At 55.7% G+C, this 115,343-nt stretch carries 102 protein-coding genes and 2 pseudogenes; 48 read left to right on the top strand and 56 right to left on the bottom strand.

Annotated elements, in window-relative coordinates; translation table 11 throughout:
- The first annotated feature begins 275 nt into the window (after positions 1 to 275).
- On the top strand, positions 276 to 2,318 hold the full coding sequence (gene prlC, locus QQZ17_RS12260) for an oligopeptidase A (protein WP_152400441.1): 2,043 nt from the start codon (positions 276 to 278) through the stop codon (positions 2,316 to 2,318).
- Positions 2,319 to 2,452: 134 nt separating this feature from the next.
- Positions 2,453 to 3,211, top strand: coding sequence for a 16S rRNA (guanine(1516)-N(2))-methyltransferase RsmJ (rsmJ, locus tag QQZ17_RS12255; RefSeq protein ID WP_152400439.1), 759 nt, complete (start codon positions 2,453 to 2,455; stop codon positions 3,209 to 3,211).
- Between the two features lie 113 nt (positions 3,212 to 3,324).
- Here the strand turns inward: rsmJ and QQZ17_RS12250 are convergent, their stop codons facing one another.
- Positions 3,325 to 4,527: an NAD(P)/FAD-dependent oxidoreductase gene (locus tag QQZ17_RS12250; RefSeq protein WP_152400437.1), complete on the bottom strand. Its 1,203-nt coding sequence runs from the start codon at positions 4,525 to 4,527 to the stop codon at positions 3,325 to 3,327.
- Between the two features lie 232 nt (positions 4,528 to 4,759).
- Here QQZ17_RS12250 and QQZ17_RS12245 point away from each other — a divergent pair, with 232 nt between their 5' ends.
- A complete protein-coding gene (locus QQZ17_RS12245; protein WP_061076005.1) occupies positions 4,760 to 5,263 on the top strand; it encodes an RrF2 family transcriptional regulator in 504 nt (167 codons plus the stop codon).
- An 88-nt stretch (positions 5,264 to 5,351) separates the two neighbouring features.
- Here QQZ17_RS12245 and dtpB read toward each other — a convergent pair whose 3' ends face one another.
- Positions 5,352 to 6,830, bottom strand: a complete 1,479-nt coding sequence (gene dtpB / locus QQZ17_RS12240) for a dipeptide/tripeptide permease DtpB (protein WP_152400436.1) — start codon at positions 6,828 to 6,830, stop codon at positions 5,352 to 5,354.
- A 264-nt stretch (positions 6,831 to 7,094) separates the two neighbouring features.
- Positions 7,095 to 7,529, bottom strand: coding sequence for a universal stress protein UspA (gene uspA, locus QQZ17_RS12235; RefSeq protein WP_000323571.1), 435 nt, complete (start codon positions 7,527 to 7,529; stop codon positions 7,095 to 7,097).
- Between the two features lie 398 nt (positions 7,530 to 7,927).
- On the opposite strand from uspA, the gene uspB reads away from it, so the two are divergent.
- A complete protein-coding gene (uspB, locus tag QQZ17_RS12230) occupies positions 7,928 to 8,263 on the top strand; it encodes a universal stress protein UspB (RefSeq protein ID WP_152400433.1) in 336 nt (111 codons plus the stop codon).
- Between the two features lie 62 nt (positions 8,264 to 8,325).
- Here the strand turns inward: uspB and pitA are convergent, their stop codons facing one another.
- Positions 8,326 to 9,825: an inorganic phosphate transporter PitA gene (pitA, locus tag QQZ17_RS12225; RefSeq protein WP_152400431.1), complete on the bottom strand. Its 1,500-nt coding sequence runs from the start codon at positions 9,823 to 9,825 to the stop codon at positions 8,326 to 8,328.
- A 230-nt stretch (positions 9,826 to 10,055) separates the two neighbouring features.
- On the opposite strand from pitA, the gene QQZ17_RS12220 reads away from it, so the two are divergent.
- The 4 genes from QQZ17_RS12220 (at position 10,056) to QQZ17_RS12205 (ending at position 16,497) form a co-directional block, all read left to right on the top strand.
- Entirely contained in the window at positions 10,056 to 11,249 is a 1,194-nt protein-coding gene (locus tag QQZ17_RS12220; RefSeq protein ID WP_152400429.1) for an NAD(P)/FAD-dependent oxidoreductase, read from the top strand.
- Between the two features lie 321 nt (positions 11,250 to 11,570).
- Positions 11,571 to 12,638, top strand: a complete 1,068-nt coding sequence (locus tag QQZ17_RS12215) for an HlyD family secretion protein (protein ID WP_152400427.1) — start codon at positions 11,571 to 11,573, stop codon at positions 12,636 to 12,638.
- Positions 12,635 to 15,373 (top strand): ribosome-associated ATPase/putative transporter RbbA, encoded by a 2,739-nt coding sequence (gene rbbA / locus QQZ17_RS12210; RefSeq protein ID WP_152400424.1) that lies wholly within the window; start codon positions 12,635 to 12,637, stop codon positions 15,371 to 15,373. Before QQZ17_RS12215 ends, rbbA begins: the two co-directional genes overlap by 4 nt.
- Positions 15,373 to 16,497 (top strand): ABC transporter permease, encoded by a 1,125-nt coding sequence (locus QQZ17_RS12205; protein WP_152400422.1) that lies wholly within the window; start codon positions 15,373 to 15,375, stop codon positions 16,495 to 16,497. The genes rbbA and QQZ17_RS12205 overlap by 1 nt, the downstream gene beginning before the upstream one ends.
- Before the next feature lie 214 nt (positions 16,498 to 16,711).
- Here QQZ17_RS12205 and nikR read toward each other — a convergent pair whose 3' ends face one another.
- From nikR to QQZ17_RS12075, 26 genes and pseudogenes are all read right to left on the bottom strand, one after another.
- The gene (nikR, locus tag QQZ17_RS12200; RefSeq protein WP_042323093.1) at positions 16,712 to 17,113 is read right to left on the bottom strand and encodes a nickel-responsive transcriptional regulator NikR; all 402 of its coding nucleotides are present in this window, start codon (positions 17,111 to 17,113) and stop codon (positions 16,712 to 16,714) included.
- Between the two features lie 12 nt (positions 17,114 to 17,125).
- Positions 17,126 to 17,926, bottom strand: a complete 801-nt coding sequence (gene nikE, locus QQZ17_RS12195) for a nickel import ATP-binding protein NikE (RefSeq protein ID WP_152400420.1) — start codon at positions 17,924 to 17,926, stop codon at positions 17,126 to 17,128.
- The gene (gene nikD / locus QQZ17_RS12190) at positions 17,923 to 18,687 is read right to left on the bottom strand and encodes a nickel import ATP-binding protein NikD (protein WP_152400418.1); all 765 of its coding nucleotides are present in this window, start codon (positions 18,685 to 18,687) and stop codon (positions 17,923 to 17,925) included. Before nikD ends, nikE begins: the two co-directional genes overlap by 4 nt.
- Positions 18,687 to 19,520 carry a nickel ABC transporter permease subunit NikC gene (nikC, locus tag QQZ17_RS12185; RefSeq protein WP_046491674.1) on the bottom strand — a complete coding sequence of 278 codons (834 nt, stop codon included), beginning with the start codon at positions 19,518 to 19,520 and terminating at the stop codon, positions 18,687 to 18,689. The genes nikD and nikC overlap by 1 nt, the downstream gene beginning before the upstream one ends.
- Complete coding sequence (gene nikB, locus QQZ17_RS12180; RefSeq protein ID WP_152400416.1) at positions 19,517 to 20,461, bottom strand: nickel ABC transporter permease subunit NikB; 945 nt, start codon at positions 20,459 to 20,461, stop codon at positions 19,517 to 19,519. Before nikB ends, nikC begins: the two co-directional genes overlap by 4 nt.
- Positions 20,461 to 22,035 carry a nickel ABC transporter substrate-binding protein gene (nikA, locus tag QQZ17_RS12175; RefSeq protein ID WP_152400414.1) on the bottom strand — a complete coding sequence of 525 codons (1,575 nt, stop codon included), beginning with the start codon at positions 22,033 to 22,035 and terminating at the stop codon, positions 20,461 to 20,463. Before nikA ends, nikB begins: the two co-directional genes overlap by 1 nt.
- 136 nt (positions 22,036 to 22,171) lie before the next feature.
- Positions 22,172 to 22,756, bottom strand: a complete 585-nt coding sequence (acpT, locus tag QQZ17_RS12170; protein WP_152400412.1) for a 4'-phosphopantetheinyl transferase AcpT — start codon at positions 22,754 to 22,756, stop codon at positions 22,172 to 22,174.
- A gap of 1 nt (position 22,757) precedes the next feature.
- Positions 22,758 to 23,986, bottom strand: a pseudogene (locus QQZ17_RS12165) (beta-ketoacyl-ACP synthase).
- Complete coding sequence (locus QQZ17_RS12160) at positions 23,983 to 24,714, bottom strand: 3-ketoacyl-ACP reductase FabG2 (protein ID WP_152400408.1); 732 nt, start codon at positions 24,712 to 24,714, stop codon at positions 23,983 to 23,985. The pseudogene QQZ17_RS12165 and the gene QQZ17_RS12160 overlap by 4 nt, the downstream one beginning before the upstream one ends.
- The gene (locus QQZ17_RS12155; RefSeq protein WP_152400406.1) at positions 24,711 to 25,187 is read right to left on the bottom strand and encodes an ApeP family dehydratase; all 477 of its coding nucleotides are present in this window, start codon (positions 25,185 to 25,187) and stop codon (positions 24,711 to 24,713) included. The genes QQZ17_RS12160 and QQZ17_RS12155 overlap by 4 nt, the downstream gene beginning before the upstream one ends.
- Positions 25,184 to 26,353 carry a beta-ketoacyl-[acyl-carrier-protein] synthase family protein gene (locus QQZ17_RS12150; RefSeq protein ID WP_152400404.1) on the bottom strand — a complete coding sequence of 390 codons (1,170 nt, stop codon included), beginning with the start codon at positions 26,351 to 26,353 and terminating at the stop codon, positions 25,184 to 25,186. The genes QQZ17_RS12155 and QQZ17_RS12150 overlap by 4 nt, the downstream gene beginning before the upstream one ends.
- 1 nt (position 26,354) lies before the next feature.
- Entirely contained in the window at positions 26,355 to 27,014 is a 660-nt protein-coding gene (locus QQZ17_RS12145; protein WP_235922445.1) for a DUF3261 domain-containing protein, read from the bottom strand.
- On the bottom strand, positions 27,011 to 29,329 hold the full coding sequence (locus QQZ17_RS12140) for an MMPL family transporter (protein WP_152400402.1): 2,319 nt from the start codon (positions 29,327 to 29,329) through the stop codon (positions 27,011 to 27,013). The genes QQZ17_RS12145 and QQZ17_RS12140 overlap by 4 nt, the downstream gene beginning before the upstream one ends.
- The gene (locus QQZ17_RS12135; protein ID WP_152400400.1) at positions 29,298 to 29,903 is read right to left on the bottom strand and encodes a LolA family protein; all 606 of its coding nucleotides are present in this window, start codon (positions 29,901 to 29,903) and stop codon (positions 29,298 to 29,300) included. The genes QQZ17_RS12140 and QQZ17_RS12135 overlap by 32 nt, the downstream gene beginning before the upstream one ends.
- A complete protein-coding gene (locus tag QQZ17_RS12130) occupies positions 29,900 to 30,322 on the bottom strand; it encodes an acyl-CoA thioesterase (RefSeq protein ID WP_152400398.1) in 423 nt (140 codons plus the stop codon). Before QQZ17_RS12130 ends, QQZ17_RS12135 begins: the two co-directional genes overlap by 4 nt.
- A gap of 3 nt (positions 30,323 to 30,325) precedes the next feature.
- Positions 30,326 to 32,017 (bottom strand): glycosyltransferase family 2 protein, encoded by a 1,692-nt coding sequence (locus QQZ17_RS12125; protein ID WP_152400396.1) that lies wholly within the window; start codon positions 32,015 to 32,017, stop codon positions 30,326 to 30,328.
- On the bottom strand, positions 32,008 to 32,361 hold the full coding sequence (locus QQZ17_RS12120; RefSeq protein ID WP_152400395.1) for an ApeI family dehydratase: 354 nt from the start codon (positions 32,359 to 32,361) through the stop codon (positions 32,008 to 32,010). Before QQZ17_RS12120 ends, QQZ17_RS12125 begins: the two co-directional genes overlap by 10 nt.
- Entirely contained in the window at positions 32,348 to 33,709 is a 1,362-nt protein-coding gene (locus tag QQZ17_RS12115; RefSeq protein WP_152400393.1) for an AMP-binding protein, read from the bottom strand. The genes QQZ17_RS12120 and QQZ17_RS12115 overlap by 14 nt, the downstream gene beginning before the upstream one ends.
- Positions 33,706 to 34,278, bottom strand: coding sequence for a COG4648 family protein (locus tag QQZ17_RS12110; protein ID WP_152400391.1), 573 nt, complete (start codon positions 34,276 to 34,278; stop codon positions 33,706 to 33,708). The genes QQZ17_RS12115 and QQZ17_RS12110 overlap by 4 nt, the downstream gene beginning before the upstream one ends.
- 6 nt (positions 34,279 to 34,284) lie before the next feature.
- Positions 34,285 to 34,536, bottom strand: a complete 252-nt coding sequence (locus QQZ17_RS12105) for an acyl carrier protein (protein ID WP_042323056.1) — start codon at positions 34,534 to 34,536, stop codon at positions 34,285 to 34,287.
- Between the two features lie 12 nt (positions 34,537 to 34,548).
- Complete coding sequence (locus QQZ17_RS12100; protein WP_042323054.1) at positions 34,549 to 34,806, bottom strand: phosphopantetheine-binding protein; 258 nt, start codon at positions 34,804 to 34,806, stop codon at positions 34,549 to 34,551.
- Entirely contained in the window at positions 34,787 to 35,620 is an 834-nt protein-coding gene (locus tag QQZ17_RS12095; RefSeq protein ID WP_371305785.1) for a lysophospholipid acyltransferase family protein, read from the bottom strand. Before QQZ17_RS12095 ends, QQZ17_RS12100 begins: the two co-directional genes overlap by 20 nt.
- A complete protein-coding gene (locus tag QQZ17_RS12090) occupies positions 35,599 to 36,321 on the bottom strand; it encodes a beta-ketoacyl synthase chain length factor (RefSeq protein ID WP_152400383.1) in 723 nt (240 codons plus the stop codon). The genes QQZ17_RS12095 and QQZ17_RS12090 overlap by 22 nt, the downstream gene beginning before the upstream one ends.
- 54 nt (positions 36,322 to 36,375) lie before the next feature.
- Entirely contained in the window at positions 36,376 to 37,437 is a 1,062-nt protein-coding gene (locus tag QQZ17_RS12085) for a methyltransferase (RefSeq protein WP_152400381.1), read from the bottom strand.
- Between the two features lie 68 nt (positions 37,438 to 37,505).
- The gene (locus QQZ17_RS12080) at positions 37,506 to 37,883 is read right to left on the bottom strand and encodes a hypothetical protein (protein WP_125369396.1); all 378 of its coding nucleotides are present in this window, start codon (positions 37,881 to 37,883) and stop codon (positions 37,506 to 37,508) included.
- A 387-nt stretch (positions 37,884 to 38,270) separates the two neighbouring features.
- The gene (locus tag QQZ17_RS12075; protein WP_152400379.1) at positions 38,271 to 39,320 is read right to left on the bottom strand and encodes an AI-2E family transporter; all 1,050 of its coding nucleotides are present in this window, start codon (positions 39,318 to 39,320) and stop codon (positions 38,271 to 38,273) included.
- A gap of 98 nt (positions 39,321 to 39,418) precedes the next feature.
- Between QQZ17_RS12075 and QQZ17_RS12070 the strand changes: the two genes are divergently transcribed.
- Positions 39,419 to 40,669 carry an MFS transporter gene (locus QQZ17_RS12070; protein ID WP_152406216.1) on the top strand — a complete coding sequence of 417 codons (1,251 nt, stop codon included), beginning with the start codon at positions 39,419 to 39,421 and terminating at the stop codon, positions 40,667 to 40,669.
- A 3-nt stretch (positions 40,670 to 40,672) separates the two neighbouring features.
- On the opposite strand, the gene QQZ17_RS12065 is transcribed toward QQZ17_RS12070, so the two are convergent.
- Together QQZ17_RS12065 and QQZ17_RS12060 are read right to left on the bottom strand one after the other, a co-directional pair.
- Positions 40,673 to 41,230, bottom strand: a complete 558-nt coding sequence (locus QQZ17_RS12065; protein ID WP_044327800.1) for a DcrB family lipoprotein — start codon at positions 41,228 to 41,230, stop codon at positions 40,673 to 40,675.
- Positions 41,231 to 41,307: 77 nt separating this feature from the next.
- Positions 41,308 to 41,973 (bottom strand): 7-cyano-7-deazaguanine/7-aminomethyl-7-deazaguanine transporter, encoded by a 666-nt coding sequence (locus tag QQZ17_RS12060; protein ID WP_152400376.1) that lies wholly within the window; start codon positions 41,971 to 41,973, stop codon positions 41,308 to 41,310.
- A 305-nt stretch (positions 41,974 to 42,278) separates the two neighbouring features.
- Here QQZ17_RS12060 and tusA point away from each other — a divergent pair, with 305 nt between their 5' ends.
- Positions 42,279 to 42,524 (top strand): sulfurtransferase TusA, encoded by a 246-nt coding sequence (gene tusA / locus QQZ17_RS12055; protein ID WP_152406215.1) that lies wholly within the window; start codon positions 42,279 to 42,281, stop codon positions 42,522 to 42,524.
- A 103-nt stretch (positions 42,525 to 42,627) separates the two neighbouring features.
- Here tusA and zntA read toward each other — a convergent pair whose 3' ends face one another.
- Together zntA and QQZ17_RS12045 are read right to left on the bottom strand one after the other, a co-directional pair.
- A complete protein-coding gene (zntA, locus tag QQZ17_RS12050) occupies positions 42,628 to 44,826 on the bottom strand; it encodes a Zn(II)/Cd(II)/Pb(II) translocating P-type ATPase ZntA (protein ID WP_152400374.1) in 2,199 nt (732 codons plus the stop codon).
- A gap of 76 nt (positions 44,827 to 44,902) precedes the next feature.
- Positions 44,903 to 45,529: a lysoplasmalogenase gene (locus tag QQZ17_RS12045; RefSeq protein WP_152400372.1), complete on the bottom strand. Its 627-nt coding sequence runs from the start codon at positions 45,527 to 45,529 to the stop codon at positions 44,903 to 44,905.
- A gap of 141 nt (positions 45,530 to 45,670) precedes the next feature.
- Between QQZ17_RS12045 and QQZ17_RS12040 the strand changes: the two genes are divergently transcribed.
- Entirely contained in the window at positions 45,671 to 46,030 is a 360-nt protein-coding gene (locus QQZ17_RS12040; protein ID WP_152400370.1) for a DUF2500 domain-containing protein, read from the top strand.
- A 2-nt stretch (positions 46,031 to 46,032) separates the two neighbouring features.
- Here QQZ17_RS12040 and QQZ17_RS12035 read toward each other — a convergent pair whose 3' ends face one another.
- Together QQZ17_RS12035 and rsmD are read right to left on the bottom strand one after the other, a co-directional pair.
- Positions 46,033 to 46,302: a DUF1145 family protein gene (locus tag QQZ17_RS12035; protein WP_042998484.1), complete on the bottom strand. Its 270-nt coding sequence runs from the start codon at positions 46,300 to 46,302 to the stop codon at positions 46,033 to 46,035.
- Entirely contained in the window at positions 46,292 to 46,888 is a 597-nt protein-coding gene (gene rsmD / locus QQZ17_RS12030; RefSeq protein ID WP_152400368.1) for a 16S rRNA (guanine(966)-N(2))-methyltransferase, read from the bottom strand. Before rsmD ends, QQZ17_RS12035 begins: the two co-directional genes overlap by 11 nt.
- Before the next feature lie 250 nt (positions 46,889 to 47,138).
- Between rsmD and ftsY the strand changes: the two genes are divergently transcribed.
- The 6 genes from ftsY (at position 47,139) to livJ (ending at position 54,152) form a co-directional block, all read left to right on the top strand.
- Positions 47,139 to 48,620 carry a signal recognition particle-docking protein FtsY gene (ftsY, locus tag QQZ17_RS12025; protein ID WP_152400366.1) on the top strand — a complete coding sequence of 494 codons (1,482 nt, stop codon included), beginning with the start codon at positions 47,139 to 47,141 and terminating at the stop codon, positions 48,618 to 48,620.
- A 2-nt stretch (positions 48,621 to 48,622) separates the two neighbouring features.
- Positions 48,623 to 49,291 (top strand): cell division ATP-binding protein FtsE, encoded by a 669-nt coding sequence (gene ftsE / locus QQZ17_RS12020; protein WP_042998481.1) that lies wholly within the window; start codon positions 48,623 to 48,625, stop codon positions 49,289 to 49,291.
- The gene (gene ftsX / locus QQZ17_RS12015; protein WP_042998480.1) at positions 49,284 to 50,342 is read left to right on the top strand and encodes a permease-like cell division protein FtsX; all 1,059 of its coding nucleotides are present in this window, start codon (positions 49,284 to 49,286) and stop codon (positions 50,340 to 50,342) included. The genes ftsE and ftsX overlap by 8 nt, the downstream gene beginning before the upstream one ends.
- Before the next feature lie 250 nt (positions 50,343 to 50,592).
- Positions 50,593 to 51,447: an RNA polymerase sigma factor RpoH gene (gene rpoH, locus QQZ17_RS12010; protein ID WP_042323016.1), complete on the top strand. Its 855-nt coding sequence runs from the start codon at positions 50,593 to 50,595 to the stop codon at positions 51,445 to 51,447.
- A gap of 130 nt (positions 51,448 to 51,577) precedes the next feature.
- The gene (locus tag QQZ17_RS12005; RefSeq protein ID WP_152400364.1) at positions 51,578 to 52,843 is read left to right on the top strand and encodes a 4-aminobutyrate--2-oxoglutarate transaminase; all 1,266 of its coding nucleotides are present in this window, start codon (positions 51,578 to 51,580) and stop codon (positions 52,841 to 52,843) included.
- A 208-nt stretch (positions 52,844 to 53,051) separates the two neighbouring features.
- A complete protein-coding gene (gene livJ / locus QQZ17_RS12000) occupies positions 53,052 to 54,152 on the top strand; it encodes a branched chain amino acid ABC transporter substrate-binding protein LivJ (protein ID WP_152400362.1) in 1,101 nt (366 codons plus the stop codon).
- A 98-nt stretch (positions 54,153 to 54,250) separates the two neighbouring features.
- On the opposite strand, the gene panM is transcribed toward livJ, so the two are convergent.
- A complete protein-coding gene (gene panM, locus QQZ17_RS11995; RefSeq protein WP_152406214.1) occupies positions 54,251 to 54,634 on the bottom strand; it encodes an aspartate 1-decarboxylase autocleavage activator PanM in 384 nt (127 codons plus the stop codon).
- A gap of 420 nt (positions 54,635 to 55,054) precedes the next feature.
- On the opposite strand from panM, the gene livK reads away from it, so the two are divergent.
- The 10 genes from livK (at position 55,055) to ugpQ (ending at position 65,290) form a co-directional block, all read left to right on the top strand.
- The gene (gene livK / locus QQZ17_RS11990; RefSeq protein WP_152400361.1) at positions 55,055 to 56,164 is read left to right on the top strand and encodes a high-affinity branched-chain amino acid ABC transporter substrate-binding protein LivK; all 1,110 of its coding nucleotides are present in this window, start codon (positions 55,055 to 55,057) and stop codon (positions 56,162 to 56,164) included.
- A 170-nt stretch (positions 56,165 to 56,334) separates the two neighbouring features.
- Positions 56,335 to 57,261 (top strand): high-affinity branched-chain amino acid ABC transporter permease LivH, encoded by a 927-nt coding sequence (gene livH, locus QQZ17_RS11985; protein ID WP_042323006.1) that lies wholly within the window; start codon positions 56,335 to 56,337, stop codon positions 57,259 to 57,261.
- The gene (gene livM / locus QQZ17_RS11980; protein ID WP_152400360.1) at positions 57,258 to 58,535 is read left to right on the top strand and encodes a branched chain amino acid ABC transporter permease LivM; all 1,278 of its coding nucleotides are present in this window, start codon (positions 57,258 to 57,260) and stop codon (positions 58,533 to 58,535) included. The genes livH and livM overlap by 4 nt, the downstream gene beginning before the upstream one ends.
- Positions 58,532 to 59,299: a high-affinity branched-chain amino acid ABC transporter ATP-binding protein LivG gene (gene livG / locus QQZ17_RS11975; RefSeq protein ID WP_042323002.1), complete on the top strand. Its 768-nt coding sequence runs from the start codon at positions 58,532 to 58,534 to the stop codon at positions 59,297 to 59,299. Before livM ends, livG begins: the two co-directional genes overlap by 4 nt.
- Before the next feature lies 1 nt (position 59,300).
- Positions 59,301 to 60,014, top strand: coding sequence for a high-affinity branched-chain amino acid ABC transporter ATP-binding protein LivF (gene livF, locus QQZ17_RS11970; RefSeq protein WP_046491597.1), 714 nt, complete (start codon positions 59,301 to 59,303; stop codon positions 60,012 to 60,014).
- Between the two features lie 302 nt (positions 60,015 to 60,316).
- Entirely contained in the window at positions 60,317 to 61,633 is a 1,317-nt protein-coding gene (gene ugpB, locus QQZ17_RS11965; RefSeq protein WP_152400359.1) for a sn-glycerol-3-phosphate ABC transporter substrate-binding protein UgpB, read from the top strand.
- Positions 61,634 to 61,737: 104 nt separating this feature from the next.
- Positions 61,738 to 62,625, top strand: coding sequence for a sn-glycerol-3-phosphate ABC transporter permease UgpA (gene ugpA, locus QQZ17_RS11960; RefSeq protein ID WP_152400358.1), 888 nt, complete (start codon positions 61,738 to 61,740; stop codon positions 62,623 to 62,625).
- Positions 62,622 to 63,467 carry a sn-glycerol-3-phosphate ABC transporter permease UgpE gene (gene ugpE, locus QQZ17_RS11955; RefSeq protein WP_152400357.1) on the top strand — a complete coding sequence of 282 codons (846 nt, stop codon included), beginning with the start codon at positions 62,622 to 62,624 and terminating at the stop codon, positions 63,465 to 63,467. Before ugpA ends, ugpE begins: the two co-directional genes overlap by 4 nt.
- A 9-nt stretch (positions 63,468 to 63,476) precedes the next feature.
- Positions 63,477 to 64,547, top strand: coding sequence for a sn-glycerol-3-phosphate import ATP-binding protein UgpC (locus QQZ17_RS11950; RefSeq protein WP_152400356.1), 1,071 nt, complete (start codon positions 63,477 to 63,479; stop codon positions 64,545 to 64,547).
- Positions 64,544 to 65,290 (top strand): glycerophosphodiester phosphodiesterase, encoded by a 747-nt coding sequence (gene ugpQ / locus QQZ17_RS11945; RefSeq protein ID WP_152400355.1) that lies wholly within the window; start codon positions 64,544 to 64,546, stop codon positions 65,288 to 65,290. The genes QQZ17_RS11950 and ugpQ overlap by 4 nt, the downstream gene beginning before the upstream one ends.
- On the opposite strand, the gene QQZ17_RS11940 is transcribed toward ugpQ, so the two are convergent.
- On the bottom strand, positions 65,274 to 65,651 hold the full coding sequence (locus QQZ17_RS11940; RefSeq protein WP_152406213.1) for a DUF2756 family protein: 378 nt from the start codon (positions 65,649 to 65,651) through the stop codon (positions 65,274 to 65,276). The two genes, ugpQ and QQZ17_RS11940, sit on opposite strands and share 17 nt — an antisense overlap.
- Positions 65,652 to 65,770: 119 nt before the next feature.
- Here QQZ17_RS11940 and ggt point away from each other — a divergent pair, with 119 nt between their 5' ends.
- Positions 65,771 to 67,516, top strand: a complete 1,746-nt coding sequence (gene ggt, locus QQZ17_RS11935) for a gamma-glutamyltransferase (RefSeq protein WP_152400354.1) — start codon at positions 65,771 to 65,773, stop codon at positions 67,514 to 67,516.
- An 87-nt stretch (positions 67,517 to 67,603) separates the two neighbouring features.
- Here ggt and yhhY read toward each other — a convergent pair.
- Positions 67,604 to 68,092: pseudogene (gene yhhY, locus QQZ17_RS11930) on the bottom strand (N-acetyltransferase).
- A 460-nt stretch (positions 68,093 to 68,552) separates the two neighbouring features.
- Here yhhY and QQZ17_RS11925 point away from each other — a divergent pair.
- From QQZ17_RS11925 to gntU, 5 genes are all read left to right on the top strand, one after another.
- Positions 68,553 to 69,590, top strand: coding sequence for an oxidoreductase (locus tag QQZ17_RS11925; protein ID WP_152400353.1), 1,038 nt, complete (start codon positions 68,553 to 68,555; stop codon positions 69,588 to 69,590).
- A gap of 123 nt (positions 69,591 to 69,713) precedes the next feature.
- Complete coding sequence (locus QQZ17_RS11920; RefSeq protein ID WP_044253806.1) at positions 69,714 to 70,409, top strand: pirin family protein; 696 nt, start codon at positions 69,714 to 69,716, stop codon at positions 70,407 to 70,409.
- A gap of 90 nt (positions 70,410 to 70,499) precedes the next feature.
- Positions 70,500 to 71,495, top strand: coding sequence for a gluconate operon transcriptional repressor GntR (gntR, locus tag QQZ17_RS11915; RefSeq protein WP_152400352.1), 996 nt, complete (start codon positions 70,500 to 70,502; stop codon positions 71,493 to 71,495).
- A 139-nt stretch (positions 71,496 to 71,634) separates the two neighbouring features.
- On the top strand, positions 71,635 to 72,162 hold the full coding sequence (gene gntK, locus QQZ17_RS11910) for a gluconokinase (protein ID WP_042322982.1): 528 nt from the start codon (positions 71,635 to 71,637) through the stop codon (positions 72,160 to 72,162).
- Between the two features lie 3 nt (positions 72,163 to 72,165).
- The gene (gene gntU / locus QQZ17_RS11905) at positions 72,166 to 73,506 is read left to right on the top strand and encodes a gluconate transporter (protein WP_152400351.1); all 1,341 of its coding nucleotides are present in this window, start codon (positions 72,166 to 72,168) and stop codon (positions 73,504 to 73,506) included.
- A gap of 93 nt (positions 73,507 to 73,599) precedes the next feature.
- Here gntU and yhgN read toward each other — a convergent pair whose 3' ends face one another.
- Positions 73,600 to 74,193: an NAAT family transporter YhgN gene (yhgN, locus tag QQZ17_RS11900; protein ID WP_042322978.1), complete on the bottom strand. Its 594-nt coding sequence runs from the start codon at positions 74,191 to 74,193 to the stop codon at positions 73,600 to 73,602.
- A gap of 191 nt (positions 74,194 to 74,384) precedes the next feature.
- On the opposite strand from yhgN, the gene asd reads away from it, so the two are divergent.
- The 7 genes from asd (at position 74,385) to QQZ17_RS11865 (ending at position 86,018) form a co-directional block, all read left to right on the top strand.
- Positions 74,385 to 75,491 (top strand): aspartate-semialdehyde dehydrogenase, encoded by a 1,107-nt coding sequence (gene asd / locus QQZ17_RS11895; RefSeq protein ID WP_152400350.1) that lies wholly within the window; start codon positions 74,385 to 74,387, stop codon positions 75,489 to 75,491.
- Positions 75,492 to 75,763: 272 nt separating this feature from the next.
- Positions 75,764 to 77,950 carry a 1,4-alpha-glucan branching enzyme gene (gene glgB / locus QQZ17_RS11890; RefSeq protein ID WP_152400348.1) on the top strand — a complete coding sequence of 729 codons (2,187 nt, stop codon included), beginning with the start codon at positions 75,764 to 75,766 and terminating at the stop codon, positions 77,948 to 77,950.
- Entirely contained in the window at positions 77,947 to 79,920 is a 1,974-nt protein-coding gene (gene glgX / locus QQZ17_RS11885) for a glycogen debranching protein GlgX (RefSeq protein ID WP_152400346.1), read from the top strand. The genes glgB and glgX overlap by 4 nt, the downstream gene beginning before the upstream one ends.
- A 17-nt stretch (positions 79,921 to 79,937) precedes the next feature.
- Positions 79,938 to 81,230 carry a glucose-1-phosphate adenylyltransferase gene (gene glgC / locus QQZ17_RS11880; RefSeq protein ID WP_152400344.1) on the top strand — a complete coding sequence of 431 codons (1,293 nt, stop codon included), beginning with the start codon at positions 79,938 to 79,940 and terminating at the stop codon, positions 81,228 to 81,230.
- 2 nt (positions 81,231 to 81,232) lie between these two features.
- Positions 81,233 to 82,666, top strand: coding sequence for a glycogen synthase GlgA (gene glgA / locus QQZ17_RS11875; RefSeq protein WP_152400342.1), 1,434 nt, complete (start codon positions 81,233 to 81,235; stop codon positions 82,664 to 82,666).
- Between the two features lie 19 nt (positions 82,667 to 82,685).
- Positions 82,686 to 85,133, top strand: coding sequence for a glycogen phosphorylase (gene glgP, locus QQZ17_RS11870; protein WP_152400339.1), 2,448 nt, complete (start codon positions 82,686 to 82,688; stop codon positions 85,131 to 85,133).
- A gap of 129 nt (positions 85,134 to 85,262) precedes the next feature.
- Positions 85,263 to 86,018: an IclR family transcriptional regulator gene (locus QQZ17_RS11865; RefSeq protein WP_152400337.1), complete on the top strand. Its 756-nt coding sequence runs from the start codon at positions 85,263 to 85,265 to the stop codon at positions 86,016 to 86,018.
- A gap of 54 nt (positions 86,019 to 86,072) precedes the next feature.
- Here QQZ17_RS11865 and QQZ17_RS11860 read toward each other — a convergent pair whose 3' ends face one another.
- The 3 genes from QQZ17_RS11860 to QQZ17_RS11850 are packed head-to-tail and all read right to left on the bottom strand — an operon-like array spanning position 86,073 to position 90,075.
- Positions 86,073 to 86,978 (bottom strand): dihydrodipicolinate synthase family protein, encoded by a 906-nt coding sequence (locus QQZ17_RS11860; protein ID WP_152406212.1) that lies wholly within the window; start codon positions 86,976 to 86,978, stop codon positions 86,073 to 86,075.
- Positions 86,979 to 87,031: 53 nt separating this feature from the next.
- Entirely contained in the window at positions 87,032 to 88,747 is a 1,716-nt protein-coding gene (gene ilvD / locus QQZ17_RS11855; protein ID WP_152400335.1) for a dihydroxy-acid dehydratase, read from the bottom strand.
- Positions 88,744 to 90,075, bottom strand: a complete 1,332-nt coding sequence (locus QQZ17_RS11850; RefSeq protein WP_152400333.1) for an MFS transporter — start codon at positions 90,073 to 90,075, stop codon at positions 88,744 to 88,746. The genes ilvD and QQZ17_RS11850 overlap by 4 nt, the downstream gene beginning before the upstream one ends.
- Before the next feature lie 336 nt (positions 90,076 to 90,411).
- Between QQZ17_RS11850 and QQZ17_RS11845 the strand changes: the two genes are divergently transcribed.
- Positions 90,412 to 91,521 carry a glycerol dehydrogenase gene (locus tag QQZ17_RS11845; RefSeq protein WP_152400331.1) on the top strand — a complete coding sequence of 370 codons (1,110 nt, stop codon included), beginning with the start codon at positions 90,412 to 90,414 and terminating at the stop codon, positions 91,519 to 91,521.
- 47 nt (positions 91,522 to 91,568) lie between these two features.
- Here QQZ17_RS11845 and glpD read toward each other — a convergent pair whose 3' ends face one another.
- Entirely contained in the window at positions 91,569 to 93,077 is a 1,509-nt protein-coding gene (gene glpD / locus QQZ17_RS11840; protein WP_152400329.1) for a glycerol-3-phosphate dehydrogenase, read from the bottom strand.
- Positions 93,078 to 93,274: 197 nt separating this feature from the next.
- Here glpD and glpE point away from each other — a divergent pair, with 197 nt between their 5' ends.
- From glpE to QQZ17_RS11825, 3 genes are read left to right on the top strand one after another with little or no spacing between them, the layout of a single operon-like run.
- Positions 93,275 to 93,601 carry a thiosulfate sulfurtransferase GlpE gene (gene glpE / locus QQZ17_RS11835; RefSeq protein WP_152400327.1) on the top strand — a complete coding sequence of 109 codons (327 nt, stop codon included), beginning with the start codon at positions 93,275 to 93,277 and terminating at the stop codon, positions 93,599 to 93,601.
- A 44-nt stretch (positions 93,602 to 93,645) separates the two neighbouring features.
- Positions 93,646 to 94,476: a rhomboid family intramembrane serine protease GlpG gene (gene glpG, locus QQZ17_RS11830; protein ID WP_152400325.1), complete on the top strand. Its 831-nt coding sequence runs from the start codon at positions 93,646 to 93,648 to the stop codon at positions 94,474 to 94,476.
- Positions 94,477 to 94,491: 15 nt separating this feature from the next.
- Positions 94,492 to 95,250, top strand: coding sequence for a DeoR/GlpR family transcriptional regulator (locus QQZ17_RS11825; protein ID WP_042322936.1), 759 nt, complete (start codon positions 94,492 to 94,494; stop codon positions 95,248 to 95,250).
- A 52-nt stretch (positions 95,251 to 95,302) separates the two neighbouring features.
- Here QQZ17_RS11825 and QQZ17_RS11820 read toward each other — a convergent pair whose 3' ends face one another.
- The 6 genes from QQZ17_RS11820 to QQZ17_RS11795 form a co-directional block, all read right to left on the bottom strand.
- Entirely contained in the window at positions 95,303 to 96,481 is a 1,179-nt protein-coding gene (locus QQZ17_RS11820; protein WP_152400322.1) for an acetyl-CoA C-acetyltransferase, read from the bottom strand.
- Positions 96,478 to 97,137, bottom strand: coding sequence for a 3-oxoacid CoA-transferase subunit B (locus tag QQZ17_RS11815; protein WP_152400320.1), 660 nt, complete (start codon positions 97,135 to 97,137; stop codon positions 96,478 to 96,480). The genes QQZ17_RS11820 and QQZ17_RS11815 overlap by 4 nt, the downstream gene beginning before the upstream one ends.
- Positions 97,137 to 97,793, bottom strand: a complete 657-nt coding sequence (gene atoD, locus QQZ17_RS11810) for an acetate CoA-transferase subunit alpha (protein ID WP_152400318.1) — start codon at positions 97,791 to 97,793, stop codon at positions 97,137 to 97,139. Before atoD ends, QQZ17_RS11815 begins: the two co-directional genes overlap by 1 nt.
- Before the next feature lie 88 nt (positions 97,794 to 97,881).
- Positions 97,882 to 98,181, bottom strand: coding sequence for an AtuA-related protein (locus QQZ17_RS11805; protein WP_046491532.1), 300 nt, complete (start codon positions 98,179 to 98,181; stop codon positions 97,882 to 97,884).
- The gene (locus QQZ17_RS11800; protein WP_152400316.1) at positions 98,181 to 99,521 is read right to left on the bottom strand and encodes an acyclic terpene utilization AtuA family protein; all 1,341 of its coding nucleotides are present in this window, start codon (positions 99,519 to 99,521) and stop codon (positions 98,181 to 98,183) included. Before QQZ17_RS11800 ends, QQZ17_RS11805 begins: the two co-directional genes overlap by 1 nt.
- Before the next feature lie 34 nt (positions 99,522 to 99,555).
- Positions 99,556 to 100,860, bottom strand: coding sequence for a CitMHS family transporter (locus QQZ17_RS11795; protein WP_152400314.1), 1,305 nt, complete (start codon positions 100,858 to 100,860; stop codon positions 99,556 to 99,558).
- Between the two features lie 417 nt (positions 100,861 to 101,277).
- On the opposite strand from QQZ17_RS11795, the gene QQZ17_RS11790 reads away from it, so the two are divergent.
- Positions 101,278 to 102,186: a LysR family transcriptional regulator gene (locus QQZ17_RS11790; RefSeq protein ID WP_152400312.1), complete on the top strand. Its 909-nt coding sequence runs from the start codon at positions 101,278 to 101,280 to the stop codon at positions 102,184 to 102,186.
- A gap of 28 nt (positions 102,187 to 102,214) precedes the next feature.
- Here QQZ17_RS11790 and malT read toward each other — a convergent pair whose 3' ends face one another.
- Complete coding sequence (malT, locus tag QQZ17_RS11785; protein WP_152400310.1) at positions 102,215 to 104,920, bottom strand: HTH-type transcriptional regulator MalT; 2,706 nt, start codon at positions 104,918 to 104,920, stop codon at positions 102,215 to 102,217.
- 597 nt (positions 104,921 to 105,517) lie between these two features.
- On the opposite strand from malT, the gene malP reads away from it, so the two are divergent.
- Positions 105,518 to 107,911 carry a maltodextrin phosphorylase gene (malP, locus tag QQZ17_RS11780; protein ID WP_152400308.1) on the top strand — a complete coding sequence of 798 codons (2,394 nt, stop codon included), beginning with the start codon at positions 105,518 to 105,520 and terminating at the stop codon, positions 107,909 to 107,911.
- 9 nt (positions 107,912 to 107,920) lie between these two features.
- Positions 107,921 to 110,005 (top strand): 4-alpha-glucanotransferase, encoded by a 2,085-nt coding sequence (gene malQ, locus QQZ17_RS11775; RefSeq protein WP_152400306.1) that lies wholly within the window; start codon positions 107,921 to 107,923, stop codon positions 110,003 to 110,005.
- 131 nt (positions 110,006 to 110,136) lie between these two features.
- Here malQ and gntT read toward each other — a convergent pair whose 3' ends face one another.
- The 3 genes from gntT to gntX all read right to left on the bottom strand — a co-directional run bounded on the left by gntT (position 110,137) and on the right by gntX (position 113,105).
- Positions 110,137 to 111,453, bottom strand: coding sequence for a gluconate transporter (gene gntT, locus QQZ17_RS11770; protein WP_152400304.1), 1,317 nt, complete (start codon positions 111,451 to 111,453; stop codon positions 110,137 to 110,139).
- Between the two features lie 334 nt (positions 111,454 to 111,787).
- A complete protein-coding gene (gene nfuA / locus QQZ17_RS11765) occupies positions 111,788 to 112,363 on the bottom strand; it encodes a Fe-S biogenesis protein NfuA (protein ID WP_042998432.1) in 576 nt (191 codons plus the stop codon).
- 58 nt (positions 112,364 to 112,421) lie between these two features.
- On the bottom strand, positions 112,422 to 113,105 hold the full coding sequence (gene gntX, locus QQZ17_RS11760) for a DNA utilization protein GntX (RefSeq protein ID WP_152400302.1): 684 nt from the start codon (positions 113,103 to 113,105) through the stop codon (positions 112,422 to 112,424).
- 37 nt (positions 113,106 to 113,142) lie between these two features.
- Between gntX and bioH the strand changes: the two genes are divergently transcribed.
- Positions 113,143 to 113,913 carry a pimeloyl-ACP methyl ester esterase BioH gene (bioH, locus tag QQZ17_RS11755; RefSeq protein ID WP_152400299.1) on the top strand — a complete coding sequence of 257 codons (771 nt, stop codon included), beginning with the start codon at positions 113,143 to 113,145 and terminating at the stop codon, positions 113,911 to 113,913.
- 46 nt (positions 113,914 to 113,959) lie between these two features.
- Here bioH and QQZ17_RS11750 read toward each other — a convergent pair whose 3' ends face one another.
- Together QQZ17_RS11750 and feoC are read right to left on the bottom strand one after the other, a co-directional pair.
- Positions 113,960 to 114,910 (bottom strand): Rpn family recombination-promoting nuclease/putative transposase, encoded by a 951-nt coding sequence (locus QQZ17_RS11750; protein ID WP_152400297.1) that lies wholly within the window; start codon positions 114,908 to 114,910, stop codon positions 113,960 to 113,962.
- Between the two features lie 188 nt (positions 114,911 to 115,098).
- Positions 115,099 to 115,335, bottom strand: coding sequence for a [Fe-S]-dependent transcriptional repressor FeoC (feoC, locus tag QQZ17_RS11745; RefSeq protein WP_152400295.1), 237 nt, complete (start codon positions 115,333 to 115,335; stop codon positions 115,099 to 115,101).
- Positions 115,336 to 115,343 lie beyond the last annotated feature (8 nt).

The raw sequence follows: 115,343 nt of genomic DNA, 5'->3' as shown, positions 1-115,343 counted from the left end.
AAACGTAGGCCCGAGCAGCGTCACGCTTTCGGGCGAAAAAAAGCATATCGCCACAGTATACAGAAAAGTCACCGCTGCCGCGAAAGCGCAACGCCTGGCATTGAAATTCACTACACTTAACCCCATGCTACATACATTACATGGCGGATGGCGACGCTAACGCATCTTATCCGACTTACGGGTCCCTGCCTTTGTAGGTCGGGTAAGGCGCAGCCGCCACCCGACAACAACGCGCATACGCGTTTGTTTCCCCCTTTTTAACCAGGACTGTGCATATGACGAATCCATTACTGACTCCCTTCGAACTGCCGCCGTTTTCCGCGATCAAGCCTGAGCATGTCGTTCCCGCCGTCACCAAAGCGCTGAACGACTGCCGTGAGAATGTGGAACGTGTGGTCGCGCAGGGCGCACCGTATTCCTGGGAAAACCTTTGCCAACCGCTTGCGGAAGTCGATGACGTCCTGGGGCGTATTTTTTCTCCGGTCAGCCATCTGAATTCAGTGAAAAACAGCCCGGAACTGCGCGAAGCCTATGAGCAAACCCTGCCGCTGTTGTCGGAATACAGCACCTGGGTTGGTCAGCATGAAGGTCTGTATAAGGCGTACCGCGACCTGCGTGATGGCGACCATTACGCCACACTCAATACCGCGCAGAAAAAAGCCGTTGATAATGCGCTGCGTGATTTTGAACTCTCCGGGATTGGCCTGCCGAAAGAAAAACAGCAGCGTTACGGAGAGATCGCCACCCGCCTGTCTGAGCTTGGCAACCTGTACAGCAACAACGTGCTCGACGCCACCATGGGCTGGACGAAGCTGATTACTGACGAAGCAGAGCTAGCCGGGATGCCGGAAAGCGCGCTGGCGGCGGCGAAAGCGCAGGCTGAAGCGAAAGAGCAGGAAGGGTATCTGCTGACGCTGGATATCCCGAGCTATCTGCCGGTGATGACCTACTGCGACAATCCGGCATTGCGTGAGGAGATGTACCGCGCCTATGTGACCCGCGCCTCCGATCAGGGGCCGAACGCCGGTAAATGGGATAACAGCCCGGTGATGGAAGAGATCCTCACCCTGCGTCATGAACTGGCGCAACTGCTGGGCTTTGAAAGCTACGCCTTTAAATCGCTCGCCACTAAAATGGCGGAAAACCCGCAGCAGGTGCTGGGGTTCTTAACCGATCTGGCAAAACGCGCGCGTCCGCAGGGCGAGAAAGAGCTGGCGCAACTGCGTGCTTTCGCAAAAGCAGAGTTTGGCGTTGATGAGCTGAACCCGTGGGATATCGCGTACTACAGCGAAAAACAGAAACAGCACCTTTACAGCATCAGCGACGAACAGTTGCGTCCGTACTTCCCGGAAAACAAAGCGGTGAACGGCCTGTTTGAAGTGGTGAAGCGCATATACGGCATCACCGCGAAAGAGCGTCACGATGTGGATGTCTGGCATCCGGACGTGCGGTTCTTCGAACTGTATGACGAAAACAACGAACTGCGCGGCAGTTTCTATCTTGACCTGTACGCCCGTGAAAACAAACGCGGCGGGGCGTGGATGGACGACTGCGTCGGTCAGATGCGCAAAGCGGACGGTTCTCTGCAAAAACCGGTCGCCTACCTGACCTGTAACTTTAACCGCCCGGTCAACGGCAAACCGGCGCTGTTTACCCATGACGAAGTGATCACCCTGTTCCACGAGTTTGGTCACGGCCTGCACCACATGTTGACCCGTATCGAAACCGCAGGGGTTTCCGGGATCAACGGCGTGCCGTGGGATGCGGTCGAACTGCCGAGCCAGTTTATGGAAAACTGGTGCTGGGAGCCGGACGCGCTGGCGTTTATCTCCGGTCATTACGAGACAGGCGAACCGCTGCCGAAAGAACTGCTGGATAAAATGCTGGCGGCGAAGAACTACCAGGCGGCGCTGTTCATCCTGCGTCAGCTGGAGTTCGGTCTGTTTGACTTCCGTCTGCATGCGGAATTTGACCCGCAGCAAGGGGCAAAAATCCTTGAAACGCTGGCGGAGATTAAAAAACAGGTCGCCGTGGTGCCGGGACCGTCATGGGGCCGCTTCCCGCATGCCTTCAGCCATATTTTCGCCGGCGGCTACGCGGCGGGATATTACAGCTATTTGTGGGCTGACGTGCTGGCTGCGGATGCCTTCTCCCGCTTCGAAGACGAGGGGATTTTCAACCGCGATACCGGTCAGTCGTTCCTCGACAATATCCTGACGCGCGGCGGCTCCGAAGAACCCATGGAGCTGTTCAAACGCTTCCGTGGCCGCGAACCGCAGCTCGACGCAATGCTTGAGCATTACGGAATCAAAGGTTAATTTACCCGTCATACTTCAAGCCGCCTCTTCGGCAACTGCACTCATTCACCCTGGTCGCGTACTGTTTGTACGCTCCCAGGGATTTATTCCCTTGTTGCCTCGATGCAACTCGAATTATTTAGGGTAAAGCGGAAGTGAAAATCTGCTTAATTGATGAAACGGGCGCCGGAGACGGCGCCTTATCTGTTCTGGCTGCCCGCTGGGGGCTGGAACACGATGAAGACAATCTGATGGCGCTAGTGCTGACTGCGGAACATCTGGAGTTGCGTAAACGTGATGAACCGAAGCTCGGCGGCATTTTCGTCGATTTTGTCGGCGGGGCGATGGCGCACCGGCGCAAATTTGGCGGCGGTCGCGGCGAGGCGGTCGCCAAAGCGGTCGGTATCAAAGGCGATTATTTGCCGGATGTGGTGGATGCCACGGCAGGGCTGGGACGTGATGCCTTTGTCCTTGCCTGCGTCGGTTGTCATGTGCGGATGCTGGAACGTAACCCGGTAGTGGCGGCGTTGCTCGACGACGGACTGGCGCGCGGCTATGCCGATGCGGAAATTGGCCCGTGGTTGCAGGCGCGTTTGCAGTTGATTCATGCTTCCAGCCTGACGGCGCTGACCGATATCACACCGCGTCCGCAGGTGGTTTATCTCGATCCGATGTTTCCCCATAAGCAGAAAAGCGCGCTGGTGAAGAAAGAGATGCGGGTATTTCAGTCGCTGGTGGGACCGGATCTGGACGCTGACGGCCTGCTCGAACCTGCGCGTCAACTCGCGACTAAACGCGTGGTGGTGAAACGTCCGGACTATGCGCCGCCGCTGGCGGATGTCGCCACGCCGAATGCGGTGGTGACCAAAGGGCACCGGTTTGATATTTATGCCGGCACGCCTTTGGCGGATTAACAGATTGCCTGATGGCGCTGCGCTTATCAGGCCTACGACTTAGCGTAGTTTGTCTTTTGTCTTTTGTCTTTTGTAGGCCGGATAAGGCGTGAGCCGCCATCCGGCAATACGGATTACACAAACGGTGCCAGAGGATCGGCAATCTCAAACGCGACGGCTTTATCGGCCTTCGGCGGGTAGATAAGCTCACGAGTAATCGACAGCTTCAGTTTCTTGGCCTCGGCACGCGTCAGTTTTACCTGCTGATCCCATCCTTCGGTATAGACCGCTCCCCAGGCCCCCAAATCCAGACAGGTGACGTAGTTTTCCTGACGATACGGCAGGGGGGCGACGTCCAGCAGGCTGGCTGCGGCATTGTTCCCGGCAAATTTACCCAACAGGATCGCATGCTGGCAGGTCATTAATGCGTGATTGCCCTTATCGTCAGTGGCGGCGTAAGCCACATCGCCGGTGGCATAAATATCGTCATAACCCACCACTTGCAGGTTAGCGTTGACGTGCAGACGACCCTGACGGTCGCGCGGGGCATCAATTTGTGTCGTCAGATCGTTAGCCTGGACACCCACGGTCCAGATGACGGTCTGTGAAGCGATAGTTCGTCCGTCCTTCAGCGTAACGCCAGAGGCATTCACGCTTTCCACGTCGGCGTTTACCTGCCATTCCACACCCAGTTCAGCCGAGGCTTCGACAATGACGTTACGCAATGCGTTGCTGTAGCGTGAACCTGGCTGGGGGCCGCGTTCTACTACGACTACTCTGGTCTTAGCTTCAGCACCAAAAATGTCGCGCAGACGGCCCGGCAGCTCCAGCGCCATTTCAATGCCGGTAAAACCGCCCCCGCAGACGACCACGGTATTACGCGCTTCACTCTCGGGTTGGCTTGCCAGACTCTGCAAATGCTTTTCAAGTACAGCGGCACTTTCCAGCTGATCCAAATCGAAGGCGTGGGCTTGCGCACCGGCCACCTGCGAGCGGTTTACGTGACTGCCACTGGCGAGGACTAAGCGGTCATAGCGCTGCAAACGCGTTTCACCGCTGGCATCCGTACAGCTCACTTCTTTTGATGCGGGAAGGATCTGGCTGACCGTCCCACGCAGAAAGTTAACGCCGGTGACATCGAACAGCGGCTGGAGCGGGGCAACGAGTGTTTCAACCGCATTTTCATAAAAACGCGGACGAACGCGCAGCTCGGGCTGCGGAGCAATGACGGTGATATCAATGTTTGGGTTGGCCTCTTTCTCAAGCAGCCGGGCCGCGCTAAGCGCTGCCCACATCCCTGAGAAACCTGCACCGACGATCAGAATCTGTTTACGCATGATGGTTTTATCCGGTAGTCATGATGGTTAATTTACTCGGATTTTATTTGTCGTAGTTAAAAGATGCAATGTGATTTCATTCTTCACGGGGAGGTAGTGGCGTAAAATGCATTTATCATATTGAAAATTAATGAATTAAATATTTTCTCTCAATGAGTTTCTTCTTCTCATCTGGAATGATGATGATGAAAAAGCTACAATAACTCAGAATTATTTTGGCTGAGATAAGAGCATGGCATTCTACAGTTCCGGGGTTGAGTACGGCATTCATAGCCTGATGTGTATGGTGGATAGCAAAGGGGACGCCCGCGATATGAGCGTGCGCGAAATTGCCGATCTGCAAAGCGTGCCCTACGACTATCTGGCCAAAATATTTACCCGTTTGTCGAAGGCGGGACTGGTGCGTAGCATCGAGGGTAAAGGCGGCGGTTTTCAGCTTGCCAGACCTGCCGAGCACATTACGGTGCTGGATGTGGTTAACGCTATCGACGGTGACAAGCGCATCTTTGAATGTCGGGAGATTCGCCAGCGACTCGCGGTCTTTGAGGAACAACCGCCCGCGTGGGCCTGTGAAGGGATCTGCGGCGTACGCTCGGTGATGGATATGGCGCAGCAGCGTATGGAAGAGGCATTAGGACAGCATACGATTCTGGACCTGGCGCGCAAAATGTATCGCAAAGCACCCGAGACCTTTGTGGTCGAAGTACAGGAATGGATCAACGTACGCAAAGGATGAACGAAATCAGGCCGGATAGGGCGTTTACGCTACCATCCGGCACCGGTTTGACTGCCCGATAGCGTAACGCCATCGGGCCTGCGAAGGGTTATGATGATTGATGGCTATCCGGCGTATTAATCATCCGGTTCAGCCACGGCACCATCAGCGCCATCACAACCGTGACCGCCAGCGTCACTAATCCGATTTTACTGAACACGCCGGTATAGACAGGCAGTGTCTGCAACGGGTCGGTGATGTTCTCCGGTACGGCGGTAAAGGTGGCGACATAGCCCCCCAGCAGAAACGCGGCGGCCTGCGTCAGGAACCACATCCCGAGGATAAAGCCCATCAGATGCTGCGGCACCAGCGCCGCCACCATTGCCAGTCCCAACGCGCTAATCAGCAGCTCGCCCAGACTCTGGAACAGATAGACCAGCACGATAAACCACGGCGACGTAAGCCCCTGCGCATCGGCAAACCACATCCCTGCGGCGGCGGCGGTCAGAAAGCCCAGCGAGCACAGGAACATCCCGAGGGTAAACTTCATCGGCATCGTCAGGTCTTTACCTTTGCTGCCCAGACGCGTGTAGATAGCCGCCAGCACCGGACTGGCAACCACCACCCAGAACGGGTTGAGCGCCTGGAAACTCACCGGGTTAAGGGTGAAACCGAGGATCTCATGGTGAACGTTGTTGATGGCAAAGAAGTTCAGCGAAGTGGGCATCTGCGCATACAGAATGTAAAACAGTACGGCTTCAAGCATCAGGATAAACGCCACAAACATCTTGTTGCGACCGGTTTTATCCAGTTTGAAGGCCTGGCGGAAGAAGATAATCGTCACCACAAGCGACAACACAATCAGCACCAGGTTGGCGATTTTCACGTTGTGCATCAGCCAGGCGCAGAGGAAGACCATCGCCACGGTGCCAATCAGGACGTACAACAGATTGCGGAAGCTCATCGGCAGATGGTCTGGCTCGGAACCGATATCTTTCACCATACCGCGGCAGGCGAAATAGACCAGCAGCGCGACAATCAGTCCCGCCCCGCACAGGTTGTAGGTGACGGCGTAGCCAAACTTATCCGCGATCACCGGCGCCAGCGACAGCGACAGCAGCGAACCGATGTTAATCGACATGTAGAACAGGGTGAAGGCGCCATCCAGACGCGGATCTTTTGGCGGATAGCATTTGGAGAGCAGGCTTGCCGGGTTCGCCTTAAACAGGCCGTTGCCGACGGCAATCGTCCCAAGAGCGATAAAAATGAGGTCCGGTTTGAGCAACGACATTCCCGTCATAAAGTAGCCGAGTGCCAGTACAACAGCGCCCAGCACCAGCGTCCGTTTGGTGCCGAGCAGGTGGTCGCCAACGTAACCCCCAATTGAGATCAGACCGTACACCAGTGCGGCAAAGGCGCCGAAGGTGATAAACGCCTGTTCCTGCGAGAATCCGAGTTGCTTAACAAAGAAAACCGCCAGGATACCCTGAACGCCGTAATAGCCAAATCGTTCCCATAACTCGACAAAAAAGATCATGAAGAACGGGCGGGGTTGCTGCAGCAAACCCGTAGGTGCAGATGTATTCATATTGCTTCGCCTTTCAATGCCATCCCGAAAAGTATGAACGCGTAATACAAAACGCGCCGAAAAAGTCTGACTCTGTTATAGACTGCGGCTATTAGCCGGTGGTGTAGAGTATTATACAGATTGATTTCGTTCTAATCAGTTGATCACACTAATTATGATTAATGAGGTGGAAGGTTGTACTGATCGTTTTCGGGAATGACAGAAACAAAAACGCCCGCAAAGGCGGGCGCTCTGACATGGCCGGGGAATCCGGCTGGACGTGTTTTACTCTTCTTCGTCGCGCAGTGGAACAATCAGCATGTCGACGTGAACGGTGTTGATCAACTGACGTGCGGAGGACATCAGTTTGCTCCAGAAGTCCTGGTGGTGACCACAAACAACCAGGTCCATGTCGTATTTCTTGATAGCGTCTACCAGCACCTGACCCAGATCGCCGCTGCCGCTCAGGGTTTCGGTGATCGGATAGCCTGCGTTAGTGGACAGTTCGGTCAGCGCGTGGTGGGTTTCTTCAGAAATGCGTTTTTGCATATCGCCCAGATTGACGTCAATCAGGCCGGTATAAAGGTCAGAGTAGTTTACATCAACGTGGATCAGGGAAACCTTTGCGTTGTACGGACGTGCCATAGAGACCGCTTTTTCGACCAGAACTTTGCTTTCCGGTGAAAGATCAACCGCGATGAGAATGTGTTTGTAAGCCATAGTATTACTCCTTCCATAAAGTTGTCGATGACCAGCCAGCTAGCGATTTTTCTACCTTTTCATCACTCGCGTCCTGCGAACTGTGCGGTATGTCTACGCGGGGCTAGCTCAGCCGCGATGGATTGTAGAGACTATCCTTACATTATAGCGACCTGGATAATCCGTCAATCCGCCTTGCTTACCAGATAGTTAAACAAAAAATTTAGATAATTGCATTGATAGTGATTAACCTTCTGGCAAAAAAATTAACTGATCTCCTACACTATTTAGAGAGCCGCTCAGATGATAAGCTCAAAATGAGCGGTTTTTAGTCGTACTTTTTCATTGACTGTCTGGCAGGTTTCGGGGAGCGGTAGTCCCGGAGCGGAGCTCCGTGGGCGGGTCGCCGGGGAGGTCGTATGATAAGCACCGTTGCATTATTCTGGGCGTTATGTGTTGTTTGCATTGTGAATATGGCGCGCTATTTCTCGTCTTTACGCGCGCTGCTCGTGGTACTTCGTGGTTGCGATCCTTTGCTCTATCAATATGTAGATGGGGGCGGCTTTTTCACCTCGCACGGCCAACCCAATAAGCAGGTACGCCTGGTGTGGTATATCTACGCCCAGCGCTACCGCGATCATCATGATGATGAATTCATCCGCCGTTGTGAGCGGGTACGTCGTCAGTTCATTTTGACCAGCGCGCTGTGCGGGCTCGTGGTGATCAGTCTTATTGCTTTGATGATTTGGCACTGAGCATAAAAAAGCGGGCCAGTTTCCTGACCCGCTTGCTTCGGTAACTTCTTTTCTCTTCTCGCTTAGATAAGCTTCAGCGAGATCCAGTACAGTGTACCGGACAGCAGGATCGCGGCGGGTAATGTGAACACCCACGCCATCAGAATGCTGGTCACCGTTTTACGTTGCAGACCCCCACCGTCGACAACCATCGTCCCCGCCACGGAGGAGGAGAGAACGTGGGTGGTGGATACCGGCATCCCGGTGTAGCTGGCGAGACCAATAGAGACGGCTGCTGTCATCTGTGCAGACATTCCCTGAGCATAGGTCATGCCTTTCTTACCAATCTTCTCACCGATGGTGGTTGCCACACGGCGCCAGCCGATCATGGTACCAATACCCAGCGCCAGCGCGACCGCCATAATTATCCAGATAGGCGCATACTCAATGGTGCTCAGCATATCGGTTTTCAGTTTCTTCAGCAGACGCTGGTCGTCAGCGCTCACGCCCGGCAGCTTCGTTACTTTATCGGTCGTATCGGAGATGCACAGCATGATGCGACGCAGTTGGCCGCGCTGCTCAACGCTCAGCTTGTCATAGCTTTCCACGTTGTTCGACAACATCGCCTTCGCGCGATCCAGCGCGTTAATGGTGTTTGCCGGATGGCAGTGGAATTCCGTCGGCTGCGTTGCGGCCGGTTCCGGAGACGGAATCAGCTGATCGACGCCCGTCACTTTCTTCAGCAGATCGGGATGCTGCTGGAAGTAGATTTCGACGTTATTGATGGCATCACGGGTACGGGTGATTTCGTAACCCGAAGCGTTCATGTTCACCACGAAGCCTGCCGGTGCCACACCAATCAGAACCAGCATAACCAGACCAATGCCTTTCTGACCGTCGTTCGCACCATGCGAGAAGGCGACGCCGATAGCCGAGAGAATCAGGGCAATACGGGTCCAGAACGGCGGCTTTTTCTTACCGTCTTTCTTTTCACGTTCAGCTGGGGTGAGGTGAATACGGGCGCGTTTTTTGGTTCCGCTCCAGTAGCGACGCAGAATGAAAATCAGGCCGCCTGCGACCACCAGACCAACGATGGGCGAGACGATCAGCGAGGCAAAAATGCCCATGACTTTCGGGATATTGAGTGCGTCCACCACTGAGGTGCCGGTCATCAGCGCATTGGTTAAACCGATGCCGATAATCGCGCCAATCAGCGTGTGAGAGCTGGATGCGGGTAAACCAAAGTACCAGGTACCCAGGTTCCAGATGATGGCGGCGAGCAGCATGGAGAACACCATCGCAAGTCCATGCGAAGATCCCATGTTGAGCAGGAGATCGGTCGGTAACATATGCACGATGGCATAGGCTACGCTGAGACCGCCCAGCAGCACACCAAAGAAGTTGAACACGGCAGCCATGACCACCGCAAGCTGCGAGCGCATCGCACGGGTGTAGATCACGGTTGCAACTGCGTTGGCTGTATCATGGAAGCCGTTAATTGCTTCGTAGAACAGCACAAAAGCCAGAGCAAGCAATAATAAAAGCCCGGTATGTAAATCCAGGCCAGCAAACAAATGTAGCATAGGACGTTACGCCATCTTGAGGACATGAACGCGGCGCATTATCAGTGACTTTAGCGGCGCGGGCAAAGTGAAATATAGACTTTTTTTGATTTAACGTCTGAATACAATAGTGCCTATAAAGAATTATCTTATATATTTCATGCAAATACTTCTTCCTGAGGATTTTCTCGCTGGTGCGACCACTGAGATAACTTTACAATTCACGCCCTGAATTCAGAGAGGAACGTAAAGTGGAAAGGTTTGATGCCATTATTATAGGCGCTGGCGCGGCAGGTATGTTCTGTGCAGCACAGGCAGGACAGGCTGGCAGTCGGGTGCTGCTCATTGATAATGGTAAGAAGCCTGGCCGTAAGATCCTCATGTCCGGTGGGGGTCGCTGCAACTTTACGAACCTTTATGTTGAGCCGGCGGCCTATTTGAGTCAGAACCCGCATTTTTGCAAGTCTGCGCTGGCGCGATATACCCAGTGGGATTTTATCGATCTCGTCGGTAAGCACGGTATCGCCTGGCATGAAAAAACGCTCGGGCAGCTTTTTTGCGATGATTCCGCCCAGCAAATCGTCGATATGCTGGTGGCGGAATGCGAAAAAGGCAATGTGACCCTGCGCTTACGTTGTGAAGTTCTGAGCGTTGCGCAGGATGATGACGGTTTTACGCTGGAGCTGAACGGGGCCACCGTCGGCGCGAAAAAGCTGGTGATTGCTTCCGGCGGGCTGTCGATGCCGGGTCTGGGCGCGACGCCGTTTGGCTATAAAATTGCCGAGCAGTTTGGCCTGAAGGTTCTGCCCACCCGCGCCGGGCTGGTGCCGTTTACCCTGCACAAGCCGCTGCTGGAGCAGCTTCAGGTGCTCTCTGGCGTTTCCGTCCCGTCGGTTATCACCGCGCAGGACGGCACCGTCTTTCGCGAAAATCTGCTGTTTACCCATCGTGGCCTTTCAGGCCCGGCGGTTTTACAGATTTCCAGCTTCTGGCAGCCTGGCGAATTTGTCAGCATCAATTTACTGCCGGATGTCAGCCTGAATGATGTTCTTGACGAACAGCGTAGCGCTCATCCGAATCAAAGCCTGAAGAACACGCTGGCGATGCTGCTGCCGAAGCGTCTGGTGGAGTGCCTGCAACAGCTCGGTCAGATCCCTGATGTCTCGCTTAAACAGCTCAACGTTCGTGACCAGCAGACGCTGATTGACACATTGACCGACTGGCGGGTACAGCCGAACGGCACCGAAGGGTATCGCACGGCGGAAGTGACGCTCGGTGGGGTAGACACCCACGAACTGTCGTCACGGACCATGGAAGCGCGCAAGGTACCGGGTCTCTACTTTATTGGCGAAGTGATGGACGTCACCGGCTGGCTGGGGGGGTACAACTTCCAGTGGGCGTGGTCCAGCGCCTGGGCATGTGCGCAGGATTTGGCTGGGGCGTGAATTATTCACCTCGTATATCATTACAAACCATAAGCGAATAGACATCATCCATAATGATGCTAGTATTTTATTGATACTAGCTATGAGTATGCGTGTTTCATTTACGGCCAGGAACGCTGATGATGACAACATTACTACCCGATTTTCGCACCTCTCTGTCATTCACTTTCCTTCACGGCGAGCGTCGTTATGACGCCTGTACGCCGCCTGGTCACCCTCACTTTTTCCTTCTTATCCCGGAGGGAAGATACCGCTGAACGCCCGTTCAGTGGGGTTTTGTGACACGCATTGTTTGATAACAGGGATTATGGCGGGTCGATTATGGACAACATTAAGCGTCATCTGACGTGGTGGGTTTTGGGCGTATTGGTGGTGGTTGCTGCCGGTGTGTGGTGGGTACTACGGCCCGCAGGCGTACCGGAAGGTTTTGCTGCCAGCAACGGTAGGATCGAGGCGACGGAAGTCGATATCGCGACCAAAATCGCCGGGCGTATTGATGCCATTCTGGTGAACGAAGGGCAGTTTGTTCGCCAGGGCGAGGTGTTGGCGAAGATGGATACCCGCGTGTTGCAGGAGCAACGGCTGGAAGCCATTGCGCAAATCAAAGAGGCCGAAAGCGCCGTGGCGGCTGCGCGGGCGCTGCTCGAACAGCGCCAGAGCGAAACCCGCGCCGCTCAGTCGGTGGTGAAACAGCGCGAAGCCGAACTGGATTCCGTCTCCAAACGTCACGTCCGTTCCCGCTCGCTCTCCCAGCGTGGCGCGGTATCGGCGCAACAACTGGATGACGATCGCGCCGCCGCCGAAAGCGCGCGCGCGGCACTGGAATCGGCAAAGGCGCAGGTCAGTGCGACGAAAGCGGCAATTGAAGCCGCGCGCACCAGCATTATTCAGGCACAAACCCGTGTCGACGCGGCACAGGCGACCGAACGACGAATTGTCGCGGACATCGAAGACAGCGAGCTTAAAGCTCCGCGTGATGGCCGGGTTCAGTACCGCGTGGCAGAACCCGGTGAAGTGCTGGCCGCGGGCGGTCGGGTGCTGAATATGGTCGATCTCAGCGATGTCTACATGACGTTCTTTCTGCCTACCGAACAGGCGGGTCTGCTGAAGATTGGCGGCGAAGCGCGTCTGGTGCTTGATGCCGCGCCGGATCTGCGCATTCCTGCCACCATCAGTTTCGTCGCCAGCGTCGCGCAGTTCACGCCGAAAACCGTCGAAACCAGCGATGAGCGTCTGAAGCTGATGTTTCGCGTCAAGGCGCGCATTCCTCCGGAATTACTCCAGCAGCATCTGGAATATGTCAAAACCGGATTGCCAGGTATGGCGTGGGTGCGGCTGAACGAACAGACTCCCTGGCCTGATTCGCTGGCGGTGAGGTTGCCGCAATGACCCCTCTGGCGCGGGTTCCCGTTCCTCCCGTGGTGCACCTTGACGGCGTGAGTCAGCATTACGGGACCACGGTGGCGCTGAATAACATCACGCTGGATATCCCCGCTCGCTGCATGGTGGGCTTGATCGGTCCCGACGGCGTGGGAAAATCAAGCCTGCTGTCGCTTATCTCCGGCGCAAGGGTGATTGAGCAAGGCAACGTCATGGTTCTGGGCGGCGATATGCGCGATCCGAAGCACCGCCGTGACGTCTGTCCGCGCATTGCCTGGATGCCGCAGGGGTTGGGGAAAAACCTTTACCACACGCTGTCGGTATACGAAAACGTCGATTTCTTCGCTCGCCTGTTTGGGCATGACAAAGCCGAGCGCGAAGCGCGGATTACGGAACTACTGAACAGCACGGGCCTGGCTCCGTTTCGCGATCGTCCGGCGGGGAAACTCTCGGGCGGTATGAAACAAAAGCTGGGGCTGTGCTGTGCGTTGATCCATGACCCGGAGTTATTGATTCTGGATGAACCGACCACCGGCGTCGATCCCCTGTCCCGTGCCCAGTTCTGGGATCTGATCGACAGCATCCGCCAGCGGCAAACCAACATGAGCGTGCTGGTGGCGACGGCGTATATGGAAGAGGCCGAGCGCTTCGACTGGCTGGTGGCGATGAACGCGGGTGAGGTACTGGCAACCGGCAGCGCGCAGGAACTCCGCGATAAAACCGCCAGTGAGACGCTGGAGCAGGCGTTTATCGGCCTGTTACCAGAGGCGCAGCGCCAGGCGTATCAGCCGGTGGTGATTCCGCCGTATCACGCGGAACAGGAAGCGATCGCCATTGAGGCGAAAGACCTGACCATGCGCTTCGGTAATTTCGTCGCTGTCGATCACGTCAACTTTCGCATACCGCGTGGGGAGATCTTTGGCTTCCTCGGTTCCAACGGCTGCGGTAAATCGACCACCATGAAGATGCTGACCGGACTGTTACCTGCCAGTGAAGGCGAGGCCTGGCTGTTTGGTCAACCGGTCGACCCGAAAGATATCGATACCCGTCGCCGGGTGGGCTACATGTCGCAGGCGTTTTCGCTGTACAGCGAACTGACGGTTCGACAGAACCTGGAACTCCACGCGCGACTGTTTCACATCCCGGAAGCGGAGATTCCTCAGCGCGTTCAGGAGATGAGCGAACGTTTTATGCTGGCGGAGGTTGAGGATACGTCACCCGAGTCGCTCCCGCTCGGTATTCGCCAGCGACTGTCGCTGGCGGTGGCGGTGATCCATCGCCCGGAAATGCTGATCCTCGACGAACCGACTTCCGGCGTCGACCCGGTGGCCAGGGATATGTTCTGGCAACTGATGGTCGATTTGTCGCGCCGGGACAAAGTCACCATTTTCATCTCCACCCACTTTATGAACGAAGCCGAGCGCTGCGACCGTATGTCGCTGATGCACGCCGGAAAAGTGCTTGCCAGCGGTACGCCGCAGGAACTGGTGGAACGGCGTGGGGCCGCCAACCTGGAAGCGGCGTTTATCTCCTGGTTACAGGAGGCGGCGGGTGCAGCGCCGGAAGCCCAGGTACCGGTGGAAACAAAACATAAAGAGGTCACGCCGCCGCGTCAGGGATTCAGCCTGCGGCGACTGTTCAGCTACAGCCGTCGCGAAGCGCTGGAACTGCGTCGTGACCCGGTGCGTTCAACGCTGGCACTGCTGGGAACGGTGATTCTGATGCTGATTATGGGCTACGGCATCAGCATGGACGTCGAAAATCTGCGCTTTGCCGTACTCGATCGCGATCAAACCGTCAGCAGCCAGGCATGGTCATTAAATCTGGCGGGCTCACGTTACTTCATTGAACAGCCGCCGCTAATCAGCTATGACGATCTTGACCGGCGGATGCGTTCCGGCGAGGTGGCGGTAGCCATCGAAATCCCGCCTAACTTTGGCCGCGATATTGCGCGCGGGACGCCGGTGGAGATTGGTGTCTGGGTGGATGGCGCCATGCCCAGCCGCGCTGAGACGGTGAAAGGCTACGTGCAGGCGATGCACCAGAGTTGGCTACAGGATGTGGCGAGCCGCCAGCCGACGCCGGTGGGGCAGAGCGGACTCATGACTATTGAAACCCGCTATCGCTATAACCCGGATGTGAAGAGCCTGCCGGCGATTGTTCCGGCGGTGATCCCGCTGCTGTTGATGATGATTCCGTCGATGCTGAGTGCGTTGAGCGTGGTACGGGAAAAAGAGCTGGGATCGATCATTAACCTGTACGTGACGCCTACCACCCGCAGCGAGTTCTTGCTCGGTAAACAGTTGCCGTATATCGCGCTGGGGATGCTCAATTTCCTGCTGCTCTGCGCCCTGTCGGTGTTTGTTTTTGGCGTGCCGCACAAAGGCAGTTTCCTCACGCTCAGTCTGGCGGCGCTGCTGTATGTCATCATCGCCACCGGGATAGGGCTGCTGATCTCCACGTTTATGAAGAGTCAGATTGCGGCGATTTTTGGCACCTCCATCATCACCCTGATTCCGGCGACGCAGTTCTCCGGGATGATCGATCCGGTGGCCTCGCTGGAAGGGCCGGGGCGGTGGATCGGCGAGATCTACCCCACCAGCCATTTCCTGACGATCGCCCGGGGGACTTTCTCGAAAGCATTGGATCTCACCGATCTCTGGCCGCTGTTTGTGCCGCTGCTGGTAGCCATTCCGGTGGTGATGGGGCTGAGCGTGCTGTTGCTGAAAAAACAGGAGGGGTGATGCGCCGATTACGCAATATTTATAATTTAGGCATCAAGGAGTTGCGTAGCCTGCTGGGCGATAAGGCGATGCTGACGCTGATCGTGTTTGCTTTTACCGTCTCAGTGTATTCCTCCGCTACCGTGCTGCCGGGGTCGCTGCATCTCGCGCCAATTGCCATTGCCGATATGGACCAGTCGCAGCTCTCGAATCGTATCGTCAACAGCTTCTACCGCCCGTGGTTTTTACCGCCGGAGATGATCACCGCTGACGAAATGGACGCCGGGCTGGATGCAGGCCGCTATACCTTTGCAGTCAACATTCCGCCCAACTTTCAGCGGGACGTGCTGGCCGGAAGGCAGCCGGATATTCAGGTGAACGTTGACGCCACGCGCATGAGTCAGGCGTTCACCGGCAACAGTTACATCCAGAATATCATCAACGGCGAAGTGAACAGTTTTGTCGCCCGCTATCGGGATAACAGCGAGCCGCTGGTTTCGCTGGAGACCCGAATGCGCTTTAACCCGAACCTCGATCCGGCATGGTTTGGCGGGGTGATGGCGATCATCAATAACATCACCATGCTGGCGATTGTGCTGACCGGATCGGCGCTGATCCGCGAGCGTGAGCACGGCACGGTGGAACACCTGCTGGTGATGCCGGTAACGCCGTTTGAGATCATGATGGCGAAGGTCTGGTCGATGGGGCTGGTGGTGCTGGTGGTCTCGGGGTTGTCGCTAATGCTGATGGTGAAAGGCGTGCTCGGCGTGCCGATTGAAGGGTCTATTCCGCTGTTCATGCTGGGTGTGGCACTGAGCCTGTTCGCCACCACCTCGATCGGCATTTTTATGGGTACGCTGGCGCGCTCTATGCCACAACTGGGGCTGCTGATGATTCTGGTGCTGCTGCCGCTGCAAATGCTTTCCGGCGGCTCCACGCCGCGCGAAAGCATGCCGCAGGCGGTGCAGGACATCATGCTGACCATGCCAACCACGCACTTTGTCAGTCTCGCCCAGGCGATACTCTATCGCGGTGCCGGGTTCAGCATCGTCTGGCCGCAGTTTCTGACGTTACTCGCCATCGGCAGCGCATTCTTCCTGATAGCGCTACTGCGTTTTCGAAAGACGATTGGCACGATGGCGTAATGTTGAGGCTCGCAGCGAACGGTAGGCCTGATAAGCGTAGCGCCATCAGGCATAGTTTGCCGGATGGCGGCGATGTCTTATTTAGTCTACGGGAGTGCAAATCCAGGCCGGGCAAGCGAAGCGCCCCCGGCAAGACGGCTGCGCCTTATCCGGCCTACGGGAGCACAAAATGCAGGCCGGGCAAGCGAAGCGCCCCCGGCAGCATCGTTGACGGTTACTCTTCCTTCGGCAGGCACTGCAAATGGCCGTGGCGCACGCCGCGCTGGGCAATGACATCATCGGCAAAATGCTGAACATCGCCCATATCGCCTTTCAGGACGGCAATCTCCAGACAGTCGTCATGATTGATATGGACATGCAGTGTGGCAACCGACAAATCATGGTGATGGTGCTGGGTCGACACAATGCGGCTGGCTAAGTCACGCTTCTCATGTTCATACACATAGGAGAGCACCGCAAAACCCTGGGTGCCGTGCTCCTGGGTGGTTTCCTGCGCCAGCGCGCCGCGCAGAATGTCACGAATTGCTTCGGAGCGGTTGTTGTAACCACGACGCTGGCTCAGGCTGTCCAGCGTTTCCAGTAAATCGTCATCAAGCGTGATGGTGACTCGTTGCATCAGATATCAACCTTACGAAATGGCGCGACGGCGCACGGGGAATGCGGGGAGTACCGCCTTTTGTAGCACACGACCGGCCTCGGAGGAAAAGGTTAATGCCTCTCCTACGGTCCTGGTTTCAACGATCTGCCCGTCCTCCATCACCATTACGCGATGACAAAAACGCTCCACCAGCCGCAGATCGTGGGTGATAAACAGACAGGCAGTGCCAAACTGCTGCTGCAGTTTCTTGAGCAGACGGATGACCCCCGCCTGCAATACCAGATCGAGATTCGATACCGCTTCATCGAGAATCAACAGTTTCGGCTCCACCACCAGCGCGCGAGCCAGACAGACGCGCTGGAGCTGACCGCCGCTGAGCTGTGGCGGACGTTTATCCAGCAGGTTTTCATCCAGATCCACCGCGTGGAGCATCTCACGAACCCGCGCCAACTGCCCGGCTTTGGACAGCGAGAGTAAATGACGCATCGGCTCACGCAGGATCTCGCAGACGGTTTTACGCGGATTCACCGCGCTGATGGAATCCTGAAAGACCATCTGGATATCGCGGCGAAATGCTTTTTGTCTGGACCGGTTCAGTTTTGCCAGCGGTTCACCGCGCCAGTTCACGCTCCCCTGGCTGGGCGATTCCAGCCCGACCAGCAGACGTGCCAGCGTACTTTTCCCGCAGCCGCTGCGCCCCAACAGGGCAACAGTTTCGCCGCTTTTCAGGTTCAGGGAGATCTCTTTGAGTACCTGCTGATGCTGATGTTTTCCCCCCAGGCTGGCGTGGGCGTAGTGATGAGAGAGGTCAGTGACGCTGAGTAAAGTCATGAGGCTAACTCCATACCGTACAGGGCGAGATGCGCCGACACCAGACCGCGGGTGATGGCGTGTTTGGGGGCCCTGAACAGGGCTTCCACCTCGCCCTGTTCGACGATGTTTCCGTTATCCATCACCGCCACGTCGTCGGCCAGTCGTGCGACCACGCCCATGTCATGAGTCACTAGCAGCATACCCGGTGCGCGGTTCTGCATAATGTTCTCCAGCAGATCGAGGATGCGCGCCTGCGCCACCACATCCAGATCGGTGGTTGGCTCATCGGCGACGATAAACGGCGCATCGGACAGGACCGCCATCGCGATCATCATGCGTTGTAACATGCCGCCGCTCATCTCGAACGGATAGAGCTTCAGTACGCGCTCGGCGTGCTCCAGACCAACGGCTTCCAGTGCGCGGATAAGCGTGGTGTCATCTGCCGGTTTACCCAACGCCTGGCAGGTTTCCCGCGCGTGGGTCGCCATCGTATGCAGCGGATTAAACGCGCTGCGCGGGTTTTGCATAATGGTGGCGATGGTGAACCCGCGCAGGGAGCAAGGGGGCACCGGCTTACCGTCAGCAAGAAGCGTTCCGCTTGTCTGGCGAACGCCCGCGGGTAAAATCCCGAGCGCCGCCGCGCAGGTCAGCGATTTTCCGCTACCGCTGCCACCCACCAGCGCCAGCACGCGTCCGCGTTTGAGCGATAACGACACGCCGTGCACCAGCGGGCGATCGGCCTGTAAGGCAATGTTTTGCAGTTCAATTTGCTGTGGCATCAGTGGGCGTGCTCCGTGACAAGGTGAGGATCCAGGTGATCGCGCAGGGCATCACCCACCATGTTGAAGGCCATCACGGTGATAAACAGCGCCAGCCCCGGCCAGAACATTTGCAGCGGCTGGGTCCAGATATACTGGCGGGCGTCGTTAATCATCACCCCCCATTCCGCCGTGGGCGCCGTCACGCCAAGACCGAGAAAAGACATCCCGGCAACGTGCAGCATCATGTGACCAATATCCAGCGTGGCCAGCACCAGCAGCGAGGGGATCACCGCCCCGGCCAGATGATCGATAAACACCCGGATATGACCCGCGCCGGAAAGTCGCGAGGCGAGAACAAACTCGCGCTGGCGCAGGGAGATGACCAGGCTGCGCACCATCCGCGCATACCACGCCCAGTGCGACAGAGCGATGGCGATAATCACGTTGGTGAGTCCCGTACCTAACACGCCGACCATAAAGAACGACAGGATGGAGGTCGGGAAGGTCATAAACATATCGGCGACGCGCATAGTGGCCTGATCGACGCGTCCGCCCAACAGTCCGGCGCTACCGCCAACGATAAGCCCCAGCGCCAGCACCAGCAGCAGACAGGCCATCACTGAACCCAGCGACACGCGGGTCGCGGCCAGCAGGCGAGAGAAAATATCGCGTCCCAGATGATCGGTTCCCAGCCAGTGCTGGCTGTCCGGTGCCAGCAGACGCGACGGTAAATCGATCGCCTGCGGATCATACGGCAGCCACCACTGGCTGGTTAGCGCAATCACCGCCAGCAGGGCGATGACGACCATGGCCAGACGAACCGACCAGCGTGAAGAGAAGAAAAAGTTCACGAGTGCGCTCCTTCATGACGACGAATACGCGGGTCCAGCGCGGCGTTTAGCAGATCAACAATCAGGTTACAGACCACGAAAACCACCACCATCATCAGTGTAAAGCACTGAATCACCGGGTAGTCGCGGTTAAATATGGCCGAGACGGCATAGCGACCGACGCCCGGCCAGGCAAAGATGTTCTCGATAATCATCGTCCCGCCAATCAGTTCGCCGATGTGCATCCCGACTGCGGTCACCACCGGCAGCGAGGCGTTACGCAGAATATGACGGCGTTCGGTTTGTTTATCGTTCAGCCCGCGCAGGCGCGCCCAGGTGACGTGGCGCTGCCCGGAGACTTCCAGCATGCTGGCGCGCAACAGTCGCGCGTTAATCGCCAGAGACATGAAGGCTATCGACACCGCCGGTAAAATGAGGTGCTGCCAGTCGCCGTAGCCCATCGCGGGCAGCCACTGCAGCCAGACCGAAAAGAACATCACCAGCAGGAAGGCGAGCCAGAAGTTAGGCATCGACACGCCGAGAAAGGCTATCAGTCGCACGACGAAATCCGGCAGACGGTCGCGGTGACGCGCCGCCCAGATGCCGAGCGGTACAGAGGTCAGCAGGATCAGCACCAGCGCCGCGCCGGCCAGTTCCAGCGTCGCGGGCAGGAAGTTCAGCATGTCATCCAGCACCGGGCGCTGGGTGGCGAACGAAATACCAAAGTCCAGATGCAGCGCTTTCCATAGCCAGGTGCCGTACTGCACGACCAGCGGCTGATCGAGCCCCAGCATCACACGGGTTGAGGCCACCATTTCCGGCGTGGGCGGCAGATTCGACAGGCGCAGATAGTCGAGCGCCGGGTCGCCGGTGCCCAGGCGTAACATCAGGAAGATGATCACCGAGGCGGCGAAAATCATCGGAATCAGCAGCAGGATGCGCCGCAGGACATAACGCAACATCAGGGTTTCACCGGTTTAATCTGTTCAAACGGAATTTCAGAGGCGATAGGTGCGTACGGAATCGCGCCCAGTTCAGGTCTGGCGACCACCATCATCGAGACATAGCTGATGGGCAGATAGACCGCGTCGTTGTGCAGGCGGGTCAGAATGTCTTTATACAGCGCCTGACGCTGCGTTTCGTCGGTCGTTTCCAGCACTTCGCTAATCTCTTTATCAATCAGCGGTTTGTCGGTTAAACCCTGCTGTGCCTGGTAATCCGCATGGGACGGCACGCGCATCGAACTCATAAAGGCGTGCGGGTCATACGGCGCGCCCCAGGTGCGATTGAAGATCATGCCGAAGCGACCGTCGCGCTGGCGGGCGTAAATGCTGCTCTCTTCTTCGCCGATAAGCGCGACATCGACGCCAACCTGACGCATATCGGCCTGGATAATTTCCGCCATCGACTTACTTAGCGCATCGGTACCAATAAATGACAGCTCAATGCGCAGCGGCTGGCCGTTTTTCTCACGAATCTCTTTGCCTGCGGGTAGCCGCCAGCCGGCTTTTTCCAGCCGATCTTTCGCCTGTTGCGGGTCGTACTGACGTGGTTTCAGGCCAACGTTGGCATAAGGGACCGTCGGGGCGAACAGCGTATCGGCGACCTGCTGCGTGCCGTACAGCGCGTTGTCGATCAACGATTTCTTGTTCACTGCATAGTTTAGCGCTTCGCGCACCGCCAGCTCATTGGTCGGCGCTTTGGCTGAGTTGAGCGCCAGCATCACCGTTTCAATCGGCTGAGAAAGCTGGGTGCGGTAGTTCGGGTTCTGACTAAAACGGGCGAAGGTATCGAGCGGCAACAGTCCTTCGTTGCCGTACAGCAGATCGATATCGCCAGTTTCAAACGCCACGGCGCGGGTGGTGGGGTCCGGGATCACTTTGACGGTAATCTTTTGAATCTGCGGCTTTTCACCCCAGTAGCGATCGTTGCGGACCAGCACATCGTACTGATTGAGCTTTGACTCTTGCAGTACCCACGGACCGGTGCCAATGGGGGCTTTAATGCCGCGCATCGTTTCGTTGTCTTTAAATTGTGACGGCGCAATAAAGCGGAAAGGACGCGGCAGCGCCAGTTCCTGCAAAAAGGGGTAATAGGCGCTTTTCAGGGTGATTTGTAGCTGGTTTTTGTCGAGCGCGCTGACGTCGACAATCTGATTAACCAGTTCCAGCCAGGCGTGGCGCTGACGGTTGTCGAGCACCACGCGAAAGTTTTCCGCCGCGGCATGCGCGTCGAACGCTTCGCCGTTCGAGAAAGTCACATCATCACGCAGGGTGAAAGTCCAGGTCTTGCCATCTGCTGAGTGGGTCCAGCTTTTCGCCAGCCACGGAATGACCGACCCGTCCGCCTGATACTTCACCAGTGGTTCATAGACCATGCTCTGGGCGAACATCTGGTTAGGGGTATACAGATGGGGGTTAAGCGGCCCAACGTTGACCGGCCAGGCGGTAGTGATTTCATCAGTGGCAGCGGCGTGCGTGAGGAATGACGCACAGGCCAGCAGCGCAAAAAGTGTGCGGCGTAGTCTGGACAAAATGGTGATCCCGAATGATGTAGAGGTACGACTTAATGAGTATGACGATTCTAAGGAATCATCATACTTTTGACGTGTTCTGGATCAAGAGAAGGGCGGTCAAACGCGTGAATTATACGAAAATCGTATGTTTGCGATGTCAGACCGTTTCCAGCCACTGCACCGCGTCTGCGGTCAACGTAAAGGGCGTGGGGGTGCAGACGGCGAGGCTCAGGTTGTCGAACTGGCAATGGCTCAGCGAAAGCCCGGAGTCGAAGGTGCTGTCGACGCTGACGATTTGCCACGCGCTGCCGCCGCGCTGTTTCACGATCGCCTCTTTTTGCGTCCAGATACGCCAGAACGCGGCGAGTTGCCGATCCGGATGTTCCGCTTCCACTTCGGCATGTTCCCTGAGGCTGAAGACCGCATTTGCCAGCGAGCGCCAGTTGGCGCGCGGGCGGATCACTTCGAGATCGCAACCCACTTCGCCCTCGTCGCTCAGCAGCAGGGCGATGTCATCACCGCTGTGGCTCAGATTGAACCATAGCGACGTCTCCGGTGAAAAAGCGGGTTTCCCCTGTTCGCCGTAAACAATCTCCGGCAGCGGCGAGAGGGCATGGGAAAGCAGAACGCGACCCGCCAGCCAGCGCGCGCGTCGAGGACCCTTCGGCGCCAGATTGGATAGCGCAGACGGTAAGGGGCCTGCGCTGAGTGTCGAGACTTTTCCCAGTACGATCCGATACATGTCAGGACCAACGTTTGATGATGATGGACGTATTGATGCCGCCAAACGCAAAATTGTTGCTCTGTAAGAATTCACAATCAATCTTACGGGCTTCACCCATAATGTAATCCAGCGCGCCGCAGTTGGCGTCGGGCTGTTTTAAGTTTAGCGTAGGCGCAAACCAGCCTTCACGCATCATTTGTAAGCTCATCCAGGCTTCCAGCGCGCCACAGGCACCAAGGGTATGCCCAAAATAACTTTTCAGCGAGGAGATTGGCACATTATCGCCATAAATTGCGGCGGTTGCCTGACTTTCCGCAATATCGCCACGATCGGTTGCCGTACCGTGCGCGGAAATATAACCCATATCCAGCGCGCTTAACCCCGCCATTTTCAGCGACTGCTCCATGCAAATCTGCATGGTTTCCCGCTGTGGCTGGGTGATATGCGCGGCGTCGCAGTTGGTGGCAAAGCCGATGATTTCGCCGTAAATCGTCGCGCCGCGCGCTTTGGCGTGCTCAAGTTCTTCAAGGATCAGCGTCCCGGCGCCTTCGCCAATCACTAGCCCATCGCGCTGTTCATCGAACGGCGACGGCGTAGTTTTGGGGTGTTCGTTACGCTGGCTGGTGGCGAACAGGGTATCAAAGACCGCGGCTTCTGACGGACACAGTTCTTCCGCGCCGCCTGCCACCATCACGGTTTGATAACCGTGGCGAATCGCTTCCCATGCATAGCCAATGGCCTGGCTGCCGGACGTACAGGCGCTGGACGTTGGGATCACGCGCCCGCGCAGGCCGAAAAACAGTCCGGTGTTGACGGCGGTGGTGTGCGCATCATCTGCACATAGGTGGTGCCGGTGATGTTATTGGTATGCTTTTCGGTCAGCATGGTGGCAAATTCGCTCACCGGACCGGTGCTGCCGGTGGATGAACCATACGCGATACCGGTCTCCCCGTTGGTGAGTACCTCATCGCCGAGCAGCCCTGCCTGTTCGAGCGCCAGTTCGGTGGCGCGGGTAGACATCAACGACACGCGACCCATCGCGCGAATACGCTTACGGGTGTAATGCTCCGGCAGCGTAAAGTCATCGATTGGCGCACCCAGCAGGGTATGCAGCCCGTCATAAACCTGCCATTCCGGCATTTTGCGCACGGCGTTTTCATAGGCCCGCAGTCTGGCGGAAACGTCCTGCCAGTTTTCCCCAAAGGCGGTGACGCCACCCATGCCCGTAATCACCACGCGACGCGTCATAACATCCCTCCATTGATGGAAATCACCTGACGGGTGACGTAGCCCGCCACGTCCGACATCAAATAGCTGGCAAGCCCGGCGACTTCGTCCGCCTGACCCATGCGTTTCATTGGGATCATCGCCATCGCTTCTTTCAGCGCAGCTTCTTCCATTTCGATCATGCCGGTGTCGATAAGCCCCGGCGCGATGCAGTTGACGGTAATTTTGCGTTTCGCGAGTTCCATCGCCAGCGCTTTAGTGGCACCGATAATCCCGGCTTTGGCGGCACTGTAGTTCACCTGCCCACGATTGCCCATCACGCCGGACACCGACGACAGGGTGATGACTCGACCGCCCTGACGCGCGCCGATCATCGGCATGATGCACGGCTGAATGACGTTATAAAAACTGTCGAGGTTGGTATGGATAACCGTGTCCCAGTCGCTGTCGCTCAGCGCCGGGAAGGCGGCATCGCGAGTCACGCCTGCATTGCTGACCACGCCGTACCACGCGCCATGTTCCTCGATATCCTGCTCCAGCACCTCGCGACACTGCTCGCGGTTCGCCACGTCAAAACTGAGCAGACGCCCTGCGCCACCGACGGCGAGAATGGCATCCAGCGTATCCTGCGCGCCCTGTACATCACGGTGATAGTGGACGCCGACCACAAAGCCGTCCGCAGCCAACTGGCGGGCGATAGCGCGACCGATCCCCTTGCTGGCGCCGGTAACCAAAACTGAACGACTCATGCGGACGCTCCTTGTTGAAATAGAGAGTGAAGTTCTTCTGCCGACGGCTGGAAGGTATTGACGCGGCCTGTCGCCAGCGTCTCCAGGTCGGCGGTAATTGCGCATTCAAAGCTGCCGAAACGTTCGTCCTGCATCAGCAACTTGACGGTAATCGTTAATGTTCGTCCTGCGGGCAGAACGCCTGCCGCGCAAATCAATTCGCGCGCGCCGAGCACCATCCCGAGCGAAATCGCCCCCTGACCCTGCTGGTGGCGGTGCCAGCCGGACCAGACGCCGACGGTCTGCGCCATCAGCTCCAGCGCGAACCAGCCGGGTAAATTCCCCTGCGGGTCAAGAAATGGTGCCAGAATACCGTCTCTCGTCACAGTGACGCGACAGACGGCGGTGTCTTCGCGCACGCTGACAACGTTGTCCAGCAGCAGCATGGGGGCGTCGTGCGGCAGGTATTCGCCGGGCGATAAATAGTGGCTCATGACATTCTCCCGAGCAGAATACTGGCGTTATTGCCGCCAAAGGCGAACGAATTTGACAAGATAAACGGGCGTTCAAGCGGTTGCGGTTGCTCGATGATGCCGCAGGGCGGCAGCGTCGGATCGCGCGGCGACAGGCTGAAATCCTGCGCTGGCAGCGGTAAATCACGCTGCAGAATCAACATGCTGAGCGCCGCTTCGGTGATCCCCGCCGCGCCCAGCGTGTGGCCGGTCAGGTGTTTGGTTGAGCTGCACGGGACACGCTCTCCAAACAGCGCGTTGACCACCTTTGATTCAATCTGGTCGTTAAGCGGCGTGGCGGTGCCATGCAGATTGATGTATCCCACCTGTTCAGGCGTGATACCCGCATCGTCCAGCGCCTGCTGGATGGCGCGAATGGCGCCTTCGCCTTCCGGATGCGGTGCAGAAATATGGTGCGCGTCGCTGGATTCTCCCATGCCGAGCAGCGCGATGGGCTGCGGCTCGCGGGTCAGCAGCATCAGCGCCGCGCCTTCGCCAATGGTAATACCGCTGCGGTCGCGACCAAATGGCAGACAGCGCGTGGGCGAGAGCGATTCCAGACTATGGAAGCCGTTGATCGGCATCCGACTCAGGGTATCTGCGCCGCCGACGATGGCGACGTCTGCCAGACCCGACTCAATCAAGCGGCGTCCGCTGATAATCGCGCGGGCGCTGGAGGAGCAGGCGGTGGAAAGGGTGAATGCCGGACCGTCCAGCCTTAGCCAGTGGCTGAGAAAGCGCGACGGGTCGCCCAGCTCCTGTTGCGGATACTGCCAGTGACGGCTCTCTTCACCGTTCAGCGTCAGATTAACGTGCCTGTCGCCTTCGTCCAGACCGGAAGTGCTGGTGCCGAGCACCACCGCAACGCGACTGTGACCATAGCGCGCAATGGCCTCATCAACCTGCGGTTGGATCTGCCCGAGCGAGGCCAGCAGCAGCTGATTGTTGCGCGAACGGTGGGCGCTAAAGTCGTCGGGAATGGCGGGCAGTTCGCCGTCCACGCCAGCGAGCACCGCGTGAGGATGCCCCTGTAACCAGCCGGCGCGCGGGCGCATACCGGGCGCCGCGCCGCGCGACAGGTTGGCGGCAATCTCATCGGTATCGTTGCCCAGCGCGTTAATCATGCCCACCGCAGAAATGTAAATCATATCAGTCACCCAGGTATTGAATGGTGATGTGGTATTTAAAGACATGCTGTTCGATGCTGATAGGCTCGCGTTTGCCTTTGCGGTTCAGGTAGGTGATTTCTGTCACCAGCTTGCCACGGGCATTGCGCAGTTCACGCGTGTCGCCGCTGTCCGTCAGCGTCCAGCCTTTCGGTAACTGCGGCTGCCAGGCGCTAATGGGCCAGTGGCTGAGCATGACGTCTGCCAGCACCTGACTGGCGGGCGGCAGTTGTGGAACCACAATGGACTGCTCGGTGTGCAGCCCTTTGTCGTCGTAGGTCACGAGGAACAGACGAATGCCGACCGACGACAGCCCCGCCAGCGCGATCTTTTTGTCATCAGCATTCAGCATCACCAGCAGCGACTGCGTTTTGCCGTTAAAGCTGCCGGTGAGCAATTGCTGAGCGTTCACTGCCGGAGAAATGCCCGGCGCAGGCAGCGTCACCCGCGTGCCCGGCTCCAGCCATGCCTGCGGTCGGCCTTCTTGCGCCTTCTGCGAATGGCTGCAGCCGGTGAGGATCAGCGCGAAGAGGCACAGTGCTAATTGCCCGATGGCGCAACGCTTATCGGGCCTACGCCAACGTGTTGACCAGGTAGGCCGGATAAGGCGCAGCCGCCATCCGGCAAAAATACGTTTCATCATTCTCGTTTTTTCTCTTTTTTCGTCGGCATCGCCAGAGGGGAAAGCAGGAACGCGGTGAAAATGCCGCTAACCAGCACAATGCCAAAACTGCTGATCGCCTGGGTGGCGCTAAAGACCAGCATGCCGAGCGTCAGCAGCGTGGTCATCATTGCCAGCGAGATGGCTAACAGGGAGGTCAACGGCGTTCCGCGCGGATTACTGAAAAACAGCGTGTAGTTAATACCGATTCCCAGCACCAGTACCAGCGCCAGCAGCGAGAACAGATTGACCGCATGACCGCTCAATGACAGTACCGCCAGGCCACAGCCCAAAGACAGTACCGACGGCACGAGGCTAACGACGCCGCTGCGCCAGCCCAACCGGGCGATCGCGCCGCAGGCAATCACCGCCAGCGCGACAAACAGCAGTCCGGTCAGCACGTTACGGTACAGCGCAAACAGTGCGTCAAAGGTACTTTTGCGATCCACCCATGCGACGCCGGGGTATTTCTCGCTGAGCGCGTTGAGCGCGGCGCTTTGTTTGACGCCGTCTACCGGCACCAGTACACCGCTTTCGCCGTCGGCCAGGCTCAGCCACAGCAGTCGCCAGCCTTCGCTGGCCGGGCTGGCAAGCCAGGCATCGACGGTGACGGGCATAGGGGTGAGATCGGGGTTGACCGTCGTCAGTCCGGCGTTGTTGAGGGCGTGAGTGACGGCGGGCGCGGCGTTTCTCAGCAAAATGAGATCCTGCTGCTGACGGGGCAGTGAATTCAGCGGGATCGTGCGATAGCCGCTGAGCAGCCCCTCTTTTTTCGCCTGTACCAGCGCCGGGACAAAGGCCTCCAGCCGTTCCAGCGTCTGCTGCGCGGAGTCGCCGTACACCACAAACCACTTCTGATCGACGCTCTGTCCGGTCAGCGCGGTAATGGTTTTTTCCTGTGCCAGAATGTGCTGCGGTAGCGCCTGCAACTGCGAGATATCGTCGTCCACACGCAGGGTCGCCAGCCCGGCCAGCGCGAAAAGCGCGAGTGCCACCGGCAGACCCACGGAGAGTTTTTTATTACGTCGCCAGGCGGCAAGCCAGCGCAGCATCAACACCATCGCCGGAACCGGGCGCACCGGTAGTCCACGGCACAGCCACGGGTGCCAGAAAATCACGGTCAGGCAGGAGGCGCTCAGCCCCACGGCCGCAAACACCGCCATCTGGCGAATGCCGGGGAAGGGGGCGAGCATCATAATCAGGTATGCCGCGACGGTGGTCAGCAGCGCCAGCAACAGCGCGTTACGCACTTTCGCCAGGCTTTCCCAGGGCGAGGTTTCAGCGCCGTGTACCATCCGTTCGGTCAGGTAGTACAGCGTGTAGTCGGCGGAGATGCCAATGATGCTCATGCTCATCACCAGCGTCATCAGATGCAGTTCACCGAAGGTAAGCAGCGTGACGACGGTTCCCGCCAGCGCGCCCACGGCAATCGACAGCAGACACAGCAGCAGCGGACGTAGCGAACGGAACACCGCGACAATCAGTAGCAGCACGCCCAGCACCGTCGCCACACCGAGCGTGGAAACATCCTGCTTTGCCTGCTGGCTGGCGTAATCGCTGTAGAATACCGTTCCACGCGACAGCAACTGCGCCTGCGGATAGCGCGCTTTCAGCTCCCCTTCAAGCGTGCCGAGCGTGGTCACCAGATGATGCGTCTGTTGCATATCGAACGATGAACCGGCCAGTTCGCCATGCAGCAGATACCAGTAGTTTCCCTGGCTGTCCTGCGCGACTAACCAGCCGTCCATCAGCCGCAGACGCTGACCGTTTTCGGCCATCGCCAGCTGTGAGCCGCGCATGAGCATCAGCGGGTCGTTTTGGAGTTCTTTACCGCTGACGCCGGAAAACGCGGAATAGAGCTGAGAAAGAATCCATTGCGCCTGCGCCTCGCCGCCGTTTTGCAAACGGGCACGGGTCTGCGGGTCGATCAGGCCGTTGCGATGCTGCCAGAAGAACGCGCCCCACGCCTGTTGGCTGTCGGCATCCATCGGGCCCTTCACCTCTGCCAATGCCTGTGACTGTTGCAGCATCGCCAGCCAGTCGCGGGCGATCGTCGGATCGGCCTTTTTGCCGGGACTGACCAGCCAGACCAGTTGACGGTCAAGACGCTGCATAAAGCCGTCATTCAGGCTCGGGGGAATCGCCCCCAGAGCCTGTTTTGGCAGCATCGCCAGTACGCTGCTATTGAGCCGCGCCTGAGGCAGCAACATCAGCAACACGCCCAGCATCATAATGCAGGCGATTCCCCATAACAGCGCGGGGCGTTTACTGTGCGGCAAAGCGTTGGCGTTCGTCATCGGTCAGTTGCGCAGGCGTCAGTTGGTGTTGAGAAAGTGCGATATCGGTGCGGTCGCCCTGTTTGTCGTTCAGCTCAATGCGTTCCAGATACGTTTTCCCTGCCAAATCGATAGTGGCGAAGATCTTATCCAGCGGCGTGGTGATCGGCGTCAGGCGCAGGGTCCAGCGGCCTTCTCCGCTATCAGCAAACTCCACGCGGAAGTTTTGCTCCAGCACTTTGCGGTCAGCCTGAAACAGCCCACGCAGCAGGTGGTTAAACTGAAACATCTGCGGGTTGTTGTCGGCGGTGATGGTTTGTGGCGGCTGACCGTTGATGGCCTGTACCATTCGCGTATCGTCCAGCAGTAGTTGCATCGGGAACGGCCGGGTTTGATCCCACAACAGTCCCTGGTCGCGGGCGATCAACATCGTTCCCGCGGATCGCAACGGCTGCGGCAGATCCTTAATCGTCCGGGTTTGATCGAAATGTGCGCGGATCACCGGCTGTTCGGTAAAGCGCTGTTGCAACTCGTCAAGCGTCAGGGCGTTGACGAACGGGCTAATGAGCAGCGCCAGCAGCGGCAGAAACCTCATGGCATCACCCCCATGCGTTCAAACAGTATGTCCGGGCAGACGAAGCACATCTCGCGGCTTTTCTCTTCCACTGCGACCTGAATGGTGTACCCCGTGGTCGCGCGTTTCCCGCTTTCGGCGTCGAAAATTTCATAGCCAATGCGCAGGCGGTTTTCGAACTCTTCCAGGCGCGCGCGTACGCGAATGCGCTGCTCAAAGGTCAACGGATTGCGGTATTTGACGCGGGTATCCACCACCGGCCACAGGTAGCCGGAGGCTTTCATCTGGCGATAGCCGTAGTCGAACTGGTTAAGCAGCGCTTCGCGGGCGATCTCGAAGTAACGGAAATAGTTGCCGTGCCACGCCACGCCCATCATATCGACGTCGTGAAACGGAATGGTTAGCTCGACTTCAGCCGTAAAGCGGGGATCGTTCAGCACCCTTTACTCCTTGTTTTTGGGTTCCGGCAACTGCCAGAAATCGAAAAAGTTAAACCAGTCGAGCGGCGACTGTAGCGCGTAGTGCTCAAGGCGTTCGGCATAGCGGTCGATGGTCTGCTGTAGCGCCTGTTGGCGGTCGGCGCGCGGCAATACCAGCGGGTCGGCGAATGGCTCGCAGTGAACGCACAGCTTCTCCTGCTGGCGTAGAGCAAAGAGGAGATCCACCGGGCAGCGCAAAATCGAGGCGAGGATAAACGGCCCCTGTGGGAACGGGGCGGCTTGCCCCATAAAACGGCTCCAGCAGACGCGCCATTCGCCGCCGCGCTGCGGATTCACCGCGATGCGGTCGCCGACGATGGCAATCCATTCTCCACGCTCCAGCTTCTCTTTGAGCGCAATGGCGGTGTCCGGGCCGATGTCGGTCACCGGCATCAGGTTGAGTCCGGCCTGCGGCGCCATCTCTTCCATAATCTGCTTAAAGCGCCGGGCGTTATCGCTGAATACCAGCGCGTTGATGGTTTTGCTGCCCTGCAACTGCGCCAGCGCGCGGCAGGCTTCAACATCGCCCAGGTGCGAGGCCAGCAGCAGTTTACCGCGGGGATCGCTGACGTTCAGCGCCTCTTCTGCCCCAGGCGCAAATACCACGTCGCGGCCAAAATGCAGCTCACCGCGCCAACTGGCGATTTTATCGAGCATCGCGTTGCCGAAGCGCAGGAAGTGTTGATAGCTGGAGAGGTTAGCCGGCACGGGTCTCTGGTGCGCGGTCAACTGCGCACGCACGCGGGCGATCCAGTTCTGTGACGCGCGGCGCGCGGGGGCTGCGGTCAGCCAGTACACGCCGACAACAGGCCAGAGCAGCAGCGTGAACGCCCTACGCCCCAGCAGACGCCATACCCACAGCATCAGGCGCATTCCCCATAGCCCTTTCACTTCCTGCTGCTGCGCCCAGTGCGGTGACGCTCGACGCAACAGCAGCGACGGGATGCGGGGCAACATGCCGAAGAACAGGCGCGTGTGCATCAGTGAAATACGACAGTTATCTTTGAAGGCATCGAAATGCGACAGCCCGTCCGGCGGATACGTCACGCGGGTCGGGACAAAATAGCTGGGGGTGCCCTGCCACCAGAGACGCACCATCACTTCGGTGTCGAAATCCATCCGCTTGCCGAGCGTGACCCGTTGCGCCAGTTGGCGCGTGGGGCTGACCGGGTAGACGCGAAAGCCGCACATGCTGTCTTTCAGTTGCAGCGAAAGGGTTTCAATCCACACCCAGACGTGGGTTATCCAGCGTCCGTACAGGCGCGAACGGGGGATGGAATCATCGTAAATCGGCTGTCCGGAGATCAGCGCGGCGGGGTGCGCCTGTGCCAGTTCCAGCAGCTTTGGAATGTCTTCAATCGCATGTTGACCGTCGGCGTCGACCTGGACGGCATGGGTAAATCCGGCCTCTGCGGCCGCCTCTAATCCGCGGATCACCGCCGCGCCCTTGCCGGCGTTTTCCGCCAGACGAATTAAGGTCAGGTTTGCGGTGCCTGCGGCGAGCCTGTCCAGTTCCTGCTGCGTAGCCGCGTCGCTGCCGTCGTCCACCACAATACACGGCAGATTAAATGGCTGCAGGCGTGCCAGCACGCGCGACATCATGGCGCCGTGGTTATAGCAGGGGATCAGCACGCAGGGGGACAAGGTCAACGACATAGCCGGATCTTCCCGCTGCTGGCGGTATGGCGCGCATCGCCATCGTGGCGTTGATAGCTAAACGTCAGGAGCTGACGTGCTTCCTGCCAGCTCAGGGTTAACGTGACGGTGTTTTCCGGCAGCAGCGGTGCCTGGAACTTCACGTTCTGAATGCTGTGAAAACGCCAGCCGGGGGCGAGCAGGGTGGTGGCATAGTGCATCACCCAGTCCATCTGCGCGACGCCCGGCAGCAGCGGCTGCACGGCAAAATGGCCGCTGAACCAGAAAAGGGAAGGATCAAGATGCAGGACGACCTCAATCTGTTGGGGCTGTGCCTGATGGCGCTCAATTTCATGGGGTATCATGAAACAACTCCTGTAATTGCGCATAGACACGCTTATTCATACTGTTGACCGGGATTTCGTCGATGACCCGCCAGTAACGCGGTACGGCGACCGGCTCCAGCCACGGCAGCAGCGCCCGTCGCCACGTCAGCTCCTGGGTTTTTCCGCCGCTGTTCTGCCAGCGCTGGCGCGCCTCGTCATTCAGGACCAGCAGTACGCCCACCCCCTGGCGACCGCCACGCGCAATCGGCAGGGCGGCGACGTCGCGGATGCCCTCCAGCTCCAGCAGGCGTTGCTCAACTTCGCTGAGCGAAATGCGTTTCTCTTCAATTTTGACCACTCGCCCACGGCGTCCCATCAGGCGGAACTGGCCGTTTGGCTCAAACTGCAGGATATCGTCAAGCAGCAGACCGTTAGCGTCGGCGATCAGCGGAGAGAAGACGCGAAATGCTTCATCTTCTGCGGTAAATGACACGCCGGGGAAGGGCAGCCAGGTGACATTCTCTTGTTGACGATAGCGCCAGGCCAGAATGCCGGTCTCGGTGCTGCCGTAGATCTCATCCGGCCAGACGTTCAGCCAGGCGGCGGTCTGCGTCACGTCCTGCCACGGCAACATGCCGCCTGCCGAGAGGATCATGTCCACCGACGGCGCAGGAAGCTGGTGGTCGAGGCGTTTTAAAAACGCCGGACTGCTGATAAACACATAGCGATGTTCGCGGCCCAGCGCGGCCAGTTGTTCCGCATAGTAAAGCATGGCCGCATGCAGCGGCAGGCCCAGCGCCATCGGCAGGAAAATGCGGAACGTCAGACCGTACAGATGCTGTGGTACAACCGAGGCCACTATCCGGCAGCCTGCCAGGCGGTCGGCAAAGCGCGCTGCCAACAGTTCGGCTTCATGGTCCAGACGGTCAACGGGTTTGACGATACGTTTCGGCTGCCCGGTCGAGCCCGAGGTAAACAGCTCGATAAACGCATCGTGGCGCAGGGGCGGGAAGATAAACGCCTCGTCGCTGAGCGTCATGGCTGAGCTGACAACCCACAGCGGTCCCTGCCAGCCGAGCGTTTTATCGCTCAGCACACCGTCAAACAACGCCCGCTGCTCGTCCAGCAAAGAGACGCGGTTATGCCCTGGAATCACAGGCGTTTTCCCCGCATGCAGGGCGGCCAGCAGCGCAACGATAAACAGATAGCTGTTTTCAAAACAGAGTGCCCAGCGACTGCCTTCCTGCTGTTGCAGGTGCGCCATCAACCGTGCGACATCGTGGCGCAAGTGACCGAGCGTCCAGTGACGTTCGTCCAGCCAGGCGATGGGCGTGTTCGCCGGACGAGGGGAGGTGAGCCATTCGGCAAGCGTCAGGGTCTGCTTCATTGCAAATCTCGATTAATCATCCGACGGCGTATCAGCCATTCGCTGCCCATGAGCAGGCCCATCAGCAGGTAGGCAATCATGCCATTCCACGCGGTCCACATCGCCATATCGCCATGGAGAGCGGTAAACAGCGCCACGCCGCCATTGAAGATAAAAAAGGCGCACCAGATCTGCGTCACCCGGCGGGTGTAACGCACCGCCGCATCCGGGAGTTGGGGATCGCGCAATCGTGCCAGTCGTTCCACTATGGGCATGGAAGACCAGAGCGAGCCGCCAAAAACGGCGAGCATGACGGCGTTCACCACAACCGGATAAAACAGCAGAAGCTGATGGGTTTTAAGCAGGTAACTGGCGATGCACAGCGTGATACCCACCGCCGCCACCACCTGGGTGACCACGCGCAACGGTCCCGCCTGTCGCCGGGTCTGGCGAAAGCGTAAGAACAGCAGCAGCGCCATCAGCGGCAGTAACCACTGCAGGCTATGATGCGCCAGACCAAACCAAATCAGGAAAGGCCAGGCGAGTAACAGCACGCCTGTCAGCACAGGCAATGTGCGAACGCCCGACACGGCGAATCAGGCTTCTTTAAGCAGGCGTTCTACCGCGTCAACGACATCCTGCACGGTGCGTACGGCTTTGAACTCTTCCGGTTTGATCTTCTTACCGGTCTTCTTTTGCAAATGGACGATCATGTCGACCGCATCGATGCTGTCCAGTTCCAGATCTTCGTACAGACGCGCCTCAGGTTTAATGTCCTGTGGATCTATCTCAAACAGCTTAACCAGCAGCGCAGAGACTTCGTCATAGATGGCGTGTTGATCGGTCATAGCGGACTCTCCTCAGGCACGTTGCGCATTAATGAACGATGCCAGCGTGGCGACGGAGAAGAAGTGCTGACGCATCTCTTCGCTTTCCGCAGAAAGCACCACGCCGTACTGATTTTTTACCGCCAGTCCCAGTTCCAGGGCATCAATTGAGTCCAGTCCCAGGCCGTCGCCAAACAGCGCCGCCTCGGTTTCAATGTCGTCTGTCGACAGTTCGTCCAGATTCAATGTGGTTATGATGAGATTTTTAATTTCAAGATAAAGCGCTTGCATCATTAATTCCTGAGAGAGGTAACGTACCTGGTTGTAATTGAAGCAAAAGATGCCGGTTTAGCTGTCTTGCCGCCAGCGCCGGTTCTTGTAAATTTGCGTCGTAAAAGTGGTCGAGCTTCACCCGCTCGCGTACCTCGACGGTAAACAGCGGTTTAGTTGGCGGCACCTGATACCATTTGCTTTCTTTATCCAGCATGCGCTGGCTGCAATGGATGGTCACTACGCGAATATCGCTGCCGCAGCGCACGGCGATATTCGCCGCGCCGCGTTGCAGCGTCATGGCTTCGCCCGGACGGGTGCGGGTGCCTTCGGGGAAAATCAAAATCGTATCGCCCTGCGCCAGTCGTTGCTGACTGGCCGGTAACAGGGCGTCCGCCTGGCTGTTCACCAGATAATCCGCGGCGCGCACCACGCCGCTGAGAAATGGGTTCTTCAGCAGCGCGCTTTTCACCAGACAATCTGTTTCGGGCATCACCGACGCCAGCAGTACATAATCGATCAGGGTGGGGTGATTCGCGACCACCAGACATCCGCGTTCCTGACGCAAAATATCCACCCCTTTCATCTGATAATCCAGCACGCCCAGCACGCGGGTCACCGTTAAAAAGAGACGGAAACTGGCGGCGATACTGCGCCGGGCAATGCGGCGGCGGCGGGCGTTGTCCCATACGAAAACTAACAAAACGTTAAACCAGACGACCGAAAGCAGCAGCCCGCCGAGTCCGAAGAGGGCGAAGCAGAAGCCGGTCATGGCGATCCGCCAGAGTCGGTTCAACGAGGAGATGACCCCTTTCATGTCCGACTCCAGTGCCACTGCACGCGCTCGCCGGGGAGGGTAAACGCCTCGGCATTCAGTAAATAGTGCTGTAAAAATAGCAGGCTTTGCGGGAGCGCGGTTTCAGCGCCAGCCAGAACCGGTTCGCTCTCACACACCCAGTCGTTACCTGCTTCGCAGACCAGTGCGGTGGCGTACGGCCAGGTTGGCATATTTTCCGGGAGTCGCGGGTGGTAGAACTCGGGAAGAAAACCGTCGAAGTCGACCATCAACACGCGCTGATAACCCGCCTGTAGCAGGCAGATGACTTCACATAACCCCTGCTGGAAGGTATCGCGCCCGGCGGAAAGCGATGACGAGACGATGGGGTGTTTGGCCGCGATAGTCAGGTTGCCCACCGCTGAATTGTGTACCGACAACGCGAAATCGGTCGGTGAGAGCGCCTGTTCGGTCGCCAGCGCATGCAGAATGCGGTAGTTACGTTCAAGTTCACCGTGCCGACTGGTGTACAGCACCGCATCGATATCGTGGCGACGCAGCATCGCCAGCCCGCACTCGACGGCCAGTTTACTGCCGGAGCTAAGACGACGGGCGGTCATCATTGGCAGTTCACGCAGTTTTCCCTGTGCCGCCGCCGGATCGATGGCGTGCGGATGCCGTGACCATTGCAACCACTGTATTGATTCGCCCAGACCTGGCGCCATCGCCCGCCAGTCGGTAATGTTTAGTGAGAATTTCATCAACGCGCGTCCGCGGTATACCGGTGATTCCAGTAGCGTTCTGATGCTACTTTGTTATTTTTTCTTCTGACATATCAGTAAAGTATGTCCAACGCCTAAATTATCGTGGCGTTCTTCCACCTGGAACCCTGCCTTGTCCAGATAGCCATAAAATTTCTCTGCGCTGTAGAAACGGCTGTTGCCGTTCGCCATGCAGGTAAAGTAAAGCGAAGACGCATTCAGACTGAATGAGGCGGCTTCAAAGCGCTGCGCATCCCAGAACAGCTCCATAATGCACAGCCTTGCACCGGGCTTCATCACACGGGCAACCTTGCTGAGCATGGCGACAATTTGCTCCGGTGAAAAACAGTCAAGAAATTGACTCATCCACCAGATATCGGCCTCTGTGGGTAAAGGCGCATCGCCAAGCATATCCACCGCATGAAAATCGATGCGATCAGATAATCCTGCATTTTCGATATTTTCGCGGGCAAGTGCAATTTGTTGTGGCAAATCTAATAGCGTCACCGCGATATTTTCGTCGAACTGGCTACAGCGTATTGCCCATTTACCCGTATTTCCGCCTACATCGTACAGGGTTGCAGGACAACTGGCGAATACATGCGGTAATGCTGCATCAAACGCACCGTCAGAATAGTAATGATCGAAGGCGAACCAGCTTTCACGCGCGGACGGTGGTAATTGTGACAATGCCGGGTAAATGGTTGGCCAGTCGCCAAATACTTTTAACCCGGATGGTTTTCCTTCTTTCAGCGCATTTTCTAAAAAGAATAATCCCTGATAACAGACGTCGTGGGTGAAATCCATATTCACGCGAGTCATGGTGTCATGCAAAAGGAAATGTCCGATTTTCGCCAGATAATAGCGTCCCGCTTGATGGGTGATGATGCGTCCGCTTAATCCCATATCCAGCAGAACGCTGACCGCATATTCGTTGACGTGACTGTTTTCGGCGATCTCTTCAAGCGTTGCACCCTGTTTACCCTGGCGGTCAAGATAAGCCAGCACATCTGCATTTCGCAGGCAAAGCGCGGTTTGAAACAGCATGGGGGCGAAGGCGATACGCTGCGCTTCAGTGATCGCATCCAGTGCGCTGAGGGAGTCCTGTTCGTACATGGCGAGTACAACCTGTTAAGAAAACGAAAAAGGTTATCGGGCCGCGCGCGGCCCGACTTCAGGCGTCATTACAGATTTGCACCCGCAGACAGGTTCAACTGAATGTCTTTATCCAGGTTACGTACCCAGCGGTTGTAGTTTTTATGAATTTTACCGCCAGAAGCCTGCAGATTGAGGCTGCTGTCGTACTTGATATCGTAGCTGGAAGCGGTGTAGGTAATGCGCACTTCCGCAACGTGATCGCGAGACTGCTGACGCGCTTTGATCACCCCCGGACCCGCTTCAGTCATGATCCATTTACGCTGAATGCCGGCTTTCAGAATCGCATTTTTTACCTGATCCTGGGTGTGGCCTGCGGTAACCGAAGAGTGAACCTGATCGATGGGGGCAGTACGCGCACAACCCGCCAGCGCACCAACAACCGCAATCGCCGCAAACCACTTAATGTATTGTTTCATGAAAACTCCCTATCAAAATCACTATTTATATTAACGTTGAATGCATTTCTGAATTTAGTTTTAGTTACAATAATACCGACTATTATTAATGTTAACTTTGACGAACGGCGGTGAAATTCTTGTAATTAATGAGTGAACGCAGAAGGTAATTTATCTTCCGGGTTATCATGGCGTTAGTCAGTTAATTCTCACTTAAATTCCATTGTCGATATCATTTAATTTGAATTAAATGCACTGCGGAAGAGCTGGATCTCATTTTGCATCTCATTTTGCAAAGGAAACCGCGCGCTTATTGAAATACTCAGATAACAAAAGCGCGCCTTATAGTACTTTCATCTGTAAGTGAATGAAACTACCCTGGTTGGTAGGGCAGGTTTATCCCGGTAATCTATTTTTCGGTCTCCCCGGGCCCAGTAATATGGCCAGTTTGCTGCCGCCTGTCGTGGTTTCCATCCAGATTTTACACACGCTGGTCAGAGGGACGGAGAGCAACATTCCCACCGGGCCGAGCAGCCAGCCCCAGACCAGTAAGGAAAGGAACACCACCAGCGTCGACATGCCCAGGCGATGCCCCATCATGCGTGGTTCAACCATGTTGCCTAATACCATATGGACCACCAGGAACAGCGCCCCCACCAGCACGCACTCATAAATGCCGTTGAAAAGCAGCGCCTGAACCATCGGTGGAACGGCGGAAATCACCGAGCCAATGTTTGGGACATAGTTCAGCAGGAACGCCAGCACCCCCCACATCAGGGCAAATTGAATGTGCATCAATTCCAGTCCCAACCAGACAATGACCCCGGTCCACAGGCTGAGCAGCGTTTTTAACGCCAGATAGTGCGAAACCCCCTTCAGCGCCCGGTGCAGTCCGGCAATGTGGATTTGCGGGTTATGCAGCGCAAAACGCATTTTGTAAGGCACATGGCGGACTTCAAACAGCATAAATACGACGGTCATTACCAACAAAATGATGCTGGCCATCGCGCCCGACAGCCCGGTCATCAGCGTGGTGGTGAAGGTGACAATTTTGTCGGAGTCGATTCGCTGTAACATCCGTTCCGGGGACATGTGTAGATTTAAAAATGGAATCATCTCCTGTACATACAAGACCTTGCGCGTCAGTTCTTTGTTGTACCTTGGCAGCATGGCAATAAATTCGTTAACCGAGGCGGCCAGCACGCCAATCAGCGCGGTGAGCACAAACAGCATCACAACCACCACAATCGTAATTGCCACCGGGCGTTTCACGCCCCGGCGAATAAACCAGGTGACCAGCGGATTGAGGACAATGGCAAAAAAGAGTGCCAGCAAGAGTTGCACAATGATATCTGCGGCGGCGTGGATCCCGGCGAGAATGACGACCAGCGCGGCCAGTTTGAGCAGAATATGTAAACCCGTTTTATCGGGCTGAGGGGTTGTCATGGTGGCTTCCTGTTATTGATTTTCATTAAGTGTAGCGGCTGGCCTGCTGCCGATATTCCTAATCTGGCTGCTGATTTTCCCGGCGTGGCATGATAGAAATGAAACATTGTTGTAAAAACGTGGTGGTCCCCATGCCCGAACCCGTCGCTGAACCGGCGCTTAATGGATTGCGCCTCAATCTGCGCATTGTTTCTGTTGTGATGTTTAACTGTGCCAGCTACCTGACCATCGGCCTGCCGCTCGCGGTGCTGCCTGGCTATGTCCATGATGTGATGGGCTTTAGCGCCTTCTGGGCGGGACTGGTCATCAGCCTGCAATACTTCGCGACCTTGCTCAGTCGCCCTCATGCCGGACGCTACGCGGATTTACTCGGTCCGAAAAAGATTGTGGTTTTTGGTCTGTGCGGCTGTTTTCTCAGCGGCGCGGGCTATTTTCTGGCGGGAAGCGTCAGCAGTTGGCCGGTCGCCAGTTTGCTGCTGCTGTGTCTGGGTCGCGTCATTCTGGGGATTGGACAGAGCTTCGCCGGGACCGGCTCGACGCTGTGGGGAATAGGCGTGGTGGGTTCGCTACATATCGGACGGGTGATCTCCTGGAACGGTATTGTGACCTACGGGGCGATGGCGGTCGGCGCACCGCTCGGCGTGCTGTTTTACAACTGGAGCGGACTACAGGGATTAGCGCTGATTATCATGGGGATCGCGCTGCTGGCGGTTCTGTTGGCGATTCCGCGCCCGGCGGTGAAAGCGAGTAAAGGAAAGCCACTTCCCTTTCGTGCGGTGCTCGGACGCGTCTGGCTATACGGGATGGCGCTGGCGCTGGCCTCGGCGGGTTTTGGGGTGATCGCCACCTTTATCACCCTGTTCTATGACGCCAAAGGCTGGGACGGCGCGGCGTTTGCGCTCACCCTGTTTAGCTGTGCTTTTATCGGTACGCGTCTGCTGTTTCCTAACGGTATCAACCGCCTGGGCGGTCTGAACGTGGCGATGATCTGCTTTGGCGTTGAGATTGTCGGACTGCTGTTGGTGGGCGTGGCGATGATGCCGTGGATGGCAAAAATCGGCGTGCTGCTGGCAGGAATGGGTTTCTCGCTGGTCTTCCCGGCGCTTGGCGTGGTGGCGGTAAAAGCCGTGCCGCAGCAGAATCAGGGCTCGGCGCTGGCAACCTATACGGTGTTTATGGATCTGTCGCTGGGGGTGACGGGGCCATTGGCCGGGCTGGTGATGAGCTGGGCTGGCGTGCCGGTGATTTACCTGGCGGCGGCGGGTCTGGTGGCGATTGCGCTACTGTTAACCTGGCGGTTAAAAAAACGGCCTCCGCAGGAATCGCCAGAGGCCGTTTCATCATCCTGACGGTTACTGAATAACCAGCGTATTGATGATGTTTTCCGCAGCCGTTTGCGCTTTCTGCTGGTCGTCAGCCGGCAGCGTAATTTGCAGGGTCAGCAGTTGGTTATCCACTTTACCCAGTACGACGGATGAGTAAGCGGTCTGGCCTTTCGCCGAGATAATGCTGTCTAACTGTTGCAGCGTGTGGCCTTTCAGCTCGATGGATTTGTTGGTCACCACCTGCAGTTGTGGGTCGCGGCTGCGCTGCTGATCTTCCAGACGTTTTGCCAGCACAGACAGCTCTTCGTTAGTGTTATCACCAACGATGACAATGACCGCTTTCTGGCCGGTCGCGTCAGAGTAAACGTGCATATTATTGGCCTGCGTACCCAGCTTGCCGCTCTGGTCAGTCATATCCGCCGGCAGGGAGAAACTCAGTTTGCCATCCAGCAGAGAAACCGGTTGACCGGTTGCGTTGCTTTCTGCCGCCGTGCCCTCTGCCGGCGCTTTCGTATCACTATTATCACAGGCCGCCAGCCCCATAACCAGCAGGCCAATACCGACATATTTAACCAGATTACGCATTGACTTCTTCCTTTCGATAAACGGCCATAACGGCTCATCCGTTCATCTTATCACAACCCGGAAAAGGAACCTTTAGCTCAACTTGCCTGCATCGCCGGGATTTCAGATTTATCTGCCAGTTTTTTCAGCAACATATTCAGTAATACGCCATACATCGGCAGGAAGAAAAGGATGCTGATCAGCACTTTAAAACAGTAATCGACGATGGCGATTTCCATCCAGTGCTCGGCCATAAAGGCATCCGGGCTGCGCCAGAACGCAATAAAGAAGAAGGCGAGGGTGTCGCTGACGTTGCCAAACAGCGTCGAGGCCGTCGGTGCCAGCCACCAGCGGCGGTTTTGACGCAGGCGGTTAAAGACGTGTACATCGAGAATCTGTCCCAGCGCGTAGGCCATAAAACTGGCGACCGCGATACGGGCGACAAACAGATTGAAGTGCATCAGCGCCCCAAATCCCTGCCATGAACCCATATAGAACAGCGACGAAATCACATAGGAGATCAGCAGCGCCGGCATCATCACCGCAAAGATAATTCGACGGGCCAGCGGCGCGCCAAAAATCCGCACGGTCAGGTCGGTTGCGAGGAAAATAAAGGGAAAGCTAAACGCGCCCCAGGTGGTGTGGAAACCAAAAATGGAGACCGGAAGCTGGACCAGATAGTTGCTGGAGGTGATCACCAGCAAATGGAATAGCGATAGCCAGAACAACGCTTTCATGCGCTGTGATTGTGTAAATGCGTTCATATTGTACCTTTTTGATGGTTATTGGGGTGAGGGAACCCAATTCGTGCTACACGCTATTTTACTGCCATTTTGCTTTCGGGCAGTGCTCGCGCGCCGCACGTACTCCGTGTACGCGTCGGGCGCTGTGCGCTGGCCTTCAAATAAACTGGCTGCGCCAATAACGCGTCTTCGTTTTTTTAAGCCGCCGCATGATACTGCTTTGCGGCGGTAATGCAATGGCTATTTTTCACGCAATCGTTAACCTGATTGGCTTACTTCGGAACTGAGCGTAAACTACAGCCGTTTTTTTAGTGAATGAGACCATGATGAGCGATCTGTTTTCTTCTGCCGACCATACCCTTGATGCCCAGGGACTCCGCTGTCCGGAGCCGGTAATGATGGTGCGTAAAACCGTACGCAACATGCAGACCGGCGAAACGCTGCTGATTGTGGCGGACGATCCGGCGACCACCCGTGATATTCCCGGTTTTTGTACCTTTATGGAACACGAGCTGGTGGCAAAAGAGACCGACTCTCTGCCGTATCGCTATCTGGTGCGTAAAGGCCAGTAAGCGACGCCGGATGGCGCTAACGCTTATCCGGCCTACAAAGGATAATGCACCGCACACGGCTCGTAGGCCGGATAAGGCAACGCCGCCATCCGGCAAAAACACGTTATCCTTTACGTAACAATCTCAGGGCGTTGGCGGTGACCAGCACCGTTGCCCCGGTATCCGCCAGCACCGCCAGCCACAGGCCGGTCATCCCGAGCAGCGTGGTGACGAGAAATATCCCTTTCAGCCCCAGCGCAATGGTGATGTTCTGACGAATATTGGCGTGGGTCGCGCGCGCCAGTTGGATCATCTGCACCAGCCCCGTGAGGCGGTTATGCGTCAGCGCGGCGTCCGCTGTTTCCAGCGCCACGTCGGTGCCGCTACCCATCGCGATACCAATGGCGGCGGCCTTCATTGCCGGCGCATCGTTAATGCCATCACCCACCATCGCCAGCGGTGACTGCTGATTCAGCGCGGTGACCGCCTTCACTTTATCTTCCGGCAGCAATCCTGCGTTAAATGCCAGACCCAGTTCGCCGGCAATGGCTGCCGCCGCGCGCGGGTTATCGCCGGTCAGGATCACACCCTTCACGCCCAGCGCGTTAAGTTCGCTGATGGCGGTGCGGGCATCGTCGCGCAGCGTATCCTGCAAGGCGATTACCCCGATTACACGTTCGTTGCGCAGAACCAGAACGACGGTCTGTCCGGCGCTTTCGAGTTGGTTAATCTCTTCGGCAAAGGCGTCGGCAGGACGTTTCCCGGCGGCGCAAATCAGAACGCTTTCGCCATTCACCTGCGCTTCAATCCCTGAGCCTACCAGCGCCCGTTGCCCTTCGGCGGGCAGGATTGTCAGCCCTGTGGTTTGCGCTTCGCGCACAATGGCCTGTGCCAGCGGGTGCGTTGCGCCCTGTTCGACGGCCGCCGCCAGCGTCAGCAGTTCAGACTCGCTGACACCGGTCGCCGGGTGAATCGCCGTCACGCGCGGTTTCCCCACGGTCAGCGTCCCGGTTTTATCAAAGGCGACCTGCGTGATACGGCCTAATTGTTCCAGCGCCGCGCCGCCTTTAATCAATGCCCCGCGACGGGCCGCCGCCGCCAGGCCGGAAGTGATAGCCGCTGGCGTGGAGATCACCAGCGCACACGGACAGCCGATCAGCAGCAGCGTTAACCCTTTATAAATCCACTCCTGCCAGGCGCCGGCGAACAACAGCGGCGGGACGAGCGTCACCAGCAGGGCAATGGCCATAATCGCCGGCGTATAAATCCGGCTGAAGCGGTCGATAAAACGCTCAATTGGCGCGCGGCGTTCCTCGGCCTCTTCGATTAACTTCAGGATCCGGTCAATCGCGCTGGCACCCGGTTCGCAGACGACTTCCAGCGTGACGAGACGGTCCACGCTGGTGGCTCCTGCCGGTACTTTTTCGCCGGTGGCGCGTTCTACCGGGATCGATTCGCCCGTCAGCGCACTCTCATCAAAACTGGCAAAACCGGAGATCAGTTTACCGTCGGCAGGCAAACGTCCCCCGGCGGCGACTTCAATGATGTCGCCCGGTTGCAGGGTGTTGATTGCCACCTCTTCTCGCACGCCGTCGCGCAAACGCATCGCGGTTTCTGGCTTCAGCGCCATCAGCGCGCTGACCCCTTTGCGGGCGCGACTGGCAGCCCAGCCTTCGAGTCGTTCGCCAATCAGGAACAACAGCAATACCATTGCCGCTTCTGCCGTGGCACCGATGAACAGCGCCCCGATAGCCGCGACGCTCATCAGCGTTTCAATGGCAAACCAACTGCCGGTTTTAATCAGACGCAGCGCCTGGCGGGCAATCGGGAACAGGCCGACCAGCGTCGTGGCGATAAACGCCAGTTGACCGAACGGGTGGTTAAACTGCTCCAGTCCCCAACTGAGCGCCATCATGACGGTAAGCGTCAGCAGCGGCAGGTTCTCTTTAAAGCGGGATTCGGGGACGTCTTCCTTCGCCTGTTCATCGCGCAGGGTGTAACCCGCTTTTTGCACCGCGTTCTCGATTTGCTGACGGAGATCGCCGTTGCTGTCGACGACCAGTTTCTCGGTAGCAAACAGCACCTGGACCTGGTTGACGCCGCTGACCTGGCGCACGGCGTTTTCCACTTTGCGGGCGCAGGCGGCGCAGTCCATCCCGGACACTTTCCAGCTGTAGCGAGTGCCTTTTACCGTTTCAACAACCGATTCAGGGGGCGAGCACGCGCCTTCGCAGCAGCAGTCATCGGTCTTCTGCGGCGTTGGCGCAGGCTTGAAAGATGAAAATTGTGGGGCTTTTTTGCCATCGTGAGCAGGTATCGACATGGCATCCTCCGGTTGATGATAATTTTCTCATTAACCGGAGGATACACTCTGGAGTCGACTCCAGAGTCAAGCATTATTAGAGATAAAGCGAACGGACGATCAGGAAGTGCCCTGCAAAGTAGCAGGCGGCGGCGATGGCGTTGTCCGCACGGAAACGACAGCGGTAGTGACTGCCCAGCCAGACAATGTTGCCAATAAACAGCAGCGACGCGCCCAAAAACGCCGACAGCACAGGCGCGGTGGGACGGAAGAACCACAGTTCGCCGGCCAGCCAGACCATGACCAGCGTCATGGCGATAAAGGTACATACCGGCCAGCGCAACTCTTCAAGACGTGTCCAGATCACCGCAATCAGCAGTGCGCCCAGCACCATCAGCACCAGCGGCAGCGGCCAGAAGAAAGAGAGCGTCATCTGGCTGGCAAAATAGATGGTATACAGCAGGTGCGAAAGGAAAAACGCGCCAATCGCGTAGAGCAGTCGCTGACGCGGCAATAATGTCAGCGCATCGCCAACCAGTGAAGCGCAAAGACCGGCCAGTACCAGATAGCTCACGGCGTTGAACATCGGCGCTTGCCAGGCCAGTAACAGCAGGAGTAATAAGGTGACGGGTTTAAAGACCCAGCGTTGCCAGGTGGGTCCACGGTAGGAGGCATCCACAAATAACCATGCGGAAAGGCAGACAGCGATAAACGACCAAAGCATCTTAGTTCCTTGAATTCGTTATTTTTTCGTAAGCGGTATGCTCACAACCCTGGTGTTCAGTGTAGAGGCCGCGACCACCTGATGACAACACCATAACGGGCAAGGTATGCTTATTTCCGCATTTTCTGATGGGTTATCAATATGAGTAAGCCGCCACTTTTCTTCATTATTATCATTGTGTTAATTATTGTTGCCGCCTCATTTCGCTTTATGCAGCAGCGGCGGGAAAAAGCCGATAACGATGCGGCACCGCTTCGGCAGGCGCAGATGGTGGTCAGCAATAAGCGTGAAAAGCCCATCAACGACCGACGTTCCCGACAGCAGCAGGTCACGCCGGCGGGAACCAGCATGCGCTATGAGGTCAGCTTTAAGCCGCAGAACGGTGGGCTGGAAAAGACATTCCGCCTTGACGCGACGCAGTACTATGCGCTGACGGTGGGGGAGAAAGGGACGCTGAGCTACAAGGGATCGCGCTTCGTCGATTTTGTCGCTCAGCCGTAGCATTACTTTTTGACGTTAAACTTCTTCTGCCAGACCAGCAGTTCAAACACGCCAAACAGGAAAATACGCACCTTCTCGCCGGTGGTCATTTGTGGCCCATCTTTGGGCAGGGTGGACTTCAGCAGCGCCAGTTGCATGCCGTGCATCAGCACCATGAACACGAGGGCGACGTTAACGAAGATGTTGAGCGGGCGCGGGAAGGGTTGCACCAGGTTTAACAATAAGAATGCCCACACGCCGAGCATCAGTAGTCGACCAAGATTAATCAGCATCGCTTTCTCCTTGTGCTTCGCGTTGATACAAACGGTACGCTACCTGCCCGGCGATTTTTTCCCGGTACAACGACCAGTTCGTCGGCACGGGCGGCAGACCGTTTTCCACTTCGCTTTCCACGTAAATCCAGGCAACATCTGCCAGCCAGCCGTGATTTTCCAGCAGGCTTAAGGTCTCTTCCAGTAACCCTTTACGAAACGGCGGGTCGACAAACACCACGTTGTGCGGGGTGCCCGGCTGCGCCAGGAATATCAGGGTATTGGTATTCACGACTTTTGCATTCCCTGCTTTCAGCGTAGCCAGGTTCTTTTGTAATTGCTGAGAGACCGCGCGATCCATCTCCAGCAGCGTCGCACTGGCGGCATAGCGTGACAACGCTTCCAGCCCCAGCGCGCCGCTTCCGGCGAAACAGTCCAGACAATGGGCCTCTACCATCACCGGTGCCAGCCAGTTAAACAGCGTCTCACGCACGCGGTCGGTTGTCGGACGTAGACCGGGGCTGTCGGGGACCGGGAGTTTGCGGCCGCGCCATTGCCCGCCAATAATGCGGATTTGGCCGCTGCCAGAGTGATTCGGTTTTTTCATTTCTGTTGCTCAAACCGCCGCTTGCAGATGATTCCAGGCGGTGATGTGGATTAAGTAAAGTGATAGACTATTTCATCATTTTTTTAGCTTCCATGTATATATGCATAAAATCATTCAGGATGCATCGAGGCGGCAAGCGATAAAATCCCCTGGAGCATAGAAGACGATGTGACTGGGGTTTTTGAGCGCAGCCAACAAAGAGGCAGCCTGAAAGATGAAATGCATAGGGCCGCGAGGGGTGTAATCGCAAATGGCAAAACAGAAAAAACGTGGCTTCTTTTCCTGGCTGGGCTTTGGTGAAAAAGAGCAGGAACAAGAACAAAAAACCGAAGAGCAGCAGGGTGTTGACGCGCAATTACCGCCCGACGCACCCGTTGAAACGGCGGTTGATGTAGAAGCGCAAGCGCCGGTTCACAGCAAAGAAGAAACAGAAGCCTTTGCTGAAGAAGTGGTTGAGGTGACTGAACAAGTTCAGGAAATCGAAACGTTCCAGTCTGCTGAACCCGCGCCCGCCGTCGCTGAAGCGCGCGTTGAGCCGCAGATTGCCGTCGAACACGAAGAGCTGCCGCTGCCGGAAGAGGTGAACGCCGAAAAGGAAACCTCAGCGCAAGAGTGGCAGGCGGAAGCGGAAACCGTTGAGATTGTTGACGCGGTGGAAGAAGAGGCGCAAAACGAGCCGGAACTGACCGACGAAGAGCTGGAAGCACAGGCGCTGGCGGCGCAAGCCGCGGAAGACGCGTTGATGGTCGTGCCGGTGGCGGAAGACGACGCGCCGGTCGATGAGATCGCTCAGGAGCAGGAAAAACCGACCAAAGAAGGCTTTTTCGCGCGCCTGAAACGCAGCTTACTGAAAACCAAAGAAAATCTCGGTTCCGGATTTATCAGCCTGTTCCGTGGTAAAAAAATCGACGATGATCTGTTTGAAGAACTGGAAGAACAACTGCTGATTGCCGATGTGGGCGTGGAAACCACGCGTAAAATCATCACCAATCTGACAGAAGGCGCCAGCCGCAAACAGCTTAAAGATGCCGAGGCGCTGTACGGTCTGCTGAAAGACGAGATGGGCGACATTCTGGCGAAAGTCGATGAGCCGCTGAACGTTGAGGGCAAAACGCCGTTTGTTATTCTGATGGTCGGCGTGAACGGCGTGGGGAAAACCACCACGATTGGTAAGCTGGCGCGTCAGTTTGAGCAACAGGGTAAATCGGTGATGCTGGCAGCGGGCGATACGTTCCGCGCGGCGGCGGTTGAGCAATTGCAGGTCTGGGGCCAGCGTAACAATATTCCGGTGATCGCCCAGCACACTGGCGCGGACTCCGCCTCCGTTATCTTCGATGCTATTCAGGCAGCGAAGGCGCGCCACATTGATGTGCTGATTGCCGATACCGCAGGTCGCCTGCAAAACAAATCGCATCTGATGGAAGAACTGAAAAAAATCGTTCGCGTGATGAAGAAACTGGACGAAGACGCACCGCATGAAGTTATGCTGACGCTTGACGCCAGCACCGGGCAGAATGCGATAAGCCAGGCCAAACTGTTTCATGAAGCGGTGGGCCTGACCGGTATTACCCTGACCAAACTGGACGGTACGGCGAAAGGTGGGGTTATCTTCTCGGTGGCCGATCAGTTTGGCATCCCTATCCGCTATATTGGTGTGGGCGAACGTATCGAGGATTTACGTCCGTTTAAGGCGGACGATTTTATAGAGGCACTTTTTGCCCGAGAGGATTAACAATGATTCGCTTTGAACATGTCAGCAAGGCCTATCTCGGTGGGAGACAAGCGCTGCAGGGAGTGACATTCCATATGCAGCCAGGCGAGATGGCGTTTCTGACCGGCCATTCCGGCGCGGGGAAAAGTACCCTACTGAAGCTTATCTGTGGGATTGAGCGGCCGAGCGCCGGGAAAATTCTCTTCAGTGGGCATGACATCACGCGACTGAAAAACCGTGAAGTGCCGTTTTTGCGTCGTCAGATCGGCATGATTTTCCAGGATCACCACCTGTTGATGGACAGAACGGTATTCGACAACGTGGCGATACCGCTGATTATCGCCGGAGCAAGCGGGGATGATATTCGTCGTCGCGTGTCGGCGGCGCTGGACAAGGTCGGACTGCTGGACAAAGCGAAGAACTTCCCGATTCAACTCTCCGGCGGTGAACAGCAGCGTGTCGGTATCGCCCGTGCGGTGGTGAACAAGCCAGCAGTACTGCTGGCGGATGAACCGACGGGTAACCTGGACGACGCGCTGTCGGAAGGGATCCTGCGTCTGTTCGAAGAGTTTAACCGCGTTGGGGTGACGGTACTGATGGCAACGCACGACATTGGGCTCATTTCCCGTCGTTCGTACCGCATGCTCACCCTGAGCGATGGTCACTTGCATGGAGGCGAAGCTCGTGAATAAGCGCGACGCTATCAACCAAATCAAACAGTTCGGTGGACGACTGGACCGTTTCCGTCGTTCCGGCGGCTCTTCCGGCGACGGTGGGCGTAACGCGCCGAAGCGGGCGAAACCGTCGCCAAAGCCGAACTCGCGTAAAACCAACGTCTTTAACGAGCAGGTGCGCTATGCGTTCCAGGGCGCGTTACAGGATCTGAAAAGCAAACCGCTGGCGACGTTTCTGACGGTGATGGTGATTGCTATCTCCCTGACCCTGCCGAGCGTCTGCTACATGGTCTACAAAAACGTTAATCAGGCGGCGACGCAGTATTATCCGTCTCCGCAGATAACCGTTTATCTGCAAAAAACGCTGGATGATGATGCGGCGGCAGGCGTTGTCGCCCAACTGCAGGCCGAGCAGGGCGTGGAAAAGGTGAATTATCTTTCCCGTGAAGATGCCCTCGGCGAATTCCGCAACTGGTCCGGTTTCGGCGGCGCGCTGGATATGCTGGAAGAGAACCCATTACCTGCGGTGGCGGTGGTGATCCCGAAGCTCGACTTCCAGAGCACCGATTCGCTGAACACATTGCGTGACCGGGTCTCCCGCATCAACGGGATTGATGAAGTGCGGATGGACGACAGCTGGTTTGCCCGTCTGGCGGCGCTGACCGGACTGGTCGGGCGCGTGTCGGCGATGATTGGCGTACTCATGGTTGCCGCTGTCTTCCTCGTCATTGGTAACAGCGTGCGACTGAGCATTTTTGCCCGCCGCGATACCATTAACGTGCAAAAACTGATTGGCGCAACGGATGGATTTATCCTGCGTCCGTTCCTCTACGGCGGTGCGTTGCTCGGTTTTTCCGGCGCATTTCTTTCACTGATTTTGTCAGAAATTTTGGTGTTGCGACTGTCGTCGGCGGTTACGGAAGTGGCACAGGTTTTCGGAACGAAGTTTGATCTCAATGGCTTATCGTTCGATGAGTGCCTGTTACTGCTGCTGGTTTGCTCGATGATTGGCTGGGTGGCGGCGTGGCTTGCGACGGTTCAACATTTACGTCACTTTACTCCCGATTAATAAAAGCGTGGTATAATCTTTCCCTGCAATGGGTTTCCGTTCGCAGGGAAAGAGTTGCTGTCGCCTCTTCCCCGCTTTTCATCTTCATGTCACAATTTGTGCGTAATTTATACACAACGTTGCATTGAACTTGTGGATAAAATCACGGTCTGATAAAAGAGTGAATGCTAATCTCGTTGCTCATTAACGCTGGCACGGTTGTTGCTGTCTATCGCTGTGGTGTCAGACGATAAAACTTGAGAGGATTTGAATGACCAAAGAAATGCAAAATTTAGCTTTAGCCCCTGTTGGTAACCTGGAGTCTTACATCCGGGCTGCGAACGCGTGGCCGATGTTGTCGGCTGACGAGGAACGGGCACTGGCTGAAAAGCTGCATTACCAGGGCGATCTGGAAGCAGCTAAGACGCTGATCCTGTCTCACCTGCGCTTTGTTGTTCATGTTGCTCGTAACTATGCGGGCTATGGCCTGCCGCAGGCGGATCTGATTCAGGAAGGTAATATCGGCCTGATGAAAGCCGTGCGCCGTTTCAACCCGGAAGTGGGTGTGCGCCTGGTTTCCTTCGCCGTGCACTGGATCAAAGCTGAGATCCACGAATACGTCCTGCGTAACTGGCGTATCGTGAAAGTGGCGACCACCAAAGCACAGCGTAAGCTGTTCTTTAACCTGCGTAAAACCAAGCAGCGTCTGGGCTGGTTTAATCAGGATGAAGTGGAAATGGTCGCGCGTGAGCTGGGGGTTTCCAGCAAAGACGTTCGCGAGATGGAATCTCGTATGGCGGCACAGGACATGACTTTTGATATGTCCACGGACGACGAATCCGACAGCCAGCCGATGGCGCCGGTGCTGTATCTGCAGGATAAAACCTCTAACTTTGCCGATGGTATTGAAGAGGATAACTGGGAAGATCAGGCCGCCAACAAATTGACCCACGCGATGGAAGGTCTCGACGAGCGTAGCCAGGATATTATCCGCGCCCGCTGGCTGGACGAAGATAACAAGTCCACGCTGCAGGAACTGGCCGATCGCTACGGCGTTTCCGCAGAACGTGTGCGTCAGCTTGAAAAGAACGCCATGAAAAAACTTCGCGCCGCTATCGAAGCGTAACGCCCGCGAAGTCCCCGCTAAAACCCTGGATAACTGTCCGGGGTTTTTGTTTTTTTAGCGCCTGCTCTGGCGAATTTCTCCCCCCTGGCAAACACTTACCGATGGGTTGTGCGCATCTTAGGGGATGAAAATGAAAAATAACGAACTGAATGAACGGCGTTTGCAGGCGACGCCGCGCGGGATCGGCGTGATGTGCGGCTTTTACGCCGAGAGAGCGGAAAACGCAACGTTGTGGGATGTGGAAGGTCGTGAGGTGATCGACTTTGCCGCCGGCATTGCGGTGCTGAATACCGGGCACCGGCACCCCAAAGTCATCGCCGCGATTGAAAAACAGCTCCAGTCCTTTACTCATACCGCTTACCAGATTGTTCCTTACGAAAGCTATGTCCGGCTTGCTGAACGTATCAACACACGCGTTCCCATTCAGGGGCCGGTGAAAACGGCGTTCTTCTCTACCGGTGCAGAGGCGGTGGAAAACGCGGTGAAGATTGCCCGCGCGTATACCAAACGCCCAGGGCTAATTACCTTCAGCGGCGCATTTCATGGGCGGACCTTCATGACGATGGCGCTGACCGGTAAGGTTGCGCCCTACAAAATCGGTTTTGGGCCGTTTCCTGGTTCGGTTTATCACGCCCAGTACCCTAATGCGTTGCACGGCGTGAGTACTGCCGATGCGCTGCAAAGTCTGGAGCGCATTTTCAAAGCGGATATCGCGCCGGATCAGGTCGCCGCCATCATCCTTGAACCGGTTCAGGGCGAAGGGGGCTTTAATGTTGCGCCAACGGATTTCATGCAGGCGCTGCGGGCGTTGTGTGATACCCACGGTATCTTGTTGATCGCCGATGAGGTGCAGACCGGCTTTGCTCGTACCGGCAAGCTGTTTGCGATGGAGCATCATGGCGTACAGCCCGATCTGATGACAATGGCGAAAAGCCTGGCGGGCGGGATGCCGCTCTCTGCGGTGGCTGGCCGTGCCGGGGTGATGGATGCGCCTGCGCCTGGCGGTCTGGGAGGGACGTATGCCGGGAATCCACTGGCCGTTGCGGCAGCACACGCGGTACTGGATGTGATTGATGAAGAACAGCTCTGCGCCCGCGCTGCCACATTGGGCGCGACGCTGGTCGACGCGTTGAATCAGGCGAAAGCGGACTGTCCGTTTATTGCCGACATTCGTGCTCAGGGGTCGATGGTGGCGGTGGAATTTAACGACCCGCACACCGGGAAGCCCTCCCCGGAATTCACCCGCCAGGTGCAGGACCGCGCCTTGCAGGAAGGACTTCTGTTGCTGAGTTGCGGCGTGTATGGCAACGTTATTCGTTTTCTCTATCCGCTTACCATCCCTGAGGCGCAATTTCGTCAGGCGCTCGGCATTATCACCCACTCGCTGACACGATAAACCTGTGCCGTCCCTCACCGGGCGGCACGACGTTATGTCGTTCACTTATTATTTGAATATGAAATTAGCTATTCCAAAATTATAAAAATGGGGTATGTTTTAGCAGAGTGTGCTGAAAATGCGCGAACGGCACATCTATAAATGAAATAAAGCGCTACACAACAACATCACAATAGTCGTAATAACCATAAGAATGGGGAAGGTCAGGATGAATATGAAGGGTAAAGCGTTACTGGCAGGATGTATCGCGTTGGCATTCAGCACAATGGCTCAGGCCGATATTAAAGTCGCTGTTGTGGGTGCGATGTCCGGTCCGGTAGCCCAGTACGGCGATCAGGAGTTTACTGGTGCGGAACAAGCGGTTGCAGACATTAATGCCAAAGGTGGTATCAAAGGCGAAAAACTGCAGATCGTAAAATATGATGATGCCTGTGACCCGAAACAAGCGGTCGCAGTAGCAAACAAAGTGATCAATGACGGCATCAAATACGTTATCGGCCACCTGTGCTCCTCTTCCACTCAGCCTGCGTCTGATATCTATGAAGACGAAGGTATTCTGATGATCACCCCGGCGGCAACGGCACCGGAACTGACCGCGCGTGGCTATAAACTGGTACTGCGCACCACGGGCCTGGACTCAGACCAGGGCCCGACCGCCGCGAAATACATTCTGGAGAAAGTGAAGCCGCAGCGCATCGCGATCGTTCACGACAAACAACAGTACGGTGAAGGTCTGGCGCGTGCCGTGCAGGAGAACCTGAAGAAGGGTAATGCCAACGTGGTGTTCTTTGACGGTATCACTGCCGGTGAGAAAGACTTTTCTACGCTGGTGGCGCGTCTGAAGAAAGAGAATATCGACTTTGTCTACTACGGCGGTTATCACCCGGAAATGGGCCAGATCCTGCGTCAGGCTCGTGCTGCTGGCCTGAAAACGCAGTTCATGGGGCCGGAAGGGGTTGCTAACGTTTCCCTGTCTAATATCGCCGGTGAATCGGCTGAAGGTCTGCTGGTGACCAAACCGAAGAACTACGATCAGGTTCCCGCGAACAAACCTATCGTTGATGCGATCAAGGCGAAGAAACAGGATCCGAGCGGTGCGTTCGTGTGGACCACCTACGCTGCGCTGCAATCTTTGCAGGCGGGCCTGAACCAGTCAGCCGATCCGGCTGAAATCGCCACCTGGCTGAAAGCGAACTCAGTGGAAACCGTGATGGGACCGCTGTCGTGGGATGAGAAGGGCGATCTGAAAGGCTTTGAATTCGGCGTCTTCGACTGGCATGCCAACGGCACGGCGACCGACGCGAAGTAATTGAATGCCGGATGGCGCTGGCGCTTATCCGGCCTACCGTTCTGGGAAAATACGCTAGCGAATGTAGGCCGGGTAAGCATTAGCGCCACCCGACTTTTTTAACGCTTTTCCCAGCCGTTCTGCTGCGCGGTAAAGCCCAGTACCTGCATAAACGCTGCCATGATCCCCCGGTCTTCCACGCCGACATCCGCCATCCACCAGGATGAGACGTCCGGATTATCCTGGATCACCTCTTCCACCAGATATCTCCCCACTCCCCGACGCCGCGTGACGTCACGGATGCGCAGCGAATCCAGCGCGCCCTGAGTGCCGCTCAGGGTGACCCTTACGGCACCTAACAATCGCTCATTAAATCGCGCTGCGTAGATCCGGTGTGTTTCATCTACGCTTAAAGAGGCGGCGGAATACTCCGGCCAGATTTTGCCCAGGTCGATCAGGTCCTGATCGCTAAAGTGTTCTAAACGAATGATGGTCAGCTTCATCGACAGCATGTCCAAATCACAAAAGATAATGCCAGTGTACCGAAATAATTCATCAGGACGCTTTCTCTTTTTTAAATCATTTGGCAGGGGATTAATTTTGTGACGGTCAGAACCTCAGTTCGAAACATCAGAGAATGAAAAACAGGCAGAATAATACCCTGGAAGGCAGTGTTTTATTCGGCTCATTGTCCCGTTATTTTATGCTGACAAGCGTGCTTTTTTTTGTTTATCTATGGTGAAAAGCAGAATATTATCTGTTCTTAATAGACTGAAAAATAGAGATTTTAATCTGTATTTGCGGAAAATACTGCGCTAAACCATTAATCAGACTAGTAAAAATAGTGTAGTACAAATAAAGCACAGTCTGCTTTTTAACCATATAAATACAAAATAAGTACATCACGAATGGGGATTCAGTAAATGAAACGGAATGCGAAAACGATCGTCGCAGGGGTGATCGCACTGGCGATGTCGCAGGCGGCGATGGCAGAGGAGATTAAAGTTGCCGTTGTGGGCGCGATGTCAGGTCCGGTAGCCCAGTGGGGCGACATGGAATTTAACGGCGCACGTCAGGCCATTAAAGACATCAATGCGAAAGGCGGCATCAAAGGCGACAAACTGGTGGGCGTGGAATATGACGATGCCTGCGATCCTAAACAGGCCGTGGCAGTGGCGAACAAAATCGTCAATGACGGCATTCAGTATGTGATTGGTCACCTCTGCTCATCTTCCACTCAGCCGGCGTCGGATATCTACGAAGACGAAGGCATTCTGATGATCTCGCCTGGTGCGACTAACCCGGAACTGACGCAGCGTGGCTACGCGCACATCATGCGTACCGCCGGGCTGGACTCCTCTCAGGGACCGACCGCGGCAAAGTATATTCTTGAGCAGGTAAAACCGCAGCGTATCGCCATCCTGCACGACAAACAGCAGTACGGTGAAGGGCTGGCGCGTTCCGTTCAGGACTCGCTGAAAGCGGCAAACGCCAATATCGTCTTCTTTGATGGTATTACCGCAGGCGAGAAAGATTTCTCCGCGCTGCTCGCGCGCCTGAAAAAAGAGAACATCGACTTTGTGTATTACGGCGGCTACTACCCGGAAATGGGGCAAATGCTGCGCCAGGCGCGATCCGTCGGGCTGAAAACCACGTTCATGGGGCCGGAAGGCGTGGGCAATGCGTCGCTGTCGAACATCGCCGGTGAAGCGGCTGAGGGCATGCTGGTTACCATGCCAAAACGCTATGATCAGGATCCGGCCAACAAAGCGATTGTTGATGCGCTGAAAGCCGATAAAAAAGATCCTACCGGTCCGTATGTATGGATCACCTACGCCGCCGTGCAGTCACTGGCAACGGCATTGGATCGTTCCGGCAGCAAAGCGCCGCTGGATCTGGTGAAAGATTTGAAAGCAAACGGTGCTGATACCGTGATTGGGCCGCTGAAATGGGATGAAAAAGGCGATCTGAAGGGATTTGAATTTGGTGTCTTCCAGTGGCATGCGGACGGCTCGTCCACCGCCGCCAAATAAGGCAACCACTCGTCATACTTCGAGCCGCAGATGCGTTGGCTTCGTTCACCCACCCCGGTCACGTACTTGTGTACGCATCCCGGGGATGGGCAAACTTGCCGCCTTCCTGCAACTCGAATTATTTAGAGTGGGTTCAGTATCCCGGTTTGTCGGGTTGAAAAGGTTATTTTATGTCCGAGCAGTTCCTTTATTTCTTGCAGCAGATGTTTAACGGCGTCACGCTGGGAAGCACCTACGCGCTGATCGCTATCGGTTACACCATGGTGTACGGCATTATCGGCATGATCAACTTCGCCCATGGCGAGGTGTACATGATCAGTAGCTATGTCTCTTTTATGATTATCGCGGCACTGATGATGATGGGGATTGATACCAGTTGGTTACTGGTGGCAGCCGGATTCATTGGGGCGATTATCATTGCCAGCGCCTACGGCTGGAGCATCGAGCGGGTGGCTTATCGGCCCGTCCGCAGTTCCAAGCGTCTGATTGCGCTTATCTCCGCCATTGGGATGTCCATCTTCCTGCAAAACTACGTCAGCCTGACGGAAGGTTCGCGAGACGTGGCGCTACCCAGCCTGTTCAACGGGCAATGGGTGGTGGGTGCCAGCGAAAACTTCTCTGCTTCGATCACGACCATGCAGCTGGTTATCTGGATTGTGACCTTCCTGGCGATGCTGGCGCTGACTATCTTTATCCGCTACTCCCGCATGGGACGCGCCTGTCGCGCCTGCGCAGAAGACCTGAAAATGGCCAGCCTGCTCGGGATTAACACTGACCGCGTGATTGCGCTGACCTTTGTGATTGGCGCGGCGATGGCGGCGGTGGCTGGCGTGCTACTCGGACAATTCTACGGGGTGATCAACCCTTATATTGGCTTTATGGCCGGGATGAAAGCCTTCACCGCTGCGGTTCTCGGCGGGATCGGCAGCATCCCTGGCGCGATGATCGGCGGCCTGATTCTGGGCGTCGCGGAAGCACTTTCTTCTGCTTATCTGAGTACGGAATACAAAGACGTGGTGTCGTTCGCTCTGTTGATTCTGGTACTGCTGGTGATGCCGACCGGGATTCTGGGTCGTCCGGAGGTAGAGAAAGTATGAAACCGATGCATTTTGCGATGGCGCTGCTCTCTGCCGCGATGTTCTTCGTTCTGGCGGGCGTCTTTATGGGCGTTCAGTTGCAACTGGATGGCACCAAACTGGTGGTGGATACCGCTACCGACATCCGCTGGCAGTGGGTGTTTATCGGTACTGCCGTGGTCTTTTTCTTCCAGATGCTGCGTCCGATCTTCCAGAAGAGCCTGAAGAGCGTCTCCGGGCCGAAGTTTATTCTGCCAGCCATTGATGGCTCAACCGTAAAGCAGAAGTTGTTCCTGATTGCGCTGCTGGTGATTGCCGTGGCGTGGCCGTTTATGGTTTCACGCGGCACGGTGGATATCGCCACGCTGACCATGATTTACATCATCCTCGGTCTGGGGCTGAACGTCGTTGTGGGGCTCTCCGGCCTGCTGGTACTGGGCTACGGCGGCTTCTACGCGATTGGCGCGTACACCTTCGCGCTGTTGAACCACTATTACGGTCTCGGCTTCTGGACCTGCCTGCCTTTGGCAGGGCTGGTTTCGGCGGCGGCGGGTTTTCTGCTGGGCTTCCCGGTGCTGCGCCTGCGCGGCGATTATCTGGCCATTGTGACCCTGGGCTTCGGTGAGATAGTCCGTATCCTGCTGCTCAACAATACTGAGATCACCGGTGGTCCGAACGGCATCAGCCAGATCCCGAAACCGACGCTGTTCGGCCTCGAGTTCAGCCGGAGCGCGCGTGAAGGCGGCTGGGATACCTTCAGCAACTTCTTTAACGTGAAATACGATCCGTCCGATCGCGTGATTTTCCTCTATCTGGTCGCACTGTTGCTGGTGGTGCTGAGCCTGTTTGTGATTAACCGTCTGCTGCGCATGCCGCTGGGACGGGCGTGGGAAGCGCTGCGTGAAGATGAGATCGCCTGCCGCTCGTTAGGCTTAAGCCCAACGCGCATCAAACTGACCGCTTTTACCATCAGCGCCGCGTTTGCCGGTTTCGCTGGCACGCTGTTCGCAGCGCGTCAGGGTTTTGTCAGCCCCGAGTCGTTCACCTTTGCCGAGTCGGCGTTTGTGCTGGCGATCGTGGTACTCGGCGGAATGGGTTCACAGTTTGCGGTGATCCTTGCGGCTATCCTGCTGGTGGTTTCCCGCGAGCTGATGCGTGACTTCAATGAATACAGCATGTTGATGCTGGGTGGTTTGATGGTACTGATGATGATCTGGCGTCCGCAGGGCTTGCTGCCGATGACCCGTCCACAGTTGAAACTGAAAAACGGGGAAGCGAAAGGAGAGCAGGCATGAGTCAGCCATTATTATCGGTTAACGGCCTGATGATGCGCTTCGGCGGTCTGCTGGCGGTCAACAACGTTGAACTGGAACTGCATCCACAGGAAATTGTGTCGCTGATCGGGCCGAACGGCGCCGGTAAGACCACGGTGTTTAACTGCCTGACCGGTTTTTATAAGCCGACGGGCGGCACCATTAAGCTTCGCGATCAGCACCTTGAAGGGCTGCCGGGTCAACAAATTGCCCGTATGGGCGTAGTGCGAACCTTCCAGCACGTACGTCTGTTTCGTGAAATGACGGTGATTGAAAACCTGCTGGTGGCACAGCATCAGCAACTGAAAAGCGGCGTGTTTTCCGGCCTGCTGAAAACCCCGGCGTTTCGTCGGGCGCAGAGCGAAGCGCTGGATCGTGCGGCCACCTGGCTTGAGCGTATCGGTCTGCTGGAACACGCGAACCGTCAGGCCAGCAACCTGGCCTATGGCGACCAGCGTCGTCTGGAGATCGCCCGCTGTATGGTGACACAGCCAGAGATTCTGATGCTGGATGAACCGGCTGCGGGTCTTAATCCGAAAGAGACCAAAGAGCTGGACGAGCTGATTGCCGAGCTGCGCAACCATCACAACACCACCATCCTGCTCATTGAGCACGATATGAAGCTGGTGATGGGGATTTCCGACCGTATTTACGTGGTGAACCAGGGCACGCCGCTGGCGAACGGGACGCCGGAACAGATTCGTAATAACCCGGACGTGATCCGTGCATACCTTGGTGAGGCGTAAGATGGAAAAAGTCATGTTGTCCTTTGACAAAGTCAGTGCCCACTACGGCAAAATTCAGGCGCTGCATGAGGTGAGCCTGCACATCAATCAGGGGGAGATTGTGACCCTGATTGGTGCCAACGGCGCCGGGAAAACGACGTTGCTTGGTACGCTGTGCGGCGATCCGCGTGCGACCAGCGGTCGGATTGTGTTTGATGATAAAGACATCACCGACTGGCAAACGGCAAAAATCATGCGTGAAGCGGTAGCGATTGTTCCGGAAGGGCGTCGCGTGTTTTCCCGCATGACGGTGGAAGAGAATCTGGCGATGGGCGGCTTCTTTGCCGAGCGCGACCAGTTCCAGGAGCGCATCAAGTGGGTATACGAACTGTTCCCGCGTTTGCATGAACGTCGTATTCAGCGTGCGGGTACGATGTCCGGCGGTGAACAGCAGATGCTGGCGATTGGTCGTGCACTGATGAGCGAGCCGCGTCTGCTGCTGCTTGACGAGCCTTCTCTGGGACTGGCGCCGATTATCATCCAGCAGATCTTCGACACCATCGAACAACTGCGCGAGCAGGGAATGACCATCTTCCTCGTTGAGCAGAACGCTAACCAGGCGCTGAAGCTGGCCGATCGCGGCTACGTGCTGGAGAACGGTCATGTCGTTCTCGAGGATACCGGCGACGCGCTTCTGGCCAACGAAGCGGTTCGCAGCGCCTATTTAGGCGGTTAAACGGTCTGTGATGCCTGATGACGACGCATTGCGTCTTATCAGGCCTACAAGACCAAGCCGTTTGTATTGCCCGGTGGCGCATACGCTTACCGGACCCACAGGATCGACCAGGCCGGGTAAGGCGAAGCCGCCACCCGGCTTTTTTCTGTTTTCTTGCCACTGAAACGTCATTCACCTGAAGCCTGACTGTCACCGCTTCGTCATCTAACGGTTATCTTTCTGTCATTCGCGCATGTCATGTTACCTCGCGAGCATAAAACGCGTGATTTCGCGCATCCGGCACAATAAGAGAGATGATGACAATGACATCGTTACGACACACAGCTTTGGGTCTGGCGGTTGGTCTGGCTTTTGCGACGAACGCAATGGCCGTTACCACCATTCCATTCTGGCATTCCATGGAAGGGGAGTTGGGTAAAGAAGTTGACTCCCTGGCGCAACGTTTCAACGACACCCACCCGGATTACAAGATTGTGCCGGTGTACAAAGGTAACTACGAACAGAGCCTGAGCGCCGGCATCGCCGCGTTCCGTACCGGAAATGCGCCAGCGCTGCTACAGGTTTATGAAGTCGGCACCGCGACAATGATGGCCTCGAAAGCCATCAAGCCGGTCTATGAAGTGTTCAAGGACGCAGGGATTAACTTCGACGAATCGCAGTTTGTACCGACCGTTTCTGGCTACTACACCGATTCGAAAACCGGGCATCTGTTGTCTCAGCCGTTTAACAGTTCCACCCCAGTGCTGTACTACAACAAAGACGCTTTCAAGAAAGCCGGTTTAGATCCGGAGCAACCGCCGAAAACCTGGCAGGATCTGGCTGACTACACCGCGAAGCTGAAAGCCGCAGGGATGAAGTGTGGCTACGCCAGCGGCTGGCAGGGCTGGATCCAGATCGAAAACTTCAGCGCCTGGCACGGTCTGCCGGTGGCGACTAAAAATAACGGTTTCGACGGCACTGATGCGGTGCTGGAGTTCAATAAACCGGAGCAGGTGAAACACATCGCGCTGCTGGAAGCACTGAACAAGAAGGGCGATTTCAGCTACTTCGGACGTAAAGACGAGTCCACCGAGAAGTTCTATAACGGCGATTGCGCTATCACAACTGCCTCTTCCGGATCGCTTGCTGATATCCGCCATTACGCCAAATTCAACTATGGCGTAGGCATGATGCCTTACGATGCGGACGCCAAAGGCGCGCCGCAGAACGCCATCATCGGCGGCGCGAGCCTGTGGGTGATGCAGGGCAAAGACAACGATACCTACAAAGGCGTTGCCGAGTTCCTCGACTTCCTGGCAAAACCGGAAAATGCGGCCGAATGGCATCAGAAGACCGGCTATCTGCCGATCACCAAAGCCGCTTACGATCTGACCCGCGAGCAGGGCTTCTATGACAAGAACCCCGGTGCGGATATTGCGACGCGTCAGATGTTGAACAAGCCGCCATTACCGTTCACCAAAGGGCTGCGTCTGGGTAACATGCCGCAGATCCGCACCATCGTTGATGAAGAGCTGGAAGGCGTGTGGACCGGCAAGAAAACTCCGCAGCAGGCGCTGGATGCCGCCGTCGAGCGTGGTAATCAACTGCTGCGCCGCTTTGAGCAATCGACCAAATCGTAATCTGTGACTTGCCCGGTGGCGCTTCGCTTACCGGGCCTACAACGCGCCACATGTAGGCCGGGTAAGCGAAGCGCCACCCGGCATTGTTCAGGAATCAACCCCTTATGTCCTCATCCCGTCCGGTGTTCCGCTCGCGTTGGCTGCCCTATTTGCTGGTCGCGCCACAACTGGCGATCACCGTCATTTTCTTTATCTGGCCTGCGGGTGAAGCGCTGTGGTACTCACTACAAAGCGTCGATCCGTTTGGGCTTTCCAGCCAGTTTGTCGGGCTGGATAATTTCGTCACGCTGTTTCATGACAGCTACTACCTCGACTCCTTCTGGACGACGATCAAATTCAGCGCGCTGGTGACCTTCAGCGGCCTGCTGGTATCGTTATTTTTCGCCGCGCTGGTGGATTACGTGGTGCGCGGCAGTCGTCTGTATCAGACGCTGATGCTGCTGCCCTATGCCGTGGCGCCTGCGGTGGCCGCCGTATTGTGGATCTTCCTGTTTAATCCTGGCCGCGGGCTTATTACCCATTTCCTTGAGCAGTTTGGCTATGACTGGAACCACGCGCAGAACAGCGGACAGGCGATGTTCCTGGTGGTTTTTGCGTCTGTCTGGAAGCAGATTAGTTACAACTTCCTTTTCTTCTTCGCCGCGCTGCAATCGATCCCGCGCTCGCTGGTTGAAGCCGCCGCGATCGATGGCGCCGGGCCGATCCGTCGCTTTTTCAAACTGGCGCTACCGCTGATCGCGCCGGTGAGTTTCTTCCTGTTGGTGGTCAATCTGGTCTACGCCTTCTTCGATACGTTCCCGGTTATTGATGCCGCGACCGCAGGCGGTCCGGTGCAGGCTACCACGACGCTGATTTATAAGATCTACCGCGAAGGGTTTGCCGGGCTGGATCTCTCTGCGTCCGCCGCGCAGTCGGTGGTGCTGATGTTCCTCGTCATCATTCTGACGGTGGTGCAGTTCCGCTACGTAGAAAGTAAGGTGCGTTACCAATGATTGAAAACCGTCGCGGGCTGACGATATTCAGCCACACCATGCTGATACTGGGGATTACGGTGATTTTGTTCCCGCTGTACGTCGCGTTTGTCGCGGCGACGCTGGACAACAACGCGGTGTTTGAAACGCCGATGACGCTTATCCCCGGTACGCATCTGCTGGAAAACATGAAAAACATCTGGGTCAACGGCGTCGGTGCGAACAGCGCGCCGTTCTGGCTGATGATGCTCAACAGCTTCATCATGGCGTTTGGCATTACGGTGGGGAAAATCGCGGTCTCAATGCTTTCCGCCTTTGCCATCGTCTGGTTTCGTTTTCCGCTGCGTAACCTGTTCTTCTGGATGATTTTTATCACCCTGATGCTGCCGGTTGAAGTGCGCATCTTCCCGACGGTGGAAGTGATCGCCAACCTGAAAATGCTCGACAGTTACGCCGGGCTGACGCTGCCGCTGATGGCCTCGGCAACCGCCACCTTTTTGTTCCGCCAGTTCTTTATGACCCTGCCGGATGAACTGATTGAAGCGGCGCGTATTGACGGTGCCTCGCCGATGCGTTTTTTCCGCGACATCGTGCTGCCGCTGTCGAAAACCAATCTGGCGGCGTTGTTCGTCATCACCTTTATCTACGGCTGGAACCAGTATCTGTGGCCGTTGCTGATTATTACTGACGTCAATCTGGGGACTGCCGTGGCGGGGATCAAAGGCATGATTGCCACCGGCGAAGGCACCACCATGTGGAATCAGGTGATGGCGGCAATGTTGCTGACCCTCATCCCGCCGGTCATTATCGTTTTAGCCATGCAGCGGGCGTTTGTGCGTGGTTTAGTGGACAGTGAGAAGTAGGATACCGCGATGGCAGGTTTAAAATTACAGGCAGTAACCAAAAGCTGGGATGGTAAAACCCAGGTGATTCAACCGCTGACGCTGGACGTGGCGGACGGTGAATTTATTGTGATGGTCGGCCCATCCGGCTGCGGGAAATCAACGCTTCTGCGGATGGTGGCCGGACTGGAGCGTGTCACCAGCGGTGATATCTGGATCGACCGTCAGCGCGTGACCGAAATGGAGCCAAAAGATCGCGGGATCGCGATGGTTTTCCAGAACTATGCGCTCTACCCGCACATGAGCGTGGAAGAGAACATGGCGTGGGGGCTGAAAATCCGGGGGATGGGCAAGGGGCATATTGAGCAGCGAGTGAAAGAGGCGGCGCGTATTCTCGAACTGGACGGCCTGCTCAAACGTCGTCCGCGCGAACTCTCCGGTGGCCAGCGTCAGCGTGTGGCGATGGGGCGCGCCATTGTGCGCGATCCCGCCGTGTTCCTGTTTGATGAGCCGCTGTCGAACCTGGATGCCAAACTGCGCGTGCAGATGCGTCTGGAACTCCAGCATCTGCACCGTCGCCTGAAAACCACCTCGCTGTACGTGACCCACGATCAGGTCGAAGCGATGACGCTCGCCCAGCGCGTGATGGTGATGAACAAAGGCATTGCCGAGCAGATTGGCACGCCGGTGGAGGTTTATGAAAAACCGGCCAGCCGCTTTGTCGCGAGCTTTATTGGCAGTCCGGCGATGAACCTGCTGGAAGGGCGCATCAGCCATGCGGGTACGCACTTCGAACTGGAGAGCGGCATGGCGCTACCGGTGAACTGGTTTTATCGCGGCTATGCCGGGCGTAAAATGACGCTGGGTATCCGCCCGGAACATATTGCGCTAAGCTCCCAGGCGGAAGGCGGCGTGCCGCTGGTGGTGGACACGCTGGAGATGCTGGGCGCGGACAACCTGGCGCACGGTCGCTGGGGCGATCAAAAGCTGGTGGTGCGTCTGGCCCATCAGGAGCGCCCAAAGGCAGGCAGCACGCTGTGGCTGCATCTGCCGGAAAATCATTTGCACCTTTTTGACGGTGAAACAGGACAACGTGTATGAGTAACTGGCCGTATCCCCGCATCGTCGCCCATCGCGGCGGCGGTAAACTGGCACCGGAAAACACGCTGGCGGCGATCGACGTTGGCACGCGCTACGGACATACCATGATCGAGTTCGACGCGAAGCTGTCGAAGGATGGGGAAATTTTCCTGCTGCACGATGACAACCTTGAACGCACCAGCAACGGCTGGGGCGTGGCGGGGGAGCTCAGCTGGCAGGATTTGCTGCGGGTGGATGCCGGCGGCTGGTACAGCGGCGAATTTAAAGGCGAACCGCTCCCACTACTCTCGCAGGTGGCAGAACGCTGTCGCCTGCATGGCCTGATGGCCAATATCGAAATTAAACCGACCACCGGAACCGGGCCACAGACGGGGAAAGTGATAGCCCTCGCCGCGCGTACGCTATGGCAGGGGATGACCGCACCGCTGCTGTCGTCATTTGACATCGATGCGCTGGAAGCGGCGCAGGCCGCCGCGGTGGAGTTACCTCGAGGTTTGTTGCTTGACGAGTGGCGTGATGACTGGCGCGAACTGACCGCTCGCCTGGCCTGCGTGTCGATTCACCTGAATCACACCCTGCTGGATGAAACGCGGGTTAAGCAGCTTAAAACGGCGGGGTTACATATTCTGGTGTATACCGTCAACAAACCCCAGCGCGCGGCGGAACTGCTGCGCTGGGGCGTGGACTGCATCTGTACCGATGCGATTGACGTGATTGGCCCGGACTTTACTGCTGCGGGTTAAGCATATCGCCATTCTGACGCGGCGGTAGCATGTGTTGCTGGCCGCTCCCCTGTCGCGTACTGCCACTCAACATTCCGCCGTTGGTATTCGGTAACGGCTGTTCGCGTACCTGACCCTGCTGGATCCGCTGCTGATTGTTGTTCATTTGCGTTTGCAGGTTTTGCTGCTGGAGTTGCGTCTGCGATTTTAACTGCTGATTTAACATCCCTTTCTGTTGAATCTGCTGTGTTTGCATCTGCGTTTGCATCCGCTGCTGGCTGGGGATCTGATAACCCGGCTGGTTCGGATTGTTCAGGGTGTTAATCGGCTGTGCGAGACAGGCAAATGGCAGTAGCGCTGCCAAAATTAAGCATCGTTTCATCATCTTTCCTCCTCTGAGGTCTCTCTTAAGTTTACCCCTTTCCTGGCGAAACGATGATCATTTCAGAGTTATGCACCAGGCTTAGTGGGGGGCTGACCCCGCATCTTTGGAGAATAACGATGACGAAACCGACGTTTTTACGCCGGGTAGCCCTTGCTGCTCTGCTCTCAGGAAGCTGTTTCAGCGTGCTCGCTGCTCCCCCTCCTCCGCCTCCGGTGTCGTATGGCGTGGAAGAGGATGTGTTCCATCCCGTTCGCGCGAAACAGGGGATGGTGGCCTCGGTGGATGCGATGGCAACAAAGGTGGGGGTGGATATTCTCAAACAGGGCGGTAACGCTGTGGATGCCGCGGTTGCCGTGGGATATGCGCTGGCGGTGACGCATCCGCAGGCCGGGAATCTGGGTGGCGGTGGTTTTATGCTGCTGCGGACCAAAGACGGTAAGACCACGGCGATCGATTTTCGCGAAATGGCACCGGCTAACGCTACACGCGACATGTTCCTTGACGATCAGGGCAATCCGGACAGTAAAAAATCGCTGACCTCCCATCTGGCTTCCGGCACGCCGGGCACAGTGGCTGGGTTCTCACTGGCGCTGGAAAAATATGGCACCCTGCCGCTCAACAAAGTGGTGCGTCCGGCGATCAAGCTGGCTGAAGAGGGCTTTGTGGTTAACGATGCGCTGGCGGACGATCTGAAAACCTACGGCAGTGAAGTGTTGCCGAATCACGAGAACAGCAAAGCTATCTTCTGGAAGGATGGCGAACCGCTGAAAAAGGGCGACAAGCTGGTGCAGAAAAACCTGGCAAAAAGTCTGGAGCTGATTGCGGAAAAGGGGCCGGAGGCTTTCTATAAAGGGGCGATTGCCGACCAGATTGCGCAGGAGATGCAGAAAAACGGCGGGTTGATGACTAAAGAAGATTTGGCGGGCTACCAGGCGGTAGAGCGCACGCCGATCGGCGGCGACTATCGCGGGTATCAGGTCTTCTCAATGCCGCCCCCGTCCTCTGGCGGGATCCACATCGTGCAGATCCTGAATATCCTTGAAAATTTCGACATGAAGAAATACGGCTTTGGCAGTGCGGACGCCATGCAGGTGATGGCGGAAGCGGAGAAACAGGCCTACGCCGATCGTTCGGAATACCTGGGCGACCCGGATTTTGTGAACGTGCCGTGGCAAGCGCTGACCAACAAAGATTACGCCAAATCGATTGCCGAACGGATTGATATCAACAAGGCGAAACCTTCCAGTGAAATTCGCCCTGGTAAGCTTGCGCCTTATGAGAGTAACCAGACGACTCACTTCTCGGTGGTGGATAAAGACGGTAACGCCGTGGCGGTGACGTATACCCTCAACACCACCTTCGGGACCGGCATTGTGGCGGGTAACACCGGCATTCTGATGAATAACGAGATGGATGACTTTTCGGCCAAACCGGGCGTACCTAACGTCTATGGTCTGGTGGGGGGCGATGCCAATGCCGTTGGACCGAAGAAACGTCCGCTGTCGTCGATGTCGCCCACCATCGTGGTGAAAGACGGTAAAACCTGGCTGGTCACCGGCAGCCCTGGCGGGAGTCGTATTATCACGACCGTGCTGCAAATGGTGGTCAATAGCATCGATTTCGGGATGAACGTGGCGCAAGCCACCAATGCGCCGCGTTTCCATCATCAATGGTTGCCGGATGAGTTGCGTGTGGAGAAAGGCTTCAGCCCGGATACCCTTAAACTGCTTGAGCAAAAAGGGCAGAAGGTCGCGCTGAAAGAGGCGATGGGCAGCACGCAAAGCATCATGGTTGGGCCGGACGGCACGTTGTACGGTGCATCTGACCCACGCACCGTGGACGATTTAGCCGCAGGGTATTGATTTTGTTGCCGGGTGGCGGCTTCGCCTTACCCAGCCTACGTTTGTGCAGCTGTAGGCCCGGTAAGCGTAGCGCCACCGGGCAATTTGTCACTTCATCCGCGCCATAAAATATGCATCGACATACTCGCCGTTACGCAGGCCGTACTTTTTGCCGGTGCCTTCAATTTCGAAACCGTATTTTTTATACACCGCCACGGCGGGCGCATTATCGACAAACACCGTTAATTCAATGCGTTCGACGCGCAGCCAGTTGTCGCACATATCGATCATGGTACGCATTAATGCGCTGGCGACCCCGTGGTTTTGCCATTGTGTATCGACACAAATACCAAAATCGGCGACATGACTCCGGCGCGGACGCTAAGCGACGGCAATGCACAGGTGTCCGACGACGCGGTCATCAATACAGGCGACAAGTTGTTTGATGCCGGGCTGTTCGGCGAGTCGTGTCTGCCACATCTCGCTGGAAGGATGAGGAACCTGTAGCGTGTTGTAATACACCTCCGGCTGGGCATGGATCTGACGAATCGCGTCGTAATCTTTGGTCTCAGCGTGGCGTATCACGATCTCACTCATTCCCGCTCTCCTTCATCGTTAATTGTGCCTTTACAGTCGCTGAGATTAAAAATGTCGTCAACCGCATTTTTTTGTAAAAATCACTGGACAACTGCGAATGAGAATGATTATTATTGCTCTGCGTTCAGGAAGACCCTTGCGGAGAAACCTGAAAGCACGACATTGCTCACATTGCTTCCAGTATTATTTTAGCCAGCCGGGTGCTGGCTTTTTTTTTGGTTTTTTTTCAGCCTGGCTTACTTGTCATTTTGTCCCCGGGAAGTGCTCGAGCTCCTCACGTACATTAAGTACGCTCCGGTTGCTGTGCGCAGGCCGTGAATAATCTGCCTGCGCCACTCACGCCCGAGGCGCGAGCAATCCGTTTCCAGGTGCGCCAGCGCGCCCTCAAGGACTTCCCGCATTTAGTCTCCCTCCGCTTTGCGCTATGGTGTAGGTCATCACCTTCTGAAAGGACAGCATCATGACCTTACATTGCGCATTTATTGGGTTCGGCAAGAGCGCGACTCGCTACCATCTTCCGTACGTTCTCAACCGTAAAGACACCTGGCATGTGGCCCATATTTTTCGCCGTCACGCGAAGCCGGAAGAGCAGGCGCCCATCTACTCACACATCCATTTCACCAGCGATCTTGATGAAGTGTTCAACGACCCTGAGGTGAAACTGGTCGTCATCTGTACCCACGCGGACAGCCATTTTGACTACGCGAAACGGGCGCTGGAAGCCGGAAAGAACGTACTGGTTGAGAAGCCATTCACCCCGACGATGGTTGAAGCGAAGGTGCTGTTTGAACTGGCGCAAAACAAAGGGCTGACGGTGACGCCGTATCAGAACCGTCGCTTTGATTCCTGTTTCCTGACCGCCAAAAAAGCGATTGAAAGCGGTAAGCTTGGTGAGATTGTGGAAGTGGAAAGCCACTTCGATTACTACCGTCCGGTTGTGGAAACCCACCCCGGTTTGCCGCAGGATGGCGCGTTCTATGGCCTGGGCGTACACACCCTGGATCAGATAATCTCGTTGTTTGGTCGCCCGGACCATGTGGCCTACGACATCCGCAGCCTGCGCAATAAGGCCAATCCGGATGACACCTTTGAAGCGCAGCTGTTTTACGGCGATGTAAAGGCGATTGTCAAAACCAGCCATCTGGTGAAAATCGACTATCCGAAGTTTATCGTTCACGGCACCAAAGGTTCGTTTATCAAATACGGTATTGATCAGCAGGAAACCAGCCTGAAGGCCAACATCATGCCGGGTGAACCGGGCTTTGCGGCAGATGATTCCGTTGGCGTGCTGGAGTACGTCAACGATGAAGGCGTGACGGTGAAAGAAGAGATCAAACCGGAAACGGGCGACTATGGTCGTGTCTACGACGCGCTGTATGCCACTCTCACCACCGGCGTGCCAAATTACGTCAAGGAATCTGAAGTTCTTACCAATCTTGAAATTCTCGAACGGGCATTTGAACAGGCCTCTCCTGCCACCATCAGCCTTGCCCGATAAGCCGGATTGGCTCCTCCTGAGTTGTTCATAATTTTTGAACAGAGGAGTCAATTTTCACCCTCTATGATTGATGGTGGATTCGGTCCACACTTACTCCATCGAAAACATCTGGGGGTGAACACAATGATCTACTTACGCAAAGCAAACGACCGTGGCCACGCGAATCATGGCTGGCTGGATTCCTGGCATACCTTCTCTTTTGCGGATTACTACGATCCAAACTTTATGGGCTTCTCGGCATTGCGCGTGATTAACGACGACGTGATCGACGCTGGTCAGGGGTTCGGTACTCACCCACATAAAGACATGGAAATCCTGACCTACGTGCTGGAAGGCGCAGTAGAACACCAGGACAGCATGGGCAATAAAGAGCAGGTTCCGGCGGGTGAATTCCAGATTATGAGCGCGGGGACCGGGATCCGTCACTCTGAGTACAACCCGAGCAAAACGGATCGTCTGCGTCTGTATCAGATCTGGATCATTCCGGAAAAAACCGGCATCACGCCGCGTTATGAGCAGCGCCGCTTCGACGCCGCGCAGGGCAAACAGCTGGTGCTGTCGCCGGACGCTCGCGACGGCTCGTTGAAAGTGTACCAGGATATGGAGCTGTACCGCTGGGCGCTGGTGAAAGGCGAGCAGTCAGTACATCAGATTGCCGCTGAACGTCGCGTCTGGATCCAGGTGGTAAAAGGTGAGGTGAGCATTAACGGCACTAAAGCCACTACCAGCGACGGTCTGGCGATTTGGGATGAGCAGGCTCTGTCAATTCATGCTGACAGCGATAGCGAAATCCTGCTGTTTGATCTGCCTCCTGTATAAATAATTACGCAACCTTCCCTTTAAACGGGGAAGGTTGTGCTTTGTCCGTGATAAACTGAGCAAATCTCTCACTTATGATTTCTCAGGACGATGAAGAAGAAAAGACCCGTACTTCAGGATGTAGCCGACCGCGTTGGCGTGACCAAAATGACGGTCAGCCGCTTTTTGCGTAATCCGGAGCAAGTTTCCGTCGCCCTGCGGGGCAAGATCGCTGCTGCACTTGATGAACTGGGTTATATTCCCAATCGCGCACCTGATATCCTCTCCAACGCCACCAGCCGGGCCATTGGCGTTTTACTGCCCTCGTTAACCAACCAGGTTTTTGCCGAAGTTTTACGCGGCATTGAGGCCGTGACGGACGCGCATGGCTATCAAACCATGCTGGCGCACTACGGTTATAAGCCGGAGATGGAACAGGAGCGTCTGGAATCGATGCTCTCGTGGAACATCGATGGTCTGATCCTGACTGAACGTACCCATACGCCGCGCACGTTGAAAATGATCGAAGTGGCAGGAATTCCGGTGGTTGAACTGATGGACAGTCAGTCGCCTTGCCTCGATATCGCTGTCGGTTTTGACAACTTTGAAGCCGCGCGTCAGATGACCGCCGCGATTATTACACGCGGGCATCGCCACATCGCTTATCTGGGAGCACGTCTCGACGAACGTACTATCATCAAACAGAAGGGTTATGAGCAGGCGATGCTGGATGCGGGTCTGGTACCCTACAGTGTGATGGTGGAGCAGTCTTCTTCTTACTCCTCGGGTATTGAGCTTATCCGTCAGGCGCGTCGTGAGTATCCACAACTGGACGGTATCTTCTGTACCAACGATGACCTGGCGGTGGGCGCAGCTTTTGAATGTCAGCGTTTAGGGCTGAAGATCCCGGACGACATGGCAATTGCGGGTTTCCACGGCCATGATATCGGCCAGGTGATGGAGCCGCGTCTGGCCAGCGTGCTGACGCCGCGCGAGCGTATGGGCAGCATTGGCGCAGAACGTCTGCTGGCGCGCATTCGTGGGGAGAGCGTCACGCCAAAAATGTTAGATTTAGGTTTCACCTTGTCACCGGGTGGATCTATTTAAGCCAACAAGTTTGAAGTAGCTCACACTTATTCACTTCTCGCACGTTTGGATATTGCTTCTGTTTTAGTCAGGCTGGACAATGTTACCGATAACAGTTACCCGTAACAATTCCTGATTCTTGTACTGTGGGGGCACCACTTTGAGCACGACTAACCATGATCACCACATTTACGTTCTGATGGGCGTATCGGGCAGTGGCAAATCCGCTGTCGCCAGCGAAGTAGCGCATCAACTGCATGCCGCGTTTCTTGATGGCGATTTTCTCCATCCGCGTCGCAACATTGAGAAAATGGCGTCTGGTGAACCACTCAATGATGACGACCGTAAGCCGTGGCTGCAGGCGCTGAATGATGCGGCGTTTGCGATGCAGCGTACCAACAAGGTTTCGCTGATCGTCTGTTCCGCGCTGAAAAAACACTACCGTGACCTGCTGCGTGACGGTAACCCGAACCTCTCTTTCATCTACCTGAAAGGCGATTTCGACGTGATCGAAAGCCGTCTGAAGGCGCGTAAAGGCCATTTCTTCAAAACCCAGATGCTGGTGACGCAGTTTGAAACGCTGCAAGAGCCGGGTGCTGACGAAAACGATGTACTGGTGGTGGATATCGATCAGCCACTGGAAGGTGTTGTTGCCAGCACCATTGAGGTCATTAATAAAAGGCAGTAAGTTTTGAGTACATTAACGCTTGTTTTAACGGCAGTAGGCTCTGTTCTGCTGCTGTTGTTTTTAGTGATGAAGGCGCGTATGCACGCCTTCGTTGCTTTGATGGTGGTGTCTATTGGTGCAGGTCTCTTTTCCGGTATGCCGCTCGATAAAATCGCGGCGACAATGGAAAAAGGGATGGGAGGTACGCTGGGTTTCCTGGCGATTGTGGTCGCTCTGGGGGCAATGTTCGGCAAGATTTTGCATGAAACGGGCGCGGTCGATCAGATTGCGGTCAAGATGTTGAAATCCTTCGGCCACAGTCGCGCGCACTATGCGATTGGGCTGGCGGGGCTGATTTGCGCGCTGCCGCTGTTCTTTGAAGTGGCGATTGTACTGTTGATTAGCGTCGCGTTCTCGATGGCGCGTCACACCGGTACGAACCTGGTGAAGCTGGTGATTCCGCTGTTTGCGGGCGTGGCGGCTGCCGCAGCATTTCTGCTGCCAGGGCCGGCACCGATGCTGCTCGCCTCTCAGATGCACGCCGACTTCGGTTGGATGATTCTGATTGGTCTGTGCGCCGCGATTCCTGGGATGATCATCGCCGGGCCGCTGTGGGGCAACTTTATCAGCCGCTACGTTGAGCTGAATATTCCTGACGATATTACCGAACCGCACCTGGGCGAGGGCAAAATGCCGTCCTTCGGCTTTAGCCTGTCGCTGATCCTGCTGCCGCTGGTGCTGGTGGGGCTGAAAACCATCGCCGCACGCTTTGTGCCAGTCGGTTCTACGGCTTATCAGTGGTTTGAATTTGTCGGTCACCCGTTCACCGCAATTCTGGTGGCTTGTCTGGTGGCGATTTACGGCCTGGCGATGCGTCAGGGGATGCCGAAAGATAAGGTGATGGAGATCTGCGGTCACGCGCTGCAACCGGCGGGGATCATCCTGCTGGTGATTGGTGCAGGCGGCGTCTTCAAGCAGGTACTGGTGGATTCCGGCGTGGGCCCGGCATTGGGTGAAGCGCTGACCGGGATGGGCTTACCGATTGCCATTACCTGCTTCGTGCTGGCGGCGGCGGTGCGTATCATTCAGGGCTCCGCGACCGTGGCCTGCTTAACGGCGGTGGGTCTGGTGATGCCGGTGATTGAACAACTGAACTTCTCCGGTGCGCAGATGGCGGCGCTGTCTATCTGCATCGCAGGCGGTTCTATCGTGGTCAGCCACGTGAACGACGCCGGTTTCTGGTTGTTCGGGAAATTCACCGGTGCGACAGAAGCACAAACCCTGAAGACCTGGACGATGATGGAAACCATCCTCGGCACCGTGGGCGCCGTTATTGGGATGATTGCGTTTCAACTATTGAGCTGATGTTTGTCGGGTGGCGCTTGCGCTTACCCGACCTACAAAAACCGCAAATACCAGGCCCGGTAAGCATAAAAGCGACCGGGCTTTTTTACGCTTTTATCCCTTCATCCACATCCGAATACCGTCCAGGAACATCTGGGTCGCCATCATCACCAGAATCAATCCCATCAGGCGCTCCAGCGCGTTCACCCCTTTCTCACCCAGCAGACGCAGAAACAGCGACGACTGCAGCAGGATCGCAAAGGTCCCGCCCCAGGCCAACAGCAGGGCAATCACCAGATGTCCCATCTGATTCGGATACTGATGTGATAACAGCATCAGCGTGGCCAAAATGGTTGGACCGGCCACTAACGGGATCGCCAGCGGGACAATAAAGGGCTCTTCACCTGCCGGAAGTCCGGCACTGTTTCCGGTGGCGCTGGGGAAAATCATCTTGATGGCGATCAGAAACAGGATAATGCCCCCGGATATTGAAACCGTTTCGGCTCGCAAATTAAGAAATGCGAGAATTTTCTCGCCCGCAAAGAGGAAGATCAGCATCAGCAACAGCGCAATGAAAAGCTCGCGCACCATTATCGCCCGACGCCGTTTCGGCTCGGTATGTTTCAGTACGGACATGAAAATGGGCAAGTTACCGAGCGGATCCATAATCAGGATCAATAAAACGGCTGCAGAAATGATTTCATTCATAACTCAAATTCCCTGATAATTGCCCTGGACTTTCTGCTCGCTTAAGCAGCGGGATAAGTCGCATTACTGATGGCATCGCTATCATTGATTAAATTCACTTGCGACTTTGGCTGCTTTTTGTATGGTGAAGGATGAGCCAGTAGGACACTGGTCAGCATACACAGCACACATCTTTGCAGGAAAAAAACGCTATGAAAAATGTTGGTTTTATCGGCTGGCGCGGTATGGTCGGCTCTGTTCTCATGCAACGCATGGTTGAAGAGCGCGACTTCGACGCCATTCGCCCTGTTTTCTTTTCAACTTCCCAGCTTGGGCAGGCAGCGCCGACGTTCGGCGGCACCTCGACCGGCACACTTCAGGACGCTTTCGATCTGGACGCGCTGAAAGCGCTCGATATCATCGTGACCTGTCAGGGCGGCGATTATACCAACGAAATCTATCCAAAGCTTCGTGAAAGCGGATGGCAGGGTTACTGGATTGACGCCGCCTCTTCATTGCGCATGAAAGATGACGCGATCATCATTCTCGACCCGGTAAACCAGGATGTCATTACCAACGGCCTGAACAAAGGGATTAAAACCTTTGTTGGCGGTAACTGTACCGTCAGCCTGATGCTGATGTCGCTGGGTGGCCTGTTTGCTCACGACCTGGTGGACTGGGTGTCGGTTGCGACCTACCAGGCGGCCTCCGGCGGCGGCGCGCGTCATATGCGCGAACTGCTCAACCAGATGGGCCAGCTGCATAGCTATGTGGCTGATGAACTGGCAACCCCTTCTTCCGCCATCCTCGATATCGAACGCAAAGTCACCCAACTGACCCGTAGCGGCGAATTGCCGGTGGATAACTTTGGTGTCCCGCTGGCGGGCAGTCTGATTCCGTGGATCGACAAACAGCTTGATAACGGCCAGAGCCGCGAAGAGTGGAAAGGCCAGGCGGAAACCAACAAGATCCTCGACACCGCGTCAGTCATCCCGGTAGATGGTCTGTGCGTGCGCGTCGGCGCGCTGCGCTGCCACAGTCAGGCGTTCACCATTAAGCTGAAAAAAGATGTTTCCATTCCGACCGTGGAAGAACTGCTGTCGGCTCACAATCCGTGGGCGAAAGTGGTGCCAAACGATCGGGATATCACTATGCGTGAGTTAACCCCAGCGGCCGTTACCGGTACGTTGACCACGCCGGTTGGCCGTCTGCGTAAGCTGAATATGGGACCGGAGTTCCTGTCAGCCTTTACGGTAGGCGACCAACTGCTATGGGGGGCAGCAGAGCCGTTGCGCCGCATGTTACGGCATCTGGCGTAACCGCGTTTGTTTATATTCAAGGGGTGCTGAGTCACCCCTTTTTATGCGTAAAAAAGGAGTAAACGCAGATGTATTATCTTTATGCAGGAGTTAATTAAAGTGTTGGCTATTCTTTAAGGGTGTCCTGATCGCAGTATCAGGGCTTTACCTGAAGGTAGGACGGGGCAGAGAGGATGCACAATTGTGCTGCGCCGTTCAGGTCAAAAAAAAAGTGTCACTGGCTGATGTCGAAAATCAGTTGGAGGAGTGACACCAAAAACAGGATGAAAACCATGTCCGATCGAATCGATAGAGACGTGATTAATGCGCTAATTGCAGGCCATTTTGCGGATCCTTTTTCCGTACTCGGTATGCACCAGACCTCTGCCGGACTTGAAGTCCGCGCACTTTTACCTGACGCCACTGAAGTGTGGGTGATTGAACCTAAAACCGGACGCAAAGTCGGCAAACTGGACTGCCTCGACACACGCGGTTTTTTCAGCGGTGTATTACCTCGCCGTAAAAATCCTTTTCGCTACCAACTCGCTGTTGTCTGGCATGGCCAGCAAAATCTGATTGATGATCCCTACCGTTTTGGCCCCCTGATTCAGGATATGGATGCCTGGCTGCTGTCTGAAGGCACCCATTTGCGTCCGTATGAAACCCTGGGGGCGCACGCGGACACGATGGATGGCGTCACGGGCACCCGTTTCTCCGTCTGGGCGCCGAACGCGCGTCGCGTTTCCGTGGTTGGGCAATTTAACTTCTGGGATGGTCGCCGTCATCCGATGCGTCTGCGCAAAGAAAGTGGCATCTGGGAACTGTTCATCCCCGGCGCGCAGCATGGTCAGCTCTACAAATATGAGATGATTGACGCCAACGGCAACCTGCGGGTTAAGGCCGACCCTTACGCCTTTGAAGCGCAGATGCGTCCGGAAACGGCCTCGCTCATTTGCGGTCTGCCCGAAAAAGTGGAACAAACCGAGGCGCGCAAAAAAGCCAACCAGTTCGACGCGCCAATCTCCATCTATGAAGTGCATCTGGGCTCGTGGCGTCGACATACCGACAATAATTTCTGGCTGAGCTACCGCGAACTCGCCGATCAGCTCATCCCGTATGTGAAATGGATGGGGTTCACCCATATCGAACTGATGCCGGTGAACGAGCATCCGTTTGACGGCAGTTGGGGCTACCAGCCTACCGGTCTTTATGCGCCAACGCGTCGTTTCGGCACGCGCGATGATTTCCGTTATTTCGTGAACGCCGCGCATCAGGCGGGTCTGAACGTGATCCTGGACTGGGTGCCGGGCCACTTCCCGTCAGATGATTTTGCGCTGGCCGAATTTGATGGCACCAAACTGTACGAACATAGCGACCCGCGCGAAGGGTATCACCAGGACTGGAATACGCTTATCTACAACTATGGTCGTCGTGAGGTCAGTAACTATCTGGTGGGTAACGCCCTGTACTGGATTGAACGCTTTGGTATTGACGCCCTGCGCGTGGATGCCGTGGCGTCGATGATCTATCGCGATTACAGTCGCAAAGAGGGCGAGTGGATCCCCAACGAATTTGGCGGCCGCGAAAACCTGGAAGCGATTGAATTTCTGCGCAACACCAACCGCATTCTCGGTGAGCAGGTGCCGGGAGCGGTGAGCATGGCGGAAGAGTCGACGGATTTCGCCGGCGTCTCTCGTCCTCAGGATATGGGCGGCCTGGGCTTCTGGTACAAGTGGAACCTCGGCTGGATGCACGACACCCTCGATTACATGAAGCTGGATCCGATTCATCGTCAGTATCATCAGGATAAGCTGACTTTCGGCATGCTCTACAACTACACCGAAAACTTTGTTCTGCCGTTGTCGCATGATGAAGTGGTACACGGTAAGAAATCGATCCTTGACCGTATGCCGGGCGACGCGTGGCAAAAATTTGCCAACCTGCGCGCCTATTACGGTTGGATGTGGGCCTTCCCGGGCAAGAAACTGCTGTTTATGGGCAACGAATTTGCTCAGGGACGCGAGTGGAACCATGATGCCAGCCTCGACTGGCACCTGCTTGAGGGCGGCGACAACTGGCACCACGGTGTACAGCGGCTGGTACGCGACCTCAACCAGACCTACCGTTACCACAAAGCGTTGCATGAACTCGACTTTGATTCCTACGGCTTTGAATGGCTGGTGGTGGATGATAACGAACGTTCGGTACTGGCGTTTGTCCGCCGCGACAAGGTCGGGAATGAAATTATCGTCGTCAGTAACTTCACGCCGGTGCCGCGTCACGGTTACCGCTTTGGCGTCAATCAGCCGGGTAAATGGCGCGAAATTCTCAATACCGATTCAATGCACTATCACGGCAGCAATGCCGGGAACGGCGGAGCGGTACATACCGATGAGATTTCCAGCCACGGACGCCCGCAATCGCTGAGTCTGACCTTGCCGCCGCTGTCGACAATCTGGCTGGTGCGGGAGGCGGAATGACGCAACTGGTTGCCGGCAACGCCACACCGCATGGCGCAACGTATGACGGACACGGCGTGAATTTCACGCTCTTTTCCGTGCATGCTGAGCGCGTTGAGCTGTGTGTGTTTGACGCGTCAGGCAATGAGCAGCGCTACGACCTGCCAGCGCGCACCGGGGATGTTTGGCACGGTTATCTGGCCGACGCCCGTCCCGGTCTGCGCTATGGCTACCGCGTGCATGGCCCGTGGCAGCCCGCGCAGGGGCACTGGTTTAATCCGGCGAAGCTGCTGATTGATCCCTGCGCGCGTCGCGTAGAGGGCGACCTGAAAGATGACCCGCTGATGCATGCGGGTTATGACCAGCCGGATCATCGCGATAACGCCACCATTGCGCCGAAGTGCGTGGTGACAGCCGATCGCTATGACTGGGAAGACGATGCCCCACCGCGCACGCCGTGGGGCAACACCGTGGTCTATGAAGCGCACGTCAAAGGATTAACCTGTCTGCATCCGCAGATCCCGCCGGAGATTCGCGGTACGTATAAAGCGCTCGGTCATCCGGTGATGACCAACTACCTGAAGCATTTGGGTATTACCGCGCTGGAACTGCTGCCCGTGGCGCATTTCGCCAGTGAACCGCGTTTACAACGGTTGGGGCTGTCGAACTACTGGGGCTACAACCCCGTCGCGCTGTTTGCGCTGCATCCGAGCTATGCCTGCTCGCCAGAGACGGCGCTGGACGAATTCCGCGATGCCGTTAAGGCGCTGCACAACGCGGGTATTGAGGTCATCCTCGACATTGTGCTCAATCACAGTGCTGAGCTGGATCTGGACGGACCGCTCATCTCCCTGCGCGGAATCGACAACCGTAGCTATTATTGGATCAGAGAGGATGGCGATTACCACAACTGGACCGGTTGCGGTAACACGCTCAATCTCAGCCATCCTGGCGTGGTGGAGTATGCCCTTGAATGCCTGCGTTACTGGGTCGAAACCTGCCACGTTGATGGTTTTCGATTTGACCTGGCATCGGTGATGGGGCGCACGCCGGCGTTTCGCCAGGATGCGCCGTTGTTTACCGCCATCAAACAGTGCCCGGTACTGTCCGCCGTTAAGCTTATCGCTGAACCGTGGGATATCGGGGCTGGCGGGTATCAGGTGGGGAATTTCCCCGCGCCGTTCGCTGAGTGGAACGATCATTTTCGCGATGCGTCACGCCGTTTCTGGCTACAGCGCAATCTGTCGCTTGGTGAGTTTGCCGGGCGCTTTGCGGCCTCCAGCGACGTGTTTAAGCGGGATGGGCGCAAACCTTCTGCTTCCGTCAATCTGGTCACCGCGCATGACGGTTTTACGCTCAGAGACTGCGTTTGCTTCAATCAGAAACACAATGAGGCAAACGGAGAGGAAAATCGGGACGGAACCGACAATAACCATAGCAATAATCATGGTAAAGAAGGATTAGGCGGCACTCTGGAGGTCGTCGAACGTCGACGCGACAGCATTCATGCGTTGCTGACGACGCTTTTACTTTCTCAGGGAACGCCAATGTTGCTGGCCGGTGATGAACATGGACACAGTCAGCATGGCAACAACAACGCCTACTGTCAGGACAATGCGTTGACCTGGCTGGACTGGTCACAGGCGAGCGGGGGATTAATCGATTTTACCGCTGCATTGATAAAACTGCGCCAGCAAATCCCGGCGCTGGTGGGAGACCATTGGTGGGAAGAGGGAGATGGCAACGTGCGCTGGCTTAACCGCCACGCACAACCATTGAGTGCGGATGAGTGGCAACACGGGCCAATGCAGATGCAAATCCTGCTGTCGGACCGTTTTCTTATTGCTATCAATGCCGCGCTTGATACCGCTGAAATTGTTTTACCTGAAGGGGAATGGCGTGCTGTTCCCCCCTTTGCCGGAGTGGATAATCCGGTAATTACGGCTGTCTGGCCGGGACCTGCGCACGGACTGTGTGTGTTCCAGAGATGATCAAAAAGGAGTTAGTCATGGTGAGTTTAGAGAAGAATGACCGTTTAATGTTGGCGCGCCAGTTGCCGTTGAAATCTGTTGCCCTGATTCTGGCTGGAGGACGTGGCACCCGTCTGAAAGATTTAACCAACAAGCGCGCAAAACCGGCCGTTCACTTTGGTGGTAAGTTTCGTATTATCGATTTTGCGTTATCCAACTGTATTAACTCCGGGATCCGCCGTATTGGCGTCATCACGCAATATCAGTCTCATACTCTGGTACAGCATATTCAGCGTGGTTGGTCGTTCTTCAGCGAGGAGATGAATGAATTCGTCGATTTGCTGCCTGCCCAGCAGAGAATGCAGGGCGAAAACTGGTATCGCGGCACGGCAGATGCGGTGACGCAAAACCTCGATATCATCCGTCGTTATAAGGCGGAATATGTGGTGATCCTGGCGGGTGACCATATCTATAAGCAAGACTATTCGCGCATGCTGATCGACCACGTAGAGAAAGGCGCGCGCTGCACCGTGGCCTGTATGCCGGTGCCGATCGAAGAGGCCAGCGCGTTCGGCGTAATGGCGGTCGATGAAAACGAGAAGATCATTGAATTCGTGGAGAAACCGGCCAACCCACCCGCAATGCCAGGCGATGCCACGAAATCCCTCGCCAGTATGGGGATCTACATTTTTGATGCCGATTACCTCTATGAGTTGCTGGAAAAGGATGACGGCGACGACGGCTCCAGCCATGACTTCGGCAAAGATATCATTCCGACCATCACCAAAGCTGGCATGGCTTATGCACATCCCTTCCCATTGTCCTGCGTCCAGTCGGATCCTGAGTCCGAGCCGTACTGGCGTGATGTCGGAACGCTGGAAGCGTACTGGAAAGCGAACCTCGATCTGGCATCCGTGACCCCAGAACTGGATATGTACGATCAGAACTGGCCGATTCGCACCCACATGGAATCGCTTCCGCCGGCAAAATTTGTGCAGGACCGCTCGGGCAGCCACGGCATGACGCTGAACTCGCTGGTTTCTGGCGGCTGTATTATTTCCGGTTCAGTGGTCGTGCAGTCCGTTCTGTTCCCGCGCGTGCGGGTGAATTCATTCTGTAATATTGATTCGGCAGTGTTGTTACCTGAAGTCTGGGTCGGCCGCTCATGTCGCCTGCGTCGCTGTATTATCGATCGCGCCTGCGTTATCCCTGAAGGCATGGTGATTGGTGAAAATGCGGAAGAAGATGCCCGTCGCTTCTATCGTTCCGAGGAAGGCATTGTGCTGGTGACGCGCGAAATGCTGCGCAAACTGCAGGTCAAACAGGAGTGAGAATGCAGGTTTTACATGTATGTTCGGAAATGTTTCCCCTGTTGAAGACAGGGGGTCTGGCAGATGTGATTGGCGCGTTGCCGGCAGCGCAAATCGCGGATGGTGTGGATGCCCGCGTTCTGCTGCCCGCGTTCCCCGACATTCGTCGGGGCATCACGGATGCGCAAGTGGTCAGTCGCCGCGACACCTTCGCGGGCAGGATTAGCCTGCTGTTTGGTCATTACAACGGTGTGGGCATTTACCTGATTGATGCCCCGCATCTCTACGATCGTCCGGGGAGTCCGTATCACGATACGAACCTGTTTGCCTACTCCGATAACGTGCTGCGTTTTGCACTGTTGGGATGGGTTGGATGTGAAATGGCCTGTGGGCTTGATCCATTCTGGCGCCCGGATGTGGTGCACGCGCACGACTGGCATGCCGGCCTGGCGCCTGCGTATCTGGCCGCGCGTGGACGTCCGGCGAAATCGGTATTTACCGTGCACAACCTGGCGTATCAGGGCATGTTTTATGCACAGCATATGAATGACATCCAACTGCCATGGTCGTTCTTTAACATGCATGGTCTGGAGTTTAACGGTCAGATTTCATTCCTGAAGGCCGGCCTGTACTACGCCGACCATATTACGGCGGTCAGCCCAACCTACGCGCGGGAGATCACCGAGCCGCAGTTTGCCTACGGTATGGAAGGACTGCTGCAGCAGCGCCATCGTGAAGGGCGTCTTTCCGGCGTTCTGAACGGGGTTGACGAGAAAATCTGGAGTCCGGAGACGGATCTCTTGCTGGCGTCACGCTATACGCGTGATTCACTGGAAGAGAAGGCGGAAAACAAACGCCAGTTGCAGATAGCGATGGGACTGAAGGTGAATGACAAGGTTCCGTTGTTTGCCGTCGTCAGCCGCCTGACCAGCCAGAAGGGGCTGGATCTGGTGTTGGAGGCGCTGCCGGGACTTCTGGAGCAGGGCGGACAACTGGCGCTGCTGGGGGCGGGCGATCCGGTGCTGCAGGAAGGTTTCCTTGCTGCCGCCGCGGAATATCCTGGTCAGGTTGGCGTACAGATTGGCTATCACGAAGCGTTTTCGCACCGCATTATGGGCGGCGCGGACGTTATTCTGGTGCCGAGTCGCTTTGAGCCGTGCGGCTTAACGCAACTCTACGGACTGAAGTACGGCACGCTGCCGCTGGTACGGCGCACCGGTGGACTGGCTGACACGGTGTCCGACAGTTCGCTGGAAAACCTTGCCGATGGCATCGCCAGCGGGTTTGTGTTTGAGGACAGCAACGCCTGGTCTCTGCTGCGGGCCATCCGCCGCGCATTCGTGCTGTGGTCTCGACCTTCGCTCTGGCGGTTTGTGCAACGGCAAGCGATGGCGATGGATTTTAGCTGGCAAGTCGCGGCGAAGTCATACCGCGAGCTTTACTATCGCTTGAAATAGATATTCAGGAATCATCATTATGAATGCTCCATTTACCTATGCATCGCCGACTCTGAGCGTAGAAGCGCTTAAGCACTCTATTGCTTACAAGCTGATGTTCACGATTGGTAAAGACCCGGTTATTGCCAATAAACATGAATGGCTGAACGCGACGCTGTTTGCGGTGCGCGATCGTCTTGTGGAGCGCTGGCTGCGTTCTAACCGTGCCCAACTGTCACAGGAAACGCGCCAGGTTTATTACCTGTCGATGGAGTTCCTGATTGGGCGTACCCTTTCCAATGCGCTGTTATCCTTAGGGATTTATGACGATGTCCAGGGCGCACTGGAAGCGATGGGGTTAGATCTTGAAGAGCTCATCGATGAAGAAAACGATCCGGGTCTCGGTAACGGTGGCCTCGGGCGACTGGCGGCCTGTTTCCTCGATTCGCTGGCAACCTTAGGGCTGCCGGGGCGCGGCTACGGCATCCGCTACGACTACGGGATGTTCAAGCAGAACATTGTCGATGGACGACAGAAAGAGTCTCCCGATTACTGGCTGGAATATGGCAACCCGTGGGAATTTAAACGCCATAACACGCGGTACAAAGTCCGCTTTGGCGGGCGTATTCAGCAGGAAGGCAAGAAAACGCGCTGGCTTGAAACCGAAGAGATCCTCGCGGTTGCGTACGATCAGATTATCCCCGGTTATGATACCGACGCTACCAACACGTTGCGTCTGTGGAATGCGCAGGCCAGTAGCGAAATCAACCTCGGTAAATTCAACCAGGGGGATTACTTCGCCGCAGTGGAAGATAAAAACCACTCTGAGAACGTGTCGCGCGTACTGTATCCGGATGACTCCACCTACTCCGGGCGCGAACTGCGTCTGCGTCAGGAGTATTTCCTGGTCTCCTCTACGATACAGGATATCCTGAGCCGTCACTATCAGCTGCACAAAACCTACGACAACCTCGCGGATAAGATTGCCATTCACCTGAATGATACACACCCGGTGCTGTCAATTCCGGAACTGATGCGACTGTTGATCGATGAGCATCAGTTCACCTGGGACGACGCGTTTGAAGTGTGCTGTCAGGTCTTTTCCTACACCAACCACACGCTGATGAGCGAAGCGCTGGAAACCTGGCCGGTGGATATGCTGGGTAAAATACTGCCGCGCCACCTGCAGATCATCTTTGAAATTAACGACTACTTCCTGAAAACGTTGCAGGAGCAGTATCCGAACGATACTGGTCTGCTGGGACGGGCGTCGATTATTGACGAGTCCAACGGTCGTCGCGTGCGTATGGCGTGGCTGGCGGTCGTGGTGAGTCATAAGGTGAACGGTGTTTCCGAATTGCACTCTAACCTGATGGTTCAGTCGCTGTTCGCGGATTTTGCGACCATCTTCCCGACCCGTTTCTGCAACGTGACGAATGGTGTGACGCCGCGCCGCTGGCTGGCGCTGGCGAACCCGCCGCTTTCCGGGGTTCTGGACGAGAACATTGGCCGTACATGGCGTACCGATCTGAGCCAACTGCATGAACTCGAACAGCACTGCGATTTCCCGCTGGTCAATCATGCGGTACGTCAGGCGAAGCTGGAAAACAAAAAGCGGCTGGCAAACTATATTGCGCAGCAACTCAACGTGGTGGTGAATCCGAAATCGCTGTTTGATGTCCAGATCAAGCGCATTCATGAGTACAAGCGTCAGTTAATGAATGTGCTGCACGTGATTACGCGCTACAACCGCATTAAGGCCAATCCTGATGCGCAGTGGGTGCCGCGGGTGAATATTTTTGCCGGTAAGGCCGCATCGGCCTATTACATGGCGAAGCACATCATTCACCTGATTAATGACGTTGCGAAGGTCATCAATAACGATCCGCAGATTGGCGATAAGCTGAAGATCGTGTTTATCCCCAACTACAGCGTGAGCCTGGCGCAGTTGATCATTCCGGCGGCGGATTTGTCCGAGCAGATTTCACTGGCGGGGACGGAAGCCTCCGGCACCAGCAACATGAAGTTTGCGCTGAACGGTGCATTGACTATCGGTACGCTGGACGGGGCGAACGTGGAGATGCTGGAACACGTTGGCGAAGAGAACATCTTTATCTTTGGTAACACGGCGGAAGAGGTCGAAGAACTGCGCAGGCAGGGCTATAAGCCGCGTGAGTATTACGAAAAAGATGAGGAACTGCATCAGGTGCTGACGCAAATCGGCAGCGGCATGTTCAGTCCACAAGAGCCTGGACGCTATCGTGATTTGGTGGACTCGCTGATCAACTTTGGTGACCACTATCAGGTGCTGGCGGACTACCGCAGCTATGTTGATTGTCAGGACAAGGTGGACGAGTTGTATGGTCGCCCGGAAGAGTGGACCGCCAAAGCGATGCTCAATATCGCCAACATGGGCTATTTCTCCTCTGACAGGACCATCAAGGAGTATGCTGACACCATCTGGCATATTGATCCGGTGCGGTTGTAAGTTGTCACGTTAACAAAAGGAGCCCCCGGGCTCCTTTTTTGTGCGCGGTGATGGCGCATTGATATGGAATAATAACCGTCTGCTGGTGTATAGTGTCCGAGGAATTAATTATAATTAATTGATAAATTTATGAAAAAAATCACAACATCGATTCCCGCCCTCGACAAAATTATGCGCGTCTTCGCTTATCTGATGGAATGTGATGGCGCAACGTTCACGCAGATTCATCAGAATTCAGGGATCGCAAAAAGTAGCACCTCCTCTTTACTGACGGGCATGGTTGCGCATGGCTTATTGCGTCAGGAAAAAGACAAATACTATTTGGGGTTACGTCTCTACGAATTAGGGAATAAAGCCGCACAACAGTACGATATTAAAAAAATAGCGTTGCCGGTGCTGGAAGAAATTCGCGATGCGACAGGCTTAACCTGTCATCTTGGCGTGCTCGAGGGCGACTCCCCCATTTATCTTCTCAAGCTCGAAAGCCCACAGGCGATTGTGATACGCAGTTGGGAAGGTAAGCGCCTTTCGCTGCATAGTTCCGGTCTGGGGAAAGTGCTGATTGCCTGGCTTAATTCGGAGGACCTGGATGAACTGCTGCCGCCCGATCAGGTTCTGACGCGCTATACCGAAACGACGATTACCGATGTGAATATCCTGAAGCAGGAATTAGCCGGGATCCGTCAGCGTGGCTGGGGCTATGATAACGAAGAAGATTCTTTGGGCGTGCGTTGCATCGCTGTACCCATATTTAATGCCGAAGGAAAGGTAGTGGCGGCATTGAGCGTATCCGGTGTGGCGTTCCAGATCCCGGATGAAAAACGAGAAGCGCTTGCCACACAAATGATGGATGCCAGTCGTCGCCTGTCGTCGATGCTGCGCTAGTCTTTTCGCCGGGATGGGGAAAGAAAAGGCGGGCGTTAAGCCCGCTGATCAGGGTTACAATCCGGCGCGCTGTAAAACCTTTTTCAGACTGGCGATGTGGGCCTCATTTGCCGGCTGCACCGGCGGCATGACCTCTACCGGGATATCAATGCCGCTGAGCTGAATGGCTTTTTTGATAATCCCGAAGAAAGGGGTATCCAGACTGTAAATGGTTGATAACGCGGAGAGTCTGCGTTGCAGGTGGAACAGGGTCTCATACTCTTTTTCGCACCAGGCGCGATAAATTCCGCAGGTTAATTGTGGAGCAAAGTTAGCCGTCGCCGGGATCCCGCCATTTCCCCCCATAATCAACGTGTCCATCATATATTCATCGTAACCAGAGAAAATAACAAAGTCAGGGCGAACCGGTCGTACGGTATTGATGATTTCGCGAATATGACTAATGTTATCCACCGTATCTTTTATGCCAATGATATTGGGAATGTCATGCGCCAGTCGGGTAATTAAATCAATACTGAGATCCTGGCCGGTGAGCGCCGGAAAGTTATAGAGAATAACCGGCGTTTTGATGCTTTCTGCAACGGTTTTGAAATGATGATAAATATAATCATCGGTCAGCCTGGCATAATAAGGATTAAGGACCAGGACGGCATCCACTTCCAGACGATCGGCATGCAGACCGTAATCAATAACGTCTTGCGTGCAGGTACTGCTGATCCCTAACAGCACGGGAATTCGATGATTGATATGTTTAACACAAAACTCGGCGGCTTCCAGACGCTGCTCTTTTGTCATGTGGCAGAACTCACCGCCGCTGCCAAGCAATAACACGCCGTTCACCTGGTTTGCAATAAGGTGGTCGAGTAAGGTTGCCATCCCTTTTTTATCTAGCTCTCCCTGCGCATTAACAATGGTGGGAACTGGCGGAAAGACACCGTTGAATTTTTCTGTTTGCATAATGAGTTTATCCTTAAAAGCAGGTGGGCTGGCAATCATGCCGCCCACCAGGGACGTTATTTAATCCAGGCTCCCGCCATTAATGAGGTTGCGTTGGTCGTAAATTGCTTAAAGACGCCGCGTCGGTTTGAATAATCCGGTTTCGTCCAGTTTTCCCGACGGCGTTCAAGACAGTGCTGAATTTCTTCTTCCGTTTTGTACTCTCCGTGAATGCCAACAATGTTGAGCTTGCGTCCTTTGACGTCCATTTCGATGAGGTCACCGTCTTCGACAAGTGCAATAGGACCGCCATCGGCCGCTTCCGGAGAAACATGGCCGACGCAAGGACCGCTGGTTGCGCCGGAGAAACGACCATCGGTAATCAGGGCGACTTTGCCATCAAGACGTTTGTCATAAACAATCGCGTCTGTGGTCATGAGCATTTCCGGTGCTCCCGAACCTTTAGCCCCTTCATAACGAATAAAAATGACATCACCTGGTTCGATGTGGTTATGAATAATGGCTTGCTGGGCATCCTCTTCCGAATTGAAGACGCGTGCAGGGCCGATATGGTGGTGCATATCTGGCGCACAGGCGGCGTATTTGATAACCGCGCCTTCCGGCGCGATATTGCCTTTTAGCACGGCAATCGACCCTTTCTTGGTCGCGTTTTCCGGTTTACGGATCACCTCTTCCGGGCTGACCCGATAATTACTCAGATAGCCGTGGTTGCGGGTAAAGAAACCGGACTGATGGAGCATCTCCAGGTTTTCACCCAGCGTCCGGCCTGTCACCGTCAGGACATCCAGATCCAGATAGTCGCGTAGATACCATTGCACCATCGGCACGCCGCCCGCGAACCACATCATTTCTGTGACGTACTGGCCGCTGGGTTGAATATTGGTGAGGTAAGGGATCTCATTGTTTATCTGGTCAAACAGTTCAGGTTTCAGCTCCCAACCCAGTTCATGGGCGATTGCCGGGAGATGGATCATGGCGTTGGTACTCCCGCCGATGGCGGCATGGACCTTAATGGCGTTTTCAAAGGCGGCAGGGGTGAGAATCTTATGCGTCGTGATATTTTTCTCTGCCAGGTATAACGCCTGATGACCGGCGCTCCGTGCGATGCGACGAATTTCCGCCAGCGTGGAGGGCAGTAACGCGCTTCCCGGTAAGGCAAGGCCCAGCGCTTCAGACATGCACTGCATCGTGCTGGCGGTGCCCATAAACTGGCAGGCGCCTGCCGTTGGGCAACCGCACTGCTGCATGGCCTCTACCTGCTGAATGCCTATCTCGCCTTTCTTGAGTTTGGCGGTAATACCACCGAGATCGGACGTACTCATATTCGGCGCCGGACGCATTGAGCCGCCGGGAATATGCAGCATCGGTAGATTCAGGCGCGCCGCGGCGATCAAATGCGCCGGGATCGATTTATCACAGCTAGAAATCAGGATACCGGCATCGTAAGGCACGACGGAGGCATGAATTTCGACCATGTTCGCGATAGCCTCGCGGGAGGCTAAAATATAGTTCATCCCATCATGGCCCTGGCCCCAGCCATCACAAATATCGGTCACGTGATGACGAACGGCACGACCGCCGCTTTCGTGAATGCCTAAAACGGCTTCATCGCCCAGATGATTTAGATGAAAGCTACCGGGATGACTTTCGCCATAGCAGTCATCCACCAGAACCTGCAGTTTATTGACATCTTCTTTGGTGTAATTCATCCCCAGACGCAGGGCGTCCAGTTGTGACCACAGGTCACGGGCGTGTTGGCATTTCTGACTCATTTGGCGATTCCTTCTTGTTTGAGCGACGTCTCAGGCGCCGATGCATGATGAGGACTGCTACTGCCTGCTGGACGGGCGGTAACCGACGGTAGGCTGAACAGCAGCGCGACAGCGATGAGGAGTGCGGCTACCAGCACCGTCATCCCCGCCGTTTGGGAGAACGTGACGGTTAACAAGCCCACCAGATAAGGGCCAATAAAGCCGCCGATGTTGCCTAATGCGTTGATGGTGCCGCGTACGCCGCCCAGCACGTTGGGGGCGAAGAGTAATGGCGGCAATGTCCAGAACGGTCCCGCATAGGCCTGCAGGAAGAAGCCGCAGATGACCATCATGCCGTACGCCAGCCAGACGTTATCTTTCAATAGCAGGGAGAGCGCGAGGCAGGCGGCAAAGCCCAGCAATGGGATTGCCGTGTAGAGGCGGCGATTCATGGTTTTGTCACACCATTTGGCAATGTAGTACTGGCCGACGATGCACAAAATGTACGGTGCCGCAGTCAGTAAGCCGACGATAGTCATTCCGCTGCCGGTCAGGTGTTTAATCAGGTTTGGCATCCAGAGGGCGAAGCCGTAGAAACCAACCTGCACGAAGAAATAGATGCCGATCAGCTTCCATAAGTTAATGCTGCTCAGGACATTGCGGATACTGCTTGCCTCGCCCCCGATCGTCAGCGCGCGATCGGCCTGCAATTTCTGTTCGATCCAGGCGCGCTCTTTAGGATCCAGCCATTTGGCCTGATGAGGATGGTCAGAGACCAACGGCAGCCAGACGAACAGCAGACCGAGTGAGAGTAACCCCTCGATGACGAACATTTCTCGCCAGCCATAGGTTTCGATAAGCCAACCAGAAAGCGGTCCGGTGATGATCGACGCCACGGCAAGGTTCATCTGGAAATAGGCAATCGCCCTTGCGCGCTCTTCATTGGGGAACCAGTGACCAATCAACGCCAGGATAGCGGGATAGACCGCACCCTCAGCGACGCCAAGGATAAAGCGGATAATCAGCAACTGGGTAGGGGTCTGGACGAAGCCGGTCAGCAGCGCGAAGCCGCCCCATGCGACGATAGTCCAGGCGATCAATTTCTTGGCGCTTAATCGTTCCGCGATTTGACCGCCGGGGATTTGCAAAAAGATATAACCAATAAAGAAAATGCCAGCGACCAGACCGGCAAACGAAGCGGTCATTCCCAGGTCTTCTTCCATTCCCCCCGCAATCCCAATCGCGATGTTCGTCCTGTCCATGTAAGCCACGATATAAACGAGGATGGTGGCTGGAATGATGTGTAGCCAGCGTCCTCGCGTAGTCGGTTTATCGAGTTCAATGCTCATTAGCGCATCCCTTAATAGTAGAGGTAATTTGTTCTGTATATAGAACTATTGTTCTGTATACAAATACTATGAGGGATAAATTTTGAGCGTCAATTCCATATTGTCAGCAAGGTTATGTTTTGTGATTTGCTTCATATCCTGTTGCAAAAACCGCAGAAACGCGTTCCCTTGCTAAAAACAGGCCAGTTTTCCGGGGAAGCATCAAAACTGTGTCACTCTTCACAGGATGAAGCTTTCTACTGATTTGTAGGTTGTGTGCGCCAGAGAACTTGCAATAAATTCCATATAAAGAATCAACGTTCCGTATATTGAACTTTAATGGTAAGGAGAATTTGAATGGTCACAACGGCAATATTTCCGTCTCGCTATGTTCAGGGAAAGGGCGCATTGACAACGCATCTGCCTCAGGAGCTTGCCTCTTTAGGGCATAAAGCGCTTATTTTACAAGACCCTGTGGTTTACGAGAGATATCAGGATACGCTCGCGTCGGCACTTCACGGCGTGGTTGATTTTGAAATTGAGGTTTTCAATAGCGAATGCAGCGATGAAGAGATCGCCAGAATTTCTGCGCGTGCGCAGCAAGTCGGGGCAGATGTTATTGTGGGTATGGGCGGGGGTAAAACATTAGACACCGCCAAAGCGACAGGGGCAAGTTTGCGTCTTCCTATTGCCGTCGTTCCCACGCTTGCCTCAACGGATGCCCCCTGCAGCTCATTAGTCGTCATCTATACACAGGAAGGTCAATTCAAACGCTATCTGATGATCCCCCGTAATCCCACGTTGGTGTTGGTGGACAGCGCCATTATCGCCGCCGCGCCGGTGCGTTTCTTAATCTCCGGAATGGGGGATGCGTTGGCGACCTGGTTTGAAGCCGAGGATTGTCGGATAAAAGGGGCCGGGAATATGACAACCCGTCCAGGCCCCATGACGGCTTTTGAGCTGGCCCGCTTCTGTTACAACACGCTGATGCGCTATGGTCGTTCGGCAAAGCTGGCCTGTGAGCAGCACCAGGTTACGCCAGCGCTGGAACATGTGATTGAAGCCAATACGCTGTTATCCGGGCTCGGTTTTGAAAGTGGAGGACTGGCGGCAGCGCATGCTATTCATAATGGTTTAACCGTACTTCCCGCAACACATCAGTACTGGCACGGTGAAAAAGTGGCCTTTGGTACGCTGGCAATGCTGGTGTTAACCGACAGGGCTCCTGAACTTGTCGAAGAGGTCTATCAGTTCTGTGAGGACGTGGGGCTACCGATAACGCTGGCAGATATTGGTCTGGCTGACGTCAACGATAAAGAGCTACTGGCAGTGGCACAGGCAGCCTGTCAGGTGGGAGAAACGATGCATAATGAACCCTGCGAAATTACGCCTGAAGCGGTACTTGCTGCATTACGAACGGCAGATGCGCTTGGACAAGCGCGGAAGCGGAAAATGAAGTCACTCTGAAAGTAATAAAACGCCCGGTAGCGCGTGTCTATCGGGCGTAATGTCATTTAAGACGCCAGTGAAAGCTGATGTTTCTCGACGTACTCCGCCAGCCACTGGGTCATGCGGGACTGCTGTTCGGCGTTGAGCCACATGCCTTCTTTCGTACGGCGCCACAGCGCATCATCCGCGCGGCGAACCCATTCGTGGTCCACCAGATATTTCAGTTCTGCTTCGTAGAATTCATGACCGAAGTCTTCGCCCAGGTCTGCGACCGTTGTCGCTTCACCGAGGATCCACTCCGTGTTGCTGCCGTAGGTACGCGAGTAGTGGCGCGCCAGTGATTCCGTCAGGAACGGATAGCGACGGCGCAGTTTTGCCGCGTAGTCTTCGCGATCGCCACCGATTTCACCGCCTGGCAGCACGCAGTCTTTGGTCCATGCCGGGCCAATGCCCTGATAGTACGACGACAGTTTCTCCATCGCGTGCTCGGCGAGCTTACGGTAGGTGGTCAGCTTACCGCCGAAGACGGAAAGCAGCGGCGCTTTGCCGTTTTCATCATGAATATCCAGCGTGTAGTCACGGGTGATGGCCTGCGGCGAATCCGACTCGTCGTCGCACAGCGGACGCACGCCGGAATAGGTCCAGACGATATCGTCGCGACCGAGCGGTTTCTTAAAGTGCGCGTTGTACACTTTGAGCAGGTAATTGATTTCACTTTCGTCAATTTTCACCGCTTTCGGGTCGCCTTTGTACTCGACGTCGGTGGTGCCGATGATCGAGAATTCATCCATCCACGGAATGACAAACACAATGCGCTTATCTTCGTTTTGCAGGATATAAGCCTGTTTCTGGGTGTGGACGCGCGGCACCACAATGTGGCTGCCTTTGATCAGGCGAATACCGTACGGTGAAGGCAGATGCATGCCTTCGTCGAAAAATTCTTTCACCCACGGACCGGTGGCATTGACCAGTCCCCGTGCCTGCCAGGTGAATTTCTTACCGGTATCGATATCTTCGGCTTCGACTACCCACAGACCGTTTTCGCGACGTGCAGAGGTTGCCCGAGTGCGGGTTAACACTTCCCCACCTTTACGCACCACCATCTGAGCATTGGCCAGTACCAGACGCGCATCGTCTACCCAGCAGTCAGAATATTCGAAACCGCGCACGATCTCGGGTTTCAGTACGGACTCTGCGCCAAAACGCAAACCGGAAGAACCCGGCAAACTGGTGCGTTTGCCCAGATGATCGTACATAAACAGACCAATGCGAATCATCCATGCCGGACGCAGGTGCGGACGATGCGGCAGACGAAAGCGCATCGGGAAGGCGATGTGCGGTGCCATTTTCAGCAGCACTTCGCGCTCAGCCAGCGCTTCGCTCACCAGCCGAAATTCGTAGTGTTCCAGGTAGCGCAGGCCACCGTGGATGAGTTTAGAACTGGCAGAGGAGGTTGCGCACGCAAGATCCTGCGCTTCCAGCATCAGCACGGATAAACCGCGTCCAGCGGCATCTGCCGCGATACCGGCACCGTTGATGCCTCCCCCTATCACAATCAGATCTTTGGTTTCCATGCTGCCCTCGTGCACTTTCGTTATAGCTCATAAATGTTCGTTATCGAGCATAATAGCAAAGAAACGCGCCATTGGTAACATCGAATAAACAATTTACAGTGATACATATAACATTATGGCGTTTCACTCCCGTGGGGACGTAAACTAGGGGGCAACATGCCGAAAACGTCTCACCTGCACTATAAAGAAGAGAATGTATGGAACAGTTTGAATGTATTAATGTTGAAGAAGCGCACCAGAAGCTGCATCGGGGCGCGGCGGTACTGGTGGATATCCGCGATCCGCAAAGTTTTGCAATGGGTCATACTCCCCAGGCATTTCATCTGACGAACGACACGCTGGGTTCATTTATGCGCGATCATGACTTCGATACGGTGGTCATGGTCATGTGCTACCACGGCAACAGCAGCAAAGGCGCGGCGCAATATTTGCTCCAGCAGGGCTATGACGCGGTCTACAGCATAGATGGCGGATTTGACGCCTGGCATCGTCATTTTCCCGCAGAGGTGGCATACGGCTCGTAAGCCTTTATACTGTCCTCTTTTGTACGGATTAAGCGACAGCAACAATGTTGATGATTACCTCTTTTGCTAACCCCCGCGTGGCGCAGGCCTTTGTTGATTACATGGCGACGCAGGGCGTTATCCTGACCATTCAACAACATCATCAAAGCGATGTCTGGCTGGCGGATGAAACGCAGGCCGAACGTGTGCATGCGGAGCTGGCGCGTTTTCTGGAGAATCCCGGCGATCCGCGTTATCTCGCGGCCAGCTGGCAGTCCGGTCATACCGGCAGTGGACTTCATTACCGCCGTTTCCCGTTTTTAGCCACACTGCGTGAGCGGGCTGGTCCGGTCACCTGGCTGATAATGGCAGCCTGCATTCTGGTGTTTATCGTCATGAACATCGTTGGCGATCAAACCGTGATGATGTGGCTGGCCTGGCCGTTCGACCCGTCATTACAGTTTGATGTCTGGCGCTACTTCACGCACGCCTTCATGCACTTTTCACTGATGCACATTCTCTTCAACCTGCTGTGGTGGTGGTATCTTGGCGGTGCGGTTGAAAAACGTTTAGGCAGCGGCAAACTGATTGTGATTACGGTCATCAGCGCCCTGCTGAGCGGATATGTACAGCACAAGTTTAGCGGCCCGTGGTTCGGCGGGCTTTCCGGTGTCGTCTACGCGCTGATGGGCTACGTCTGGCTGCGCGGTGAGCGCGATCCGCAAAGCGGGATCTATCTGCAACGCGGGTTGATTATTTTCGCGCTGATTTGGATCGTCGCCGGATGGTTTGATTTGTTTGGGATGTCGATGGCCAATGGCGCACATATCGCCGGGCTGGCAGTTGGGTTGGCAATGGCGTTCGCGGATACTTTAAATGCGCGAAAACGAACATAGTTCCAGGGAATAACAATGAAACAAACACAACGACATGATGCAATCATTGAGCTGGTAAAAAAACAGGGATACGTCAGTACGGAAGAGTTGGTGGAGCATTTCTCCGTCAGCCCACAAACCATTCGCCGGGATCTCAACGACCTGGCCGATCAAAACATGATTCTGCGCCACCACGGCGGCGCGGCGCTGCCGTCCAGTTCAGTCAACACGCCGTGGCACGATCGTAAAGCTACGCAGACGGCGGAAAAAGAACGCATTGCGCGCAAAGTCGCCACGCAGATCCCCAACGGTTCAACGCTGTTTATTGATATCGGGACAACGCCAGAGGCCGTGGCGCACGCGCTGCTCAACCACAGTAATTTGCGTATCGTGACCAACAACCTCAACGTCGCGAACACGCTGATGGTAAAAGAGGACTTTCGCATTATTCTCGCGGGCGGCGAGCTTCGCAGCCGTGACGGCGGCATTATTGGCGAAGCGACGCTCGACTTTATTTCCCAGTTCCGCCTGGATTTTGGCATTCTGGGGATAAGCGGCATCGACAGCGACGGCTCGCTGCTGGAGTTCGACTATCATGAGGTGCGCACCAAGCGTGCGATTATCGAGAATTCCCGCCACGTCATGCTGGTGGTGGATCATTCGAAGTTTGGCCGTAATGCGATGGTGAACATGGGCAGCATCAACCTGGTGGATGCAGTGTATACCGACATTCTGCCGCCGGCGGGTGTGCTCCAGGTGATTACCGAGAACCATATTCAACTTGAACTGTGCTAGACGTGCTGGCTGAAACCGTCCCCGGCGTGCCGGGGACGTGCGGATGACGCGCTTACAGACGCTCAACAATCACGGCGATCCCCTGACCCCCGCCGATGCACAGCGTTGCCAGCCCGGTGGATTTATTGCGCTGCTGCAACGCGTGAACTAGCGTCACCAGAATCCGTGCGCCGCTTGCGCCAATAGGATGTCCCAGCGCGATCGCGCCGCCGTTGACGTTCACTTTCTCTTCCGGGAAGTCGAGTTCGCGGGCAACCGCCAGATACTGTGCGGCAAAGGCTTCGTTGGCTTCGATTAAATCCAGATCGCTGACCGTCATTTTGGCTTTTTCCAGCGCCCGTTTTGTCGCTGGTATTGGGCCGAGTCCCATCATACTGGCGTCAACCCCGGCCGAAGCCCAACTCTTCAGGCGCGCTAACGGTGTAATCCCACGCGCACGCGCAGCGCGCTCGGACATCAGGACCAGCGTCGCCGCCGCGTCATTGATGCCGGAGGCATTGCCTGCGGTGACGGTTCCCGTACTTTCAAAGGCCGGACGCAGTTTCGCCAGCGAACCGGCATCGGTTTCCGGGCGTGGAAACTCATCGGTATCAAACAGACAGACCTCTTTTTTACGCTTCAGGGTTACCGGCACGATCTCCTGCCTGAAATAGCCGGCGTTGATCGCGGCTATCGCTTTTTGCTGCGATGCCAGCGCTACCTGGTCCTGCTCTTCGCGGCTTAAGCGATAGCGTTTGGCAATATTTTCCGCCGTGATCCCCATGTGGTAATCATTGAAGGCGCACCAGAGCCCGTCGTGGATCATCACGTCTGTCAGTTCACCGTTGCCCATACGATACCCCTGGCGCGCGCGGGCCAGTAGGTAAGGGGCGGCGCTCATGTTTTCCATCCCGCCGACAATACAGGTCTGATTATCGCCACTCAAAATGGACTGCGCGCCCAGCACGACGGTTTTCAGGCCAGAGCCGCAGACTTTATTGACCGTGAATGACGGCACGCTCTCCGCTAAGCCCGCATGATGCGTCACCTGGTGGGCCGGGTTTTGCCCTAATCCGGCCTGTAACACGTTGCCGAGGATCACCTCGTCAATGTTGATATCTGACGGAAGGTCCAGCAGGTTCGCCCGCACGCTGGTCGCGCCCAGCATCACCGCCGGGACGTCTGCCAGGCTGCCGGCAAATTTACCAATAGGGGTGCGTTTCGCACTCACAATAACAATGGAGTCGTTCATGCCAGAGCCTCCACGGGCTGCAGTGTTTTCAGGTGTGCACAAACACGGAAGTGTGCTTCCGTACGCGCACGAAGTTCATCAAGCGTGAGGGTGTCGCTGATTTCGTCGAGGATCATTTCGCCGTTCACAAAGCTGAATACGGCGAGTTCGGTGATGACTTTGCTGACTTTGCCAACCGCCGTTAAGGGGTAACTGCAGCGGTGTAGCAGCTTTGGCTCGCCATTTTTAGCGCAGTGCTCCATCGCAATGATGACTTTTTTTGCACCAGCCACGAGGTCCATTGCCCCACCCATGCCTGGCACCATTTTTCCGGGCACCATCCAGTTGGCGAGATTTCCGCGTTCATCGACCTGCAAACCGCCGAGCACGCAGACATCAACATGTCCCCCGCGAATAAGAGCGAAAGAGAAGCAACTGTCGAACATTGCCGCGCCTGGGATCATGCCGCACGGCTGACCGCCTGCATTGACGAGACAGGCATTCACTTCGTCCAGAGGGCCGAGGCCAAGAAAACCATTTTCCGACTGCAACGTGACCTGAATATCCTCGGCCAGGTAGTTCGCGACCTGCGTCGGCAGGCCAATGCCCAGATTAACGACGTCGCCGTCGTGTAACTCTTGCGCCACGCGGCGGGCAATAAGTTCTTTTGCGTTCATTACTGGGCCTCCATGAACAGATGATCCACCAGCGCACCGGGGGTGATGACGTGCACAGGAGGAATACTTCCCAACGCGCCGATGTCGCGGGTTTCGGCCACGACCACATCGGCGGCTAGGGCCATCACCGGGTTGAAGTTGCGGGCGGTCAGGTCATAGGTGAGATTGCCGGCCTCATCGGCATGACTGGCAAGAAGAATGGCGAGATCGGCGCGCAGAGGTTGCTCCAGCAGCCATTTCTCACCATTGACCAGCAGCGTTTGTTTATTTTCTTCCACCACCGTGCCCAGTCCGGTTTGCGTGAGGAATCCCCCCAGTCCGGCGCCGCCCGCGCGGATCTGTTCGGCGAGCGTTCCTTGCGGCACTAACTGAACATCGAGTTCGCCGGAAATCATTTTTTTACCGGTTTCCGGGTTGGTGCCAATATGAGAGGCGATCACTTTTTTGACCTGGCCGTTAGAAATCAGAGGACCAATACCTTTATCGACAAATGCGGTGTCATTGCCGATAAGCGTTAATTCTTTCACCCCGGAACGCATAATTTCTGCCACCAGATATTCCGGCGTCCCGACGCCCATGAAGCCGCCAAACATAATGCTCATGCCGTCATGTAATAATTCGCGGAATTTATCCGCCGTTATTCTTTTGTTTTGCATAATGGTGTACTTGCTGTTTTGAGGACAGGGATCCTCTGGCGGGATAATGAAATCCCGCCGAAGCGTGAGGATGTTGGTGTCCGAAAAATTAAATGGGCATATCCAGTAACGCAGAGCTTAGCCCTTTGCCGTGCATATCGAGCGCCAGTGAGCGAGTGACACCACCTCCCAGCGCTTTATGCATCACGAAATTTAGCGCGCCGAGTTCCGGTAATTCATAACGAATCACTTCGCCCTGTACGATATCGCCAAACCAGGCTTTGACTTTTTCGGCGGTGACCTGTTCTGCCAGCGTGGCATAATCTTCCGGGCGCCAGGCAATTAATGAAATATTGGAAATATTTCCTTTATCTCCGGTACGGGAATGAGCGATTTCACGTAATTTCATTATTTATTCTCCAGTACGGTAACGTGGTGTTGAACGCATTGACGCGGAATAAGCGTGGAATCCATCGCCAGGATTTCTTTTACGGATTTCATGACGCCGCCGCCGCCCGCAGGACCGTTGGTATAGAGCGTTTCCACTTCGTTACCGACGGTAACCGCCTGCGCGCGGGTGGCGCAGCGGGCAGCAACGCGGGCGCGCACTTCATAAGGATCGCTGTACTGACCGCGCGTTTCACCATGCAGCGCATTGACGCCAATGAGGTCATAACGCGTTTCTTCGGCATTGACGTGGCAAATGGCAAAGCGCTCACGCACGATATCGAGAGCGAGACGGCCGCGATTTACCGCGCCCGGACCGGCGTAGGAAATTTCACCTTCACCGATAAAGCCATCCTGATAACCGACGGAAACCTTCAGCGTTTCGGTGCGTGGCGCGCCCGTCGCGCCGGTAACCCGCACGGCATCCGGACCGCACTGGCTGAAACGCACATGGCTAAAGTCAGCGACCACGTCAGGGGTGAGATAACGATCCGGCCGGTGGATTTCGTACAGCAGTTGCTCTTTGCAGGTGTCTTCGGTGACCCGTCCGCCGGAACCGGCCACTTTGGTAATGGTGGCGTTGCCATCTTCACTGACTTCAGCCAGCGGGAAACCGAGATGTGCCAGACGAGGGACATCCTTCACTCCCGGATCGGCATAATATCCGCCGGTGATTTGTCCGGCGCATTCCAGAAGATGACCGATACAGGTCCCCAGGCCCAGATGCTGCCAGTCATCAGCGGCCCAGTTGAACTCATGCATCATCGGCGCAAGGAAAAGAGAAGGGTCCGCGACGCGTCCGGCAATCACTACATCCGCATCGGAATCAAGCGCTTCCAGTAACCCCGCGGCACCTAAATACGCGTTTGCAGAAAGTAAGGTTTTTTCAAAGCGAGAGACGGGGACGCCGGCTTCATCCAGCGTCAGGTCCATCGACTGAATAAGTGACAACACCTCATCGCCAGTGACTACCGCGACTTTAAGGCCATGCAGACCCAGCTCCTGGGCTATCTTCAGCACTGCTTTTCCGGCGGCGACCGGGTTGGCGGAACCCATGTTAGAGATGATCCGCACGCTTTTAGCGTGACAGGTCGGTAACACCGCGCGCATCCGCGCGTCGAGCAGTTCGTTATAGCCTTTGTTCGGATCCTGTTGCTTCTGTTTTTGTCCAATGGCGATGGTGCGCTCTGCCAGACATTCAAACACCAGATAATCCAGTTCCCCTTTTTCGGCCAGTTCAACCGCAGGTTCAATGCGATCGCCTGCGTAGCCTGCTCCGGAACCAATTCGAATTGTTTTCATTCTATTTCCTTAATTCGTCACAAGAAATGTGCTGTTAAATCGGGAAGACGCCGGTGAGGGCGGCGGCAAAGGTCATAATGACGCTGGCTGCCCACAGGACCGGGATGGAGAATTTTTGGTGATCCGCGAGGTCGACACCGGCAAGGCTGACCAACAGGAAGGTCGCGGGGGTCAGTGGGCTGACCGGGAAGCCGGTGGTCATCTGACCCAGCACCGATGCCTGAGCGACCTGAATGGCGGGGATACCCATGATGTCCACGGTATGCGCGACGACAGGCATAATGCCGAAGTAGTAAGAGTCGGGATCGAAAATCAGCGACAGCGGCATCGAGATAAGGCCGACGATGAACGGAATATGGGACGCCAGCGCCGCAGGCATAAACTCCACCGCCGCGTGAGACATCGCTTTAAGCATGCCCGCGCCGCCCATGATCCCGGTAAATGCCCCTGCTGCGAACAGGATGCTGGCCATCATCAGCGCGGCTTTGGCGTGGGCGTTGATCCGTTCTTTCTGCATTTCAACATTCGGATAGTTGATCATCAGCGCCAGCGTCAGGGCGATCATGAAGGCGACGGTGGGGGAGATACGGGTGAAGACCATCGTGCCGATCACGGCGATAACCAGCGCGATGTTGACCCAGAAAAGATGCGGGCGACGCAGGACTTTTTCCTGCTCGGTCAGTTCCTTATGATGCGAGAAATCGCCTGCGGCAGCGGCAAAGTGGGCTGCGCCAAGACGTTTCTCTTCGCGCTTACCCCAATACCAGCCCATCATGACCATAAAACCCAGGCCCGCGAGCTGCGCCGGAATGAGCGGGATAAAGAGGTCATGGGTGGTAACGTTCAACGCGGCAGAGGCGCGAATCATCGGGCCGGTCCAGGGTAAAAAGTTGACCCCGGCGCTGAGCGCAACAATGCCAAGCAGGATCCGTTTGTCCATGCCGAGGCGATTGAACAGCGGCAGCATGGTGGGGACCGTAATTAAAAAGGTTACCGCGCCATTGCCGTCAAGGTGGGCGATAAGCGCCAGAAGACCCGTTCCGATGATGATTTTAACCGGGTTGGTCCCTACAAAGCGCAAAATGCCGCGCACGATAGGGTCAAACATCCCGGCATCCGTCACGACGCCAAAAAAAGCGATCGCAAAGACAAACATCGCCGCCATCGGGGCCAGTTTTGTGATGCCTTCGACCACATATTTTGCCGTATCCGTTCCGCAGCCTGCAGCCAGCGCGCCAATCACCGGAATGACGATCAGGGCAACCAGAGGTGACATCCTTTTAGACATGATAAAAAATAATAAGGTGGCTATGGTAAGCACACCTATTAGCGCCAGCATGTGTTTCTCCTTAATATTTTTATAAATTTATCTGCTTCGGAATGTATGAAAGTAAATACAATGTTAACTATGTGCAGAGGGTTATATGTTTTATCAGTGCATTAATTTTTATCACAGTGTGCCAGGTGGTACTAATTTGTAAATCCGATGGAGTCATTTGACGCAAGGCTTAATGCTATTATTTGAAATAAAAATAACGCTATAGCAATTTTGTTTGGATATAAAAATAACCTTATAAACAGAGGGTTATTTAGGGCGTTGAGTTTGTTATGCTTAAACGACTTTAGTGGGGGTGAACTCGTTTATCGAAATTAAAATGTGGTTAATGTGGGGTGGGTCATAAAAAGAAATTAACTGCCTTTTATTCATTTTAAAAACCGATAAAATAATTAATGATTCCGATGGCAGGAGTGTGAAATGAATCTTTCGATTAAGCAACTCAGGGCTTTTTTAATATTAAGTGAGGCTGATAGTTTTACTCAGGCGGCCCGGCGGTTTAACCTTTCTCAGCCCGCGTTTAGTACCCTGATTGCATCACTGGAAGAGGAAATTGGCTACCGGCTATTCGACAGAGATACGCGGCGAGTATTGTTGAATGCGGATGGCATTCATTTTCTCGATCTGGCGCGCAATATTGTTCAGAGCCACGACGATGCCGTGGGTGAAATCAAAGACCGGGTGGCGGGAAACAGCAACGATATCACCCTCGCGGTGTTGCCTTCGCTGGCGGTGGAGTGGCTACCTGAAATCCTGGTGAAATACAGTAAGAAGGTGCCACAAAGTAATGTGAAACTGATCGACACCCAGTGGGATCGTTGTCTGAAGGCATTGCTGGATGGTCAGGCGGACATGGCATTAACCGCCGGGCAACCCTCGTTGACCACGTTCGATTCGACGCTATTGTTCTCGGATAAATTTTATCTGCTCTGCCATCGCGAACATCCTCTGGCACAACAATCTTCGGTATCGCTCAGTCAGGTCTGCGATTATCCCTTTATTGCTTTCAGCGTTGGGACCAGTATTCGGCAGTACACCGATAAGCTCTGTGAAAATCTGGCCATGAGTTTTGATTATCAACTGGAAGTTCGACAGCTCACTACGATGATGGGCCTGATTGCTGCCAATTACGGGATCAGTATTACGACCGGCTTAACCCTGTTCCAGTTCAACCATAAAGATATCGTGATTTTGCCGTTTGAAGATCTGGCGCTGGAACGGGCAATTTATCTGGTGACCCCGAAGGGACGGCATCCTGCACCTGGCGTCACGGCGTTTGCGGAATTCATTACCTGCCAGGCGCACCAGTTCGCGTCAGAACATATGTGAGGTTAACGCCAGTGAAAAACCGGTGGCGCTATACCCCATAACCCATCATTTTCAGCAGTCGCTGTGCGTGTTGTACCGCATCCTGACGGTGCGCCACGCCGAGTTTCTGATACAGATTACGGATATGCGTCTTGATAGTGGTTGCCGCCACCGCCAGTTCGCCAGCGATTTGTTCGTTGCTGTAGCCAGAATAAATCAGTCCCAGAACCTGCCATTCTCGCTGCGTCAGCGGACTGGTGCGGATAAGCTCCGGCACTTCCGGATGATTCAGCAGGCGCTCCACAAAGCCTTCGTCAAAGTGGGCGTACTTGTGGCGGTGATGCTGGTTGATTTCACGCAGAATGCGCTGTGCGCGGTGCTGGTCCAGTTCCGGCAATGTATTCAGTTGAATAAGCTGGCGTAACTGTTGCGCCATCGACTCACCTTCAATCACGAAATGGCTGATGAATCCGGTGCGATTGGCTAATTGCAGGGCATCAAGCAGTACGCGCTGAGCGTCATTTTTGCGTCCGGCCTGCCAGTACAACTGGTTAAGCAGCAGCAGGTTACGGTTCAGGTCGCTCATCAGACGCAGGCTGCGCGCGTTTTCATTCAGCTCTTCCAGGACTATCTCTGCGGGTTCAAATTCGCCCAGCAAAATTTGCGCTCTGGCGATGTTGCGCCACTGGCCTTGCAGGAAGTGGTTGTTGGCAAACTCCGGTTTCGGTGTCTGGCGCAGCCAGTTGGCGGCCGACTTTTTATCGCCGGTCATTTGCCAGTAGATCACCCGAACCTTGTCGGCGTTTGAGATCCAGTCGCTATGGTAGTGACCGTTGCCAAGCAGATTCTCAAGACGGTTAAGATGGCTGCGGGCATTGTCCAGATCGCCACGGGCCAGCGAGCACTGCACCAGCAGCGCCAGGCACTGTAGCTGCTGCTGCGGCTGAAAGGCGGAGAGCACTTCGATGCCGCTGCGCGCAGAGGCTTCCGATTCGTCCAGTCGCGCCCACGCCCACAGCAGTTGGGCACGAATGCGCACCAGGAACTCGTGCATGGGCAACTGTTCCAGATGCTGATCTTTAATCAACTGGAACGCTTTCTCCTGAGTTTCCCAGGCGGCCTGCAAAAATCCCTGGGCAAAGAGAATTTCACTTTGCTGGATCAAACTCCAGAGCGCGTAGTGCCAGACATCATGATGACGCGCCATCTGTTCGGTCTGCTGCATCAGCGTTAAAGAACGAGAGAGATCGCCCTTACAGTGCAGCACTTCACCGTGTACCGAGGTCGCCACAATACGGCTGTAGTACAAGGCGATGGGCAGCTCATCCAGCGCTTGTTTTGCCAGATGCTCGGCCTCATCAGGATTACCGTCGTTGATCGCCACCTGAGCGCGGAGCGCGTTAAATTCGGCGTGCAGCGTGCTGTCCATCACCCCCTGAATCTCTTGTTCAGCACGGGCCAGCAGGGTGTTCACTTCGCTGTAGCGGTGCTGGCTCTGCATCAGCCAGGCCTGAAGCAACACCAGACGCGGATTTTCCAGCAGGCTTTCCCACGGCAGCGCTTTTAACGACTCTTCCAGCAGTGCCAGTTCGCTGTGGTTAAACAATCCCCACGCGTGGTTAAGCAAGATATCACGCAGCATATGCGCATCGCCCGCCGCCAGCGCGTGGTGGATGGCTTCACTGGGGAAGCCCTGCGCCATCCAGCTCTCCGCGGCGGCGCGATGGATATCAGGTAACTCTGTCGCCAGTTCCCACTGGCAGCGCTGACGCAGGAAGCTGCCAAACAGCGGGTGGTAGCTGAACCATTCGCCGGTGTCATCCATCCGTTGCAGGAAAAGCCCCTGGCGCTCAATCTCTTCCAGTCGCATCTGACCGTTCTCTTCACCGGTCACACGAACGATCAGCGCGTCGTTCATTGAGCGTAACACCGCGCTTTTCAACAGGAAGAGACGGGTGCTGACATCGACGCTGTCCAGCACTTCATCGACCAGATAATCCGAGAGATGGCTGGCGTTAATGCCTGCCAGACGGCGTGCCGACTGGTGCGCAGAGTGGTTGTTCTGCCGCGCAGAGAGGGCGATGAGCTGTAATGCTGTCGCCCAGCCCGCCACATCGTCACACATCCGACTGCTTTCGGCGGCTTCGATGGGGGAGGATAAACGGCGGTCAAAAAACTGTTTTGCTTCCTGGTGATTAAAGGCCAGTTGCTGACTGCCTATCTCCAGAAGCTGATCGCGCACGCGCAGGTTGGCAATCCCCAACTGCGGCAAGTTACGCGACAGCACCACCAGCGTGAGATTTTCAGGCTGGTGGCGCAGGAAGAAGCGCATGGATTCATGAATCACCGGGTTAGTGATCAGGTGGTAATCGTCGATGACCAGATACAGCGGGCGATGCCACTCCGCCAGCTCAATAAAGAGCTGCGCGAAAAGCGAGGTCAGACTGACATACTGACGTTTTTGCACCATCACTTCGCTGGTGGTGCAATGACCGTTGGTGGCCTGCTGTACCGCGGCAATCAGATAGCTGGCAAAACGCTCCTGCTGGTTGTCTCCCTCATCCAGCGAGTACCAGCCGAGCTCACTTTTCCCGGCAGCCCATTGTGAAATGAGCGTGGTCTTCCCATAACCTGCAGGACTTGTTACCAGAGCCAGCCTGAAATTGTTCGCGCCGGAAAGTTTAGCCAACAGGCGCTCACGAACCACCGTATGGTCGAGTCGAACCGGACGACTGAGTTTAGACGGAATCAACATAGTTAGCACTTCACTGTGGAAAATGGGGGACTGCGATTTTTTTTGCGCTTCGTAATTAATAGATATAAGGTCGGCCAGAAAACACCTTATTGCAAGTTAAGAGGTCTTTTTGTGTTTCTGAATTTGCACTCTGTCACAAATCTTTATAACTCTGACAGAAACCGCTTTCAATCGCGCGCAAGGCGCAAACAGTCTGGGTTGGAGGGGAGATTCTACGGTGTTAAATAGGGTCATTTTATCCCTACGCTCTTTGCCTTTTTTAGCGAAAGTGGCCCTATAACGCGACAGGAATTTAATATCAGTACGATTATTCCGACAGCCTTTTGATATTTCAGGTTAGAAACTATTTCTCCATTAACATATACCTGATGAGTGCTTTCTGAAATTTGCCGTTGCCCGGCGTTAACCTTATCTTTAGTGCGGCGAAATCGTCACCAATCCTCATTCCGTACGCTACCTTTAAGTGGCGGCGATCACACTTTTTCGCTCATCCCCACTACTCCTCCCTGCCTAATCAAGAGTGGGATGAGGAAGGTCAACATTGAGCCTGGCAAACTAGCGATAACGTTGTTTTTTACCAAAGGACCCGGAATTCCTATGTCACAGCCTACCTTCAATCAAGAGCAATTTCAGGCAGCCCTGACGCGTCAGTGGCAGCATTTCGGTTTACTGTCAGCTCACGAGATGACGACCCGTCAATGGTGGCACGCCGTCAGTGGTGCACTGGCGGAACTCCTCAGTGCGCAACCTGTGGCGAAACCGGCGAAAAACCAGCGCCATGTGAACTACATCTCTATGGAGTTCCTGATTGGTCGTCTGACGGGGAATAACCTGCTTAATTTGGGTTGGTATCAGGCGGTGAGCGACGCGCTGAAAGCGCACGACATCAACCTGACCGATCTGCTGGAAGAGGAGACTGACCCGGCGTTGGGCAACGGGGGATTGGGTCGTCTCGCCGCCTGCTTCCTGGACTCGATGGCGACGGTGGGTCAATCTGCCACCGGTTACGGTCTGAACTATCAGTACGGCCTGTTCCGTCAGTCGTTTGCCGATGGTCAGCAAATGGAAGCGCCGGATGACTGGCATCGCGGCAGCTATCCGTGGTTCCGTCATAACGAGCAGCTTGATGTGCAGGTCGGCATTGGCGGCAAGGTGACAAAAGACGGTCGCTGGGAACCCGGCTTTGTGATTACCGGGCAGGCGTGGGATCTGCCGGTATTGGGCTACCGTAACGGCGTGGCGCAACCGCTGCGTCTGTGGCAGGCCACTCATGCGCATCCGTTTAACCTGACTAAATTTAATGACGGCGATTTCCTGCGTGCGGAACAGCAGGGGATCGATGCCGATAAACTGACTAAAGTGCTTTACCCGAACGACAACCACACGGCGGGTAAGAAGCTGCGTCTGATGCAGCAATACTTCCAGTGCGCCTGTTCGGTGGCCGATATTCTGCGTCGCCATCATCTGGCCGGCCGCAAGCTGCATGAACTGGCGGATTACGAAGTCATTCAACTGAACGATACTCACCCGACGATTGCAATTCCGGAACTGCTGCGTGTGCTGCTTGACGAACACCAGATGAGCTGGGATGACGCCTGGGCAATCACCAGCAAAACCTTCGCCTATACCAACCACACCCTGATGCCAGAAGCGCTGGAGTGCTGGGATGAGAAACTGGTGAAAGCGCTGCTGCCGCGCCACATGCAGATCATCAAAGAGATTAACGATCGCTTTAAGAAGCGGGTCGATAAAACCTGGCCTGGCGACAAACAGGTTTGGGCGAAGCTGGCGGTGGTCCACGACAAACAGGTGCGCATGGCGAACATGTGCGTGGTCAGCGGCTTTGCGGTCAATGGCGTTGCTGCGCTGCACTCCGATCTGGTGGTGAAGGATCTGTTCCCGGAATATCACAAGCTGTGGCCGAACAAGTTCCATAACGTGACCAACGGCATCACGCCGCGTCGCTGGATCAAGCAGTGCAACCCGGAACTGGCCGCATTGTTTGATAAAACGCTGAAGAAAGAGTGGGCGAACGATCTCGACCAGTTGATCAACCTGGAGAAATACGCCGACGATGCCAGGTTCCGCAAGACCTGGCGTGATATCAAGCAGGCGAATAAGGTGCGTCTGGCTGAGTTTGTGAAGGTCCGCACCGGGATTGAGATTAACCCGCAGGCGATTTTCGACATTCAGATTAAACGTCTGCACGAGTACAAGCGTCAGCACCTGAACCTGCTGCATATCCTGGCGCTGTATAAAGAGATCCGCGAAAACCCGCAGGCAGACCGCGTGCCGCGCGTCTTCCTGTTTGGCGCGAAGGCGGCTCCGGGTTACTACCTGGCGAAAAACATCATTTTTGCCATTAACAAGGTGGCAGAAACCATCAACAACGACCCGAAAGTCGGCGACAAGCTGAAAGTGGTGTTCCTGCCGGATTACTGCGTGTCGGCGGCAGAAATGCTGATTCCGGCGGCGGATATCTCCGAGCAGATCTCCACGGCGGGGAAAGAGGCTTCCGGTACCGGAAACATGAAGCTGGCGCTCAACGGCGCGCTAACGGTCGGTACGCTGGACGGCGCGAACGTGGAAATCGCCGAGAAAGTGGGTGACGAGAATATCTTTATCTTTGGTCATACCGTGGAACAGGTGAAGGCGCTGAAAGCCAAAGGTTACGATCCGCTGAAATGGCGCAAGAAGGATAAAGTGCTCGATGCCGTGCTGAAAGAACTGGAAAGCGGGAAATTCAGCGGCGGTGATAAGCACGCCTTTGACCAGATGCTGCACAGTATGGGCAAACAGGGTGGCGATCCGTATCTGGTGATGGCGGACTTTGCGGCCTATGTTGAGGCGCAGAAACAGGTGGATGTGTTGTATCGTGACCAGGAGGCCTGGACGCGTGCGGCGATCCTGAACTCCGCGCGCTGCGGTATGTTCAGCTCGGATCGCTCCATTCGCGATTATCAGACCCGAATCTGGCAGGCGAAACGCTAAGGAAGCGCGATGGATAACAAACGTCTGGATAATGCCGCGCTGGCGGCCGGGATCAGTCCCAATTATATCAATGCCCACGGCAAACCGCAGTCAATTGGTGCCGAAACCAAGCGACGTTTGTTGGATGCTATGCACCGTACCGCCGCCACAAAAGTGGCGGTGACGCCGGTGCCGAATGTGATGGTCTACATCGCAGGCAAAAAGATGCCGCTGGCGGTGGAAGGACACGGTGAATTCAACTGGCTGTTGACCACCGAAGAGGGGGAGCAGTTTAAGGGGCATGCCACTGGCGGTAAATCCTTTACTCTGCCGACAAAGCTGCCGCTGGGCTATCACACGCTGACCCTGACGCAGGATGAGCAGCGACACCATTGCCGCGTCATTGTGGCGCCAAAACGCTGCTACGAGCCGCAGGCGCTGCTGAACGGTCAGAAACTCTGGGGGGCCTGTGTTCAGCTGTATACGCTGCGTTCGGAGCGCAACTGGGGGATTGGTGACTTCGGCGATCTGAAGTCGATGCTGGTAGATGTGGCAAAGCGTGGGGGGGCGTTTATCGGCCTCAACCCGATCCATGCGCTCTATCCGGCAAACCCGGAGAGCGCCAGTCCGTACAGCCCGTCCTCGCGCCGCTGGCTGAACGTCATTTACATCGACGTGAACGCCGTAGACGATTTTCGCCTGAGCAAAGAGGCGCAGGCCTGGTGGCAGAAACCCGCCACGCAGCAAGCGTTGCAACAGGCGCGGGACGCTGAATGGGTTGATTATTCCACCGTCACCGCGCTGAAAATGACGGCGCTGCGCATGGCGTGGAAAGGATTTGCCGCGCGCGACGATGAGCAGATGGCGGCGTTCCGGGCGTTCGTGGCTCAGGAAGGCGATAGCCTGTACTGGCAGGCGGCGTTTGATGCGCTGCATGCTCATCAGGTGAAAGAGGACGAACTGCGCTGGGGCTGGCCGGTCTGGCCGAAGGCTTATCAGTCGATTGATTCGCCGGAGGTGAAAAAATTCTGTCACGCGCATCGTGATGAGGTGGATTTCTGGCTCTGGCTGCAGTGGTTGGCTTACACTCAGTTTGCCGCCTGCTGGGAGACCAGTCAGGGCTTTAAGATGCCGATTGGCCTGTATCGCGATCTGGCGGTGGGCGTGGCGGAAGGTGGCTCGGAAACCTGGTGCGATCGTGAGCTGTATTGCCTGAAAGCCTCCGTTGGCGCGCCGCCGGATATCCTCGGCCCGCTTGGTCAGAACTGGGGGCTGCCGCCGATGGATCCGCATATCATCACGGCGCGCGCCTATGAGCCGTTTATCGAACTCCTGCGGGCGAATATGCAAAACTGCGGCGCGCTGCGTATCGACCACGTCATGTCGATGCTGCGCCTGTGGTGGATCCCCTACGGTGAAACCGCCGACCACGGCGCCTATGTTCACTATCCGGTTGACGACCTGCTGTCGATTCTGGCGCTGGAAAGTCAGCGTCATCACTGCATGGTGATTGGTGAAGATCTGGGTACCGTTCCGGTGGAGATTGTTGGCAAGCTGCGAACCTGCGGCGTGTACTCTTACAAAGTGCTCTATTTCGAGAACGACCATGAGAAGAACTACCGTGCGCCGAAAGCGTATCCGGAACAATCAATGGCTGTCGCGACGACGCATGATCTTCCTACGCTCAAAGGTTATTGGGACAGCGGCGACCTGACGCTCGGCAAAGCGCTGGGACTCTACCCTGATGACGTGGTGCTGCGCGGACTGTATCAGGACCGTGAGCGGGCGAAGCAGGGGCTATTAGATGCGCTGCATAAGTACGGCTGTCTGCCAAAACGGGTCGGACATAAGGCCTCGCTGATGGCGATGACGCCGACGCTCAATCGGGGTATGCAGCGTTATATTGCCGACAGTAACAGCGCGTTATTAGGGTTGCAGCCGGAAGACTGGCTGGATATGGCGGAGCCGGTCAACATTCCGGGGACCAGTTCGCAGTACAAAAACTGGCGTCGTAAGCTTTCCGCCACGCTTGAAGCGATGTTTGCCGATGAACGGGTGAACAAGCTGATTAAGGATCTGGATAAGCGGCGAAAAGCGGCTGCGAAGAAGAAATGAAAAAGCCGGGGATTTCCCCGGCTTTTTTATGGTGACAACATGTAGGCCTGATAAGTGCAGCGTCATCAGGCCATTCTGGTGAATATTGCCGGATGGCGGCTTTGCCTTATCCGGCCTACAAGGCGTTTCGGTTAAACCACCGTTCCCAGTAGCAGACACCCAATCAGGCCGCAGACAGAGATAATGGTTTCCAGCATCGACCAGGACTTGATGGTCTCGCCGATCGTCAGGTTAAAGTACTCTTTGAACAGCCAGAAGCCTGGATCGTTCACGTGAGAGAAGATGACGCTACCGGAACCAACGGCGATAACCATCAGCTCAGGGCTGACGCCGGTAGTGGCGATCAGCGGTGCGACAATCCCACCCGCGGTAATGGCGGCAACGGTAGCCGAACCCAGCGCGATACGCAGAACGGCAGCGATAGACCACGCCATCAGCAGCGGGGAGATGTTGGTTTCGTTCATCATGGACGCAATGTATTTATCCACGCCGCTGTCGACCAGTACCTGCTTGAACGCGCCGCCACCGCCGATGATCAACAGCATCATCGCGATAATTTTGATGGAAGAGATCAGCGTATCGTTAATCTGATCCATCGAACGACCGCGGTTCAGACCGAAGGTGAACATAGCGATCAACACCGCAATCAGGGTTGCCATCACAGGGTCACCGAAGAACTCGGCAACGGGCAGGAAGGCGTGGCCTTTCGGCAGGATCATCTCTGCAATGGCGCGCATCGCCATCAGCACAACGGGAACCAGTGAAGTCCAGACGCTGACGCCAAAGCTCGGCATCTCTTCTTCAGTGAAGGTTTTCGCGCTGTACAGACCTTCCGGAATAGGTTTATCAATGCCTTTCAGGCAGCGGGCAAAGACCGGACCCGCCAGAATTACGGTCGGGATCGCCAGAATCGTACCGAACAGCAGGGTTTTACCCATATCCGCATGGAAAATGGTGGCGATAGCGGTTGGACCCGGGTGCGGCGGCAGAAAACCGTGCGTCACGGAGAGCGCTGCGGCCATCGGTACACCGACATACAGCAGCGGAATGTTGGCGGCGGCCGCAATGGTAAAGACCAGCGGTAGCATCAACACGAAGCCCACTTCATAGAACAGTGCAAAACCGACGGTGAAGCCTGTCAATACTACGGCCCACTGAATGTGTTTCTTACCAAATTTTGCAATCAGCGTGGTGGCGATACGTTGCGCACCCCCGCAGTCTGCCAGCATTTTGCCCAGCATGGCGCCAAAACCCATAATCAGGGCAAGACTCCCCAGGGTGCCGCCAACGCCAGCTTTGATGGAGCCAATGACTTTATCCAGCGGCATTCCTTGCATCAATCCAACAGCAAGCGCCACCAGGACGAGAGCGATGAAACCGTTCATTTTGAAGCGGATCATCAGGAGTAATAACAAGATTACACCGATAGCAACGATGACTAATGGCATGATTTACCTGGCCTTTCAATTTGTTATGGGTAACGTCAATGTTTTGACGACAAACTACGTTTGTCCCAACCGGGAACAGCGACGTAACAGCACCTCGACGGATTACCCTTAAAACTGTCTAGTTTAGTCGGATGTTAAGTGTGTGTTTGGTGCCCATATGAATGATACGGGTAACATAGGGTGATTGAGAATCACCTCGACAGGCAAAATTTAAATTATGCGAGGCAGGTCAAATTATCGGAGAGGATGTTGCAGAATATGTTGAGAGGGCGGCGCGAGATTGCATATTGCCCGATGGCGCTTGCGCTTATCGGGCAATACACGCGCAGAGAACTTAGTAGTAAGAGTGTTCGCCGCGCTGGTGTTCGGTCAGGTCGCGAACGCCTTTCAGCTCCGGGAACTCGTTCAGCAACTGCTTCTCGATCCCTTCTTTCAGGGTCACGTCGACCATGGAACAGCCATTACAGCCGCCGCCAAACTGCAGAATCGCATAGCCTTCGTCGGTTATCTCCATCAGAGAAACACGACCGCCGTGACCGGCAAGCTGCGGGTTAATCTGCGATTGCAGCATATATTCCACGCGTTCCATCAGCGGCGCATCGTCAGCCACTTTACGCATTTTCGCGTTCGGCGCTTTCAGCGTCAGTTGAGAACCCAACTGATCGGTCACAAAATCGATCTCAGCGTCTTCCAGATAGGGCGCACTCAGTTCATCAACATAAGCGGTCAGCAGGTCAAATTTCAGGGCGGTGTCGGTTGCTTCCACGGCGTCCGGCGGACAATAAGAAACACCACATTCAGCGTTAGGCGTACCGGGATTAATCACAAATACACGGATTTGTGTCCCTTCTTCCTGATTTGCCAGCAGTTTGGCAAAGTGCGCTTGTGCAGCATCGGAAATACGGATCATAGTAATGGCCTAATAGTTGACTATTTTAGTTGGTTATAATACGCCCATCATCGAGGCTCTACAAGGTTCGACACAGGCACCATACCTGGACTGTCGCCGCGCCGTTGCGTAAAAGCAGCTGCGCGATCTCCGCGACGGTACTCCCGGTCGTGATGACATCATCCACAACGACCATATGGAGTCCCTTCACCGGCAATTCAAGGCGAAAGGCATTTTTCAGGTTACGCTTGCGCAATCTGGCGCTGAGATGGTGCTGAGTGGCGGTGGGGCGAATGCGCGTGACGCTCCGACTGTCCCAGGGACAGCCTAACCAACGAGACAACGACTGACACAACAGATCGCTTTGATTAAATCCTCTGCGCCAGTGGCGGCGTTGCCAGAGTGGGACGCTGATCAGCCTGTCCGGCAGGGGCAGCCTGGTCATACGGCGCGCCTGTAACACCTCCAGCAATAGAACGCGTGACAACGCGGGGGCGATGTCGTTGCGTCGGGAGAACTTAAGCTGATGGATAAGTGTACTGAGCGGCGGGGTGTAGTCGCTGACGGTAATCAGTCGCTGCCAGGGCGGTGGTTTTTGCAGACAGCGTCCACAGGGAAGCGTGGGATGCACGGAGGGGAGTCCACATCGTGGGCAGAGCGGTTCATGCCGACGCACTGCGCGTTCACAGACGGAACAGATCCCCCAACGACTGAGCGCCAGCGGCATTCGGCATAGCCAGCATAATCCCGGTACTGTTAGCATAGGTTCATCCTTGTTGGCGAAAAGAGAACAGTAACTGATGAATGACATCTGGTGGCAGACCCGTGGTGAGGGAAATTGTCATCTTGTGCTGCTGCACGGATGGGGACTTAACGCCGAAGTATGGCATTGCATTAGCGAGGAACTGAGCTCGCATTTCACGCTTCATCTGGTCGATTTACCAGGTTTTGGCCGCAGCCAGGGGTTTGGGGCCATGACGCTTGGAGAGATGGCAGAGCATGTGTTGGATCAGGCACCAGAGAAAGCTATCTGGCTTGGCTGGAGTCTTGGTGGATTGGTGGCAAGCCAGGTGGCATTAACCCATCCCGAGCGCGTTCAGGCACTGGTGACCGTAGCGTCCTCACCCTGTTTCAGCGCACGTGACGCGTGGCCGGGGATCAAACCCGATGTCCTGGCAGGATTCCAGCAACAGCTCAGCGAAGACTTTCAGCGGACAGTAGAGCGTTTTCTGGCATTACAAACGATGGGGACGGAAACGGCGCGTCAGGATGCCCGCGCGCTGAAGAAAACCGTACTGGCGCTGCCAATGCCGCCGGTGACTGTACTGAACGGGGGGCTGGAGATCCTCAAGACAGTTGATCTGCGCGAGTCGATGACATCGCTGACAGTACCGTTCCTGCGATTATACGGCTATCTGGACGGACTTGTTCCCCGCAAGGTCGTACCACTGCTTGATGCGCTGTGGCCAGAGAGCGAGTCGCTGATTTTTGCAAAGGCGGCGCATGCCCCGTTTATTTCGCATCCTGATGCGTTTTGTCAGGCGCTGGTGGCGCTGAAACAAAAGTTATAACACAATGAAAAACGCCCGGAAAGTGAACCCCTTGCCGGGCGTGCGATTAATGGTTCTGCGTGATCAAGTCATCGGCGGTAAGCCCGGTGATTCTGAGAATGGTCTGGCGGTCGATGCCATCAGTCAGCATGGTGGTAGCGATGCGCAGTGCTTCCTCGCGTTTACCCTGCTGCAAGCCCTTTTCCAGGCCTTCTTGTAATCCATTGATATGACCCTCCTGAAGACCATTACAATGCCCTTCCTGACGTAATCTCTCGGCAATAGTCATCAAGCTCTCCTTGTGTTCGGGTAATCGTTCGGCCATGCCATGTATAAAATCGCGAAAGCGATCGGTGTCACCCGCCTGCAGCAGATAATTAAACAGGGCTTTCAGTTGGTTGTCATTAGCGTGCCCCGTAATAAGCAGCGTCGCCAGTTTTTCCACTAATCCCATTAAATCCCGCTTACGGATATGCTTTTGCACCAGTTCCAGTAGTGCCACACGACGATGTTGCATAATCTCGTCATCAGGAACGACGGTAATATCCACCAGTGGTAACGCTGCGCCATACAGTCGTCGTGCGGCTTCCGGGTCATCAAATTCGTCCAGCCAGCAGAGTGAAAAGGGGTAGGGGCTGACCGTACCGTGATAAAACAGCATAGGTATCACCAGGGGGAGCGTCTGGTGGCCGGCATCCAGATGTCGTTGCATTGCCGCAATGGCGTAGCGCATGAGACGGAATGCCATATGCGGATCGGCGGTGCTCTGATGTTCAATGACGACGTAGATATACCCCTCTCCTTCGCGGGTTTTTAGTGACCACAGCACATCGCAATAGTACGCGCGCAACTCTTCCTCAATAAAACTCGTCGGTTCCAGTTTCAGCGTCTGCAGGTCGCAAAGCGCACGCAAGGAGGCAGGAAGGTGGAGTTGAAGAAAATCCTGCGCGGTCGCCGGGTGGCTCAAAAATGTTTTGAATATCGCATCGTGCGGTGTCGCGCTGGAGGCCGTATTCATGGCGATCCCTCACCGGAATAAAAGATGGCGTGACTCTATCTGGCAGGAGAGGAGAAAGCATCTCCCAGTTGTTAACGATGCGAACAAGGCAGGAGGAAATCGTTGTCTTGCTGAACGTGATTTAGTGTTGTGGAATCCGGCACGCAAAATGCCGGATGGCGACGTTCACCGCGCCATCCGGCATAAACTTAACGCAGCGCCCACCATTCGCGCAGGCAGGCTTTGCCTTCCGGGCAACTTTTGCAGCTTCCGGAGAGACAGCCGCCAGGCTCTTCCTGAATCCGCATCGCTTTACCCATCGTCTCCAGTTGCTTGAGCATGGCGTCGATCATCGGCTGCGGCGTATGCAATGTATGGCTGATTTGCTCTGCCTCCATGCGTCCCCGTAAGGCCAGTAAATCGCGAACCTGAATTAGCGAAGCCATTGCGACAC

The sequence above is a fragment of the Citrobacter sp. T1.2D-1 genome (assembly GCF_950098555.1).
In the GTDB taxonomy this organism is placed as follows: domain Bacteria; phylum Pseudomonadota; class Gammaproteobacteria; order Enterobacterales; family Enterobacteriaceae; genus Citrobacter_A; species Citrobacter_A telavivensis.
The sequence above is the reverse complement of the archived record's forward strand: the minus strand, read 5'-3'. Positions and strand labels throughout refer to the sequence as shown.

Coding starts and splice junctions, on each gene's coding strand:
- prlC (WP_152400441.1), top strand. CDS start 276: ATGACGAATCCATTACTGACTCCCTTCGAACTGCCGCCGTTTTCCGCG.
- QQZ17_RS12250 (WP_152400437.1), bottom strand. CDS start 4,527: ATGCGTAAACAGATTCTGATCGTCGGTGCAGGTTTCTCAGGGATGTGG.
- QQZ17_RS12245 (WP_061076005.1), top strand. CDS start 4,760: ATGGCATTCTACAGTTCCGGGGTTGAGTACGGCATTCATAGCCTGATG.
- dtpB (WP_152400436.1), bottom strand. CDS start 6,830: ATGAATACATCTGCACCTACGGGTTTGCTGCAGCAACCCCGCCCGTTC.
- uspA (WP_000323571.1), bottom strand. CDS start 7,529: ATGGCTTACAAACACATTCTCATCGCGGTTGATCTTTCACCGGAAAGC.
- uspB (WP_152400433.1), top strand. CDS start 7,928: ATGATAAGCACCGTTGCATTATTCTGGGCGTTATGTGTTGTTTGCATT.
- pitA (WP_152400431.1), bottom strand. CDS start 9,825: ATGCTACATTTGTTTGCTGGCCTGGATTTACATACCGGGCTTTTATTA.
- QQZ17_RS12215 (WP_152400427.1), top strand. CDS start 11,571: ATGGACAACATTAAGCGTCATCTGACGTGGTGGGTTTTGGGCGTATTG.
- rbbA (WP_152400424.1), top strand. CDS start 12,635: ATGACCCCTCTGGCGCGGGTTCCCGTTCCTCCCGTGGTGCACCTTGAC.
- QQZ17_RS12205 (WP_152400422.1), top strand. CDS start 15,373: ATGCGCCGATTACGCAATATTTATAATTTAGGCATCAAGGAGTTGCGT.
- nikR (WP_042323093.1), bottom strand. CDS start 17,113: ATGCAACGAGTCACCATCACGCTTGATGACGATTTACTGGAAACGCTG.
- nikE (WP_152400420.1), bottom strand. CDS start 17,926: ATGACTTTACTCAGCGTCACTGACCTCTCTCATCACTACGCCCACGCC.
- nikD (WP_152400418.1), bottom strand. CDS start 18,687: ATGCCACAGCAAATTGAACTGCAAAACATTGCCTTACAGGCCGATCGC.
- nikB (WP_152400416.1), bottom strand. CDS start 20,461: ATGTTGCGTTATGTCCTGCGGCGCATCCTGCTGCTGATTCCGATGATT.
- acpT (WP_152400412.1), bottom strand. CDS start 22,756: ATGTATCGGATCGTACTGGGAAAAGTCTCGACACTCAGCGCAGGCCCC.
- QQZ17_RS12160 (WP_152400408.1), bottom strand. CDS start 24,714: ATGAGTCGTTCAGTTTTGGTTACCGGCGCCAGCAAGGGGATCGGTCGC.
- QQZ17_RS12155 (WP_152400406.1), bottom strand. CDS start 25,187: ATGAGCCACTATTTATCGCCCGGCGAATACCTGCCGCACGACGCCCCC.
- QQZ17_RS12150 (WP_152400404.1), bottom strand. CDS start 26,353: ATGATTTACATTTCTGCGGTGGGCATGATTAACGCGCTGGGCAACGAT.
- QQZ17_RS12145 (WP_235922445.1), bottom strand. CDS start 27,014: ATGATGAAACGTATTTTTGCCGGATGGCGGCTGCGCCTTATCCGGCCT.
- QQZ17_RS12140 (WP_152400402.1), bottom strand. CDS start 29,329: ATGACGAACGCCAACGCTTTGCCGCACAGTAAACGCCCCGCGCTGTTA.
- QQZ17_RS12135 (WP_152400400.1), bottom strand. CDS start 29,903: ATGAGGTTTCTGCCGCTGCTGGCGCTGCTCATTAGCCCGTTCGTCAAC.
- QQZ17_RS12125 (WP_152400396.1), bottom strand. CDS start 32,017: ATGTCGTTGACCTTGTCCCCCTGCGTGCTGATCCCCTGCTATAACCAC.
- QQZ17_RS12120 (WP_152400395.1), bottom strand. CDS start 32,361: ATGATACCCCATGAAATTGAGCGCCATCAGGCACAGCCCCAACAGATT.
- QQZ17_RS12115 (WP_152400393.1), bottom strand. CDS start 33,709: ATGAAGCAGACCCTGACGCTTGCCGAATGGCTCACCTCCCCTCGTCCG.
- QQZ17_RS12105 (WP_042323056.1), bottom strand. CDS start 34,536: ATGACCGATCAACACGCCATCTATGACGAAGTCTCTGCGCTGCTGGTT.
- QQZ17_RS12100 (WP_042323054.1), bottom strand. CDS start 34,806: ATGCAAGCGCTTTATCTTGAAATTAAAAATCTCATCATAACCACATTG.
- QQZ17_RS12090 (WP_152400383.1), bottom strand. CDS start 36,321: ATGAAATTCTCACTAAACATTACCGACTGGCGGGCGATGGCGCCAGGT.
- QQZ17_RS12085 (WP_152400381.1), bottom strand. CDS start 37,437: ATGTACGAACAGGACTCCCTCAGCGCACTGGATGCGATCACTGAAGCG.
- QQZ17_RS12075 (WP_152400379.1), bottom strand. CDS start 39,320: ATGACAACCCCTCAGCCCGATAAAACGGGTTTACATATTCTGCTCAAA.
- QQZ17_RS12070 (WP_152406216.1), top strand. CDS start 39,419: ATGAAACATTGTTGTAAAAACGTGGTGGTCCCCATGCCCGAACCCGTC.
- QQZ17_RS12065 (WP_044327800.1), bottom strand. CDS start 41,230: ATGCGTAATCTGGTTAAATATGTCGGTATTGGCCTGCTGGTTATGGGG.
- QQZ17_RS12060 (WP_152400376.1), bottom strand. CDS start 41,973: ATGAACGCATTTACACAATCACAGCGCATGAAAGCGTTGTTCTGGCTA.
- tusA (WP_152406215.1), top strand. CDS start 42,279: ATGAGCGATCTGTTTTCTTCTGCCGACCATACCCTTGATGCCCAGGGA.
- zntA (WP_152400374.1), bottom strand. CDS start 44,826: ATGTCGATACCTGCTCACGATGGCAAAAAAGCCCCACAATTTTCATCT.
- QQZ17_RS12045 (WP_152400372.1), bottom strand. CDS start 45,529: ATGCTTTGGTCGTTTATCGCTGTCTGCCTTTCCGCATGGTTATTTGTG.
- QQZ17_RS12040 (WP_152400370.1), top strand. CDS start 45,671: ATGAGTAAGCCGCCACTTTTCTTCATTATTATCATTGTGTTAATTATT.
- QQZ17_RS12035 (WP_042998484.1), bottom strand. CDS start 46,302: ATGCTGATTAATCTTGGTCGACTACTGATGCTCGGCGTGTGGGCATTC.
- rsmD (WP_152400368.1), bottom strand. CDS start 46,888: ATGAAAAAACCGAATCACTCTGGCAGCGGCCAAATCCGCATTATTGGC.
- ftsY (WP_152400366.1), top strand. CDS start 47,139: ATGGCAAAACAGAAAAAACGTGGCTTCTTTTCCTGGCTGGGCTTTGGT.
- ftsE (WP_042998481.1), top strand. CDS start 48,623: ATGATTCGCTTTGAACATGTCAGCAAGGCCTATCTCGGTGGGAGACAA.
- rpoH (WP_042323016.1), top strand. CDS start 50,593: ATGACCAAAGAAATGCAAAATTTAGCTTTAGCCCCTGTTGGTAACCTG.
- QQZ17_RS12005 (WP_152400364.1), top strand. CDS start 51,578: ATGAAAAATAACGAACTGAATGAACGGCGTTTGCAGGCGACGCCGCGC.
- livJ (WP_152400362.1), top strand. CDS start 53,052: ATGAATATGAAGGGTAAAGCGTTACTGGCAGGATGTATCGCGTTGGCA.
- panM (WP_152406214.1), bottom strand. CDS start 54,634: ATGAAGCTGACCATCATTCGTTTAGAACACTTTAGCGATCAGGACCTG.
- livK (WP_152400361.1), top strand. CDS start 55,055: ATGAAACGGAATGCGAAAACGATCGTCGCAGGGGTGATCGCACTGGCG.
- livH (WP_042323006.1), top strand. CDS start 56,335: ATGTCCGAGCAGTTCCTTTATTTCTTGCAGCAGATGTTTAACGGCGTC.
- livM (WP_152400360.1), top strand. CDS start 57,258: ATGAAACCGATGCATTTTGCGATGGCGCTGCTCTCTGCCGCGATGTTC.
- livG (WP_042323002.1), top strand. CDS start 58,532: ATGAGTCAGCCATTATTATCGGTTAACGGCCTGATGATGCGCTTCGGC.
- livF (WP_046491597.1), top strand. CDS start 59,301: ATGGAAAAAGTCATGTTGTCCTTTGACAAAGTCAGTGCCCACTACGGC.
- ugpB (WP_152400359.1), top strand. CDS start 60,317: ATGACATCGTTACGACACACAGCTTTGGGTCTGGCGGTTGGTCTGGCT.
- ugpA (WP_152400358.1), top strand. CDS start 61,738: ATGTCCTCATCCCGTCCGGTGTTCCGCTCGCGTTGGCTGCCCTATTTG.
- ugpE (WP_152400357.1), top strand. CDS start 62,622: ATGATTGAAAACCGTCGCGGGCTGACGATATTCAGCCACACCATGCTG.
- QQZ17_RS11950 (WP_152400356.1), top strand. CDS start 63,477: ATGGCAGGTTTAAAATTACAGGCAGTAACCAAAAGCTGGGATGGTAAA.
- ugpQ (WP_152400355.1), top strand. CDS start 64,544: ATGAGTAACTGGCCGTATCCCCGCATCGTCGCCCATCGCGGCGGCGGT.
- QQZ17_RS11940 (WP_152406213.1), bottom strand. CDS start 65,651: ATGAAACGATGCTTAATTTTGGCAGCGCTACTGCCATTTGCCTGTCTC.
- ggt (WP_152400354.1), top strand. CDS start 65,771: ATGACGAAACCGACGTTTTTACGCCGGGTAGCCCTTGCTGCTCTGCTC.
- QQZ17_RS11925 (WP_152400353.1), top strand. CDS start 68,553: ATGACCTTACATTGCGCATTTATTGGGTTCGGCAAGAGCGCGACTCGC.
- QQZ17_RS11920 (WP_044253806.1), top strand. CDS start 69,714: ATGATCTACTTACGCAAAGCAAACGACCGTGGCCACGCGAATCATGGC.
- gntR (WP_152400352.1), top strand. CDS start 70,500: ATGAAGAAGAAAAGACCCGTACTTCAGGATGTAGCCGACCGCGTTGGC.
- yhgN (WP_042322978.1), bottom strand. CDS start 74,193: ATGAATGAAATCATTTCTGCAGCCGTTTTATTGATCCTGATTATGGAT.
- asd (WP_152400350.1), top strand. CDS start 74,385: ATGAAAAATGTTGGTTTTATCGGCTGGCGCGGTATGGTCGGCTCTGTT.
- glgB (WP_152400348.1), top strand. CDS start 75,764: ATGTCCGATCGAATCGATAGAGACGTGATTAATGCGCTAATTGCAGGC.
- glgX (WP_152400346.1), top strand. CDS start 77,947: ATGACGCAACTGGTTGCCGGCAACGCCACACCGCATGGCGCAACGTAT.
- glgC (WP_152400344.1), top strand. CDS start 79,938: ATGGTGAGTTTAGAGAAGAATGACCGTTTAATGTTGGCGCGCCAGTTG.
- glgA (WP_152400342.1), top strand. CDS start 81,233: ATGCAGGTTTTACATGTATGTTCGGAAATGTTTCCCCTGTTGAAGACA.
- glgP (WP_152400339.1), top strand. CDS start 82,686: ATGAATGCTCCATTTACCTATGCATCGCCGACTCTGAGCGTAGAAGCG.
- QQZ17_RS11865 (WP_152400337.1), top strand. CDS start 85,263: ATGAAAAAAATCACAACATCGATTCCCGCCCTCGACAAAATTATGCGC.
- ilvD (WP_152400335.1), bottom strand. CDS start 88,747: ATGAGTCAGAAATGCCAACACGCCCGTGACCTGTGGTCACAACTGGAC.
- QQZ17_RS11850 (WP_152400333.1), bottom strand. CDS start 90,075: ATGAGCATTGAACTCGATAAACCGACTACGCGAGGACGCTGGCTACAC.
- QQZ17_RS11845 (WP_152400331.1), top strand. CDS start 90,412: ATGGTCACAACGGCAATATTTCCGTCTCGCTATGTTCAGGGAAAGGGC.
- glpD (WP_152400329.1), bottom strand. CDS start 93,077: ATGGAAACCAAAGATCTGATTGTGATAGGGGGAGGCATCAACGGTGCC.
- glpE (WP_152400327.1), top strand. CDS start 93,275: ATGGAACAGTTTGAATGTATTAATGTTGAAGAAGCGCACCAGAAGCTG.
- glpG (WP_152400325.1), top strand. CDS start 93,646: ATGTTGATGATTACCTCTTTTGCTAACCCCCGCGTGGCGCAGGCCTTT.
- QQZ17_RS11825 (WP_042322936.1), top strand. CDS start 94,492: ATGAAACAAACACAACGACATGATGCAATCATTGAGCTGGTAAAAAAA.
- QQZ17_RS11820 (WP_152400322.1), bottom strand. CDS start 96,481: ATGAACGACTCCATTGTTATTGTGAGTGCGAAACGCACCCCTATTGGT.
- QQZ17_RS11815 (WP_152400320.1), bottom strand. CDS start 97,137: ATGAACGCAAAAGAACTTATTGCCCGCCGCGTGGCGCAAGAGTTACAC.
- atoD (WP_152400318.1), bottom strand. CDS start 97,793: ATGCAAAACAAAAGAATAACGGCGGATAAATTCCGCGAATTATTACAT.
- QQZ17_RS11805 (WP_046491532.1), bottom strand. CDS start 98,181: ATGAAATTACGTGAAATCGCTCATTCCCGTACCGGAGATAAAGGAAAT.
- QQZ17_RS11800 (WP_152400316.1), bottom strand. CDS start 99,521: ATGAAAACAATTCGAATTGGTTCCGGAGCAGGCTACGCAGGCGATCGC.
- QQZ17_RS11795 (WP_152400314.1), bottom strand. CDS start 100,860: ATGCTGGCGCTAATAGGTGTGCTTACCATAGCCACCTTATTATTTTTT.
- QQZ17_RS11790 (WP_152400312.1), top strand. CDS start 101,278: ATGAATCTTTCGATTAAGCAACTCAGGGCTTTTTTAATATTAAGTGAG.
- malT (WP_152400310.1), bottom strand. CDS start 104,920: ATGTTGATTCCGTCTAAACTCAGTCGTCCGGTTCGACTCGACCATACG.
- malP (WP_152400308.1), top strand. CDS start 105,518: ATGTCACAGCCTACCTTCAATCAAGAGCAATTTCAGGCAGCCCTGACG.
- malQ (WP_152400306.1), top strand. CDS start 107,921: ATGGATAACAAACGTCTGGATAATGCCGCGCTGGCGGCCGGGATCAGT.
- gntT (WP_152400304.1), bottom strand. CDS start 111,453: ATGCCATTAGTCATCGTTGCTATCGGTGTAATCTTGTTATTACTCCTG.
- nfuA (WP_042998432.1), bottom strand. CDS start 112,363: ATGATCCGTATTTCCGATGCTGCACAAGCGCACTTTGCCAAACTGCTG.
- gntX (WP_152400302.1), bottom strand. CDS start 113,105: ATGCTAACAGTACCGGGATTATGCTGGCTATGCCGAATGCCGCTGGCG.
- bioH (WP_152400299.1), top strand. CDS start 113,143: ATGAATGACATCTGGTGGCAGACCCGTGGTGAGGGAAATTGTCATCTT.
- QQZ17_RS11750 (WP_152400297.1), bottom strand. CDS start 114,910: ATGAATACGGCCTCCAGCGCGACACCGCACGATGCGATATTCAAAACA.
- feoC (WP_152400295.1), bottom strand. CDS start 115,335: ATGGCTTCGCTAATTCAGGTTCGCGATTTACTGGCCTTACGGGGACGC.